A 115,343-nucleotide genomic window follows, 5' to 3' on the forward strand; every position below is an offset into this window, starting at 1 on the left:
GCCCTCTGCATTAAGTACAATGGATGCGCTATCAGTACAATCCCCTAAATCCACTTCAACAGAATAGGTACCGGATTCGTTGGTTTCATACATCTGTCCTGTAGCGCCGGATATCTCCTCACCATCCTTAAACCATTTATAGCTTTCACCGTTAATGGCACTTAAGGTGGTCGGACCATTGGCAGAACAATACGGATTGCCCAAACTGGAAGCGATCTCAGATGTAGAACCCGAACCGGATTCACTCACTGTAACCCTGTTGGAATAGGAATTGGACGTACAGGAGCCATAATTGGTCTCCACATAATACGTCCCGGGTTGGGATACAAGCAGTGTCTCACCACTGGACACGAATTCGAATGTCGTGGCCCCTGTTTCCTTATACCAATTGAATGTAAGGGATGGATATTGAAGGGGTGAATTGTTCATTGGACCACCCGGATTATCTATGGTCAACAGGTAACTCCCTCCAGGACAATAGGCCCCGGTGGCCACCAAATTATTAATCGTAAAGGGTTCATCCTGCGCTTTGAAGTAGGCGGGGAAAGTATCGGATGGTGTACTTGTCGCTGCCGGTGCGGTGCTTTTGATTCGCAACCTGTACCCTTCTCCGGACACCGTGGTTGGGAACGAAAAGTTTAAGGTTGCCGGAGTGGTGGTAACACTCCCTGCGGCCGAAGTAAAAATGACCTCTGCACTCGTAAAGTCGCCCGTTTCATCCGAGAGTTCAATGATAAATTGATTACTGGAGGTGATATCGCCTTCGGGAGAAAATGTAAACGTCACATTGTAGGAATTAAAGGTGTCACTGGCACAGGCCTGACTGAAACCTAAATTTGGCTTACTAATGACAATTTGAGCGTTGAGATCTGTTCTGATCCCTAAAGCAATAAGAGCAATTATGATAATGATGTTATAATGTCTCATTTGTCATTATTTTATAAATGGGGTCGTGCAAACCATTCCTATGCAAAATCATTTGAATACGAATTATCGAAAGACCGGCAAGTATGGGTGAAATGTCATAAAGCGTGTAGGTTACAATTTTGAAAATACATCGATTTAGTCATCGATAAGATCCGGGTCGTTATTCGTGGCTATAATTTTATTGATTTTTAGTCTGAAATCCGGACGTCTCGGATTGTCGACATCAATGAAGGTTTCGGCATTTTGACTCTTCGAGTATACATTGAAAAAAGCACTGTTACCATACCAGTTTTCCAAATCGTCATTATTCGAATTGTTCTCGACAAAAATATTTCCATTACAGTTGTTGAAATACATTTCGGAGAACTTTATGTTCTCTAAATTCTCCTGATTGATCAGCACCTTACTATCAAAAATAACAGCAGGATTAAATCCGGAAATAACGGTTTTCTCCATATCCAGGGCCGCAAAATGCCCGACAAATACCCCGGCCTTCACCAGTCCCATGCTGATATCGTTTTTTAAATCTTCACTATCATTAAGAAGCGTTAAATTACTTGCGATCAATGATGTACCTTTTTTTGATAAATCTACCTCTCCGGGCTTCTCATAAGAAATCACCTGAACACATCGCGATCCGTCACTACTTGAAATATAAGGTGAACGTACCGCAAGGGAATTGGTCAGTTCACATTGTGCTCCATAGTTAAATTTAAAATCGTTACCGTTACATTTATAAGAAACGGCTTTATCTATCCCCAAGGCACCGCCTAAAACTTTAAAAGCATCGCCCGCCGCAAAACTGACCATTATATTGCCTAGTTTGGTCTTATTACCGACACCGGCCAGTAACAGCCCGTTAAAATATCCGGCAGCTTTGGTGCGCTTCCCGGCATATTCGATTCTCACATAGCGAAAAACACCGGAATCGCTCTCGACATTATCACCGCCATAGTTTGTATGGCCGTAATTTGCAGGATCAAGTTGTTGATAAAATGCGGCTACAGATCCGTTTCCGAATTTATTGGTAGGTGCATCGCCGAGTATCATAATACCTCCCCAGTCTCCGGCGCGCTTCACGCTTTTACCCGATGTAAAGATGATGGGATCCGTTTCTAAACCATCAGCGATAATTTTTGCTCCCCTGGCAACGGTTAAAGAACCATTTGTCTTCGAGTCACCTATGATCACAGTTCCGGGTTCTATGGTCAGGGTAGCCTCATTGGCTACAAACACATTACCCAGTAACAAATAGGTGTATCTTTTATGAAGTTTCGTATCCTCTGTAATACTTCCAGTCAGTATTTGGGTGGGCTCGCCGTAATATTCCTGATGCGGCTTAAATTGGGTCCAGTTATTCAGCCAGTTGTCTATGCCTACTATGCCTTTTTCCTGTTGACCCAATAACGGACTGGTCATTAAGAACGCTGCAAATATCAACAAGATGATTTTAGTAGATGTTTTCATGGTTCGGGGCTTTATTTAAGATTAATCATTATTTGGAAGTCAAACATATGAAAAATATCCATGTAATGCAATTTTTTACGATTAAATGCATTTTTTTGCTAAATAACATATGTTTTTATCGATGAAATGCAACATATATTCGATTAACCGAATTAGCATAAAATTATCTTAAAATTATGTTAAAATGATGTGATTTACCTATTTTAGTGAAGCCATCCCTATTCCAGGACACAAAAAAAGCCAATGCGAAAACATTAGCTTTAAGATATAGTTACAGTCCTCCTTTAATGAAATTCGGCATACTCATGTAATGATTTTAAGGTCTCTTCATAAAATAGAATGGCAGAGACCAGATCTTCGGTATCGGAATAGGGCAATATACGTTCTTGAAATTCCGCATTTGATTCTAAGAAGTTATCTGTGGCATCAAACTGCCTGTCCAGACTCTTGTAGTTCTCCTTATCGCTGGGAATTCCCAATGTCGACATGGTCACGCCGGGTTTTGTTGCAAAAGCAATATAAGGCAACAGTCTAACGAGACTTTCTATGCGTTCCACATAGAGATCCAGGAGCTGTCCTTTGGCGAGCTCCTCCAATTCCGGTTTATTATGATATTTTTTTATGGCCACACCTTCCTGAATAATACTTTTTTCTCCTTTGTTCTTCTGGGCAAATATGGGGCCTGAAGCCAAGAAAAAACACAATGTAAAGAAAATAAATGTTGTTCGCATATTGTAGATTTTAGTAATACTTTCGAACAAACATAATACATTTTATCGAAATAATATGTATTTAATCTGTTTTTTTATTATTTAAATGTGTTTTTTCCTTCAAAACATGACAAGTCAAAGTCAATCATGATTTGCAGTGATTTGTTCTTATTAGTAGGTCACTTTATTCAGAACTTATCGTGTCCCCGGTCTTATACCTGAATAGGAGTTTGAGATAATACCTTTCCTGTTTTTATGCCCAACAGGCTATGTCACAACCTCATAAGTAGTTTTTGCTATGCTGCCAGGTATGAAATATCTATGGATTCATGAATCAGAAGACATCTTGTAGCCATCATCGTTTAAAACAGTGGAGATGAGTATTCAAAAATCACCTGTCATCCCCTATTCTCATTAGGATGACTAAAATATTGTATTCCTATTGCTGCATGGTTAGTTTCAATTGAAAAAACGAGTAATCTTGAGCTAATGTATACCTTTTGCCCGACCTAAAACATTAAAACGTTGCCAATTGAGGCGTTTTTTTAAAGAATACACTTACAGATATCTGGTCGGCAACCCGGTAAAAACAGGATCTGAACTAAATTTAGTTACATTAGCCGAAACGAAACCCTCAATATCATTCGCCATGTGGTTGCAGTCTCTCACCTCCATCATCATATTTAACAATTTATTGTTAGTTGTTTTTGGTGTTTATATCATTCTGAATAAGAAACTGCACCTTATGGTGGCCAATACGTTCTTAGGGGTTATGCTTATGATAATGGGCCTCTGTTTAGGGCTCTTTGCTATTGGAGAATTACTCAGTGTGCCTTCGATATATTTGTTGGACCACGTGTTAATTTTTGGAGGTGGTCCTGTATTTTACTTTTATGTTCGGACCTATTTAAGGAACCACTACCGATTTAATCCCGTACAACTATTACATTTCATTCCCTTCCTCATTCAAATTGTCTTATGGGTGGTCTGTTATGCCCTGAAATCACAGGAGGCTAAAATAGCCTATATGACCCAGGTACGGTGGCAAAACGATTTTTTCAGCATTCAAAGGGAACTGAGTATCATCGCCTTTACCATTTTTTATTTCATTTTAATACGGAAGGACATTAAATCGTATCATGAACTGGCTAAGGAGGAATACTCCTATGTGAACCAACAGACCTTAACCTGGTTTTATGCCATGATTGGTTTGATTATGTGCACCCCGCCCTTGATAAGTCTCAATGCCTTATTCATGAGTCTCAATGAAGTCATCTATATGGCCGTCATATTGACCGCATTTACATTTAGCATCATGCTCATCATCTTGGCAAGACCTGAAATTTACAAGGGCATTGGTGTTATATCTCCCATTAAGCTATCCCGTCGAAAAGCAAAGAAATCGACGTTATCGGATGAACATAAGGCCCTCCTTTATGAGAGATTACTGGAAAACATGCGTTCCAGAAAACCTTTTTTGGATCCAAAACTTACCTTAAGAGACCTTTCCGATGCCTTAAACTCGAATCCCAATTACGTGTCTCAAACCATTAACAGTATGGCGCAGCAATCCTTTTTTGATTTTATCAATTCCTATCGTATTGAAGAAGCCAGGAAACTCCTGTCCGATGATTCGTATGCACAGTTCACTATTGAGGCGATTTCCAAAGATTCCGGTTTTAATTCCACATCGGCCTTTTACGCTGCCTTTAAGAAGTTCTGTGCCATGCTGCCCTCTGAGTTTATAAACCAGAATAAAAAGAACAGCCATAAAAATTAACTGTAAACCCGCTGTCTTATGGGATGAGTGAAAGATAAACAGGATACATTAGGGCTGATAACTCCTATTTTTAATCCAGCTGAATTTTTACTACATTAGTCTGAATACTTATAAATCCCTTTTTCTGGAAAGAAGGAAGCGATAAAACCTATGGATTAAATTTGATTAACCTTAAAAACGAGAACATGAAAAAAAATAAGCTAGTCACAGTATTTGGAGCAACAGGCGGACAGGGTGGTGGACTCGTCCGGGCGATTCTGTCGGATCAGAATTCAGCATACCAGGTCAGGGCGGTAACACGGAATGCCAGCTCCGATAAGGCCAAAGCACTGGCCCAAAGTGGTGCGGAAGTCGTAGAGGCCGATGTTGAAGACATCGACAGTATGAAAAAAGCCCTTGAAGGGGCCGATGCTGCTTATTTCGTAACCTTCTTCTGGGAGCATTTTTCTGCAGAAAAGGAACAGCAGCATATAAAGAATTTCATTGAGGCCGCTAAGGCTTCCAATCTTGAGCATATCATATGGTCGACTCTTGAGGACATGAGACAATGGGTCCCATTGGATGATGACCGCATGCCGACACTTCAGGAAAAGTATAAGGTGCCTCATTTTGATGGTAAAGGTGAAGCCGACCAGTTTTTTAAAGATGCCGGTTTGCCGGTGACGTTCCTGCGCACCTCATTTTACTGGGATAATTTAATATACTTTGGGATGGGACCACAAAAAGGTGAAGACGGGAACTACTACTTCACCCTACCCATGGATGACAAAAAATTAGCCGCCATAGCCGTGGAGGACATTGGAAAATGTGCTTATGGCATATTGAAAAAAGGCAGCGCCTTTATTGACAAGACCATCGGAATAGCCGGTGAGAAGTTGTCCGGGGATGAAATGGCGGCCAAGCTTTCTCAGGCATTGGGCGTCACGGTTAAATACAATTCTGTAAGTCCGGAAGCTTATAGGAATTTTGGATTTCCCGGAGCGGATGATCTCGGAAACATGTTCCAGGTAAAGCAGGATTTCAATGCTGCCTATAACGCGAATCGCGATGAGGCTTTGGCTCGGGAACTCAATCCGGAACTGCAGGATTTCGATACCTGGCTTTCTAAATATGCTTCGCTTATTCCATTGAATTAAAGGAATACCCGTTATATATTTTGGATTTTTAATTGGGCTATCGATATCTGCCAGAGGAGGGCAGATGACCCTGCTCCAATCCCAGGGATCGGAGTCACTCAAACTGAATACAAAACCTTATTCTATTAAACAAGAACCAGGTTGTCACTTCGAGTGAATTTGGGGAACATAGTGGAACAAATTTTTATCGAGAAGCATATCCAATATTAATGTTCAAAACATGACACATTTAGGCAGTCAATTTCAATCCATTTCGATTTATCGGAACGGACATTTGGAACCTTGTGTGACCCAAAATGAACAATGGATTAACAGATTATTCTTAAATGGCTAACCACCAGACAAACAAATTAAGTACAACAGATCATTTGCATTTTATGTTACACATTCGAGTCATTGGAATTGCGTTACTCCTATGTATCTCGTGTAAACCAAATACAGCGGTTCCTACCTATTTGGCTGACTATAAAAATGAATTTCAGGAGAACCCAAGAACCGCCAATCTCAAGTGGTTCAAGGATGCCAAATACGGCATGTTCATTCATTATGGCCTGTACAGCCTTTTGGAAAAAGGCGAATGGGTACAGTTACGGGATACCATTCCTTTGGACACCTACGCAGCCCTGACCTCCAAATTCACTGCGTCACATTTCAATGCGGAGGCCATTACGGATTTGGCCCTGGATGCAGGGATGAAATACATTACCATAACCTCGAAGCATCATGATGGGTTCTGCCTGTTCAAAACTCAGGCCACTGATTTTAACGTCCTGAATACGCCTGCAAAACGCGATTTAATCGGCGAGTTGTACGCGGCCTGTCAAGAAAAAGGTCTGGGATTGTTCTTATATTACTCCTATGGAGCCGACTGGAAGCATCCCTATTTCTATTCCCGCGATCGCGGGTGGCCCAATGCACGACCCGCATATCCCACTCCTCCGGAGGACTATAAGTTTAAAAAGGATGCCGATTTTAAGATCTACGTCGATTTTGTGCACAGGCAACTTGAAGAGTTACTCACCCAATACCCTAACATAGCAGGCATTTGGTTCGATCCGATCATGGGGTATTACAGCCGACCGGATCTGTTTCCCATCGATTCAACCTATGCCCTGGTGCGACGCCTATCCCCGCATGCGCTCATCTCATTTAAACAGGGTGCCAATGGGGATGAGGATTTTATGGCTCCTGAGCGAGGTGGCAATGCCCGTGTGGGCCAGCAATTCGATGTGGCGCGAATCGCTTATGAAAAGAACAGGGACAAACCCAGGGAGATATGCAATACGCTGCAGCCTCATGCATGGGGGTATCATAAGAAGAATGACGGATTGCATAAAACTGCGGAAGATATCATCGCCTTACTGGAAGATGCCGAAGCAATGCATGCCAATTTACTGCTGAATGTTGGTCCTAAAGGTGATGGTTCCATTCCGGAAGAGGATGTGAAGTCGCTAAAGGAAGCCGGTAAACGTTTAAAGGGGATTTAATAGACAATTTTTTTGCAATCAGTTTTAAATGATAACATCCGTTAACAGCTGGAACTGTATTAAGACGACTTCCTTCTACTTTCGAATGGAGGGTTAGTTTCTGCTATGCTTTTTTTAAAATCTATAAGACGTTTAATCTCTTCTGTATCCCCTTGCCCAGATCTCGAAATTCTTGGTGTGGATTCGGTGATATCGTTGCAACTAAACCGCAGAAGGAGAACGTTGATGACCATCAATATAAAAAGAATAGCAATAACAATCATCCCTCTAACCTATTTGTATTTTCTAAATCTCCTTTGCCTTAAAACAACACTGCCCCTTGCCGAAAACATAGGGGCCGTGCGGTTCATGTCTATTAATCGGTTCTCTATATGTCCTATCTGGAAATCACTAATTTGTTACTGCTCCAGTTATGGTTTATGTCTTCTACCTGAAGGGTGTATAAACCTGCCTTTAACTGGGATACATCCAAACTGTTATTACGTACACTTTGTGAATGAAATACGCGTTTCCCCGTCATATCGTAAATAAATGCATGGGTAATCGTATTCAAACTCTTTATATATACTGTGGTCTTTGCAGGATTAGGGAAGATTTTGAGTGTATTATCCTTGGAAGCTATATTTTCATCGGACAAGGTCCCTCCAAATTCGAAGGCCCCGGCGTCCTGAACACCTTCACGTGTGTAACCGCGTTGGTCTATGGTAGGCATTGTGATGCCTGTTGCAGCGGTGCAATAATCATCGGCAGTACTGCTTTCTGAAATAGGCAGAACCAATGTAGATCCTCCTTCATCGGTCAGAGTACCGGTTAGACCTGCAAATGTGGCTGTCTTCCCTTTTTGGTTATTTTTATTCACATCGTCAACAAGGGCCGGAGCAGCATTAAGACCGCCCAAAATACAGTTGATGACATCAGTTGTATTGGTGTTTGCAAAATTCAATGCCTTTACCGTTACATCATCCCCAGCCACTACAATGGAATTGTAAGCGCTGAAATTGGTTTGTGCAGCAGAGCCGAACTGTAGTCCGGATTTATTAAGGGCCGCATGAGCATTGTTATAAAATGTGGCATGTACCAAACCCAAGGTAATATTACCGACCGCGGTATTCGATGTCCAGGGTCTCGACGCTGACCATATGGCGCCACCACCATTACCTCCTGAAGCGCTTGTGGCAGAGTTATTAGAAACGGTACTGTTTTCAATGTTCACCTCTATTAAATAATCGTTACCAAAATTGGCATTCCCATTGATATATATGGCACCTCCATTTCTTCCTGTATTGCTATCAATTAAGGATTGTTTGATATCAATAACACTATTTATACCGGAAGCATTATTTGGCGCAGCTAAAATGGCACCACCATCCAAATTAGACGTATTGTTTTGTATGGTGCATTCCGAAATCGTCGCAATCGTCCCTGCCAAACCTATAGCACCGCCATTACTGCTTGCATAATTGTTTTCAACGATGAGATTGGATAAACTAACCGAACCCGTTACCTTATCAACAAAAATGCCGCCACCATTACCTGTCACATTTCCATGTCTAATACCAAGGTTTTCAATATTTATTGTAAATGCACCTTCATTTAAGGATAAAACTCGGGTACCACTACCATCAGACCCTGGTGAAGCCGCAGCTTGAATAATATCTGTTGAGGGATCTGTTCCTCTTAAGGTAATACTTTTTTGAATGGTTACAGATTCTGTATGAATCCCGGTAACTAAAATAACATCCGCCGCATTCGTAGAAGCTGCAACGGCATCGTTTATTGAGGCATAGGGATTCCCTCCATAAGGATCGCCCTCAATGTTTACGGTTTGTGCCGAAACTGTTAAAGTTAAAACAGCACATAATAAAAGAGTAATGTTTTGAATCATGATCTTAGAATTTAGTTAGTTAGTTTTTTGATTTATAGGCTTTCCATTGTTGTTGGCGCTCTTTACCAATTACATTTTTAACTTGATTAAACACTTTTTTACCTAAGGCCCTTTGTTTCTCTTTTAAAGTTTCAGGATCATCGGCATATGTTTTTCGCAAGGCCTGAATTTCTGTGAAACGCTCTACCTGTATCTCATATATGGCTTGAGATTCCTTTTTATTCAAGGACAGGACCTCAGTCATTTCATCCGCAAATTTTTTAGCTTTTTTCTCAGGTTTTGGTTGCGCATTCAATCCCAGTGTAATCATCAGGAAAGACATGGTCAGAAGAATTTTTAGTTTTTTCATGTTTTGAAAATTTTAATGTGTTATTCTGAATGCTCTAAACTACATCTATATTAAAGGAATCAGGTTTTTCAACAGTTCATTAAGGTTGAAATGCTATTCAACTGAGATTTATTTATGAGTATATCGTGATACGACCAAAATATGGGACATGTTGGGGATGGTTTATCCGATCATTGCATATCAGACGGAAATATGAATACTAGCTACCCTATTAATTTTCAATAAACGGTCTGTTATTAAACTATTCCAACAGGACTTAAGCAAAAGCTAAAGCTTTATGACATCGGAAACCGGCAAAATGTGGGAATAGCGGTCTACCGCCACCGGTATAGCATCACCATAGAATTTAGAGGTCTTTGAAAGTTTAGGCCTGGCCATAAGCCAATAAGATCCTTTTTTGGAAAGGGGGTAAAAAGTATCCACAATCTCATCTGCAAGTATGGTGGCATCTTTTACCTGGCCTGTTGCCGAATAAAAAACCGCGTAGTCAGCAAAATCAGACGATGTCTCCCAAACCAATGTATTGCGGTCAAGTGAAACCTTCATTGGAGCATATTCCTGAAATCGCCAATCGGCAAGGGTTTGAAACCGCATATGTTGGTATAGATCCTGATGATCCTTACTAAAGATCAGGTTATTCAGTTCATCGGGATCGTCCTTTAAATTATAAAGCTGATCTATAATACCATGGGTATAAATAAATTTGTAATCGCCTTGCCGCATCATTCGTGAAGGCACATTTTTAATCTTGGGCAGAAGCGTATAATCGGCTCCCCTGAATTCGGAGAAGACCGGACGGTCTTTTAATTCGGTTCCGTTTTTCAATGTCCCTACCAATGAAATCCCCTGTGCTGTTTCAGGAGTCTTACCATCAATCAAGTCAGCCAGGGTTGGCATGATATCCACAAAACTGACTATCGAATTATTTACGCTATTTTGTTTGAACAGTTTTGGATAGGATATTATAAAAGGTACATTTACCGCATCCTCATACATATTATGCTTTCCACGTAGCCCATGCTCAAACAGGTGCTCGCCGTGATCGGTGGTGTAGATGATGATCGTATTCTCATAAAGATTACGATCTTTAAGGGTTTTGATCACCCGTCCTACCATATCATCCATTTCGGTGATGCAGGCATGGTACGCCGCCATGACATTTTGTGCTTTATCCAGGTTATTCGGTATACCCGAATGCACCCAGTTCGGTACCCAGGGGTATTTGCCCTTATTGTACCAGTCATCATAGGTCTTTGGCAATTCAAAAGCCTTAGGATTGTACCTATCCAAATAGGTTTGTGTCGTTGTAAACGGAGCATGTGGTTTTTCAAATCCCACATGTAAAAAGAAGGACTTACCGTCCTCAGCTCGTTTGTTAATGAATTCAATCGATTTTCCAGCCACCACCATATCGAAATTGTCCTCCTCGTCCTCTACCAAAGTCGGAACGTATTCCTGATTCAGGTGCATGGCCCCTCCTTTGTACACGGTACTGTATTTTTGAAACTGTCGGTAACGCATATAGGTATCCTTGCCCACTTCATCCTCGTAATGCCCCCTTGGAAAATAGGTGTAATAGCGTACACTTACCTCGTCAAAACCCATGGTGTTCCCTGCCTTATGATCTTCGTCAACATCCCTTTGCAGCTCACCATGCACATGCATCTTACCCGGTGCTCCGGTTATATAACCTTGTTCCTTGAATACTTCTCCCAGGGTAACAATGCCCTCGTGATACCCGGTTTCTCTTAAATAACCGCTACCGATGTTCTTAACCTTGCCATTGGGCATGGTAACCGGTGCCTTGTGATAAATGGCACCATTGGCATAGGGGTACATCCCTGTAATAAGCGCCGCTCTCGCCGGAGCACATACAGGAGCAGGTGTATAACAATTCGTGAATAAAACACCTGATTGAGCCAAGGCATCGATATGAGGCGTGATAGCCAATCGACTGCCGTAAGCACCGGTAGCTTCCAATTTATGCTGATCGGAAATGATGAATACGACATTAGGCCGCGACTTTTCCTGTGCCTGAGTAAAACTACAGATTACAAGGACAATTCCTAATAGACGCTCTATTTTCATAAATATTATTCAATATTTGGATTCGCAGAAGCCTCAATGAGCGGTATGGGCCAGGTATAATCTTCAGATCCTCTGGCTCCTACTGTGTTTCCATAGGTTCTTCTGCAGTAGACATCATACACCCCCATCCTGGTCAAATCAAAAAACCGGTGCCCTTCCATATATAATTCCACACCTCGCTCCCTCAATAATTCTTCTCTAAATTCATCCATGCTTAAATCGGTGTAATCAATATCATCCATGCCTGCCCTGTTTCGTACTGCATTAATATCATCGTTTGCCATAGCAGGAGATTGGTTTAATTCTGCCATCGCTTCAGCTCGAAGCAAATACACATCGGCAAGTCTAATGACATGCCAGTTCTGCTGGCTTGTATACTCGGTTGTCGCATCGGTGTCTATATATTTACCTGTAAACACTCTGAACAAATTGCCCGCTGAAGACCCATTTTCAATTCTCGTTCTAACATAGCCGGTTAGACCGGAACCCAACTGATAAATGAAGGTATCGTCCTGATAATTATGAATTATGGTGTTGAGGTATCTCAGGTCAAATTTATCGATACTGCGGTTTACAAATTGTGGTTGAAGTCGATTGGTTCCCCCAAAACCACCTCCTGCAAGCCCTGAATTCCGGGGAGAGAACAGGTTGGAAACCGCCGTACCCTCACCGGCTATAGAGGCCCCTTGAATATCAAATAGCATTTCAAAATTATTCCCGTTTGTTGCATCAAAGATGGTCTCATATTCCTGCAGGTCTCCAGACAGCCTGTAAAAAGGCTCCTGAAACACGAAATTTGCCTGTTCAATGGCTTTTTGATAATAAAAATCCGAATCGTTGGTAAAACCTAAATATTTGGCATTACCCTCAATACCTGCCTGAGCAGTTCTTATCGATGACGCCAACTGCACATAAACCTTAGCTAAGAGTCCATGAGCCGAAGCCTTGGTTACTCTACCTATGTTGTTATTAACTCCATTTCTGGTTTCATCGTAACCCCAGCAATGCTCCCCGGCAAATAGTAAATCTTCGATGATTACGTCATAAATATCCTGCAATGGCGATAATGGCAGGCCTTCTTCACCAGGGAGGACTGGCGTTGTTCTAAGCGGTACTTCACCGTAACATCTTGCTAAGTTAAAATAATGCAACGCTCTTAAGAATCTGGCCTCACCTTGAATTCTTAACCTCAATTCTTCATCTATTTCCGGCACATCCGGCACCCTTGCAATAACATTATTGGCATCTTTTATAGCGACGTAAATATCTACCCATGATCTTTCTATCAATGGTTCTGCATTAGTTATCGTCCCGAATCTAAAATCACGGTGATTAAAACTACCTTGTCCTTGATCTGAAGCTGCATACAAATTGGATAAAAACTGTTGTCTGTAATAGCCATTGGTACTTTTAAGCTGAGCATAGGCCCCTGTTAACCCTGCCAGTGCATCAGATTCATTTTGATAAAAGGCATTAATATCAACTTGTGTTCTTGGTTCTTCTTCAAGATAGTCTGCACAACTTGTACATACAATTGATAGGGTAAATAGCAGAGCGTTAAAAAGTATAAGGTTTTTAATATATGTCGTTTTCATTTTCACTAGTTTTAATAATTGAAATTTAAGCCCAAAGAGTAGGTTTGAACGCCTGGATAACCTCCAAAATCTACACCCCTGCGCTGAGGGTCTTTATTGAAAGTTGTCACCTCAGGGTCATATCCAGGATAATCTGTAATAGTCACTAAATTTTGTGCAGTGGCATAAACTCTGAGGCTTATTCTATTTTTAAAATTAAAAGTGTACCCCAAATTGACATTTTTTAATCTAATAAAGGAGCCATCAAATACATTTCTATCGGATGAGATAATTCTTGGGCTATTGGCATCAATAATTGGGGCCGGATTTCCGACCCCTGATGTATTGCCAACAGATGGGTCGGAAAAGACATTGCCATTCGCATCGACATTCAGCGGTGCCTGCCAGGAATCCTGAAAAGCAGAAGCTAATCCATTTCTCGAGTTTGAGTTACCTGTTATTGGCCAGGTATCCACCCAAAAAATGTCGCCTCCTTTTTGAGCTGTAATAAGCGCACTTAAATCCCAGTTCTTATATTTGAATTTGTTGTTTATCGCTATATTAAAATCCGGATTCGGGTCACCAATTTGAACGTAATCATCAAAGTTAATCACCTGATTGCCGTTACTGTCAACAGTATTGGTGTCATTATTTACATATCTTCTTTCTCCTGGTGCTGCACCGGCTATTCCACTGGTATTTGCCTCTTCCCAGGATTCGTAAATACCATTGGTTTGGGCGCCCCAGAAAATCCCTAATGGACTACCTACCTGAAACAAAATGGGGTTTTCTTGAGCAAAACCAACATTAGGTCCAAGTTGAAAATCTAAATTGGAATTTAAACTTTTAAGATTATTTCTGTTTAAGGTAAAGTTGGTTCCAAACTCCCATTGAAAGTCATCCTTATTAATAAGCTGGGCATTTAAGGCGATTTCGAGTCCATAATTTTCTACTTCTCCAAAATTATCCAATATCCTTACAAAACCATTCGAAGCTGGTAGAATTACATTTTGTAATAAATCACTGGTGAGTTTATAATAGGTATCTACAGTCACATTTATCTTATCATCTGCTAAGCCTAAATCTACACCAAAGTTGAACTGGTCTGTAAGTTCCCATTTTAAATTTGGGTTGGGCAAGTTGGATTCAATAAAACCTGTAGCTATTTGACCATTAAAATTATACCTTATGGCTTCACCAAGTGATAAGGATTGGAATGGAGGAATGGCATCATTACCGACTCTCCCATAAGATAATCTAAACTTAAGATTGGATATGGTTTCTGATTTTCGTAGAAATTTCTCATCGGATGCCAACCAGGCCAAAGCTACAGATGGAAAGAAATTGGCCTTGTTTCCTTTAGCAAGTTTAGAAGAAGCATCTACTCTGGCGTTAACATCTAGGAAATACCTTCTTTTATAATTGTATCCTACTCTTAAAATACTGGATAGCAACCTGGAATCCAAAAAATTTGATACCGGTGGTAAAATATCTGTAGCTGCACTTAGATCATAATATTCCAACACATCACTCCCAAAACCAAAGGCTCTGTTGAACATGGTTCTTATCCTGACATCTTCAACAGTTCCTATAGCTACTGCATCAATTCTGTGTTTTCCAAAACGATTTCTGTATCTCAAATTAACCTCACCGTACAATTTCCTGTATTGCCTTGAGGCTTGAGATGCTTCTCCGTTATTTCGTCGTCCCCTTGTAGTGTTCGTTGGATAATAAATATCGCGGTTACTTTTTTGAAGATTAAACGCTCCTTTTATAACACCTGTAAGCTTAGGGGTAAGCTTTGCTGTAACAGCAAGATTTTGAATAAGGTTGTAATTTTCTTTAAGATCGGTGACATCTCTTGCCAAAGTATAAGGATTTGAAATTTGATTCCCCTCATTCAGGTCGGCATAAATATCATCATCTTGCCCGGGTTCTAATAGCCCAAAAATGGGTTGAAATTGAAGTGCCTGAGATGTCACACTTCTATTCAGTAATAAGTCTCCATTACCTACCGAGGCCGAATTACCCTTGTTATAAGCAATATTCGTTTTAGAAAAAATATCTATTTTATCATTAAAAGCCTTTCTACGACCATTTACATTTAATGTAATTCTTTTGTTGCCAGTGTTTATAATAACTCCTTCCGTATCAATAAGGCCCAGACTTACAAGGAAATTATTTTTCTTGTTTCCTCCTCTGTAAGACAGATTATAGGCTTGAGAAAAAGCCTCAGTATAAACGACGTCCTGCCAGTCTGTATCAACCCCTGTAGATGTTGGATAAGGAATGCTGAACCCATCTAGCTGAGGATAATTGGCCACCGTTAAATCTTGAGAACCATTAAACGGATCACTGTTATCCTGTGGATTTGTAATATCAATATACAATTGATTAATGGCTCTTCTGTTCATATAATTTTCAAAAGTGGGACCATCCATTACATTAATCTTATTTGTAATGGTCGTTATAAAATTATCCACTGTAATTGAAAGATTATCTGTTCCATCCTGTCGACCTCCCGTTTTAGTCGTAATGAGCACCACACCATTCGCCCCTCTGGCACCATAAACTGCAGTTGCTGCGGCATCCTTTAAGACTTCAATTTTTTCAATGTCATTCGGATTAAGAAAACTTAAAGAGTTTTGAGATGCGCCTGCACCTGTATTTCCCTGTGCATCTTCTACCGGATCTACGGGTAAACCATCAATGATATAAAGCGGTTGAGTCCCTCCAAGGAATGAGTTCGTCCCTCTTATAGAAATAGCGACACCTCCTCCGGGTTCTCCATTTTCTGAGACCACCACACCAGCAACCTGGCCTTGGAGAAGTTGTTCTACAGCTTGCGTTCTTTGCTGCTCTAATGTTTCAGAATTTACTTGGGAAATTGAGCCTGAAAGGTCTCTTTTGTTGATATCAAAATAACCGGTGCTAATCACCACTTCATCCAGTTGGGCGATGTCCGGTTGCAATACGACATTTAAAAGAGCAGCGTTTGCAATTTGTTCCTGAGTTTTCATACCTATATATGAAAACACCAAAATATCGCCATTATTAACTGTCAATTCATATACTCCGTCAAAATTGGTTACTGCGCCTTTCGAAGTCCCTTTTACGAGAACGGAAACTCCCGGCAATGGTTGCTTGAATTCTTCATCTATCACCGTTCCGCTTACGGTTATTTCTTGCCCTAATACTGATAATGGTATTAGTAAAATAATTAAAATTATCCTTTTCATTAGTTTATTTGATTAGTTATCATTTAGTTTTTAAGTAATTTTTTGAATTCTATGGTGTTATCATTACTCTCAATTTTAAGAATGTAAGACCCCTTACTTAAATTGCTGACATCTATTATGCTGTCTTCAGAATAATTGGTCGCCTTAACTTTTCTGCCATTCAAATCAAAAAATGTAATTTTTGAATTGTTTCCTAAACCCTTGAATTGAACCAACCCTATTGACGGATTGGGGTATAGTTTAATAGTGCTTTCCAACATGCCTTTGGATTCTGCTGAAAGACCTTCCGCCCATTGCATCATTAAAAAACTAGCTGCATAGCCCCAACTCCCATCCGGTTCGATCAACCATTTACCATCCATCCACTGATAGAGAAAGCTAGCATCGTATTGGGTGTCTTTTTCCCAGGTAAAACCAGAGGGAGCACCTTGTTGTCCGGAACAATACAGATTCCATAGATAAAAATTTGGTATTCCCAGACCAAGAGCGACACCAATATATCTGCCATACCTGTTAATAATGACGGACTCCGTATTACTGCCATTGTATGGCGGATTTTCATTAATGCCGAACTCTCCAATTTGTACCGGGCAATCAGCTATTAGATCTCCTGTCTGAGTTGTATAATATCGTGCTATTTCGAGTCCTTTCCACAGGGCATGCCCATGGGGATGACTTCCATTTGACCAACGGCCGTCATAGGCCGACCAGGACGATAGATCTATTCTGGTGTGTGGGATAACGTTTTCCAGAACACTTGGTGTATCATTGTCCATCATCGTAATGTAACTACCGCTCTGTTGTGTCCAAAGTTTATTGAATTCGGTAGCATAAAATACTTTTGCATTAGTACCTGCCAATTCATTACGTGCCCTTTCCGTTCCTCTTTGCCTTGCCCTAACTAATCTCGCCATACCTTCAGTCATCCATTCGACATCATCCGGTATGAGTGAGGGATCATTCTCCCAGGCCACACCTTCACCTCTTAACTGCCAATCTCCTTCCCAATTTTGATATACAAAGGTCTTGTCCATGGAACCATAGGTCTCCAAAATATACTTGGTCAAATCATAGAACTGTTGCTCTTCATCTAAATAAGTATCATGGTTAAAATCCGGACCGTTCTTAAAATCGCCTTGCTTTTTGGTGGTCGTCCAAAACGTATGTCTCCTAATGTGGTTTCTCAGAAATAGGGAATCTAAATATTCATGCTGGGCCACGTCTTTGAGATTCTGAAAGTTCGGCCAGGTATGATTAAAATGATAGGCATTAAACATATTACCATTCTTCGCCGTTAAAGTCGTCTTTATTGAGGTGGCACCAAAAGTTTTGTAATAATCCAATCCCTCCAGCAGGTATGGTCTGTCAGTAAAATTATACCAACCTGCAATATGGCTTGATCCAAATATATCTTGAATCTGAGGCACTTCAGCACCATTATTTGGGTCATATTGGTCTATACTGGCAGTAATCTCTGCCTGGGACGGCATGGTTTCAGAATAATGCGCTCTCAACTCGCCATTGTTTACAAATACGAAATTCGGATTTGCATTGTTTAAATTGTCAAAATTAACACCCTGACCCAAACGCAATAAGCCTCCCGGATCGATGGTTAATGTAAATCCGGCGGCCTCCGTTTTCTTATCCAGTATGCCTTTGTTGATCTTTTGTGTATACAAACTACCTTGATCAGCTATGGTAAGCGAGGTAGATTCTCCTATAGTCGTATTTTTGGTAAACAGACTCACATCGTCAGTCACCACGATCCCGTGTATGGTTATATCAGATTTGGCCGTGGGTGAACTGAATTGATAGTCGCTCCCGGTAAGGCCTAAAATACCATATATCCTGATGTAGGCATAATGACTAATGGTAACGTTCACGCGATTATCGGATTTAATGGCAAAATTGTCGTCAGTAGCCATGTTGTACAAATCGATAGTCAGACTTTTATTTTGAAGATTACTGGCAATACTCAGCGATCTCGGATTGAAAAATCCCGAACCAGATATATAGGTCTGATCTTCTGTGAGATTCAGATATATGCGACTGTTGTAGGTAAAAATGGACCCATCGCCCGACCCTCCAGGTTGATTGCGTCCGGAGGAGAAGGTTCCATTGCACAGAATACTGCCGTTAATCCTTAAATCCTTTGCAAAACTCGGCGTGTTATGCCCCATTTGTAAAACCGCGGTTTGCCTGACCAGAAGATGACGACACAGGTCGACTATTTCACCGGAGACACCCCCCTGAACATCTATGTAGACGGTATGACCATCTTCAATAATCACATCGGTTAGACCTGATGGTACCTGTCCGTTACTCCAAATGGCAGGGTTACTCCAATTACCCCCTGAAACCGAACTCACGGCACTCGAAAAATCTATCGCCTGATCACTTACCAAGGCCAACTGCGCGAAGGCATTGCACCAGGCAAATAACAAGAGTGAACAAACAAGATGATGACTTATATTAAGTGTTGTTTTCATTTTTTTAATTTACAGATGGCAATACCTGTGGTTCTATTTCCTGATAGACATTTTCCAGAATGTCCAGCGCCTTTTTCTTAAATTCCTCATGACTTGGATAGACCTCATTTTGGGATTTGAACGTTTTCAGGTAGTCATTAAGACCTTTGTAATACTTCTGATGGAGATAGTACAGCGGCCTTTTTTGTCCTTTTTCATTTATTAAGGACATGTTCTTGGATACCCCTTCAGGAGTGTACTCATTGTTATACATCTGCCAGTATAAGTTAAAAGGTAAATCCTCCTCCAAGGCGATCTGCATGATGTCCTTTGCATTGTTAAATTGCCTGAGATGTGTTGCAGGTTTGTCATCGAAGGCATGACCACCATATTCGCCTATAAAAACCCTTCTTTTAAATGGCAATCCTTCTTTTGGTTTTAATTGGCTTTCTATGTAATTGAAAACTTTGGTTAAAACCGCTTTATTTGTCTGGTAATCTTTTTTCTTGCTCGACTCATAGCTGGAATACGAAACAAGATCGACATCAACCTTTGGTAAGATATCCCTTGTGATACAGGTTTTGCCTTCCATACCTTTCAGTACCAAATTAACCTCTATATAATAGTATACGGAAACATTTTGATGATTAATTGCCTTTTTGGCATCATCAATGGCCCGTTGTCTTATCTGGAACCATTTGGTCATATTATCCACATGCTCCCTGGGTGGCGTCATATGTCGCTTGTAATTGGGATGCAAAAGCCAATCGCCTTCCCAGTTACCTATTAAAAAGGTTTTACCCGAGTTATTGTATTTTTTTAACAGGTAACAAACAAAATCGTACATCTCCTTGTACAATCGTTTCTCCTGATTTTTATTGATGCCCTTTTTCCATTGAATTCCGGTGGAGGTGTGCAACCAGAAGAAATAGTACTTAAAATCCATTTCGAATATTTTATCATAATCAGGTATGAGGCGAATAACATCCATGACATTGTTCACATCGTCCTTTGTATAACCATAATCCTTTAAGTTTCTAAGGGTGATTGAGGTCTTATACATATTAGAGCCCAATGCCCTGGTCTGTTTGGCCTGCTCTATCAATCTGGACTCCTTTGTTAACTGATAGGTATTTGGGAAACTGTTCGTCCCCAAAACAAAGTTGTAATCTTCCAGGGGCATTTGAATCCCATAATCATAGTCCTGAGGGAACATTGCAGCAGTTAAGCACAGTGTAATTATAAATAGTATCTGTCTCATAATTCTATAGTGATGGATTTAAGCTTTTAAAGGTCCGGGCCTTTTCCCTGAAGTCATCAAAACTTGGTAATTCCCCATTGGTAATGAGATAATCCTCCACATATTTTTTAGACTCCTTATAAAAGTTATTGTGCGTATACCATATAGGTTGTTTCTTTCCCTGATCATCAATTAACCAGTAACCAATTTGTTCCCCGGTTTCAGCGTCAATTTCGTTGTTGTATAGTTCCCAGTATAATATATAAGGTGTACCCCATTCCAATGCCGCCTTAATAGTCCAGATAGACCTTAAGTTCTGCATCCTATTGTCGTACTTTACACTTGGATTGCCATATTCGCCAATCCAGACGCGTTTTCCTGATGGTATATCTTTTTTTGGCGATAATTGCGCCTCGAGATAATCCAGGGAGATATGAAGCCCTGTCCTTAGATCGGCTTCAGATTTGTAAGGATTGGTAGCGTCATATGAGGAATAAGACACATAGTCCGGGTTTACGGTTTTAACGACAGTATTCGCCACTACCTTAGCATGGGGCTCTTTTAAGGCCTTGCTCACCAGATTAACCTCTATATAGTAGTAAACCGATACATCATTATAACGATTATCCCTTTTTGCATCCTCAATAGCCTTCTGTCTTATCTTGGCCCATCGGATCATCCCCTCAAGGGTTTTCTCATTTACCGGTTTTGTACGGTCATAATCCGATCTTAAATGCCAATCGCCTTCCCAATTGCCTAAATAAAAGACCTTACCTGAACCGGAATAGGTTTTCAGAAGATAGGTTGTAAATTCGTAAAGCTCTTTATACAAGGCGTCTTCATAATGTTTTGGGTAGCCATCAATAAATTTTATTTGCGCCGTGTCGTCCTTTTCGCCGGGTGGTTCGGGTGTGTATTGAGAAAAACCATAGGTCCAGATATGATAGTATTTAAATTCCATGTCCAATACTTTCTTTACAGAGGGCTCTAAAGTTGCCAATTTGGTAAGGGACGTAATGGCATCATTCTTTGGTAAGCCATAGTTTTCTGTGCAGTATCTCGGGTGCATACTGAATTTCAAGAGATTTGAACCCATTTTTTTGATCTCAACGGCCGTTTCAACCAGCATCGTCTCATCAGTAAATTTGTACTTGGATCCTACTGTTTGAGTTCCAATAGCATAATTGTAGGAGGCGACTTTATCTGAAACGGAACCGGCATCACCGTCAGGGATGACCTCAGTGGCACTAAGGAAAAAATAAATAAGTAATGTGAATAAGCCTAAACCAGTACCTATGGGGAGAATTCTTCTTTTATGCATAATTAACCGTCTTTGATACTGCAATCTCGCTAAAAACCGCTTTAAAAAGGTTTATGAGTAAATCAAGAAGGTTTAAATAATAGTCAAAACTATATTTCCGGGAACTTAAATGGAATTTGAGATATTATTAGGCTCTATGCTGGCAGGTATCGCTATAGGCATCCTGAGCTTTACATCATGTTAATTTGTGATGAATGACCTATAGACTATCAATATATTCTTTGGGTGTTTTTTCGTAGTATTTCTTAAAGAGGGTACTAAAATGTTTAGGATCATGGAATCCGGATTCATAGGCAATATCTGAGATCCGTGAATGCGATTTTTTCTTCATCAATTCCTCCGCATGATTTAATTTTATTTTTAAGATTAAATCTGAAGGGGACATCTGTACCAAACCTTTGAGTTTTCTGAAAAGGTTGGATCGACTCAATCCCATCATTTCGGCAAGTTTATCGATGGAAAAATCCTTTTCAGTAAGATTTTCCCTTATGGTCTCTATGACATCCGACAAAAAACGTTCATCGGGAGTGAGGTGTTTGTCTATTTTCTTATCGTCCAGTAAGCGCGATATATTTTCTCTCGACCTTATAAGATTATTAATGGTGGCGTTTAGTATGGAGACATTGAACGGTTTCTCAACATAGGCATCCGCCCCTGTTTCCAACCCCTTGATCTTATCGTCTATATCGGCAAGGGCAGTTAACATGATAATGGGAATATGACTCGTTTTAAAGTTGGTCTTAAGCAGATGGCATAGTTCCTTACCATCCATCTCCGGCATCATCACATCGGTAATGATTAGATCGGGACTTTTGGAAAGGGCCAACAACAAGCCCTCTTTACCATTAGAAGCCTCAATGATGGCATGCACTTTACCTAATTCATTCTTAATAGCCGATCTTAACTCAATATTATCCTCAACCAATAAAATTAATTTTTCCTTTATAAGAAGTCCTTCGAGTTTATCTTTTTTTTCCGGTTTGTCGTAGTCATGAATCAGGACATCCTCTCCATAATGCTCACTGCCACCGGGTAATAGGATGGTAAATTTTGATCCGATGTTCTCTTTACTCTCCAAAGTTATTTTACCGCCATGCAATTCAATAATTTTCTTTGAAAGCATTAATCCAATACCGGTCCCGGGAATACCCTGATTCGCCACGTTCGTACCCCTGGTAAAGCGATTAAAAATAGCGTTCTGCTGCTTTTCCGGAATGCCTATGCCGTTGTCAATGAAATCAATTCTGAGGGTTTTATCATTCAGGAAAGCACTGATCGTTATTTCACTTCCCTCATTACTGTATTTAATGGCATTGGAAATCAGGTTATAGAAAATTCGGCTCATTTTCGGGACATCGAACCAAACCGGAATATGTTTTACCTTTAAAATAACGTCTATAGATTTTTCCTTAAGAATTGGTGTAAAGTCATCCACTATTTTTGACAAGCACGCTTTAAGGTTTACCTGGCTCACCTGCAGTTTAAGTTGGTTTCTGTCTAATTTTTGGAAATCTAATAACTGAGAGACATATTCATTTAGATTCTGAGTGTTCCTCTGAATGAGTTCCATGGATTTTTCGACCTGCTCCTGATTCGCCAATTGCTTTACCAACAACTGTATCAAGGAAACCGGTGTTCTGATATCATGAGCCACCTCAACAAAGAATTTTATCCTGTCCTCATCGCTGCGCTTCCTAATATTGGCTATGTTAATTCTATACACTAGAAAAATGAAAAAACATAGGATTAGAAAATAGGAAGTAAGAGCGATACCCGATTTCCAAAATGGTTTTTTTATTTTGATGTTCAGAAGATAATCACTTTTCGCCTTTTCTCCGTCTGCGTTGAATCCAGTGGCTATTAGTCTGTAATCCCCGGGGTTCAAATTGGAATAGGTGATCTTTTCATCGCCATAGGCATTTCTCAAACTGTCGTCATAACCTCTGAGTTGCCATTCGAAACGGTTTCTTTTTGACCCATGAAACTTAATGGTCTCAAAGTTAAATGATATGGTATTCTGATCGTAGCCTAAAACGATGTCGCGGGTATAATTGATATTCCTATCCAGGGTTAGACTGTCTGGCTGTTTCCCATTGATTTGAAAATTTCCGAGATAAATTTTTGATATTTCAGGATCTCTTTCCAAATCGATTGGTTGAAATACAACAGCACCCTCAGGGCCACCAAAAGCCAATCGTCCATCCCTGAGTATTGCAGAAGCTCCTGGCCCGAATTCCTGAATATCCAACCCATCCTGATCGGAGTATTTTCTAAACAGCTTAGTCTTGATATCATATCGCCAGAGTCCTGTGGTGGCCGCCAAATAAAGGTTTTGTACATTGTCCTTCTTAATGGAAAAAACCGTCCCTATCTCTTTATTCGTATTGACGCTAATATGATCCAAGACCTCATTGCTCAAATTAAATTTATGCAATCCTTTAGCCGAACCCAGCCATATGGCATTATTCAACTGATCAAAATTTAAATTATGGATTTCATTTAAGTTGTTGAAGGTGTCTTCCCTTATCTTTCGAACACTTTTATTTCGTTTATTGATTTCGAAAAATCCAATATTGGATCCTGCATAAATAATGTCATCATAGCCCTGGACCATCGATCTCACCAGGCCTACATCATAGGTGTGCACCAATTGGTTTTTTGTGAAATGCAATAGCGGGCCATCATTACCCTGGGCTATCCAAATGTCATCATTGAATACAGAGATATTAAAAACCAATTTAAGAGGAACTTCTTTATTAAACGGTGGTTTATCGATTACCCCATTATTCCTGTCGAAGACCAATATACCTTCCCCATAAGTCCCCAGTAGCAGATCACCATTATATGCTGCAATGGACAGCACGGCTGTATTAAAAAGTTTCGGATGACTATTGTAGTTTTGAACCTTTTGGTTTTCATATTTACTGATCCCGCTTTCCGTTCCAAACCATAACGCCCCGTCTGCGGATTCATAAATAGCCCTTATCGTGTTGTTATTGATACTATTGGCATCGTTTTGCACATGGTGTATCTGATTGAAAATATTATCATTATTATAAATTATATTTATGCCCCCTTCACGAAGCCCAAGCCAATAAGCATTCGATTTATCGACATATACCTCATAAATACTATTCTGACCAATGCTATTCGGGTTGTCAATATTATGCCCGAATAGGTTTATGACATTAAGATTCTCGTCGAATACGAAAAGACCCAATCTGTCAATAGCCACAAGGGCATTGTTTTGAGTATCGAATTCAATTTTTCGAATAGCGTAGGTCTTTTTCTGTAATTCCTTAATAAAAACCGATCTGATCTCCTTTTCGTCCCTAATGAAAAGACCCCCTACCTCCGTACCTATCCAAAGTCTTCTCTTAGAATCCATAGCGATACTTATGATATCATTTTTTTCTAAAATGACCTCCCGCAGGGACAAGTTATCCGAGTCCGGTAACACATCAAAAATGTAACACCCTTTTCCCGTGGCCACATACACCACATTATTCGAGACCTGAATTCCCCTATTGATGAAGGTTTCCGGAAACAAAATGTCCGAGGCCTTCTGTGTGGTCAGGTTATAAATAATATACCCGTGATCCAGACCAATTAAAATTCGATCCTCATCCAACTGTGCCATGGACAGAAACCGTTTTTGGTCAATATGTAAAACCTGCTCAAAACGATCGTGTTCATAGTCATAAGTTATAAGGTAGCCATTGGGACTAATCATGTACAAATCCCCATTTAGATTGAGCATATCAATGATTCCCGTACTTTCCACGGATGATAAAGACTTTAGGTCATAATTTTTGAATTCCAAACCGGAATAGCGATTTAGTCCCTTATCCGAGCCTATCCAGAAATAACCCAGACTGTCTTTTTCAAAAACATTAATCGTACCCCGGATCAATCCGGCCCCGGTTTCAATTCGCTTGACATGCTGGGCCAACACAAAACCATTAAACCAGATAAAGGCAAAAAAGAAAATGACACCTATCTTCTGCTTGTGAAACATAAAGACCCCTGTTTATTTAAACTTACTAAAAAAATAAATTCCCATTTCAAATTTAATGGGAATTTAATTAAAACGAGATTAAACTTGAGTTCTTAACCACCAATCTCTGTCGGGATTGTATTTGTACTTAATTTTTAATTCTTCAAGTTCCGCGCGAAGCCCATCTTCAATTTCCTGATATTCAGGATGGTTTATAAGGTTGATCATTTCTCCGGGATCATTTTCGATATCGTAAAGCTCGTCAATATCATCCTCCAGAAAGGCATCAATCAATTTAAATCGTTTTGTCCTTATAGCCAACATATTCGGTCCGGCATAGGGATAGGCATCATCTATATAATATTCGAACATAAAGGATGTTCTCCAGTCTTCATGATTCTGATTGTTATCGAATAATCGGGTCATGGACGCACCCTGCATGTAATCTGGTGTATTCAATCCCGCCAAATCCAGTATAGTAGGAGCCAAATCAATATTCAATGCGATATCATTAATTTTTGTACCGGGTTGAATGGCTTTGGGATATCGTATTAGCATGGGGATTTTCATAGAATTTTCATAGGCAATTCTTTTATCCCAATACCCGTGTTCACCCATAAAATAACCGTTATCACTGCTATAGATGACAACCGTATTATCCAGTTCGCCAATATCTTCAAGGGTTTTAAGGACTTGGCCCAAAGATTCATCAACCGCTACCAGACACTCCAGGAGTTTTTTAAATTTATCGCCTTTTATGGGCCACGGTTTTGGTGCTATGGTATCCGAATGCTCATAGGATTTCCATTTGGAGTCCCAAGCCTTAATGCGTTGCCATTCAGGTTTCCCTTTAAAATTTTCCAGATGCGTGTCATAGGGTGGTGCGGGCAAAGAGTCATTGGCATAGATATCCTCATGTCGGGGTGCGGGGGAATGGTTTTCATGTACGGCTTTATGCCATAAATTGAGACTAAACGGTTTGTTAGGGTCTCTTTTTTCCTTTAACCAAGCAATGGCTTTGTCGGTTAGAATATCTGTCATATATCCTTTTTCCTGATATTCTCTCCCATTATCATTTACCATTGGGTCAAAATATTCGCCCTGTCCCACAAAACTGTACCAATAATCAAATCCGGGTCTGATATGTCTTTCTCCTTCATAATGGGCCATATGAATTTTGCCAATATGTGCCGTTTCATACCCTGCCTTCTGCAGAATCAGACTATAAGGCTTATTGGTCTCCCAATCCGGATCCACATGTCGGTTGTTCTGATTGACACCGTGGATATGAGGATAGGTACCGGTTAAAAAACTGGCCCTGGAAGGCGAACATATGGACTGGGTCACATAATAGTTGTCAAACTTCACACCTTCGTCTTCAAGCCTTTGCATGTTCGGTGTTTTTAAAAAGGGATACCTTCCGCTGGATTCCAAAGCATCAAAGGGTTGGTCATCGACCAAAATAAATAAAAAGTTAGGTTGTTTCTTTTCTGTTTCCGCCTTCTTACAACCACTTACCACGATGATAAAAAACAGGACGGATAACATCGTCTTAAAAGATATTACAGGTTTCATATTCAAATTACCAATACATGATTAAAGTTACTAAACAAAATAGAAGAAGCATATAAGACCAGAACCGATAGCTCTTGTGAAATGGAATCTGCTTTAATCCAAGCGTTTCCTCTTTGTACTCGTCCAATGAGAAGGTCAGTCCTTCAATTTTTTCAAGCGGTGGTTTCCTGGTTAGCAAACTCACCACTACCATGACGATCAGACTCCAGACAAAATAATAGGGAACCGTTAACAGAAAATGTATATCGCCGAATATGGAGTGTCCGACATTTACAGCGTATATTATATTGATCACACCCAGAGTAATCCCGGCCATAAGTCCGACAAAAGCACCAGAGGCATTGGTTCTTTTCCAAAAAATGCCCAACACAAAGGCCGCAACAATTGGTGGTGCCATAATCGATAGCATTTCCTGATAGTACTTTAACAGGGTGCCGAATTGCTTTCCAATTTGAGGTGCCCAAAACACAGCAATTAGCAATACGGTAACTGAGGCCATCTTCCCCACCCTGACCTTTGTCTTCGAGGTACTATTAGGAACGATTTTATCGTAAAAATCCATTGTGAAAAGGGTTGCCACAGAATTGAGTAAACCACTTAAAGATGAGGTTAAGGCCGCAACCATGGCAGCCATCATAAATCCGATAAGGACATTAGGTAACAGGTTCATGATCAGATTGGGATATACCATATCCGGTTTGGGAAGATCCGGGAATAATTTAATGGCCATAATACCAGGGATAATGATAACAAATAAGGTAAGTACTGTTAAAAAGCCAACGAGCAGCACGCCCTTTCGTCCTTCGTCAATGGACTTTGCGGTCAATACCCTTTGTACCAGCTGCTGATTGTTACCCCAGAAGAACAAGCCAAGGATAGGGATCCCTATGATGGCGCCCAGCCATGGCACGGACGAATCGTCCATCGGACGCACCAGTTTCATTAAAACATCGCCTTCTGCCAACAGTTCTTTCACATATTCAGCACCGCCGTTATAGGTCGCATAGAAGGTAAGTACTATGGATCCTACCAATAAAAATATCCCTTGCATTAAATCAACTCGTATCGCTGCTGAAAGTCCTCCGGGTATGGTATAAGCGGCCACTATAATGGCAAAAACAACAGACAGTGACAATATGGAGGCTTCTGGGAATACCAGTTTCATAACCATGGCCGCAGCATACAGCGAACCGGCTGCATCCAGAAAAATATTCACGACTATGGTTATTGCAGAGAAATAATACCTCGAGGCCGCATTAAAGCGTTTTTCCAAAAACTCAGGTATCGTGAATATTTTTGATTTAATGTAAAAAGGTAAAATAAACCATGCAAAAAATACCATCACGACCACCGAGCCTAAATTATAGTTAAATACCGCAATTCCGGTACTGTAGGCATCACCCGCCTGCCCTATGAGGGTCGAACTCGAAATACTGGCCGCAAATAAGGAAAACCCAATAACAGGCCAGGCCATTCCACGACCGGCCAAAAAATAGGATTTCTCATCTTTACTTTTGCTGTATTTTATCCCAAGATAAACCACGAACAAAAAATAAAGGACGATGATCAGGATATCGGCCCATGACAGACCATTTACCCAGTTGGGGCCTTGTGTAATAATATTCGTGCCTTCCATAAGCTATGATTTTGTGTTTTGTTCTTTACTTAAAGTGAATTCGATTAAAGCATTGACATTACAGGTCGCCAAACCTATATATTTATCCGCAGCACCATAGTATACATATAAAGTGTCTTCAATTATCATATTCCCTGTCGGAAACACACAACCGTTGTAGTAGCCTTCTATCTCATAGTCAAATTCGGGTTCCATGATATAATCTTTAGTTCTGCCCAGCACTATTGTAGGATCATCGAGGTCAAGCATAACAGCACCCACGCGATAATAGCCCAGACCACCGTTTTCAACACCATGATACAGAACGAGCCACCCTTTATCTGTTCGCAATGGTGGCGTACTCCCACCGACCTTTTCCTCCCAGCCACCATCAATACCACCAATGATCATGGTACTCGGTTCATTCCACACCAAAAGGTCGTCACTGAATCGTATCCAAACGGCAGGTTTCTTCACGCCATAGCCCCCTCCTATCCATTCCTTAGGTCTGTGAAGCATAGCGTACTTACCATTTATTTTTTCCGGGAAAAGAATGACATCCCTATCATCTAAATTAGATGCCGTAATACGGCCTAGTTTAATCCACTCTTTAAAATCTTTAGTCATAGCTAAAGCAGAGTTCGCCATATTCTTTTTTATGAAATGAGGTGCATGTTCGCCGTGATCTGCGGTCAATACCACATCATGTTCAAACTTCCAGTATTGTCCTGGAGGAAAGGGTCTGAAGGCGTAGGTTACATAGAAATAATCATCCAATTTTATGATGCGTGCATCCTCGATACAGCCCCTATCCGGTCCCTCTGCACTGGGGCCGAGAACGGGTTTGTCCGAAACGCGATTAAACTGATATCCGTCATCACTCACTGCCAGTCCAAATCTAATAATGTGTTCGGCATCATCTCCTGCGGCCCTGTAGAGCATGTAGAATTTTCCATTGTCATAATAAACACCCGGATTGCATACCACAAGGTTTTCCCAATCATTATTTGGTTCAGGAGTTAGAATTGGATTTCCTGCGAATTTTTCTAGTTTCATTGATTGAAAATATTGGTTAGTGTCGTTTTCTTCCACAATATTAATGTGATCGCTATTACAAAAGGTTTTAAAATAGGTCAATATGATAGAAATTATGGTCAAGTCCTGAAATTGGATTAAAAATTCATAATAATCAACACGGTACTTGAAACGATATAAAACCTTGGAAAGCCACAGCACCCTGCCTCCTGAAAAGTTTAAGTGTGGTCAGTTCAGAGAACCATTTGGACGAAAAATAAACTCAAATGGATAATGATAGCATTAACTTTGTGTTTAATGCACAACTTAGAAATAAGCCTTATGAAAATTATTTGTTTTATTATTTGTATTGCCTTTACCGGAGCAGTCCTTCCCCAGGACGTTCATCAGGGCTCGAAGCGACCGAACATTATATTTATTCTTTCTGATGATCATGCGACAAATGCTATTTCAGCATATAGCGGTGATTACAAGGCTATGGCTCCTACACCCAATATCGATCGTCTGGCCGATGAAGGGGCTATTCTTATGAATGCATTTAGTACCAATGCCATATGCGGACCCAGCAGAGCTTCCATAATAACCGGGAAGTACAGTCATATGAACGGCTATTATAAAAACTACAAAGGGGGTTATTTTGATCCTGAACAATGGACCTACCCGAAGGCTCTTCAAAACTCAGGTTACCAAACAGCTATGGTGGGTAAATGGCATCTGGCTTCTGAACCTCAAGGCTTCGATTATTACAAATACCATACAGATCACGGCGAACAAGGTGTGTATTGGAATCCGACCTACAGTGAAAATGGAACACCTGTAAAAGAAGTCGGTTATGCTACCAATTTAACTACCGATTTTGCTATAGAATGGTTGGAAAATAAGGACAGCGAACAGCCTTTTTGTCTATTGCTTCAATATAAAGCACCGCATAGAGAATGGGCTCCGGATAAAAAATATGAGGATTTTTTGGAAAATGAAAACGTACCGCTTCCGGATACCTTTTATGACGATTACAACGGTAGAGAACGAACTGCAGGTGATACCCACATGACCATGGATTTCTTCAATCGCAGGGACATGAAATTAACACCACCGGACGCCTTATCAGGAAAGCAATTGTCGAAGTGGTTCGATTTTGGAAACAACCCCGGTGAAATCGTAAATCCTGGGGATTCTTTAACGGGGAATGCGCTTAGAGAATGGAAATTCCAAACCTACATAAAAGATTATCTGGCAACAGTGAAATCTGTTGATGATAACATAGGTCGGGTACTCAATTATCTAAAGGATAATAATCTTGAAGAGAACACCATTGTCATTTATGCCTCTGATCAGGGATTCTACCTTGGGGAACATGGCTGGTTCGACAAACGATTCATGTATGAAGAATCGTTACGCATGCCTTTTGTAATCCGTTATCCAGAAAAGATTAAACCAAGAACCGTGGTAACCGATGTCATTTCAAATATCGATTTAGCACCGACGGTGTTAGAGATGGTTGGGGTGTCTGTTCCCGAAGATGTGCAAGGCAAAAGCTTTTTCAAACAATTAAAAGGACATACAAATACCGAATGGCGACAATCTATGTATTATCACTATTACGAATACCCATTTTGGCATCATGTGCAACCGCATTACGGTATTAGGACAGATCGATACAAGCTCATTCATTTTTATTATGATATTGATGTGTGGGAATTATATGATCTGAAAGAAGATCCTTCAGAATTAAATAACCTTATTCATTCGGAAGCACATGCTCCTCTTATCACAAAATTAAAAACGGAATTAGCCTATCTAAAACAGCATTATGGCAATAATCTGACCTTGGATGAACTTCGAGCCATATCTGATACTGATTTTGGAGGATTGGAATCCGATACTAAAAAATAGACACCTTTTATTGAAATTAAAAATGATAAGAAACCTTTTCATCATTGGCATCATGACCATTGTTTCTGTCACATTCACTTGTGGACAAAGCAAGGCTCCCAATATCCTATTAATCACTTTAGATGATATGAACTGGGATTCTCCGGGTGTAAATGGCGGTATCATACCTGATTTAACGCCGCACATGGATAAACTGGCAACTGAAGGTGTTTTATTCCAAAAGGCCTATGTTCAGGCTCCAAATTGTTCACCATCCCGTAGTGTCATTCAGACGAGTCTGTATCCTCACCAAAGTGGTATGAGGGGTTTCTTTTATGTTGAACCCGTTGGAAATACACTTCCAGAAATTTTAAAGGAAAATGGATATATAACAGGCGTGATAAATAAATTGGCCGACACCAGTTTAAGTCCGGATTTCGAAAGGTACTGGGATGCAAGCATTGGAATTAATGGGAAAAAGAAACGATCTGCAGAGGCTTACTCAAAAATGCTCAATCGATTTTTGAGTAGTGTCAAACCGTCCGGAAAGCCATTTTACTGCGTTGTTAATATTGCTGACCCCCACAAACCGTTTTTCAATGATCCCGGATCCAAAAAGAGCGGATTTGATGACTTCAAACCTTCAAAATTATACACATTGAAGGACATAGAGACACCGGAATTTCTTCCAAGTCATCTAAAAATAAAACAGGAACTTTTGAACTATTACAACTCTGTAAGAAGAGGAGACGACTGTGTTGGAGCTGTTTTAAACACGATCAACGAGAGTAGGTTTTCAGAGAATACCATTGTAATCCTGCTATCAGATCATGGCATGCCATTCCCCTTTGCAAAATCATCTCTGTATCAAAATGGCATTCGCACACCTCTTATATTCAGCTGGCCGGCCAAAATTTCAAAAGGTCTTGTAAATACAGAACATCTGGTGTCAACAATTGATATTGCACCAACCATTCTGGAACTGACCGGTATTTCGGTACCGAACACGTACTACGGACAATCCTTTCATTCGTTGTTATTTGGTGGTGAAATGGCATCCAAGGCTCATGTTTATGCCCAATTTGATGAAAATGCAGGAGGTATTCCAAGACCATCAAGAACAATCATCGGAACTAGGTATGGTTATATTTTTAACCCATGGGCTACTGGAAAATTTCCTTTTAAATCTGCAGCAGACTACCACGCATCCTATAAGGTCATGACACAACTGGCGGCGCAGGACGCGATGATACATAAAAGATTTGATCATTGGGTCTTTCGCGCCACTGAAGAACTTTACGACTATGACAACGATCCGAATGCCATGAACAACCTGATCGATGATCCAAAGTATCGTGAGGTGCTTGTGGAACTCAGGGAAAAACTCATGGTGCATTTGAGAGAGACCAATGATTATGTCCTTCCTGCATTTGAAAACAGAACAGATGACACTTACCTAAACGATTGGATGGAGAAGCAGATCAGGGAAGCCAGGCAAAGAACAACAACCTTGAAATGGAAACGTTTTAAAAACAGTAGTGGCTCTACAAAGAATAATACAGTACTTTTTAAAATAAAAGATCATTTATACTCAAAGCATTGAAGGGACTTTGGTTGTCTCATCCATAACTACTGTTTTTATTGTACATCTCTTGAGATATTTTTATCCAGGCGCTTCATCTTTATGAGCTATTTATCGAAGTCCTTACTTTAAAATAACTCATACAACCCAAATCATTTTAGTACAATTAAAAATCTCCCTGACTTGTCATTTATTTGATTAATTTTAATGAGCTCCATTTCATAACCCTTTTTAATATGTTTAATCCTGTTGGTTATACAAAATCATTTTGGCAAAGCGTCACATAGCAAGACATTTATATGAAATCAGTACAGCATTTAATGGTGTTATTCTTACTGGCCTTAATGGTTACGCTGTTCAGCGCCTGTAAAAGTGACCAAACGCAGTACGCTGCCGATGTGGTGGTCTACGGGGGTACTTCTGCCGGGATAGCCGCGGCCATTCAAACGGCACGACTTGGCAAGACGGTCCTGTTAATTGAACCGACAAACCGGCTGGGAGGACTCACCACCGGCGGCCTTGGACAGACCGATATTGGCAACAAGCAGGTCATCGGAGGCATAGCAAGGGAGTTTTACAGACAGATCAAGGCCTACTACGACGATCCTGTCCATTGGGTCTGGCAGAGCAAATCGGACTATAAGGATGGTGGACAAACACGCTCTGCATCGAACGAAGACGCCATGTGGACCTTCGAACCCTCGGCTGCTTTAAAGGTGTTTCATCGGATGCTTGAAGATCCCAACATTAGCATTGTCTACAACCAGAGGCTTAACAGAACAACAGGAGTCGGGAAAGAGGGTAAGGCCATAAGCGCCATAACCATGGAAACCGGAGAAATTTACCGGGGAAAGATGTATATTGATGCCAGCTATGAAGGGGACCTCATGGCAGCTGCAGGGGTATCCTACACGGTTGGCCGCGAATCGAATGCGGTCTATGGTGAAACCTTAAACGGGGTTCAGGCGGAACCTTATGGTAAGACACTCAAGGGGACCCTATCCCACAACAGCGTGCATCATAATTTCATCGATGGCGTCGATCCCTATATCGTAAAAGGAGACTCCACAAGTGGGTTGCTACCCTTTATTTCGGAAGGTGGCCCGGGTATTGAAGGCTCCGGTGACAAAGGTATTCAGGCCTACTGCTTCAGGATGACCCTGACCGATCATCCCGAAAATCGCATCCCTTTCCAGAAACCGGAAGATTACAATGCATTGGACTATGAGCTGCTGTTCCGCAATTATGAGGCGGCGACGGGACCCATAGAAGCCATGTATAGCTATGGCGATCGGCTGGTCCCCTGGATCAACTCCGCGATGCCCAACCGAAAGACAGACACCAACAACCAAAAAGGATTTTCGACCGACTTTATAGGTCAGAACTGGGACTATCCTGAGGCTTCCTATGCGGAACGGGAACGTATTGCAGCACGCCATCGCAGCTATCAGCAGGGCTTGATGTGGACCCTGGCCTACCACCCCCGAATTCCGAAAAAAGTTAGGGACAAGGTGTCACAATGGGGCACCTGTAAAGACGAATATGAACGTGCTGACGGATGGCAACAGCAACTGTACATAAGAGAAGCGCGACGTATGCTGAGTACCCACGTGATGACTCAGAAGAACTGTGAAGGTATTGAAACGGTGAATGATCCCATTGGTATGGCGGCCTATGGTATGGATTCCCATCATATCAAGCGTTATGTCAACTCCAGAGGTTTTGTGGCTAATGAAGGGAATGTCGAAGCGTCGGTAAGGTCACCGTTCCCCATAAGCTACCGGTCCATTGTACCCAAAAAAGAGGAATGTTCCAATCTGGTGGTCCCGGTGTGCCTGAGCGCATCGCATATCGCTTTCGGATCCATCCGAATGGAACCCGTTTTCATGATCCTGGGCCAAAGTTCGGCTATCATTGCATGTATGGGGCTCGATGACGCCCGGGCTGTTCAGGATTTGGACTATACCAGGTTAAGGAACGTATTGGTCGATAACCACCAAATATTAGAATAAGCATTACCTGCCATAATGCCTGTCGAAAGGGCAAAAGATCAATTGAGTAAATTCAAAAAAACGCTCGCAGCACCAGTGTTTACAGGGGCTGAAAAACATGCGCAGGAAATCCTGAAAACATAAGCATGAATTCGAAAAAACATGACTATGGAATTTACATTTCCTGCGCATGAAATTCCGAACCCTCAGGCAGAGGGATTAAGCGACTTATTCAACAGTTCCTTCACCTCGAGATCATCGACCTGTTCAAAATCTGCATAAAACTGACCTACCGCCCTAAAATAGTCTGGCACCAAGGGACAGATCACCTCATCCACATAGGGTGATGCCTTTAATTTTTTAATGGAATCAAAAGGCGCCACGGGTATGGCCACTATAATGCTATCCGGTTTTTCATCATGAAGCATATTAATAATAGACAGCATGGTACTACCCGTGGCGATACCATCATCCACTACGATTAAAATCTTTCCTTTTAATTGGAGTGGCTTCCGATGGTTATAATAATCCTCATAGCGCCTGTTTAACAGGGCTCTGATGTGTTTTATTTCCTCTTCGATGTACAATGGCGATATATCTGAGGCGGCATCACTTAAAATACTGCTTTTTAGAGTGACTGCTCCAATGGCATATTCCTTATGCAATGGATGCCCAATCTTTTTAGAAAGGACGATTTCCAGTGGCAGCTGTAATAGTTGACTGATCTCGTACCCTAAGGGTACACCTCCTCTGGGAATGGCCACTATGACCGCATCCGTGTTGCTGTAACTTTCTAACTTTTTGGCCAGTAAACGACCGGCCTCTATTCTATCCTTATACATGGTTCTTATTTTAAATAGTCATTAAACCAAAGGGTTGCGAGTTCAGCGACCTTTTCCAGTTTTCCCGGTTCACCGAACAAATGTGTCGCCCCTTCTATAATCTCGAGTTTTTTAATGCCAGCGAGTTCCTCAAAGGCCTGATGATTTAAGGTGATCACCGGGTGATCATCCCCACCGACAATTAGAAGTGTGGGCACCTCTATGCTATCCAAAACGGACATGGCCAGATCAGGTCGACCTCCCCTGGACACAAGGGCACTTATACGGTCCTTAAGCCGACTGGCCGCAAACAAGGCTGAAGCCGCACCGGTGCTGGCACCAAAATAGCCAATGGGCAGATCGGCCAATGGTTTATGTTTAAACACCCACTGGGTTGTTTTTACCAGGCGATGTGACAGCAGCGGTATATCAAATCGGTTTTCATAATGACGATCCTCGTTTTCGGTCAACAGATCGAAAAGCAAGGAAGCGAATCCGTTCATTTGGAGGTACTCGGCCACATAATTGTTTCTGCTGCTCAATCGGCCACTGCCACTTCCATGAGAGAAGATCACCACTCCTTTTGGGTTTTCAGCCACTCTTAAACGCCCTCTCAAAAGCACATCATCTACAGGGATACCAATACGCTCATAGGTGCTTAGTGTTTTCATTTTATTATGCTTTACGGTTTAAAAAAGGCGCTCGGGATATTCACAATCACCGAGGCACTATCTCGTCTTTCACCCATCACTACTTTGGGTTTCTCATCAGTTCCTAAGATACTCCAACGCATCGGGACCTGAAATGATATTGGTCAATCCCCCGAAAAAAGTCAGGCCTGTGAAATGTCAGGGCCTTACCCAAATGTTCATACATTATTCAAATCGTTCATCGCCTGACGGGAACCCTTAAAAATCCAAACGCCCCGAATGTGTCCAAAAGAATGGCTTTGAAAAGCGCACCCACACATGACATATATCATTTCATTTTTTAAGTCAACTTCTTATTTTGTATGTCCAATTTTAAATAGACAGCAATGTTAGGTGAGTTAACAGCAAACCAGATAGAACAGTTACTTTATGCGCAGCTAATCGGGCGACTCGGTTGCCATGCAGACGGCATTACCTATGTGGTACCCATAACCTATGCCTATGACGGCACGTATATCTATGGACATACCAGGGAGGGTATGAAAATTGATATGATGCGAAAAAATCCCAAGGTCTGTTTTCAGCTGGACGTCATGGAAAACATGAGCAACTGGAGAAGCGTCATTTCCTGGGGGACATTTGAAGAATTACAGGATCCTGAAGATCGTATCATGGGCATGAAAAAGCTATGGGATCGTATCATGCCGTATACCACGGGAGAAACAACGGTACAACATGCCATTACCGACTCCCATGCCAAAAGTATAGAAGCCATGCAGGGCGTGGTCTACAGGGTAAAACTCTCTGAAAAGACCGGACGCTATGAAAAAAAATGATGGGCACTTCTGCCGGTAAACAGGTGTCATCTCGGGTTGGTAATCATCCCGGTTATTTCCGTATGCATTCCATTGAAGCGCTCCTTTATGCTATTATGTTCCCGTGAAGATGACTGGAGACGATAGCCTTCCAATTATAATATGGTCAATATATCCTGATGCGATCTCATATAATTCAGGGCATACCTGAGTTCGCCTTCCGCTTCAGCATAGATGGTATACAAAAGTTGTCCTTTGCTTATGGTATTTCCCAAATGCACATGGAGCAGTATACCGGATGCCTTGAGCTCGGGGGCACCGGATAACTTGGCCAGTCTCGCCATTTTTCTGTTGTCAATCCGTATTAAGGTACCGTCTTTCTCTGCATGTACCTTATGAAAATGACTGTTAATAACAGGTTCCGTAAACCGTCCCTGTGCTTTACAAATGGCCATGAACTTGTTCAGCGCTTTTCCGGAGTCCAGAATGTCGGTAGCCGTTTGTATGCCATGTCCCCTGGCCACCTTTCCTGATAATTCCAAAAGTGCTCCGGCAAGTAGGAGTGCACGTTCTCTGAGATCGACCGCTGCATCGGCATCACTCCTTAAAATGCGCAATATATCCATGGCCTCCAATACCGGACCAATGCCATTGCCAACCGGCTGGGAACCATCCGTAAGGATCACCCTTGTGTTGAGTCCGATGGCCTTGCTCACCACTTCAATGTGCGATTTAAGGAGTTCAGCTGTTTTACTGCTTCTTACCTTAGCCGTTTCGCCCACAGGCATGTCAATAATGACATGGGTTGCACCGGCTGCAGCCTTCTTTGAAAGCACCGATGCAATAAGCTGCCCCTCGGAATCAATGTCCAGGGCTTTCTCCACCTTGATTAGAATAGCATCCGCCGGACTTAAACGGGCTGCATCCCCCCAGACAAAGCAGCCTCCCTCCTTCTCGACCACCTTCTGCAGTTGTTCCGGTGAGAGGGAAACATTGGTCAGTACTTCCATGGTATCGGCTGTCCCCGCCGAGGATGTTATGGCTCTCGAAGAGGTCTTCGGCATGGTCAGCCCGAAGGCCGTTATAATGGCAACCACGATCGGGGTGGTCCTGTTTCCCGGTAAGCCACCGATGGAATGCTTGTCCATGACCATAGGCTTATGCCAGTTCAGCCTGATCCCGGAGGCTACCATAGCCTTTGTTAAACTTGAAATTTCATCGACATCCATGCGTTCCCCGGCGCAAGCCGTAATAAATGCAGACAGGTGAATATTGGAATAATCACCGCGTACAATATCGTTTATAATGTGCTGATAAGCATGATAGTCCAAGGTCTTGTTGTAGATCTTTGCCCTTAAATGGTTCAGGGAGTTGATGGGTTCCAAATGTGAAACGGTTAACATATCACCATCGCTCACATTGAGCATCTCTGCCGCGGTATTGGACAGGCCTATTTCATTGGGGAGCAACATATCCGAGGTTACCACATTCAGACTGGCAACAATGGAGCGTGTTGGTGTGGATACCCTGACACGTGTCAGTGCTTCGAATCCCTCCGAAATACACACCTCACTGTCCTTCTTCAGGAACACCACATTGTCATTTTGGGTGAAAATGCCCAAATGCTTGTATTTCAACAAATCCGGAAGTTTTGTCATGGTACCCGTATTCAGTCTGTTTTCTTTTATGACGACCATTGTAGGCCTATACAATGGTAGGCTATCCATTCAAATTATGGAATGATATATATCATTTTGCCTGTATCCGAAATTCAATACATTTATTTATACTCGAGATGATCCACGGGGGACACCTCACAGTAGAGATCTTGATTTTATTGTAATCATGGCTTTAGTTAAAATTTCATACGAGAAGAAGATTGTACTTGGGTATATTATCAACCTCATGGTTGTGTTCGCATTGGGACTCATTTACTGGAAGCAGATGCCCCAATCCGGTGATGCCGTACTCTGGGACTGGATCCTTTTGGCACTCATTGTATTGTCCTTAGGCATGCTGACGGTCGTTTATGTTATCCTAAAGGCCCAGCAGAAGGCCAATACGACCTATGCACAGGAATTACTGCAGAGTCAGACCCTGTTGCAATCCATCATCGATAACACCCCCAACCCCATTTCCGTAAAGAAATTGAATGGCGAATACCTTTTGGTCAATACACAATACCAAATGTTGTTCCGGGAGAAGACGGAGGATCTGATCGGGAAGACCAATCATGATGTGCTGGATAAGGAGACGGCCGACAGGTATCGAAGTACAGACCTGGATGCCTTAAAGACCGGCAGGGAGATTCAGGTAGAGGAAACCTTCGAACAGGCTGATGGTACACACATCTACCTGTCCGTTAAGTTTCCCTTGTTTGACAATTCCGGCAGGGCTTATGCCATTGGAAATATCTCTACCGACATCACCGAAAGAAAAAAGATCGAACAGTCCCTTAAGGCGGCCGATACCTTCTTTAATCTTTCCGTAGACAGCCTGGTGATCGCCTCGAAAGAAAAGTTCATAAAAGTAAATCCCTCATTAAGCAAACTTCTGGGTTACAGTGATGCCGAACTACTGGCGAAACCATTTACCGATTTCATTCATGCCGATGATACCGCGGCCACCAAAAAGGAAATCGAAAAGCTTGAAAAAGGCACTGACCTGATCAATTTTATAAATCGATGGGTCTGTAAGGACGGTTCCATAAAATGGCTCTCCTGGAATGCTACGGCCGATGTCTGTACCGGAACCCTTTACGCCATTGTCAGGGATGTTACGGCACAGCTCATGCTAAAGGAAAAAGAAGAGAAGGAAAGGAACATGCTCTTTGAGAGCCGGCAAAAATTAAATATGATTCTTGAAAACATCAGTGATGGTGTTATTGTAGCTAACGCAGAAAAACAGGTGGTATTGGCCAATCACAATGCCAACCTGTTTTTTGGAATTCAAGAGGACACCGAAATATCCATGAATTTCTCAGACCATTTCGAGGTGCTTTATCCCGATGGCGAAACCCCTTTCCCGGCTCAAAATCTTCCCGCAGAACGGGCCTTGCTGGGTGAAGTCACCGATGATGTCGATGTACTGCTCAGAGATTATGAGACCAATAAAAAGCGCCGGGTACTCCTGAGCGGCCGACCCATTTGGAATCATGAGAATGCCATAGTTGCTGTTGTGGTAACCATGAAAGACATCAGCAGGTATAAAAAACTGGAGGCCGAATTGAAAAAAAAGGATATGGCCTCCCGCACCATCATCGGTTTTAAGAAATCAAAACAGCAAAGTGAAAAATCTTAAAGCATTCGAATTCATAGCTTAGCTTTCCCTTGTTTTGAATGCTCCGACAACCTTGGGCTACAATATGGTATTTAATTGTGTAAGGTTTTTTGTATTTTGATAAGATGAGCCATTGATCAGAACTGAAACTATAAACGTTCGGCGTACAACAAGGCATATCAGCCATAGCGAATTGGAAGTAAATTTAAGCTGTTGGAAACTTTGTGTAGAAAAAACAAAAAATGAATAGATTAAAATCAATAATAGCCCTATCCCTAATTGTATTCATTCCCTTTGGACTAATGATTTGGTTCAGGAATCATCAATCCACAGGATTTGCAGGTACTGAACTCATACTGTATCCTTTATTATTTGGCGGACTGAGTATCGTTATTCTATCAGTACTCAAAACGTTTTTTCTCAAAGAAAGGCTCGTTGATTTTAACTCAGGTGAAGGAAAGTGGTTTTCGGATATTGCTTGGGGACTGCTTCTAACTTTGGTGTATTTCATGGTCTTCTTTTTGGCAAGATTGACTTTATCGCATATACTCCATTTCAGTCCAAACATGGAATTATTGGGATTAATGCTGGATTTGAGAGAAAACCCTATACTGTTGATTGTTTGGTTTGGTCCGGTATTATGGATAGGAATTGGGCTTTATGAAGAATTAATTAGGGTTTTTATCTTAACAAGTTTATGGAAATGGTCTGAAAAATTGTACTGGTCAATTTTGGTTATTTTCATTTCTGCGCTCATTATTGGTTTAGCGCATTGGAATCAAGGGTCCTACGGAATTGTTTCCGTTGGAATTAAAGGTTTAGTTAGCGGTTATTTCTTTTTGAAAAAGAAACGATTAATGCCTCTTGTATATGCTCATGTGCTTTATGACGGTATTCAAGTTGCAATTTTACTTTTTACATATCCTGAGCAATAAAAACTCATATCACAGCTTTGGTTGCTGTTGATTTCAGTTTCTAGGCTTTTATATTCATTTTTACACTACTTTTTGCGAAGCACTGGAACGTCTCATCCGGGAAAATAAAGGCAGGTTCTATTGGCGGAAATTGCCATTCTTAATTTTTAATTATCCATTGTTTAAAGATCAAATGCAGCTTCGAAACCTTTTTTCATTAAAACAAGGAAAACTGATGCGTATCATTATTTATGGGATTTATAATTCTTAATTTCACATCTGTTTTAACTATTTAATTATCAAATAACTATACTTATTTTTTATCATGAAATACAATACGATCATTATAGGAGGCGGACTGGCAGGACTGACTGCAGGAGCAACACTCGCAAAATTTGGCAAGAAAGTTCTTTTATTGGAGCAGCACCACAAGCCGGGCGGTTGTGCAACGACATTTAAGCGTGGCGATTTCATTGTAGAAGTTGGTTTGCATGAAATGAGTGGACTAACCGAAAATGGATCAATTACGAAAATCTTTAAAATGCTGGATGTGGATAAACAGGTTCAATTTAAAAAGGTCCCTGAATTTTACGGCGTGGTTTCTGATAAATCAGATTTTGTAATGCCACATGGATTCAAAGCTGCGACTAAAGCACTGATAGACAAATATCCTGAAGATGAAAAAGGTATCAAACGTTTTATGAAGTTGATTGCAGGAACGCGAAAGGAAGCCATCAGCCTACCCCGCTCACCTTTAAAACAAAAATTGATTTATCCATTGATGCCCTTGCTTTATCCCAATCTCGTCGAGGCAACTAAACATACCGTTGGATCCTGGTTAGATAAGTACATCACCAATGAAAATGCAAAATTAGATCTCGTAGCACATATTGTGTATTGGGGTGATGATCCCTATACACTATCCATGTTTTACTTTGCTCTACCATTTTCAGGGTTTATTGAGAATGGTGGACACTTTATAAAAGGCGGATCACAACAGCTTTCCAATTATCTTGCGTCTTACATCGAAAAGAATGGTGGTAGTGTTATATTAGGTAAAAGAGTAGAGAAAATCATTACGCATAATGGCAAAGCAACTGGAGTTACATTCCGCGATAGTTTTAATGGAAATTCAGGATCCAGGACTATTTTATGTGATAATGTTATAGCCAATTGTGCCATTCCATTGGTGCCGTCGATGTTGGATGCCCCTTATTCGACTCAACTTCAACAAAAAATCAGTTTAAAAACCAATTCCTGTTCACTCTTGTGTATGTATCTTGGTTTCAATACGGATGTAGAAAAGTTTGGTGTTAAATACTATTCAAATGTTTTTCGAGGCGATGGTGTAACGACTATAAAAGATATTAAAAATAACCACCATGGTGATTGGTCCAAACGCAGATTTATTTTTGTAGACTATAATAAGGTGGATGCCGGATTGGCACCTCCTCATAAATCTGAAGGTGTAATTTGTGCTATTGATTATATTGAAGATTGGGAAAATTTAAATAATGAAGACTACAAGGCGAAAAAAGAAGAAATAGCGCAAGTTTTAATAGACCGATTAGAGAAGCAATATCCGGGAATTCGAAATAGCATCGAATACTATGAAGTGGCTACATCCAAAACCATTAAAGACTTTACATCGAATCCAAGTGGTTCGGTTTATGGTTACGCCCAAACGAAAGACCAAATAGCAGGTAAGCGATTTAGAAACAATTTCTTGATCCCTAACCTGTACTTTGCATCAGCATGGGCTTTCCCGGGAGGTGGTTTTGAAGGTTCAATTCAAGGCGGATTTTTGGCTGCATTGCAAATGAATCAAGATAAAATCTGGTCAGAATGTGATGATAAGAAATACCTTGATGACAGAGTTGTACAGCTCATAGACAGTAAATCAATAGATGATAACATTCTCGAATTATCATTTAGCAAACCATCTGGTTTTGAAAATCGAAACGGTGATTATGCTATTCTCGAAATCATAAACCCGAAAGCAACTGAACTGGACCTCCCTTATCGTTGGCTTCCGATAGATTCTAATGGTAAGGAAAAGAACTTAAAATTTCAAATTAAAACGGATGGGAGCAGCTTCTCTAAAAGTTGTGAACTTATAGATACTGGTGATGCCGCTATTGTATATGGCCCTATGGGGTAGTATAAAGAAAGACAAAAACCTACTATAAGTTGGATTATCCGTTGTTTTTAAGATGGATTATGGAATGAAACTGTTCAGCTTTCAGTCCAACAAAATTCATACAATGGGATCTACCATCCCGCTTTGAAATGGCCTCCCCGCACCAGCATCGGTTTTAAGAAATCGAAACCAAAATCAATCATATTGCGCTTGTTTAGGTATGTACGGTTTTTTTGTATTTTGGTAATATGAGAATACCCATAGGCATTATCTCTTGTATTGTTGTTAGTTTCTGCGGAATGACGTCTTGCTCTCAAAGGGAGTCCCCCGAAGCTCGTCCAAATATCATTTTCATTATGGCAGACGATTTGGGTTATGGAGACTTAAGCAGTTATGGACGAACCGAATATACCACACCCCATATTGATGGGCTTATCAAAGGCGGCATCAAATTTAACCAGGCCTATGCTGCTGCCCCGGTTTGTACGCCTACCCGGGTTGCTTTAATGACTGGCAAATACCCTGCAAGGAACGAAATAGGGCTGAAAGAGCCTTTAGATGAGTTCGAAGACAAACATCTCGGGTTGTCATCACACATACCTACCCTGAGCTCTATGATGAAAGCGGCCGGATATCGTACTGCTCTTTTCGGCAAATGGGATTTGGGATCCATACCCGAGGCATTACCCAATGCCCATGGTTTTGACTATTTTTATGGTATTACGGGGGGTGCTGCAGACTATATTGACCATCAGAGTATCAATGGCCTTCACCAGCTGTATGAAAATAACAGGCCAATTGAAGACGATGGTTATCTCACCGATCGTATTGCAGATCATACCATTGCATACATTGAAAAGAACCTTGATAAACCCTTTTTTATAAGTCTTCAATTCAACGCGCCCCATTGGCCCTGGCAGCAACCCGGAGATGGACCGCACCCTTTCGACAGCACGTGGCAAGGGTTTCAGGAAGGTGGCAGTCCTGATATCTTTGCCAATATGATGAGAAACCTGGATTGGAATGTGGGTAGAATACTAAAGACCTTAGATACCCACGGATTGTCGCATAATACGATTGTGATTTTCACGAGTGACAATGGCGGGGAGACCTATTCAGATATGGGAACTTTACGAGGTCAAAAATTAAGTCTTTATGAAGGGGGGATCAAAATTCCGGCCGGCCTGCGTTGGCCAGGCGTTGTGGATGAAGGACGTGTTAGTGAGCAACCCATTATAACAATGGACTGGACGGCAACAATTCTAAGAATAGGACAGGCCAATATACCGAAAGGTCTTAGATTAGATGGAATGGATTTAACAGATCATTTAAAGGGAAACAAGGAAATTAAGCCCCGTGAGTTCTACTGGAGATACGGATTACTGAATACCGAAGGCGAAGAAAATGCCTATCGCAAAGGGGACTGGAAATACCTTTCAAATTCAGAAGGTAAGTTTCTATTCAACCTTAAAGAGGATCCTTCTGAAAAGCAGGACCTAAAGCATTTGAAAAAAAATAAGTTCGATCAATTGAAAACCGCCTTTCAAGCACTTGACAAAAAGATGTTAGGCAGGGTGACAGTAAATGAAAAGACAACGACCAGAAATTAAATTGACGATATCCCAAGCAGTTTCAGTTTCAAGACAACTCAAGGAGGATTCTAATGCAAAAAGTAGCCTTCATATATTTTAAAGCAGTACCCTATGAAAAAAAGACATCTTAAGGCGCAGTGCGTTTTAGCAGCTTTACTGCTCATCTTTTGTTTTAACGGATGCCACTCCGGCAGGACGCAAAAACAGGGGCCTTTTATCAAAGGGGTCTATGGTAATCCCGGCAGCTTATTGAAGGCCGGCTATAACTTTGAGGCCCTGGGCGTCAATGCCCTGTTTGTGAGAAGTCATTCCCTGAATGATGCCCTGTACCGCACAGCACGCGAACAGGGCTGCCAGGTTTTCGTGGAGTTTCCGGTGCTTAATGGGCGTCAATTCCTGGAAAACCACAAGCAATGCCAGCCCATAGATGCTGAAGGGGAAGCCTCGGGTCCTGCCGACTGGTTTATGGGCATTTGCCCAACCTGTCCAGATTTCAAAGCCGATAGACAGCAGCATCTGAAAGACCTGCTCACCCGGTTCAAAGTCAATGGGGTTTTTTTAGACTATCTCCACTGGCACGCCCAATTCGAAACCCCTGACCCCATTCTACCGGAAACCTGTTTCTGTGCCCGCTGTACAGATATATTCTCAAAAACCTACCGTATTGAACTTCAAGGTGAAACGACTGCCGATGTTTCCAATTATATCTTGTCCTTTCACGACAGGGAATGGCGCGCGTGGCGCAGCAGCATTCTAACGGAATGGATAAGGGATCTGAAACACATTGTAAAGAGCAAACAGCCGGAATCTAAATTAGGACTGTTTTATTGCGCCTGGTATCCTGAGGAATATGATGCGGCCCTCCATCGCATTTTGGGTATCGCTATAGACGATTTCATCAACGTGGCAGATGTGCTGTCGCCCATGTTATTTCATCATATGACGGATCGACCTGTCCATTGGGTCAGTGACTATACGACCTGGCTGGATTCGGTATGCAATTTCACGCGACCTCATAACAAACCTGATATCTGGCCCATCGTTCAGGCCCATAACAGTCCCGGAACAGTCAGTCCGGAGGAATTTCGGGAAGTGATGCAGCAAGGCATGTCGCCGCCCTCCGGCGGGATTATGATGTTTTCGGACGTCTCCCTGCTGCAGGATCCGCGGAAAATAGAGGTTATGAAAGCATTATATAAAGTGGAGCCTAAATAATTCATTCAATTCAGTTAATAGAGTAACGTGTAGAAATCCATTGTACTTGCCATCGTAAACCCCCTTTTGCTCGACAAACCATTACACCTTTTTAAGGAAGATAAGGTTTGGCGATAGTCGGCTTTTTCATATATTGTTCATCCAATTCCTTTCAAATGATGCAATACTTTCGGTTAACCCGTGCCCGCAACCTGTTCTTATTACTTGCAGTAGTATCCATAGCCTGCAACAAGGCAAAACATGAGCATCATGAGGTGGAGAAAGCACAAGGGTTTAAATCCATATTCGACGGGAAGACATTGAATGGCTGGGAAGGGGATCCTGCTTTTTGGCGTGTCGAGAATGGCATCCTGATCGGTGAAATTGTACCGGAACGGATACCTCAGCATAATTCCTTCATTATTTGGCAAGGTGGCAGGCCCGGAGATTTTGAATTGCAGTTTGAATACCGCATCAACCCTGAGGGAAATAGCGGTATAAACTACCGCAGTGTCCGTATCGATACCCTGCCCTATGCCTTATCCGGCTACCAGTTTGATATCGATGGACAAAACCATTATACCGGTCAGAATTATGAGGAGAAGAAGCGAACGACACTGGCCTATCATGGACAGAAAGTCCTTGTACATTCAGCACCGGATTCCCTCAGGTCAGAACCCTTACATGCGAATATCAAGGGAAATGCCTGGCAGAGTATTGAGCTAACAGGCTTATTAGGAGATCCGGATTATCTTAATACCTTTATTAAACACAAGGATTGGAACACGGGCCATTTGATTGTAATGGGCCATCGGATGCAACACTATGTCAATGGTGTTTTAATGTCTGAGGTTACGGACAATGATGTCATTAACCGGACTCTTGACGGCTGGATCGGTGTTCAGGTTCATACCGGTCGGCCTATGAAGATTGAGCTTAGAAACATACGATTGAAGGAAACAGCAATGGACTGATGTCGCCGTGCCCTTCGCGTAGACTAAACATAAACGATAGGTCCAAATGTGCCATGAAGGCAGAAGGACACATTGATCAACTTAAATATTGAAACAGATATGAAACGCAAACTGCTCTTATTCTTATTGCTATTCCAGTGCGCATTCGCCTTCGCCGCCCGGTTGGATACCCTTACCGTGCAGAGCGCAGCCATGAACAAGTCGATTCCGAACCTGGTGATACTTCCGGAAAATTATGGCGCTCAGGACCAAAGTTTTTCCGTATTGTATTTGCTGCATGGCGCCACGGGGAATTACGGTTCATGGCTTAATGACTGCCCAAACTTAGTGGATTTTGCCGATAGCTATAACTTGATTATCGTATGCCCGGATGGGGGGTATACGAGTTGGTATTTCGATAGCCCTGTAGACCCAACCTATCGATACGAAACCTATGTTTCTAAAGAACTGGTGACGGCTGTGGATGCTGCTTATAATACCATACCAAACAAATCCCGTCGTGCCATTGCCGGCCTCAGTATGGGGGGACATGGTGCATTGTATCTTGCATTTAAACACCAGGATACCTGGGGGGCAGCGGGAAGTATGTGCGGTGGGGTCGATTTTCGTCCATTCCCTAATAACTGGGATCTGGACAAACGATTGGGTGCCTATTCCGAATACCCCGAAAACTGGGAGAAACACACGGTGATCAATATGGTGCATTTGCTGAATGGGAAGGACTTGAAGCTGATAATTGATTGTGGTACGGAAGATTTCTTTTACGATGGGAACAGACGATTGCATGAGATCCTCTTAGAAAGGCGGATCCCGCATGATTATATTGAACGTCCCGGACGGCATAATTCGGATTACTGGTGCAATGCCCTAACCTATCAGCTCCTGTTTTTCAATACCTTTTTTGAGTCGAAATAAGTTCAATGAAGGGCCTGCTTTTTTAAGTCAGCCACAGATATTATAATCAGGTGAATGACAATGAATAAGGGTAATCGCTTAATTTAATCCAATCCTTGAAAACATAACCCGGCGTTTGGATAAAAAGACAATAACCAAAAATTAACATAAGATGTTCAAGTGTTTACATAATAGTCCAGCTCCCAGGAAATGGATGGCGCGTTGCGCCTACCCGAGGTATACGGGTTCCTTTGCCATCCGCTTTATCCTCCTATTTACCCTAATAACAGGATGCAGGTCCCCGCATTCGGAATACGACAAAATGGTTGAATTCGGGCAGCAGTATACGGAGGCCTGGAATAGCAAACAACCGGAAAAGATGGCCTCATTCTATGCTGAGGACGGCATGCTTACCGTAAATAACGGAAGCCCGGCAGTGGGAAGACAAGAGCTGGCAGAAACGGCCCGATCCTATATGGAGGCCTTTCCGGACATGGCATTGACCATGGACAGTTTAACTGTATATAAGGACTCCTACAGATATTACTGGACCTTTAAAGGGACCAACACCGGTCCCGGTGGTACTGGAAATTCAGTTGATTTCAGCGGGTTCGAAGAATGGACGATGAACGATGAAGGGCTTGTCCAAAAGTCAATTGGCACCTATGATGCGGAGGACTACAAAAGGCAGCTGGAAGGCTTGTAATAAATACACTTCGTAGTTATGGGACTGCATATGATCCCTAATCCCCTTCAACAATTTCTGTTCACTGCACTACAGTTCCGTTAGTCGTTTACCAAAGGCGGTCACCCGGTCCCAGTTGGTATATTCTATTTGAACACTGGGGTCTGTCGGTCCCTTGGTCATCCACATAATGAACCGGATCATGGTTCTATCGAAAAAGCCGTATTTCTTATAGTCCAGTTTCCCGGCGAATACCTCTACCACGGTCGGTTTCCAATCTATGGTCTTGAAAAATTTGATGACATAGGGGTTGGTGTCCGGTGCATTCTTCTCCGGTTTGCGCGCCACGAGGTTGACGGAAAAGAAAGCCGTTTTCATGGCATCCAGCTGTGTCTTATGATGGTTAATGAAATCGATGACGCTCTTATTATGCACGCCATACCGGATGCTGGCGCCAATAACCAGTTTGTCATATTTGGTGATATCTTTATCAAAATCGTCTATAGCCTGCAGATCAAGGTCCTGATCGTGCTGCTTGAATACCTCTTTGAGCTGATTACAAATTTTAAGCGTTTGTCCATCTACCGATGAATATAACATTAGGGTTTTTTGTTTCATTTGGTTATGCGCATTTAAGGGTTTTTGCCTTAAGGCCTGCAATCTGAATTCAAAATTACAATTTGGATTGTTTTAAAAACAGAACATTTGTTCTGTTTTTTTAAAATATTAAACGGTAACCTATAGGAAATAACATGACATATGTCATAAAAAATTAGGATTAAAGATTCTAATTTAGTTCGAATTAATATCACAACACTATGAAAAATAGATTTTTTATTATCGCATTACTACTCATAGGCAGCTATGTCATGCTTTCAATGACCCTTAAAATATCGAATGATCAGGATCCATGGGAGGTTCCTGCTAAATTTGAAAAGATGGAAAATCCCTATGCTTCCGACGCGGATGCGGATAAAATTGGCCGTACCTTATATTCCAAGCACTGTAAATCATGTCATGGATCCAAAGGACTCGGCGACGGTCCCAAAGCTGACGGTTTAGATACCTCCTGCGGGGATTTTACCAGCGATGCTTTCAAAGCGCAATCTGATGGCTCTCTTTACTACAAAATGATTATTGGAAGGGATGACATGCCAGGTTTTGAGAAAAAAATTCCGGATGAACAGGATCGTTGGCTCATCGTTAACTATTTAAGAAGTCTTTAGTTTATCCTCTATTTGAAGTTATCTTTAAATACCTATGAACGAAGCAAATCAGATCTGTAACTATTAATTAGAATTACTATTTATGGATAAAATCTTACGCTATATAAGTATCTCACATATAACAGCCAGCGTTACCCAAAGATCCCATTATCAATTCTCAAACGAACAAAAAATTGGATTATTAAATATCATAAGAAAAGAATTTACTGATATCTCAGGATTGATGCTGCTGGCCACCTGCAACAGGACGGAGCTCTATTTTGAATCCCTTACGACCTCTGCATCCGTAATGCGGAACTTCTTATTATCCTTCAGAGGCCACCAGAGTTCAGGGATAGACGACCAGCTATTTTGTTTAAGTGATGACACGCAAAGCACTGTCAATCACCTGTTACAAGTGGCATCAGGTCTGGAATCGTCCGTGTTAGGCGATGCCGAGATCATTCATCAGATTAAAAAGGCCCATCAGTTTACCATAGCCCATCGTTTACAGGGTTCCTTGCTGGAGCGGGCATTACAGTCGACCTTCAGGTGTCATAAACGCATCAGTAACGAAACCCACTTCAGAGATGGGACGACCTCTTTGGCCTACAAATCGTTAAAACTGATCAAAGAGTCCTTCGACCGGGACCAACTTGAGCATGTTAAAATCCTTTTTGTGGGTGCCGGCGATATTGTGAAACAATTGTTCAAGTACAATTCGAAGTTCAACTTCAAAAACATTTATGTTACGAATCGCACGGAACAACGAGCTAAGGACCTGGCCGAGGTCTACCATGCCGGGGTATTTGGCTGGAACCGGCTTCAGGACAATGCCCTGGAGGATTTTGATGTCATAATCGGGGCCGTAAGCCATTCTGAGAATCTTATCAGAAGGATACCCCAGGGCAGACAAAAGGTGATGCTTATCGATTTATCCGTACAGGGTTGTATTGACAGGGTTTTGGCTAATCAAGATCACATCCGATATTATGATCTGGATGCCATATCCGAAGATCTGAATGAGGCAAAGGAACAGCGTATTTCCGCCATAGAAGAGGTGAATCGAATTATTGCCCACGAACTATCCGAGTACTGTGATTGGCTGCATGAAGCGCCGCTGAGGAAATTACTGGCGGAATATAAAATAAAGGTAGCTAAAAAGGTAAACACCTATTTCGCAGATATAGACGAAAAGGAAAAAATAACAGCCGTCACCAACGAGGTGATGCGCAAACTCATGAGCAAACCAAAGGCGTTCCTATCGCCATCAAAAATGGACATGGTAATTTCCGAACAGGTTGCTAAATATATGGATTGAAAGTGTAATTTGATCTTTTGACTAACTCGACAAAGGCGATCCCGATTATAGGGTCGCCTTTTTTATGGTCGATAAACATCTTTTTATATTTAAAAGGCAACCGTTGCCCAGGTTGACGGATCTGCAATCGAAGCATTCTCAGGCCAGTAGGCCTGTTCTTCCAAAGGATTACTAATCTTGAAGGCCATTCTTATTTGTAGGCCTTTTGCAGGATTTATGTTCAGTTTAGAGAAGCTGATCCTGAATTCCATATTGTTGTTCCCGTTGCTAAAGGGGAAGGTATTGGCGGCCCAACCTACAGGTTCTGATGTACAATCCTCCCAGAAATAATAGAGCCCCACTGCAGAACAGTTGCTGTACGAGGAATGAAACCAATAGCAATTCGCATTCCAACTGGTGTCCTTAATTTTGGTGCCGATAAGGACCTCCGCATTATGGTTAATCCCGTCGGAGTTGGTCAGATTGGTAAAGGCCACACAGAGGTGCTCCCTGTTGTATTTGATCAGGACGCGTACTTCATGGTCTCCATCTTTTTTTAACGTGAGTTCCCGGGCATCCGACCATTCGTTCTTATCCAATGCGCCATTGATCATCATCTTAACCACAGGGCTTTCCAAAAGTTTCAGGGCATCCTCCTGTGCATGGGTCTGAACACAGAACCCCGATAGAATGAACCACACGAATAAAGCCCTCATAAAAATAAATTCGGGACACTGCCCTTTTTTTATATTATTAAAAACAACTCCTCTTTATGGCTGCAATTTATAATAATTCCACAAGCTGTAATATGACAATTATCACCATTTTACTAAGCACAATAGCTTAAATTTGTTGAGATGCCACCCTTACATCCTGCCGTGATGCAGGTTTAGGGTTTGACTTAAACTGTGATGACATTCATTACCAGAAATAGGCGTATTCTAATGATGGGGTTGATGCTGTTTTGTGTGAACAGTGTTCCATCCCAGGACACGACCTATGTCGATGTACTGGATTTAATAGAATCTAAAGGGGTCCAATGGGTCAATCAGATTCCACCGCTGAAAGAAGATACCAAAGCCACAAGAAAAGGCTGGTTTAAACGTTTGCTCCTTGGAAAAAGTGATGTCATGACACTGCAAAAACCTGTCCAGGTGATTGGTTTTGACGATGCGGAATGCGTCGTCTTCGATCAGGGTAATGGTACCCTCTTTATTGCTAAAGAGAACCAAATTGAAGTCCCAAAATTTCTGCGAAAGGCGAACAGCTATTATCCCTCACTGGTCGGTGCCTGTCGGTTACCGGACCAACGGATCTTGTTCACCGATTCCAAACTCAATAAAATCTTTGTCCTTTCAGCAGACCGGAGGCAGGTTTCAGAACTTAATGTTGAGCTGGAGCTAACTCAGCCTACGGGTATTGCCTTTAACGAAATCAACAGTCAGATTTGGGTCGTGGAAACGGGAAACCACCAGATAAAAATTTTTGATCAAAATGGTTTAGCAGTAAAAACCATTGGTGATCGGGGTACCGGCAAGGGCCAATTTAATTATCCAACCTCCTTGTGGATCGATAACAATGGCCATGCCTATGTGGTGGATGCGCTTAATTACCGCATTCAAATTTTTGATGCCGAGGGTCAATTTATCTCCATGTTTGGTGAAAATGGGAATGGTACCGGGTATTTTGCGAGTCTAAAAGGCATCGCTACGGATAGTTACGGACACATCTATGTGGTGGATGCCCTGTTTCATACGGTGCAGATTTTTGATATCAACGGTAATTATTTATACCAGTTTGGTACACAGGGTAGCCGTACTGAAGAATTTTGGATGCCATCCGGCATTTTTATTGATGACCGGGACTTTATTTATATAGCCGACAGTTATAACTCACGGATACAAGTATTTGAATTGAATTATTCACAATGAAGCAGCTGGTAATATTCATATTAATTTTTATGCTAATCCCTGTTAACAAGGTTGTGGGGCAGGGTATTTCTCAATCCAGGCACAATCTATCCGCTTCAGGCAAAGGAGTGGTAAAAACCATGGACGATTCAAGAGTTTGTATCTTCTGCCATACAAGCCATAGCAGTAACCCTAAAGCACCGTTGTGGAATCGTGGACGGTCTGGAGCAATCTACACCTTATACAATAGCTCTACTTTAGATGCAAAACCGGGTCAGCCAGACGGAACATCCATCTTATGCCTGTCCTGTCATGACGGTACCGTGGCCCTGGGCAACACCTATAAAAACCCTAATAGCATGTCCTTTGCCCATAGCATGACACAACGGGGAAACCTGGGTACCGATCTGTCTGACGACCATCCCATATCATTTATCTATGATGCTGCTTTAGCGACAACCGATGGTGAACTTAAAGACCCCTTTACTCTTGAGACTCATGTATTAGACTATAATGGAAAATTGCAGTGTACGTCCTGCCATGATTCCCATAAAGATCTGGAAGGGAATTTTTTAAAGCGCAGCAACGAGTTTTCCGAATTGTGCTTTACTTGTCATGATGTCAATTATTGGGACAATAGCAGTCATAATACAGCATTAAATACATGGAATGGAACTGCACCCAACCCATGGTCTCATTTGGACTCCCCTTTCAACACGGTGTCACAAAATAGCTGTTCCAACTGTCATGATACCCATAATGCAGCCGGAAAAGAGCGTTTATTAAAGCGGGTAGCCGAAGAAGATAACTGCCTGGATTGCCATAACGGAAATACATCAGATAAAGATATACAAGCCGAATTTCTGAAACCTTTCAGACATGATGTCTATGCCTACACGGGCATTCACGACCCTATGGAATCTAATTTTTATAAGACGAAACACATAGAGTGTGCAGATTGTCACAATGCACATGCCACAAACTCGAACGAGTCAGAGGCGCCTTTGGTAAAAGGAGCTAATCTCGGTGTCAAAGGGATAAGCAGGTCCGGTATGGAGGTAAATCCTGCCCTGAACGAATATGAAATCTGTTTTAAATGTCATAGCGATAATCCAGTTACAACTGAATATACCACACGATATCTAGGGACTTCTAATACAAGAATCGATTTTAACCCCAACAACATCTCAATGCACCCTGTTATTGAGAAAGGTAAAAACCTTAACCCAAGAGGATTGATCCTTCCTTATAATGCAATCAGTCAAATTTACTGTTCCTCTTGCCATGCCAGTAATGGTGAAAATGCTAGCAAAGGACCCCATGGTTCTATTTATCCCAGAATTTTAAAAGCCAATTATAATTTAGATAAAACACCATCACTTGGAAAAGCATGGCCAGCATTATTAGAAAGTAATTTCACACTTTGTTTTGAATGTCATAATATTAATATCGTAACAGATATTCATGCTCAAATAAGTGAAGGGCATTTTATGGAGATCATTGGTTGCAATACCTGCCATGACCCTCACGGTTATGAAGGCGGTACATTATCTGAAAATGGCTATGGCATCAATTTCGACCGTAGCGTCATCCAGCCCAACCCCATCAATGGCCGTATGATCGATCTCGATCAGAAAAAATGTTTTATGACCTGTCATGATCCCCGCGGAGTGATCAATTATACCCATAGCGCCGAGGGTTCTGATTATTAGAGGATTCGACTCAGAAATGGCACCGTAACCCCTTGAGAAGGATCAGCACACGAGAGCGTCAAAAATGGTCTTATATCGCGTTAGACCCACCTTTGAGACAAGTAGCAAAATAGACGCAATACAAGCGTATGCCTAAAGATACTATATTGTATCATATTCCAATGTCTAAAAGTTTGTATATAAACCGTTTAAGCATTGAGGTATGGTATTCAAATTTTCGCAGAATTCAGTGGTTGTCTAGAAGAATTGGTGGTTTTTTATGCTTATTTAAATATATTCTAAATAATGTAATCTAATGATAATCAATATATTACACTATTATTAAAAATAGTGATTTTTTGACTAAAAAAATATGTCGCTCGAAGGTTTTGATTATTGTCTGTAAGTTCTTCATTTTCTATGCTTTACAAGGCTTATTATAAAAATAATATTAAAAGTGTCGAAGGCGGTAAAACATGACTTTTGTCATGATTTTTTGTTGGTATCCTAGTTATATTAATTAGAATTAATTAACAATCTTTTAATACATAAATGTATATATACAAAACTTAAATTTAAGTACTATGAGAACAACAAAATCTTTATTATTAACTCTGGCACTTGCATTGTTCGCGACAGTCGCATTTGCTCAAATTACAGGAACATTGCATGACTTTAGTGGAGCTGCATGGAATGATGCTTCTAGTGGTGAGATTTGTAATGCCTGCCACTCACCTCACCAGGGCGATGTAACTGCTGTTGTACCATTATGGAGCAGAGCTACTACAGCTGGTGCATTTGCTGCGTACACATCACCTACTTTTAATGCGGATGATACAGGTACAGATACTGATGGTACAGGAGCTGCTTATACAGCAACACCTTCTGGAGTATCTTTATTGTGTTTAACCTGCCATGATGGCGTATCAAAATTGGATTACACTGGTGTAGCTACAACTACAATGACTGATATAGCAGCCTGGGCAGTTAGAAATGGTGGAGCTGATGAGCATCCAATTTCTATTGACTATAATGCTAACTTAATATCAGCTGATGGTGGACTTCATACCGTCGCTACAGCCAGTGAGAGATTAAGCGCACAAGGTACCGTAGAATGTTCTTCGTGCCACGATGTACATAATTCAGCTAACATTGATGGTGGTTCTAAATTATTGGCAGCCAGTAACGCAGGTAGTGATATGTGCTTAACTTGTCATATCAAATAATAAAAATTTTTTATACTGAAAAAGGGCGATATTAAATCGCCCTTTTTTTATGAATAAATCGACGCATAATCATGATGTTTGTCATAGTTTAAGCTATACAGGAATTGTAATTTTATCTGTATTCAAAGCATATATAATACATCAAATTAAAAAGATATGAAATCTTTTTTTACATCATTGGGGTTAGTCATAATTACTATTCTTGCGTTAAATTCCTGCTCTCCTAAAATTGCAGCCAACATAAAACCAAAAGTATATTATCCTGAAATAGCAGATTCTGCCAAAGTACAATTTTTAACCTATTTCAGTAATTCGTTAAGCATAGAAAACAAACAATCAAAATTCAGTAAGGCCATTATTGGTGATGCATTACCACTTAGCATAAAAAAAGCATATGGTGTGGAATTTTTCGACAATAAAATTTATGTTAGCGATATTGGTATAAAAGGGATGGACATCATTGATCTTGAAAGCAGCAGGTTCAAATATTTTGTACCCCAGGGGCTTGGTAAATTAAAAACTCCGGTAAACGCTTGTTTGGATGAAAATGGTACTCTCTACGTGGTTGATATCAGTGAGAAAAAAATAATGCTCTATGATAATAACTCCAATTATTTAGGGCAGTTTGGCAAAAAAGAGAACATCGCTCCTTCAGATATAGCAGTGAATGGTGACAAACTATGGGTTTGCGATTCAAAGAACAACCGTATTAATGTGTATAATCGTAACACTCAAAAGTTCTTATATTATTTACCTAAAGCCGAAGAGGGAGATGATCATTGGCTTTATATGCCAACTAACATTCATGTCTCAGAAGACAAGATATATGTGAGCGATATGGGATCGGGGAATGTAAAAATATTTTCTCATAAAGGGGAATACATTCAGAGTATCGGGTCTTTTGGTACGAATATGGGCCAATTTATACGCCCCAAAGGTGTTGCTGTTGATAACGAGGGCAATATATATGTCGTTGATGCCAGTTTTCACAATGTTCAAATATTCAACGAAGAGGGAGAATTACTATTATTTTTTGGAGGTCCAACAGGAGATTTAGGAGGTATGTATTTACCAACAAGTATCGCTATAGATTATAATGTGAGCAAGTTTATTCAATATGTTGATCCCAATTACGATTTAAAATATTTAATTTTTGTAATCAACCAATTTGGCCCTCATAAATTAAATGTTTACGGTCGTGTAGAATTAAAAAAGGAGATTTAAATTCTACTAAAATTTGCATTTAAAAATTACATGTGTTTAAAAGGGCATTTAAATATTACCAATCTTTTTTTCTTTTAATGTTAATTGTATATGCCTGTTCTCCAACTTCGGCATATAGAATAAGATCTTTTTTGTTTGATGGAGTACCAGATCCCAATGAGGTTATTGTAGTTAATATTGATAGTACAAATAATTCCATTGATAGTACTGAAAATAATATTAGATTAACAAAACCTGATTTTTATAAACATCCACCTTATGCAAAAAAGGAGTGCAGTAGCTGTCATGATAGAGGTGCAATGGGGAAACCAAAATTAGACCTTCCAGAACTTTGTTACCAATGTCATGAACCTATAGAAAGACAATATCCGGCATTGCATGGCCCAGTGTCTTCGGGCCAATGCACCATGTGCCATAGTCCACATCAATCAAAATTTGAAAACCTATTGGTTATTGAAGGACGGAATTTGTGTTTAAATTGTCATGAAGAAGAATCCATCACAGGTAAGGGCATACATTTAAATATTACCGAAGAAAGTTGTACCAAATGCCATAACCCGCATGGGGGACATGATAAATTTATATTGCAAAAAGAAACATGTTTTAATTGTCATGAGAATAAAAAACCTGTTAATGAGTATCAGTTTGTTCATGGCCCAGTTGCTGCTGGAGAGTGCAATCTCTGTCATTCAAATCATGATTCGTCATCGGAGAATTTACTCATTATACAAGGAAATAATCTATGCTTAAATTGCCATAAGACCTCTGATATTATTAAATCAGAACCCCACCTAGCTAACAAAAAGCAGATGTGTACACGTTGCCATGACCCTCATTTAAGCAATAATCAATACTTAACTCTTAACTTAAAAAAAGACTCATGAAAAAGTTAAGGATTGTAACTTGTTTTATATTGTTTTGTTGTGCTATGGTTTATTCTCAATATTATAAATTTGAGCCCTCCATATGGAAAATAACAGCTCTTTCGGGGGAAGTCAGGCTTTCAGGCAACTACAACTATGGAGATAACATCCTTAGTGGCGAAAATAACGAAGTGCAAAATTCAATGGTTTCTGGGGGGCTGTCATTATTTACTAGATCCTATATGTACCACCCCAATTTGCTAAGTCTTGACGTTTCAGGTGGCTATGAACCGCAAGTGGGTAAATTTCAGGAATTAGTAAGGCCTGATTATTCCATCAATAATAGCTCAAAATTTATAAGAGCTAATGCGCTCTTTTTTAAACGCTTAAACTATAATTTTAATGCCTTTTATAATAATTATGAAAACTATTCTAATAGAGAAAATTATATAAGTATAAAATCCGTAAGCGAAAACTATGGTGGTATTTTAAGTTTAAACAATAAGGTTGCCCCAGCATCGGTACGATATTCCAACACCAAACAGGACCAACTCGAATTACAATCCAAGAGAAATATTATAAGAGAAGAAGAAACTATTGAAGGTCGGGTGTCACGAAAATATGGTAAAAGGAGCGAAACAATCTTAAACTTGGAAAAAACTCTTTTCAAGAATAGTATATTGGATAGCACATTTCAATCTATCATAAAGAGCAATATCGATAACTATACTTTAGAAAACATCGTGCAGCTAACCAATAGAAGAGATGGAAATATGAGAACAAGAGTAAATTATTACGATTTTGAGACCCAAAACAGTAGTAGGAATTTATTTTCATTAAATAACAATCTTTTTTTGGAATTGCCTCATCAGTTGGACTTTAGATCAAATTTCATTTATACACAGCTAAATACAAATAATATAACGGAAAATAACCATCAAGTTAATGGTTCAATAAATCATAAATTATACGAAAGCCTAAATACAAACATAAATATTGATTTCAGAAATCAAAATCACTCATTTTTTAACCAGACCAATTGGAATTTTGGGTTTAATATCAACTACAACAAAAATATCCCTCTTAATAGTAAATTAAGGATAAATTATCAATACCGGAATTCTATTATTAATAGAAACGGAGAGATCTCGACTTTAAATGTGTTTGATGAATCTTATTACATTTCAGATGAACAGGTCAGTATTATTGAAAATTCAAATGTCAATATAGAAAGTATTGTCGTGAAGGATACGCAGGGAACAATAATCTATCAGGAAAACCTAGATTATATTCTAATTACTTTAGGTGATTTTATTGAGATAAAAAGAGTTCCAGGAGGATTGATACCGAATAACACTAGTGTTTTAATAGATTATACATTTATACAACCTGAAAATTTTGAACTCGTTAACAATTCCATGAATTTTAAAATAGCTCTTGAAATGTTAACTAATACTTTCCAATTATACTATAACTTTTCAAATAGAAAATACAAAGACCCAAAGGTTTTACAATATTTTAAGTTAGACTTTTTCAATCGACACGTTTATGGTGGTAAATTAGACTTTGGTTTTATTACCGGCGGCATCGAATATGATGATTTTGACAGTAATATTGTACCATTTAAATTATTGAATTATTATGCAAATTTAAATGGCAGATTTAAAAAAAGAACAAGATTTGACATGAGTTATCAAAGGTCTAATTATTTGATGATTGTTGAAGAAGGACGAACACAATTTTTTGATTTTTTATCTGGAAACATATCTTATTTCTTTAATAACAGTGCAAATTTAAACTTAAATATCACCTACAGAAGCCAGCAAGTCGATGACCTCGATTTAGGTTGGTTAACAGGAAGATTGGAGTATATAACCCGAATTAACAAATTAATACTAAAGACTAATCTTAATTATTTCAAAAGATCTTATAACAATTTAGACTCCAATTTTTTTGGAGGCAGCATTCAATTGTCGAGAAAATTTTAAAGCATAATAAAAATAAAAACAATCATCATGAAACCCTTGAACAACAAACCAAAACAGCACCACAATGAACTCCTATCGGCCTCAAAACTCATTTTGGCTGGTCTTTTATTGCTACTGGGTCTGTCTTTGCCGGCACAACATGTTACATCTAATAGTTGCACCGAGAACTGTCATAAGCGCACGGTCAAAAAGGACATTCTGCATGGCCCCACGGCCACGGACTGTACCATTTGTCATGAGCCCAATGGTAAGGCGCACCCTGTAGAAGATGTATCGGCCTTTACCTTTTTTGCCGAAGGGGCCGAACTCTGCTATTCCTGCCATACCGAGATCGCGGAGCAATTCAGCCTGAAATACGTTCATAAACCTGCCAAGAACGGGGAATGTTCTGAATGCCATGAAGTACATAGTTCCAACGATCCAAAACTGGTATTTACCCAGGCCCCGGATCTCTGCTTCTTCTGCCACAGCGATTTTGATGATAACAGGGCCACTGCAACATCAGTCCATACCGCCTCCTATACCGGTGAAGCCTGTCTGCAGTGCCATAGCCCTCATGCCTCCACCCAAAGACGGCTCCTGGTGGGTAATAACAGGGAACTGTGCCTGAGCTGTCATAACAAGATCATTAAGAAGGAGGATGGTGCCCTTCTTGCCAACATCGAAAAGCACCTGAGCGAAAGCACCCATGAGCACCGGGCACTGGGCAAGACCTGTACCGGCTGTCACAGCCCCCATATATCAGAACTGGAACTCTTATTAAAAGAGGCCTTTACCCTGGGTAATTATGTGGAAGGCATAGAGGATAATTTTGCCCTCTGTTTTCAATGCCATGATACCGACCTCTTGAACGTGGAGACCACCACCATAGGGACGGAGTTCCGACAGGGGGATCGCAATCTGCATTATGTGCATGTCAACAAGGTCAAAGGGCGCAATTGTACAAACTGTCATGATGTACACGCTGCCAATAACAGCAAACTGATAGCCGAAACGGTTAAATTCGGCCGCTGGGATATGCCACTAAATTATATTGAAAACGACAACGGGGGGACCTGTGCCACGGGCTGCCATAAAGAGCAGCACTATGCCAGGGAGTAAGACTGGGGAAATTAAACCTGTTTCATGCTATTGTGTTTGTAAAAAAGATCGGCTTTGAGCCGATTTTTTTTACAACCCATTTATAGTTAAAAGTTCGATGAAATGCATGTTTATTCAGATTAAATGCAAATTTATTTTTTTTTATTAGTTTTTTTTACCTATGTTTAACCTATTAATAACCCAACTGATATAGAACATTTTGAAATTCTATAAGGTTTTAAAACAAAAATTTAAGATGTAACAATAATATATAAAATGCCCCCTGTCTTATATATTAGCTAACCAAATGTTTCATGAAAAACCTACTTCTAATATGTGCTATTGCATATACAACCAATTCATTTTCCCAAAAATCAAATGACAGTAAATTATTAACAAAGCAAGGCCAACAAGAATTTTACTCCTTTAAGCCTTCAAAAAAGCTCTTGAATGAGGAGATATGGACCAGAGTTTCCAACACGCGATTTGAATGTAACTTTTTAAGATTGGCCGTAGAATATCAGGATTATGAGTACGTATTGTATGAAATGGATGAACCAAAAAGAGAGTTGAGCAGAGCTCCGGACTATAAAACAATTGGTGAAGAAATAGCAATGAACACCTTTAGAGTTACACCTTATTTAGGTTCAAACGCAACTGCATCCGTTAATGATTAAAAGAAGTACTGGAGTTATTACTTTAATACAGGTTTTTTACATAACCGTTTAAAGCAAAAAAGCACTGTTGTCTGGCAACAGTGCTTTTCAATTTGCTATTAATCCTGTCTTGGTTTTACTCCACGGGAACCACGTCTTCCATAATGACCTTATAGACGTAACCCGCACCAAAATTCTTGTCTACGGCAACAACCCCTTCAAACACCAGCACATCGCCTACCGACACTTTCTCCTGGCTGGTGACCATTAGATCGTAGTTACCGTCATAGGCCGTCCCATCCTGAAAATGGATCCAGTTCCTGCCCATGATATTACTCGTGAACTTGGTAACTTCGCCGACCACCTTGACGTGTTTACCGGCATATTGTGCAGCCTTTTCAAAGAGGCTGGCAATACGAATACCCCCTTCAACAGGCGCTATGTTCAGTTCCAATCTGTTTAAGGTAGCTTGCTTCTCAGGTGCCAGATCTTCCTTTGCCACATCGGGATCGACCATACCCTTATCCAAATCAATCGCATCGGCACTGGTGATGGACCCTAAAAAAAGCACCGAATCAAAGGTTCTCTTCAGTTCATTACTATGAAAATTGGGCATGGCCATACCGCCCTTATAATAATAGACCTCTCCTACACTCGCCTCCACCGTGGGGACCGCAATCCATCTCTTTTCACTCCCTTCCAAGACATGCAGGTAGGTATAGGAAGACACCTGGATGACCTCCTGAACGATGACCTTCTTTAATCCGCTTTCCGCGTGTGGGTCCTGTGCCAGGACATTTAAGCCCATTAGAAATACGATTAAAGTGTATACGGTTCTTACTATTTTCATCGTGTTGGAGTTACAGTTTATTTTGAGATACTGGCATTTTCGATAATGACGTCATAAGTGTAGCCGGCTCCAAAATCCTTGTTCAAAGATACTGTGCCCTCCACGGTAACCACATCGCCAACCTTTGCCGTTGAGCTAGAGGTCACCGTGAGATCAAATTCACCATTGTGATCTGTACCGTCCTGAATATGCAGCCAGTTGACATTCATAATGGCCGGGTTGTATTTGGTAACCTGTCCCCTTAGCCTGACCACCTTATTATTATAGGTATCCCTGTTTTTAAATAATTCGGAAATCCTGATGGTATTCTCTGTAACCGGTACATTGACCTCTTTTTTATCAATAACCGGCTTGGTTGCCTGGCCGGCTGTAGATTGCTGATCGCCCCGCATAGTTGCCGAATGCGGATTTGTTCTTATAGGGGAGGTCACCCCCTCCTCGGTAGTACTTATCCTTTCAATGAAATAAATGGTCTCAAAGGATCGGTTCAACTCTTTACTCTCAAAATTCTTCATCTCCATGGATGTGCTGTAAAAATAAGTACCGCCCTTCTCAACATTGGTAAGGGGAACCGCCAACCACAGGTCCTGATCATTTTCCAACATGCGGACATAGGTATAGTCCTTAACGTGAAGCACCTCCTGAACCACACCTTTATGGATTTCAGGCTTTGTCGACACTTTTGTAGTTTCTTTTCCCTCTTTACACGAGAATAAAAGTACGAGTACGATTATTGAATTTAAAGCTATTTTCATTCTGTTTTCTTATTTAAATTGACTTTAAAGATAAAACAAAAATAGCCATAATATAGCTTAGAATAGCTGACAAATGTCATCTACAGTTATGGTGTATTGTAGTAATTTTGATACTGAATCAATACAAATGCATAAGACTCATCATGAAAAAATTATTAAAAATCATATACTCTCCCAGAACCACTTTAGGGCTTTTGGTCATTTTTGCACTGGCATTGGCCGTTGCCACTTTTATAGAAAACTCCTATGATACTGCAACCGCCAAATTGTTGATCTATAATGCCAAATGGTTTGAAGTACTGATGCTTTTAATGATCTTTAATTTTATTGGCAGTGTACAGCGCTACCAGCTGCTTACGTGGAAACGATTTTCCGGGTTTCTGTTCCATACGGCCTTTATCATTATCATCATTGGTGCAGGCGTAACCCGATACATCGGTTTTGAAGGCATGATGCATATTCGTGAAGGGGCCTCCTCCAATTTCATTTACAGCAACCTGAACTACTTAAATGTCAGGGCATCGGATGGTTCTAAGAACTACTACTTTGATAAGGAAATGAACCTGAGTATGATCGGCGACAACACCTTTCAAATTAAGGTGGAAACCGAAGAAAAAGGCACTGTTTCGATTCGTTACAAAGACCTGATCAGAAACGCGAAGGAATCTTATGTTGAATCGGAAAAAGGTTTTGCAATGCTTGAACTTACATTACGTGTCGATGGGCATCAGGACGACATTACCTTAAAACACGGAGCTGTGGAGTTTGTTCACAATTTTCCGGTCTCCTTTAACAATGCCTCAAGACCAGATGGTTTGATGATCACTGGGACGCCCGATGAATTACGTGTAAGTTTTGCCGGCGATATCAAAACATCGCGCATGCCCGATATGGAGGCAGGGCTGATCCCAAAAGACAGCCTGGGCGAATTTACTAAAATGACCTTATACGAGCCATTAGGTACCGGAATGGCGGTTGTGCTGAACAAGGTATTCCGGAATACGGCTATAGCCTATGTGGAAGCCGACGATGATGAAAGACGACCCAGCGCCTTGATCTTAGATGTTAGCCTTAATGGAAAAACACAGGAGGTGACCGTACTCGGTGGTTCCGGCTATATGGAAAATTATGTGGAGGTGCCTTTGGACGACCTGAGCCTGAAACTGGCTTATGGTGCGAAAAAAATCACCTTACCATTTGCATTGCAACTCAGGAAATTTGAATTGGAACGCTATGCCGGCTCGATGAGTCCGTCCTCCTATGCGAGTGAAGTAACCCTCATCGACCAAAATAAAGGCATTACCAGGGACCATCGCATTTTCATGAACAATGTTCTGGACTATGAGGGCTATCGTTTTTTCCAGTCCTCCTACGATCAGGATGAAAAAGGAACAGTACTTTCCGTGAACCATGATTACTGGGGCACCATGATCACCTATTTAGGCTATGCCTTAATGATCATTGGTTTTATATGGACCCTGTTTAACAGGAATTCAAGATACTGGAGTTTGATGGGCATGATAAGGCAAGCCCGGGCGCGCAGAAAAGCACTGCTCATTAATGGACTGTTTTTAGTGTTCTCCGGGGCATTATTTTCACAACAGGCACACCAGGATCATCAACATGATGCCAGCCCCTATTCAGTAACCGAGGCCCATGCCGATCAATTCGGGGAACTTGTGGTCCAGAATTTTGAAGGTCGATTCGAACCTGTGCACACACTGGCTATTGATGTCATGCACAAGATCTCAAGAAAGGATGTATTCGATATCCCGGAGCGGGGTAAACTGAGTTTAATACAGGTCTTTCTGGACATGCCACTCAACCCGGAATTCTGGAAGACACAGGACATTATTTACGTCAGGGAACAAGCCGTTTCCGATATTATTGGTATTAAAGGCAAACATGCTTCGTTTAATGATTTTTTTAATGACAATGGCGCCTATAAGCTGGCCGATTTTGCCGAAACCGCTTTCAGAAAGGCCGATGCCGAACGCAATAAATTTGATAAGGAACTGATTAAACTGAATGAACGGCTGGAGGTCTTTATGATGACCACCCAGGGTAATATGCTGGATATTTTTCCGGTACAAAATTCAAAGAACAACAAATGGGTCAGCTGGGAAGACCCCTCAGCACAAAGACCACTAACAGGATCAATTCGCATCATTAATGATGATCTGCAACTACCGCAATTCAATTATGCCGGTATCATGAGGACCTATTTCCTGGAACTCATTGAGGCCACTAAAACTGCCGATTATACGCGCGCCGATAAAATTCTTGGCTATATCAAAAGCATCCAGAGGCAGAATTCCACCGCCAATGTGATTCCGTCCGAAGCTAAAATAAAGAAGGAAATCAGCTATAATAAATCCAACATCTTTAAAAATCTAAAGAATGTCTATGGTTTATTGAGTGTCGTTTTGCTCCTGCTCACCTTTATCGATAACCTTAGGACAAAAAGCAACAAGGTTCTGAGCACTGTGCTTTACATTGCGATAGGAATACTTGCGCTTGCATTCTTATATCATACTTACGGCATGGGGATGCGCTGGTATCTCTCCGGTCACGCCCCCTGGAGCAATGGGTATGAAGCCCTGATCCTGGTGTCCTGGTCCAGTTTGCTTGCAGGCTTCTGTTTCATGCGGTATTCAAAAATCACTTTGGCGGCAACCGCTCTTCTTGCCTTCTTTACCTTGATGACGGCAGGACACAGCAATTACGACCCACAACTCACCAATTTACAACCAGTACTCAAATCCTACTGGCTCATCATTCATGTGGCCACCTTAACCATAAGTTATGGCTTTTTGGGCCTTGGCTTTATACTCGGGCTTTTTAACATGGGGCTTTATCTCACTAAAACCACCAAAAATTGGAATCGGGTGTCACTGATGATAAAGGAATTGACCTATATCAATGAAATGAACTTGACCATTGGCCTGTTACTGGCCACCGTGGGCACCTTCCTTGGAGGGGTTTGGGCCAATGAATCCTGGGGTCGCTATTGGGGATGGGATGCCAAGGAAACCTGGGCACTGGTCATTACCATTGTGTATACCATCATCCTTCATATGCGACTGGCCCCTAAAATAAAAGGCGAGTACATTTTTAATGTTGCGGCTGTATTTGGTTTTGGCTCTGTATTGATGACCTTTTTTGGGGTGAACTACTATTTTACCAAAGGCATGCACTCCTATGCCAGCGGCGAAACACCTGTATTTCCCATCTGGGCATGGATTACCATTTTAACCATCATTGTTTTTATTACCGCAGCAGGACTAAAAGAATGGTATTACAGAAAACAGTATCCGGAATAATTTTTAAGTTTTATATATATATGGTGTTGAACCTTGCTCAGAATGGGCAAGGTTTTTCATTTTGTATTCAGGTCCAAGCATCTTATTTCTGATTCTATATATCCATTTAAATTGAATGCACATGAATTCCAAATTAAAGCTTGTTTAATTATTCGCAGGGTCACCGAAGTATTTATGCATTGTGATGATACAGAATTATGGTAAATAAAAAGCCCGCTTTTGCAGGATCTTTAAATTTTAGTGTACAGGATGAATTTAGATCAATGCCATTATCCTTTTTACCAACAGGTCTTACCATTACCACAATGACCGGCAGAACCTTCAGAAGAATAGGTGATCTCATTTACCATAGTTCCACCATTGCTATACCAGGTCGGCCTGAAGTAAGTGGCCCCATCGACATGCAAATCACTGCCATAGGTGCCCTGTAACTTATCTGTTTTAGGAGGTGTTGCCCCGGCATCATTATTATGGCACCAGAAGCATTGCACCTGGGTCCATTCTGTAGTGGGCGATTGAAAATTCTGACTGTTCGAATAATGAGCTCCGCGATTTGGCGCATGCGAGCCCGTATCGGGAAATTCGGCATTGCTTGTAATCAGGTTGTTATGATCGGTATCGTTCATAATGTATGGACTGAGGACAACAGATTCCATTTCTGAAGGCCCCTCATGACACCAGATACCGGTACCATCATTGGGTCCGACCCCACAGGAAACATCCGTACCACTGTTCCAGGCCGGAATCGTGGCATAGGTTGGGGTTTGGGAGCCAGTGGTTCCACTCCAGGTGTAAGTGCCATCAGTTCCACGATAAGCTGAACGGCCATTACTGTGACAATATACAGTGCTGCAGGTTTTTGTAGCCGTGCCGCTCCAGGTCGGGGTATTGGCATCCTGACCACTACGTGTGGCCAAACCATTAGGATCAAAGACAATATTTATGGTTCCATTTGGATGGGTTCCCCCTTCGTTGGCTCCTCCACTGCCATGCCCGAAATGACAGGTAGCACAGGCGAATCCATAGTCATCTTTATGTCTTACATGAACAGCCGAGGTAAATGTGGGTGCATTGGTTTCATGACATGAGGTACAGCCTCCGCCCGATGGCGAGAAGTTGGAGCTGTGCGGATGACAAGTGGTACAGTTTTGACCGGGTATCCCCGCACCCTGGCTGGTATGATTCTGATCGCTGGCTGTTCCGGTGTTATTGAAATGCGTGGTCGTGGTATGACATACCTCGCAAACACCGTCAAAGGTGCCATCGCCGTCAGCAAATGAATTGGTACTTGTTTCTGCCGTAAAAATGACCGCCTTATCCCCACTATTTGGCGTTGTTATGGTATTACGCACCATGTAAATATTGCCTTTGTTGGTGTTATGCGGTTGATGACAATCCAGGCAATCCATACTGTTATGGGTACCATAATTATGACAGTCAGTACATAAAGAAGCATCGTTGGTGGCCCGTAACAGGTTACCATTGGCCGCCAATCCCAAAGCCCCTGAGACATCGTGTACCCCATGACAGCTGGAGCACTCCACATTACCACTTACTAATTGTGTGTTGGTTGGTGCCGCATTGAATCGTGAGTCCGCTCCATCGTAGGTGACGCCCACGGGATGAGACCCTTTATTGGTAGAGGGGGAATCATTGTATATCCCGACATTTCTCGCAGAGTGGCAGTCCTTACACATGGCATCGCCCACATTACTGGTTCTCAAATGCGGTGAGGCTGCTGAAGTATTGTGTTGGTCATGACAGGTCGAACAAATAATCTGACCTGAAATAACCCTCAGGGCCATTTGCGAATTACTTGGCACATTGGTTTCCTTTGAGGCATTGACCGCATCGACATTCCATGCATGGGAATCGCCGGTAGCAGGAAAGGTATTGATATTGTCCGCCGCTGTAAATGGTTTGGCACTGGCCGCACCGGTCGAGGTATGACAGCTTTGACATAAATTATCATTTCCTGCAATACTGGTCAAATTCATGCCTGGAGCACTATGGGTAATATGGCATGAGTTACAGTTATAATAGGTATGATTTGTTGCAATAGAGATAACCACTGTCTTTGAACCTGCTGCACTGGTACCACAAGTGTTTGTAGCTGTAACCGTGATATCGGCACCTGCCTGTGCAGGCCCCGTATCCACAGTGATCTGGCTTGTTCCCTGTCCGGCCGTAATCGTAAACCCGGAAGGCACCACCCATGAGAATGATGTGGCTCCACTGGAAGAGGCCGTATACTTAAAACCGGTGCTGTTCTGAGGGACCGTGGCGTTACCAGAAATACTCGGTGTCGGCGGAATATCATTAACATCAATGACTATCGAATACCCGATACTGGAGTAGCCGGTAGTTGAATTCTTTACCTTCAAGGTCCCATAATATTTGGCTTTCGGCGCTGTTGCCGGAACAGTAATAGGTATTGGACTTGCCGGTAAAGTGGCATCAACTACATTTGTAAAACCTGCGGCCAATGCCGAACTGGTAAAGGTAATACTATACAGATCAGGTTCATCGGTCGTCGCCGTATAAGGTAAATTGGCCGTTGTCGTTCCTTTACATATTTGTGGAATGGGCTCAAGCGTAATCGTTGGCGGACTTGCAGCTGTTGTAGACGTGACGGCAAGTGTCGAAGCTGCACTGGTACCACAAACATTAGAGGCTGTGACCGTGATATTCCCATTTTCCCCATCGGCTCCTGAAGTGACTGAAATGGATGTCGACCCTTGTCCTGAGTTGATCGTCCATCCCGTTGGTACTGTCCAGGTATAGCTGGTTGCATAGGTAACAGCCGTAATACTATACGTATAACCTGATGTATTGGGCGTCGTATCCGGCTGCCCTGAGATTGCTCCAGGTGTATCTGGTACTGGTGTCACCAATACTCTTACCGTGTTTGAAGCTTGATCCTGTGTGGCGTTGGTCTGCCCACAGCCATTATCTGAAGCATACCCCACACAGAAATAATAACGATTACCAGCTGCAGCACTTGAATTATCGGGCGTATAGGTGTCGGAAGTGGCACCGGACAATAGGGTTGCAGAACCGATGTTATTCGTGTTGCTGGTATTATAATACCACTGGTATTGAATGGTGGGTGTACCCGACCCTCCCGAAGTACTTACGGTGGCTGTTAATGTAGTAGCTGGGTCGTCTACACACAGATCCTGAAAAGCGGTAGGAGCAACAGCTGTTGATATTGGACAATCAATAGCTTCGGAAGTTACGGCCAACGTTGTGGTCGGGCTATTGCCACAACTATTTCCCGCATAAACCGTGATATCACCATTTTGACCCGCAGTTCCGGAAGTCACCGATATCGAGTTGGTATTCTGCCCTGAATTAATGGTCCATCCCGCAGGGACATTCCAGGTATAAAAAGTTGCATTGGGTACTTCGGTAACACTGTAAACCAATCCGCTTGTATTTTCCGGTACAGCTGTTGCACCAGTTATAGCCCCGGGCTGTGAAGGTGCAGGAGGATTCACAGTGATCTGAACGGCATTGGAAGCCAGGGTTTGGTCGGCATTGGTTTGTCCGCAACCATTGTCTGTGGCATAACCCACACAAAAATACCAGCGATCACCGAGGGTTGAAGCATCGGTTGGCGACGTGTACGTAGACGCAGTTGCCCCGGATATTAGCGTTGCCGTTCCTACAGTATTGCTGTTACTAGTATTGTAGTACCATTGGTATAAAAGCGTTGGTGAACCTGAACCACCCGAAGTCGTTACGTTGGCTGTTAATTGACTTGCGGCATCATCCTGACATAGGGTCTGGGCCCCAGATGGACTTACCGAGGTGGATTGGGGACAATTCGATGCCACCGTAATACTCACCGTCAGTGAAGATGCAGGGCTCGTCCCGCAGCTGTTTTCGGCCGTGACTGTGATGTCACCATCCTGACCTTCCGTTCCGGAAGTAACCGATATTGAAGTGGTCCCCTGTCCGGAATCTATGGTCCATCCTGTTGGTACTGTCCAGTTATAGGTGGTCGCATCAGGGACTGTAGAAATGCTGTAATTTAAACCCGATGTGGAAGGATCAACTGTTGATGGCCCGGAAATGGCACCGGGTTGGGATGGTGCAGGAGGATTTACCGTAATCTGCACTGCATTGGATGCCAAAGATTGGTCTGCATTGGTTTGCGAACAATTGTTATCCGTAGCGTAACCCACACAGAAATACCAGCGGTCACCAATTTCTGCAGCGGTCGTCAAGGGTGAATATGTCGCACTGATTGCACCGGCTATATCGGTCGCTCCCGAAACCGTATTGCTGTTCGTTATATTGTAATACCATTGGTACTGAATAGTCGGCGTTCCGGAACCTCCCGAAGTGGTTACATTTGCTGTAAGTGATCCTGAAGCATCCCCCTGGCAAAGGGTTTGTGTTGACGTAGGAGTGACATTGGTAGATGTTGGGCAATTATCGTTGGAAACCGTGTAAGTGAGCCTGACCTGACCGTCAGCTCCTGCGCCACCATTATTTCTTCCTCCTTCTCCACCTCCGGCTCCCCCAGGTGCTGTCCCTTGAGACCCATTAGCATTAGTCCCGCCATTACCTCCATCACCACCATCTGTTGGGGCACTGCCACCGGCTGGTGTCGCTCCATTAGTTCCATCGCTGGCAGTTCCTGCAGACGAACCGCCACCACCACCTGTACTAGCACTATTACCGGAACCTCCTGTACCTCCGGAAAACCTTGTGGCTCCGAAGCCTTGAGATGCCAATCCACCAGTACCTCCAGCGCCGGGACTGTTTCCTGAGGCTGCAATACCTCCGGCCCCGCCTTTTGCCAAAACCGTTGTGGTACTTAAAAACCAGGAATCTCCTCCGGGATTACCATCATTGTTAATCGCTCCACCTAAACCCACAGTAACTGTGTATTGATTTCCAGGAACGACGACTATGACATCCGAACTATAGGCACCACCACCTCCTCCACCTGATCCTAAACTACTTCTATTGCCAGTACCACCAGCACCCCCGGCACCCCAGCATTCCGCAGTCACCGAAGTGACTCCGGCCGGAGCAGTCCAGGTGGTCGAAGCCGTAAAGGTTTCTGTGGTCTGAGCTTTTACAGTTTGAAATGATCCAAATAAAAACAGGAATATTAGAGTGTTAAATAGCAATAGTACGATATGTCGTTTTTTAGTGTTCATGTGTTCAATCTTTTAAGACCAGCTTTTCCTGTTCTGCAAAATTGTCGGCATTGATATATACGATGTAGATACCCTTGTCAAAACTATCGATGTTTACCGGGATATACATGCTACCATCGTATTGGGTGATATTATAAGGGTCAAAGCCCTCTGCATAAATGGTCTGTCCTGACGTGCTGCTAATACGTATATTAATGTTGGACGTAATGGGTGTCAACGGGGTAATTTTAATGGTAAATGCCCCATAGGAGGGGTTGGGATAAATCATGACGACATCGGTCTCGATGTTGCTGCCTACACTTACTACTTTACTCACCTGGAGCGTACCACAATTATCATTTATGGCCGTATAGGTGACCGTATAATTCCCTTTCTTACTATAGGTATGGATGGGGTTCTCCTCGGTTGAAGTGGTTTTATCTCCAAATTCCCAATAATGCGCATCGGCTTCAGTGGCGTTGCTGACAAACTGCACTTCAAACCGATTGACATCATAGTAAAAGTCAGAATTTACAAATGAATGTAAGGTTACATTAACATAATCGGTAGCTGTACAGCCCTCAGCATTACTCACCTTAACGCTATAAGTTCCTTCGGAGGTAACTTCAAGTGTTCTGCCGGTGCTTCCATCGTTCCACAGGTAACTATCGAATAGTCCGGCATCCAGGGTATAGGTCGAGCCTCCTTCACAAATAGCAATATCAGGCCCTAAATCAAGTGCAGGCTCCGGTGCTTCCAATACCTCAACTGAACCTGAAAATGTCCCCGGATTATTTAAACCATCGGTCAGCGCACTCAACTCATAGGTCCCGGGATCTGATGCTATGAGCGAATAAGGACTTTCATCGGTTAAGATCTCACCGGCCGGAGCACCGTCGATAGTATATGTGAAGGTCCAGGGTGCCGTACCGGTGAAGGAAATCGGAATTATTGCCGTATCCCCAGCGCAGATGGTTACGGCGCTTATATCAATTGATGCCGAAGCAGACTCTGTTGTATTGTCAAACACTATGTCGGGAAATCCTGTACTCATATGACTCGAACAATAGCTATCACTTATCGCTACGACCTCATAGGTGCCTTCCATTGATGCCGACAAAAGATAGGGATTCTGGTCGGTTGTGATGGAGACCGGGTTTTTGTCATCAATTTCATAGGTAAAGGTCCAGGGTCCTGTCCCGGTAAAGGCGATGGTCAACTCGGTCGACTCCCCTTCACGAATAAGGATCCTGTCATTGCCATTGGTGATTTCTGCAGTAGGCAATGGATTTACAACGACCTCTACAAGGCCATTTAGTACCGAACCACTGCAACCATCATCATTGACGGCGATTATTTCATATAATCCGGACATTTCGGGAATAAGGGAATAGGTATATTCTGTAGTAACTACCTCAATTGGAGCTTGGTTGTCAATAGTATACGTAAATTTAAACGGAGGGGTTCCGGTTAATGTAATAGCAATACCCGAACCATCATTAACGCACGCATCAAAGTTGGAATTACTTGCTGTAACTGTGGGCGCATTTGCCTGGGTTACCATAGCTCCTCCGGTAAAGCAATCGGCAGAGGCTGCGCTGCCATCGGTTAAGGCAGTAATTTCATACCAGCCAGGTACAGCTGTCAGCATATACGGATTTTCACTCGTCGTGATCTGAGAGGGGTTGTCTCCATCTATGGTATACGTAAAAGTCCATGGCGCCGTACCTGTAAAGTGAACTTCCAATTCAGCTGAACCCGAACAGGTGGTGATATCGGCTGATGTAATTTGTGCAGATGGTGTAGGTACGGTAATTTCGAATACATCAAGACTGGCCTTATCCATGGATGACACGATTAATTTATGGTCCGAAGTAAACAGAATATCTATCGGCAGATCAAACTCCCCGGAACCGTATCCCCATTGGCCGATATTTGTTAAAAAATTTCCATTAGCATCATACACACTGATACGTGCCAGATAAGGATCTACAGCGTAAATGTTTCCACATGGCCCCACAGTAATGCCTTGAATTCTGTGATTCTGCCCCTCTAATCGACCAAAGCAGCCAAACCTATTGATAAGGGTTCCTGTTAAATCAAATGCATAAATTGAGGTATTAGGACCATAGTTTCGTACCGCCCATCCTCCATTTTGATTACAATACGTATCTGTTTCGGGCCCTATACCGCCATGTTCTGAAACGACTAACTGATTATTTTTCGCGTCGAAGGCAATACCTGTGGGAAAGGTAAAATTTGGATCGGAATATTGGAGTACCATGTTCCCGTTTACATCCAATCCCAATACTTCTTTAGCTTCACTGTCTGTTACATACAGTATATTTTTAAATCCAAAGGTCAAGGCATTAGGTAATAAGGTTCCACTATAGAACAGCGATTTACTGCCATCATCATTCATGCTGTATATATTGCCCGAGCCTTTATCACCAACATAAATCTGTCCTCTTTTATTTACGGCAATAGAAACCGGAGTAATATCGGTGGTAATTTTTTTCTTATAAACACCCTGGCCATCATATACCACAATGCTTTTATTATCGACATCGATAACATATATATGATCATTAGAATCGATAGCCATTCTACCGGGAGCATCGAATCCGTAACTAATCAATTGTGAAGGGGTGTAATCACTTTCACTATTCTGAGCGTACAAAGAGAACACACAGATCATTAAAAGATTACAAAAAATAATATGTTTTAGAGAAGAAGGCATTTATCAAACTTGCAACCCTAAATTTAAACTTTGTTTCCTCTAAATAATATGACAAAAGTCAGCAAATCCAGTACTGTTGCATGTTTATAACCGGAATAAATAAGCTTATGACGAATTTCGAGGTAAATCCCATACTGAACCCATCAAATAGCATCATTAATGGTAATAGAAGTGTGCACATGGTCCAGAAGTTTTATCACTAAATTACTTAAACTGCATGGAAAACTCAGATGTGTAAATTCGCCTTAATTTCGTGAGGTGGGTATTGGCAGGAATAAGAGCTATTATAATGGAAAAACAAGGACATCATATTAAAATACAATGCCCTTGTCATCCAATGGTATCAGAAAACGAATTAAACCATTTTCATGAAAATTTACTGCTGTCCGGTGTAATAGTCGAGCAGCTTTAATCGTAACAGATATTCGTACTTCACATTGTTCAAACTCACTTTCGCATCTTCTAGGTTATTTTTACTAATAATGTAGCTCACACTGTTATCAACACCATTGTTAAACCGCACTTCATTAATACGCATCGACCGCTGGTAGGCTTCATTCTGCGATTGAAGGGCCTGATACCTTTCGTATGCCGCGGTCATATCCTTATAGGTCTGCTCAATGGCAGAGCGCAACTGCAACTTAGTCCGATTTAAGTTAACGTCGGCCTCTTCTCGTTTTATCTTTTCCAAGGCTACTCTGTTCCTCGACTCGAATCGATTGAAGATGGGTATATTCACCTGTATGCCCACCGCACTATAGAGGTTGTTCTCGAACTGGTCATTATACGAGATGTCTTCGCCTGCAAAATTCGGTTCTTCCCTCAACACGGGGTAGTCAACACCGCTAAAATTAACATAATCGCCTGTCTCAATGACGCTGGAACCGGTTTCATTAAAGATTTGCGCCAAACTTGAATAATTGGTATTTAAGTTCGCAAAGAATGAGACTTCAGGTACAAAACCGGCACGGGCAACGGCAACACTTTTTTTAGAGGCCTGTAACCTGAGTTCACCGGCCTTTACAATGGCCATGTTTTCAAGGGCACGGGTATACACATGTTCAAGAGAAGCCTCATAATCATCAAATTGATCGGGTATATCTATAGCCACAACCTCCAGTTCGGTCTGAATGTTCAACAGCGTTTTCAATTCGGTTAGCGCATCCTCATAATTGTTCTTGGCAGTGATCAGATTGGCTTCATCCGCTGCTCTTAAGCCCTGAAAATCCCGATATTCCGCCGGGTTAGCCATTTCTTCTTCAAACATGGCATCGAGGCGACGCAACTGATCCTCCGTAGACTGCATTCTATTTTTGGCCATGCGATACAAATCCTGTGTGTTCACCACCTGCAAATAGGCCAGAGTAACATTGAGGATCACATTCAGACGCTGGTCTTCCCGCTCCAGTTCTGCAGCCTTCCAATTGAGTTTCTCCATTTTCCATTGATTCAACAATCTGAACCCATTGAATACAGTGGCATTTAAACTCAGACCTGCATTGGAAAAGGTTAACTTCTCGTCGATATAGCTATTTGTAAACGGATCGATACTACGTCCTGAAGCCTTACCGATATTATAATTACCGTTAATACTGGGCAATAAGGCATTTTTACTTCTATTAAAGCTCACCTTCGCTATTCGGGAATTCAAATCGGCTGACTTTAAATCCAAATTCTGCTTCAGTGCCAGATCGATACATTCCTCCAGATTATAGGTAGGGGTCGACTGTTGTCCGTACGTTTTCGCTGTAAAGAGTACAAATAAAATGATTACTATGTGTCGCATGTCTTTTGTTTTAGTGCTTCAATGGTATCAGTGCATTGGTATTTTGCAAAAATGATTACCTATTCCATCCTTAAGCTGTTTACCGGATTAGACAGTGCAGCTCTTATGGCTTGAAAGCTTAGGGTAAAAAGCGCTACTAACAAGGCCAATAGTCCGACGACGGCAAAGATCCACCAATCCAAGTTTATACGATATGCAAAATCCTGCAGCCATTTGTTCATAAACCACCAGGCTATTGGGGAGGCAATCAAGAAAGCGATGAGCACGAGTTTTACAAAGTCCTTGGAAAGCATTTTCACGATGTTGGTCACCGATGCACCCAGTACTTTACGTACCCCAATCTCTTTTGTTCGCTGCTCGGCTATATATGTCGCCAGACCTAACAAACCGAGACAGGCAATAATGATGGCGAGAATGGCGAATGTCACTGCCACACTCCCTACGCGTTGTTCCTGACGATACATATTATCGAAGGATTCGTCCATAAAAGAATAGTTGAAGGGCATTCCAGGGGCAACTTCCTTATATTTGGCTTCTATGGTATCCACAAGACCCGCCACGTCCGCCGTTTTGAATCTATAGGCTGACACCCAGCTATTATCGGCCAATCGGAAACTCAAGGCGCCCACATTTTCCCTGAGCGACTCGTAATTGAAGTTCTTAACAACGCCGATAATTTTAACGGTATATACATCTCCTCTTGCGTTCGTTTGGTACAGGTTTTTACCTACCGGATCTTTAAGACCTGATAATTGCACAGCCGTTTCATTGAGCACTACAGACATGGAATCCGATCCAAACTCTCTTGAGAAAAAGCGGCCCTCCAGCATCTCCATTTCCATATTGTCGAGATAGTCATAGTCAACCGGCCAGAATTGCATGTTAAAGCCATTCGACTCGGTCATGACAGCTTCGGTTGAAAAGGTTGTATCACTTCTTGAAGAATCTGAAACGGGCAAAAAGCCGGCAAAAGAAGCAGAAACCACATCAGTTAACTGCTCAATCTCATCTCTTAAGGATTTTCGGGTCTCCTGTGGTACTCCCGAGTTATTCACCAACAGCATCTGTTCTTTATTGAATCCTACTTTCGAATTTTGAATATAGTTCAATTGTTTATAGATGACTACCGTGCCAACGATAAGTATGATAGAGGTTGTAAACTGGAATATGACCAGGAAATTTCTAAGGGTATTTTTTTTGTGTCCGGTTCCAAGCTTCCCCTTTAATACGGTTACCGGTTGGAATCTCGACATAAAGAATGCCGGATAGATCCCTGCAAAAGTACCCACCATAAAAGGGAATAGGATTAGGAAAATGATGAATTCTGGTGTTAACAGATTGGACATTTCCATTTCTTTGCCTGACATCCCATTGAACCAGCCCAGGGATAATTTCACAAACAATAAACCTATAATTAAGGCCAGAATGGAAATGAGAATGGATTCGGTTAAGAATTGACCAATTAATGCTTTCTTTCCGGTTCCCAATACTTTTCGAATACCTACCTCTTTGGCGCGACCTGAGGAACGCGCAGTGGTCAGATTCATGAAATTGATGCATGCCAGAATTAATATGAACAGGGCCACAGCAGAGAAAATATACACATATTGTATATTGCTGTTAGCACTTAACTCAGCATACCTTGAAGATTTCAAATGAATATCCTTAACCGGAAACAAGGCATAGGATAAATAATTACCTCCCTTTTCGAAGTCGTCCATACTTTCTATCTGCATGTATTGCTGCGCCTGGGGAACGATATATTTATCGATGACTTCCGGAAAATTGGCATTAAATGCTTTGTAATCTGCGCCGTCTCTCAACCGAACATAGGTGTAAAAGTTATGACTTAGATAGTTTCCATAACCATATTCCACATTGTCCATGGAAAAGAAAAAATCACGTCTGAAGTGCGCATTCTTTGGCATGTCCTCAATAACAGCCGTCACTTCATACAGGGTCCGCGTATTGTCATTGGTTTCCAAGAACTCACCAACAGCCTCCTGTGCACTGCCAAAATAACGGATAGCTGTCGATTCCGTAATGACCACCGTATTCGGTTCATTCAAGGCTGTTTTGGTGTTTCCAGCTATAGCAGGTAAGGTAAATACATCGAATAAGGTAGAATCGGCATGAACAACACTGTTCTCCTCGATATATTCATTTTTGTTCTTAATTAACTTCGATCCGCTTGCTGCGAATACCCTGGCATATTGCTCAACATCAGGATAGTCCCGCTTCAGGGTTTCGCCCATGGGATCGGAACTCAATGCCATTATCAATTCTGTCCCCCCGAAGACAATATCGGAGTGGACTCTGTACAGATTATCAATATGCGCGTTATGCTTGTCATAGCTCAGCTCGTCGGATACAAACATGGCGATTACAATGAAGCAACCGATTCCCAGAGAAAGACCTATAATATTGATTGCGGTAAACCCTTTGTTTTTCAAAAGATTTCTCCATGCTATGCGTATAAAATTTTTGATCATAATTGTTGTTTTTTGATTGCTATTGCTATTTTACACCAGCACATTTTCAGTAACTTTCTGCCCGTCTAGCATGCGTATAATGCGATGACTGTATTTGGCATCGTGCTCACTGTGCGTTACCATGACAATGGTCGTACCGGCATCGTTCAGTTCTGTCAACAGATCCATCACTTCATTGCCATTGCTACTATCGAGATTTCCTGTTGGCTCGTCGGCAAGGATTAACCTGGGGTTATTTACTACGGCTCTTGCCACAGCCACCCGCTGTTGTTGTCCACCTGAGAGTTGTTGTGGGAAGTGCTTTCTTCTGTGCATGATCTGCATTTTTTCTAAAACCTCCTCTACCCTTTTCCTGCGTTCTTCCGGTTTAACCCCTGTATAAATGAGAGGTAACTCAACATTTTCATATACAGTCAGTTCATCGATAAGGTTAAAACTTTGGAATACAAACCCGATATTATGCTTTCTTAAATTGGCGCGTTTGCGTTCATTAAAGTCCGTGACTTCAATTCCGTTAAATTCAAAGCTTCCTCCATCCGGATCATCAAGGAGTCCGAGAATATTGAGCAAGGTTGACTTCCCGCAGCCTGAAGGTCCCATAATGGCTACAAATTCACCTTCATTAACCGAGAATGACAGTTTGTTTAAGGCTATAGTTCGAACTTCATCTGTACTATAAAATTTTTCTAAGTTGTTAATTGTTATCATTTGATTCAGTGTTTATTACGTATTTAAATGTTATTATTCGTTTATCACAAGTTCTTCAATATCCTCATAGTTACTGTAGCTGGAGGTTACGACCCTATCGCCTGGTTGCAGTCCTCCTGTGATCTCATAGAAGTCCGTGTTCTGACTCCCCAGGCTGATATCTACTCTGTAGGCATGCGAACCGTCCTCACTGAGTTTAAACATCCAATTTCCCCCTGTGGTCTGGTAGAAGCCTCCCTTAGGCACTAATAAGGCCTCCTTCTCCTGACTCAAGGCCACTTGTATCTGTAGGGTTTGTCCACGTCGTATACCGTCCGGCACGTCTCCTTCGAACTCCATATCCACCTGAAAACGTCCATTGGTCACCTGCGTATATACCTTTTTAATGACCAGCGTATATTGGTTGTTGTTAAACGTGAAGGTTCCACGCTGTCCGGGATAGATGCGCGCGATGTAATGCTCGTCGATATCAACGCGAACTTTAAATCCGTTGAGCACATCAATTTGCCCCAGGCGCTCTCCCTTGATTTTGGATTGTCCGATTTCGGCATCTAGCGAGGTCAACTGACCATCAACAGGCGCCTTTACAATAAGATCGGCCACTTTCCTGCGCATCAGTTCAAGTGCATTCTGAGTGCGCTCATAGGAACTGCGTATCTGTTGTTGCTCCTGACGGGTAGCCACGGAATCCTGTTGTAAAATCTGTTTGGCCAACTGCATTCTTTGTTTTTGATAGTTATATTCGTTCTCTGATCTGATGAATTCCTGACGTCCCACAGCATCTTTTTCATAAAGCTTTTTGTTGAGCTCATACAAACGCTCGGCTTCAATTAAACTGTTCTGAACATCAGTGAATTGATTTAACTTATTAATGGTATTCTGTCTTGCGGCATTTTGTGAAATTTGCATCTGGGTCAGCAGGTTATAAACCGAAGTTTCCTGATTGACCAGGCTAAGTTCCAGATCGGTATTGGTCAATCTGAGAATGGGTTCGCCTTGCTTCATAACCGCTCCGTCTTCAACGTACTTCTCTTCAACGCGTCCACCTTCCAATGCATCCAGATAAATTGTTGTAATGGGTAAAACAACGCCATTCACAGGGATATTCTCCTGGAATACGCCACGTTTAATCGTACTGATGCTCAGTCTTTCCTTTTTTACATTGAGCTTGGAATTGCCCGTGGATGAGAGTACGGCATAAAGGATGAAAAGTACACCTACTGCTACGGCTCCCCATGTTAACAGTTTTGATTTTGAAAACTTCTTTTTTTCTATTGGTACGTCCATGAAATACAAATTTTACTTCCTAGTATAGGAATACTGTGCCAAAGATTTAAATAGCTGAATATCAATATGTTTTAAAATACACATCACTTCAAAGTGTTCGGTTATGATACACCTTATGTACGAAACCGATACATTTTTATGACCTTAGAAAATAGTCGGTTATAATTATTAGAAAGGCTATTGAATTTCTTAAATTTGACTGATGCTTCTTAAAAATGCTAAAATATTGATCATTGATGACGATGAAGATGTGCTTATAGCGCTGCGTCTGTTGTTAAAATCAATGGTTCATACGGTAACTGTAACCACGAATCCGAATACCATTAACGACCATATCCGTAAGGTGGACTACGATGTGGTGATTCTCGATATGAACTTTAATGGATTGGTGAATACTGGAAACGAGGGTCTTTACTGGCTTAAAAGGATAAAAGAATTGGATTCCAGTATCGCTGTTATATTAATTACAGCTTATGGTGATATCGATCTGGCGATTAGCTCCTTAAAGGAAGGGGCCTCTGACTTTCTGGTAAAACCCTGGAAAAATGACAAGCTTATAGAAGCTATAAATACTCTAATTCGCAAAAAGAAAGGTGCTTTGAGCAAGCCAAATCTCAAGTTCAAAAAAGAAACGCGAATCGTTGGAGAAAGTGAAGTGATGCAGGATGTCTTTACCAAGATATCCAAAGTTGCTCCTACGGATGCCAACATTCTAATTTTAGGAGAGAACGGTACAGGGAAGGACCTGATTGCACAGGCCATTCATGCGAATTCCTTAAGGAAGGACAAACCCTTTATTAAGGTCGATGTGGGTGCACTAACCTCCACATTATTTGAAAGTGAACTCTTTGGGTACAAAAAAGGGGCCTTTACAGGTGCTAACGAAGATCGCATGGGGCGTTTCGAAGCGGCCAATGGAGGCACCCTGTTTTTAGATGAAATAGGAAATATTACTCTGGGACAGCAGGTGCGACTGCTTAGCGTTCTACAAAACCGTCAGGTCACTCCCCTAGGCTCCAATGAGGCCATTGATCTGGATATCAGACTTATTTGCGCAACGAATTTGGGTCTCAGTGATCTGGCCGATGAACATAAGTTCAGGAAGGATCTTATTTATCGCATCAACACCGTTGATATTATTGTACCGCCTCTCAGGGAGCGCGGCACAGATATCACCCTTATCAGTCACCATTTCATAGATCTTTATGCTGAAAAGTATTTCAAAGATCCGTTCAAAATGAGTCCTGAATTCATTAAAAAATTAAAGGCACATGCCTTCCCCGGCAATGTAAGAGAATTGCAGTATGTATTAGAGCGGTCTGTAATTATGGCAGAAGGAAATGTGCTTCAGGCAGACGATCTGGTATTTTCCGCCATTGAACGCGGTGCACCAGCGACGGCCAATAAAACTGTAAACCTGGAAACCTTAGAGAAAAATACGATTTTAAAGGTTATAGAAGACAATAACGGTAATATTTCAAAATCTGCCAAAGCATTGGGTATTACACGTACCGCATTATATCGTAGACTCCACAAATATGATCTATAAGTCCTTCTTTTTCTTTCTTCTTTTGAGGGTTATTTTACTATTACTTGCGGTAACGGTGATCGCCTATGGGATTACTGATAAACAAAATTTTCTCATTATTGGTGGTCTTATAATCACATTAGTGCTCTGTTACGATCTGTATCGATTTGTATCGAAACGCTTTGTTGAGATAGATGATTTCTTTGAGGCCGTGAAATACAGAGATTTTTCGCGCTGGTTTAGTGAGGAAAAGGGCTCTCAGGATATTCGAAAACTACATCGCGGATTCAATATCGTGAACAAAACCTTCAAAGACATTAATAATGAACGACAGGCACAGTTTCTTTATTTGCAGAAGATTCTGGAAATGGTAGATGTGGGTATTATTGCCTATAACCTTGAAAACGGGGAGGTCTTATGGGTTAACGATTCCATTTTGAACACCTTTAACCTTCCTTCATTTAAAAATATCCGCTTTGTTGAAAAGCGTCGCCCCCAATTATACGATGCCCTTTTCGAGACTTACCATACCAAGGATCATTCCATGACTCTGGAAATGAAGGATGAAAAATTAAAAGTATTGGTCTCCAATACTATTTTTCAGATGGATGACATGGCCTATAAGCTCATTGTGCTTCAAAATATTGAAACCACGCTCAATAAAAATGAATCTGAAGCCTGGAAAAAATTGTTAAGCGTGATGACCCACGAAATTATGAACAGCATAGCCCCTATCTCCTCCTTATCTGAAACTTTGCATTCAGAGGTTGAATCGAAACGTAAGCATCCCGATAGTTTCGATTTGAATTTAGAGGATCTCGATGCCGGCATTTTAAGTATTAAAAAGCGCAGTGAGGGCTTAATGAAGTTTGCAAAGACCTATCGCACACTAAATAAGGTAAGTCAGGTATCAAGATCCAGAATTTTGGTAAATGACCTGTTTAAGAACATTGAGAATTTGTTGATCCCTTCATTGAATCAGAAAGAGATCACTTTAGAATTTAAAAATTCAAATCCAAAATTAGAAGTTCATATCGACGTGCATTTAATCGAACAGGTTCTTATTAATCTGATCCTCAATGCCAGAGATGCCTGTGAAGGGATGGCGGATGGAAAAATTAGTGTTTCGGCTGAGAAATTCAGGGATGGTGTACAGATCAAGGTGGCTGATAACGGCGTAGGCATCCCCCCGGAAATTCTAGAGACCATTTTTGTGCCGTTTTACAGCACCAAAAAAACGGGCAGCGGTATCGGTCTCAGTCTTTCCAAGCAAATAATGATGCTGCATAATGGGCGCATTCAGGTACAGAGCATTGAAGGCCAGGGCACGGTAATGAGTTTGCTTTTTTAATGCTGCTTTGATTACTTTTCATGTGTGGTCCAAACTCTATGAGCGTTCTGTGTTCAGAGCAGCTATGGGATGGTTCACTACGGAAATAAAGGAAACCAGAAGACCCGATTAATCTGTAGAATAAAGGTTATAGGGCATCCTAATGCCAAGGCTATTTCTATTATCACCTCTCGTGAATTATTTTTTTAGAAGCGGATAAACGGCCTTGAATACATCCTCCTCAACCTGATAAAAGGTCGTCTCCTTGCCATATTTAAAGGCTAATTTGCTCCCGTTCGTAATAAAGACAATGCCAGTTTGCGTTGGGATGTTGAAGTACATATCACTCAGAAGGCCATAGGCAATTCCCGGGTGACCGGCCATGGTTCGGTCTTCAAAAATGATATCGGATTTAGGCGTATTGGTAATGCGGTGAATTCCCAAACCATAGGATAAATAGAAGTTATTCCACGTGTTGCCATTATCACCGTCGTAATCCCAATGACTCTTGAGCATCATGTCTGCAGAGGCTTTCGTTATGATCTGATGGCCATTTATGCTACCCCCGTTTAAAAACAGCTTTATGATTTGAGCCAAATCCTCGGCCGAGGCCCTCAGGTTTCCCTGTGGACCGAACAGCAAGCCATTCTGACCAGGTTGGTAGCCCTCGTACATGCGCGTGGGTGGTTTTTGACCTTGGTAATCGTCTGTCTGAGGCGTCCATTGACCCTCCTTAAAACGATAAAGAACTGCCAGATCATCAATGTTATCCACATTTGCCGGATCAAAATCGGCATGCATTCCCATAGGATTAAAAATATGCGTTCGGCAGTAGGAATCGAAGCTCATCTGACTTGCGATCTCTATAACCGATGCGATGATACCCCAAGTTGAATTCGTATAATTAAAAAATGTCCCTGCTGCATGCTTTGAATACATATCTTCTGTGAAATAAGCCCCATCAGGGTCAAATAAGGCTTTGATAGGCAGTTGCCCTTCGATCATTTCCTTTGAAAAACGACCATAGCCTTCACCATCCGATATACCGCTGGTATGGGTGAGTAAATGATACAATGTAATTGGTATATCGGGGAAATTCGGGTTGCGCAATTCCCAACCCAAATAATCACTGACATCGGTATGCAAATCCACCTTCCCTTTTTCCATCAATTGCATCAACGCCAGGGTCGTAACGGTTTTAGAAATTGAGGCCACCCTGTATTTGGTATTCGAAGTGACCTTGCTTCCATTGGCCACATTTGATAGTCCAAAACTTTTATGCCACTGTACTTTGCCCTCATCAATGAGAAGCACGGACATACCCATTAATTCATTTTTCCTGAATATCCCTTCGAGGATGGTATCCATAGCCTGCTCATTATTATCAACGCGCTCTGCAGTCGACGCATCTCTTTCCTTACATGATACTGTAAGGAGCACAGTACTTAAAATAAATAGTAAAGCAGTTTTCAATCTGTGTCCCTCTTAAAATTAGTATTCCATAAAATTACGAATAGTCTCATGAATAATGCGTTTATTCCTTAACCGGAAGCAAAAACTTTAACTTTTGAGGGAGTATTTGGATACGCACCGGTGTATGACCAATAAATTCACCATCAATTTCAACCGGACAGGGCCTATTCTCGTGATACACAGCTATGCTTCTAACGGTATCATAATGTACTTGAGGATGCCTGATCGTTTCACCTCTTTTTATGCTTCCCAAATGTTTAAAATAATCCAGTAATGAGACATTACCTATGTTGGTCATGTTTAATACATTACTGTGGATATTGGCTTTTGGAGCAATGCAAAGACCATATCCGAAATAGGGGCCATTACATATGGCAAGCGTCAGTATTTTGCCTGCAAAAATATAATCCCCTTCAACCTTTAGTTCCTGCTTTGTGTATTGCACCATACCTCGCAGTATCGCTAAGGCATACTTTATTTTACCCGGAAGAAACCTTGTATTCTGTTTTAAAATGGCCTGGGTTACAAATCCCCCGAGTCCGATATCGGCTACATTTATAAATCGCTTTGCTAATGCTGTTTCCTGATCCAAACCGGTAACAAGTCCAAGATCAATGTCTTTATAGCTATCATTACGAATCAGATCAAAAAGAAAATGCGCATCACATTGGAGTTGCTGTCCTCTCGAAAAATCATTACCGGTTCCATAGGGCAATAGCCCTATAACGACCTTTGAGGACAGGTCTATCCCATTTATCACCTCATTCAAGGTGCCATCACCACCAATAGCGATAATATAGTCGCATGTCGCGCTCTTCTCATTTGCTATAATCGTGGCATGTCCGGAATAGCGTGTCGTTACCACCTCAACTTTTGAAAAGAAAGCCTGATTTGAAAAGAACGTTAAAATGCGCTGCAGTTTTTTACTTTGCCTTTTCGCTCCATTTACGATAAAGAGGATACGTTTCAAATGCTATTATTAAATGAGATCAACAAGCACAAATTTATACTTTTCTTAATTGATCTCGTATTTACTTTCCGATGCAATATGTAACTTTATTTTATAAGGGTTTAGTAGTATAAGGTGTAAATATGACACAAAAAAATAGCTTCTGTTTTTTTTAGTTTGGTTATATTTTCTTCATTTTCATTGTTAATAAACAAAATAGCATTTCCTAACAATGAGCATATCCCTTCTTAAAGTTTAAATTGATATTTAGTCAACCTTTTATCTCCGGTTTTAGATAACACTTGTTGTTCTACAGCCCATTTTAAATCCCTACTTGCTGTGGCTTGGCTTATATCTTTAAAGTTTTGTAAATAGTCCTTACGGCTAAATTGGTTTTCTTTTATGATATCTTTGTAGAGTTCAATCCTATCTTGCGTTGTAAGTGTTCTGTTTTGCGTTTTTAATAGGTTTCCCAAGGCTTGAAGTATAATGCCTAGCATAAACTCAATAAATGGTGTAGAATGCCCCGATTTATCAGATATGCTTAATACCTTATAATATGCCTCCTGATTTTCTTTAATGAGACTTTCAACTGGTAGAAACTCAAATACCGGGTATTGTTGCATTAAAATTAAAGTTTGCCACAGTCTCCCCATACGCCCATTACCATCTATAAACGGATGTATAAATTCAAATTCATAATGAAAGACACAGCTTTTAATAAGTAAAATATCCTTATCCGTTTTAAGATAGTTAAATAAATCATTAATGAGTCCTCTTACCATATCACCGCCTGGTGCAAGATGCTCTACTTTTGAATCTTTAACAATACCAACATTTTTAGTTCTTAGCTTTCCTGCGTCTTCAATTAAGCCATGCATTAAAATGGCATGAGTCTTTTCTAAGTCTGTTAATTTATTTGGATTAAACGTTCGTAATTGCTCATACACTTCTATAGCGTTTTGAACCTCCAAAATATCCTTTCGTGGAGCCATTACTCTTTTATCATCTAAAAGTGCCGTAATCTGCTCTTCTGTCAGCGTATTACCCTCAATCTCTAAGGAGGATTGTATAGTTTTAATACGGTTCTTTTTTCGTAACTCAGTTGGTGGTTTGTATAAATGTGTTGCATTTATTTCCCCTAGTCGCTCAGAAATAGCTACAACTAATTTTAAAATGTTATCGGTAATCTGATATGGTGGTCGCATTTCGTGATAGTATCATTTGATAGTATCACAAAGATATAGAATCTTACTAGTGTTTTCCTAAAATTGGAAATAGTTTTATTGTATAAAGTTTTTCAACTTTCATCTATTACAGGTTTTTGAAGCCTTTATAATATTCAATGTAAAGACTTTGCTTTTCCGACCTTAATTTCTTCTTTCTTAGAGGAGCTTTTATCATTGCGACACAAAAAAGTAGTAAAAATAGGTTGTAAAAAGAAAAAATAAATTAAGAATTTATTAACAACAATTTGATTTACAATCAATTAAAATCAAATGACATCAAAAAAATTACTGTCTATTTGCCGATGCAAAAGTTAGCGAAGATGTTTCCTAAAAGCTCATCATTAGTGACTTGCCCCGTGATTTCACCAAAATGATACAAGGCTTGTCGGATATCTATGGCCAAGAGATCGCCGGACAAACCGGACTCCAGCCCATGTTTTACCTTGTTGACTTCTTCAAAAGCCTTTAAAAGTGCATCATAATGACGGGTATTGGTGACGATGGTATCATTATTCTTTAAGGCTCCCGTGTTCACAAAACTTAACAAAATCTCTTTTAGTTCCTCAAGCCCTACACCACGCTTTGCAGAAATAAGGAGATTGTGAGACCCTTCAATTGCTCTCAGGGTGCTTTTTAAACGATTCAATTCAGCTTCAGAGAGTTTATCGATCTTATTCGCCACCACCAATAATGGCTTTTGGGGGTATTTGTTCTTTATCTTCTCTATTTCCAAACTCAGTCTTTGGGTGGCAACCCCGTCCTTCGACATGACATCTGCCTCAAACAGATAGATGACTACCTGGGACTTTTCTATTTTTTCAAAAGTCTTTTTTATCCCCAGGCCTTCAACCACGTCCTTTGTGTCCCGAATGCCCGCCGTATCAATAAATCGGAATCCAATACCGCCAATCGTTATTTCATCTTCAATGGTATCTCTGGTGGTCCCTGCAATGTCGGAAACAATGGCCCGGTCCTCATTGAGCAGGGCATTTAGCAAGGTCGATTTGCCTACATTGGGTTCCCCGACAATGGCTACGGGGATCCCCTGCTTAATAACATTTCCAACAGCAAATGAATCGATCAGGCGTTTCAAAACAAAACTGATGCGATCCAACAAGTCCTTAAACTGACTGCGATCGGCAAATTCGACATCCTCCTCGGCAAAATCCAGTTCCAATTCAATGAGGGACGCAAAATTCAACAATTCCTCACGCAGCTTTTCAATTTCTGATGAAAAACCACCACGCATCTGCTGCATCGCAATTTGATGTGATGCCGCATTGTCACTGGAAATCAAATCGGCCACCGCTTCCGCCTGACTCAAGTCCATTTTCCCGTTCAAAAAAGCGCGAAGGGTAAACTCTCCGGGAGTGGCCATACGGCATCCTTTGCGCAGGAACAATTGTATGATTTCCTGTTGTATGTAATGGGAACCGTGACAGGAAATTTCAACGACATCTTCTCCCGTATAGGAATTGGGATTCTTGAACACCGATACCAGCACTTCGTCAATCGTTTTAGTCCCATCCATTATATGTCCAAGATGAATGGTATGTGTCTTTTGGTTTACAAGTTGTTTCCCTGAAACCGATTTGAAACTGGCATCTGCAATGGAAATGGCCGCACGACCCGATAAACGTATAACCGCTATGGCACCAACTCCCGAAGGCGTGGCTAAAGCGACTATGGTATCCTCATGCATCATAGGTGAATTTGCTGGTGATAAATTATCTTGTTCCGGCTTGATTATAATAGATAGATTCCTTCCGGTTTGATGTCTATTATACGTTGTTTATATAGTGTTCCAATGGCTTTTTTGAAGCTCTTTTTACTCATTTGCAACCGTTCCTTAATGACTTCAGGGTCCGTTCTATCATTTAGCTTTAAATAGCCGCTATTATCCTTGAGCTCCTGCATGATCCGATCGGCATTAGGCTCGATACTTCTGTAACCGACCTGACCCAAAGCAATATCCAGTTTGTTACCCGACCTCACTTTTTTCACAATGCCCTTGAGTTTATCGCCCACATTGATATCCTCAAATAGTTGATCCTTATAAATCAAACCGTGATGTTTTTTATTCACAATAACATTCCACCCAATATCAGATGGATGGGATGCGATGAGATCTACCTCATCAAACTGCTTCACCGAAAGGTGTTTATTGTCTAAAAATCGATTGGTTTTACTCGAGGCCACCAGCCTGTTGGTTTTCTCATCCAGATAACAATGTACCAGATACCAACCCCCAGGTTTCATTTTAAAGACTTGTTCCTTGAACGGACAAAACAATTCCTTAACCAGTCCCCAGTCTAAGAACGCACCATAAGACGTGACCTCATTGCATCTCAACAGTGCAAAATCACCTCGGGTCACATAGGGCTTTTCGGTTGTTGCCACCGGACGTTCCTCATTATCCAGATACACAAAAACATCAATTTTATCCCAAATCATGAAGGCCTCCGGAACATAGCGATTGGGTAAGAGCACCTCATTACCTTCATCGTCCGCGAGGTACACCCCTTGTTCGGCTTCTCTGAATATGTCCAATGTATTGTACTGACCCAAATGTATCATGCGGCAAAGGTAATGTATTTAAGCAGAGATTGTGAAATAAAAGATGGAAGTAAGTATGGTATCGAATAGAAAAATGCCTGAATCTCTTAACTACAACTAATACACGGAGGCTTTACCAAAATGTGTGGTTAACAGATAGTAAACCACTACCCTGTATTTGGTTCTGTTGGTTTTACCGTATTGATCCATGACCATGGCAATGCTTTCATCCAGCTCCGGACCGTCATTCAGGCCCAGCTTCCTGATCAGAAACTTTTGTTTTACTGTTTCCAATTCAGAGGGATCTGAACTGGATACCGTTGAAGAGTCCGGATTATAAATGGATGGCCCACAACCAATAGCAATCTTCGTAAGTAATTCCATATCGGCATCGATATTAAATTTATCCTTTAAGTCGGCAGCATATTTGAGTATGAGTTCCTCTCTTTTATTCATTTTTAAACAGTTTCAGTGTTAAACGGATATAAATGTAACCAATAATACACGTAAAGGCATGGTTTCATCAAAATATATTCGCTTCAACTTCATCCCGACCTTTGATGCATTCACATCTGCAAAACGATTAACTAAAATTTACAACGCGATTATTTTATGAAATCAAAATAGTTTAATAAAATACTATCATTCTCCAGTCGAGGGGTAAATATTTCCAGTAGTTTCGGGGATTTACTTTTTGAATAAAAGCGCAGCAATGACTGCTTTAAGTCTGTTTCGTTCGATACGCCCTGGTAGGTGAAATTGTACATCTGACAGAGTTCGCGGGCATTCAACGGGTGTGTGGTCTCAAAGTAGGTATCGAACTCCTGCGTATTCTTGTGACCAGGTAAAATTCGGAAAATACCCCCACCCTGGTTATTGATCAAAATGATTCTAAAATTGTTTGGAATGTAATTGTTCCATAGGGCATTACTGTCATAGAAGAAGCTCAAATCGCCTGTGATAAAAGTGGTTTGCTTTTCAGAGACAGCGGCACAGCCTATAGCCGTTGATGTACTTCCGTCGATCCCACTTGTTCCCCTGTTGCAATACACCGCAATGGACTTTTTAATATTGAATAATTGCAAATAGCGAATCGTTGAACTGTTACTTGACTGTAAAATGGTTTTATGAGGCAAGGACTTGACCAAAAGGTCAAAAATTTTGAGATCCGTAAACGGTATTTCCTGTATATACTCCTTTTGCCTGGCATTACGTCTGTTTTTGACGATCGTCCAATCCTCCCTGTAGGTACTCTTCACGTAGTGTGTTATCTCCGGCAAGAATTGCCCGAAAAAAGCATCAGGTGTTGCTTCGATATGCCTGGTTAAGCAAAAGAAGGTATCATAGGCCCTTTCCGGGTCGATGTGCCAATGCTGCTTTGGTTGATACCGCCTTAACAAGGCCTTAATTTTTTTTGACACGATCATTCCTCCAAAAGTGAGCAAAATATCAGGTTGTAGCTCGGCTTTTTCAGCCTCGTCAAGTGGGGCAATAATCTGGTCTATATTTGGAAAAAAACCAGGATGGTGGAGATTGGATGTGGTTTCGGTCATTACCATCACGCTGTCATCTTCATACAGCTCATCCAACCATTCCTGCGCTATGGTTTCAGGTGCATTGCATCCCACTAAAATTAACTTTCGTTTGGCAGCATTCCAATCCTCCAAACATTCCCGTATAATATAATCATCTATAGGTTTCGATCTGTAGCTGACCTTTATCTCTTCGGGAGACACCAAAAGAGTATCAACCGTCTCATATAATGGCTCATCAAAAGGCACGTTAATATGCACCGGTCCTTTTTTGTGTATGGCCATATTGATAGCGGTATTCAGGGACTCTTCATTAAAGGTCTGAATGTCCTTTTGCAGACCGAGGAAGCGCTCAAATTTATCTTCGATAGTCTTGATCATTGGTAAGTCCTCACTCGCCGGAATATTTTTCTCATCCTTGAGGTCAAGTTTTAAATTAGCCGAATACAGGATGTGATTTTCAAATACATTTTTCTGATTGATGGTCTGTCCGTCGCCAATTCCAATCAGGTGCTTTGGTCTATCGGCTGAGACAACGACCAGAGGCAAGCGACTGTAAAAGGCCTCAGAAACAGCCGGATAATAATTCAACAGAGCACTACCCGAGGTACATACTACGGCTACAGGTTCCGAAAGTTGTTGGGCGATTCCAAGTGCAAAAAAAGCGGCACAGCGTTCATCGACAATACTATAGCATTTAAAATAAGGGTCGCTTGTGAAACCAATGATAAGTGGTGCATTTCTGCTCCCTGGTGATATGATGATGTGTTTAACCTGTTTTGCTTTACAAAGATGAACCACTGTCTGCGCAAGTGGTATGTTTGAGTACGTCATTCACTATTAAAATATGTTCAAAAATAAGAAATAGGTATAATATACCCGACTACAAAACGCTTTTAATTACATTAGACTTTGAGACTGTCTCATCCCATTCACTCGCGGGGTCTGATAGGCTGGTAATTCCACCACCAACATAGAGTATGGCCTGATTTTCCTTTAGTTGCATGCACCGTAAATTGACATAAAGTTGGGTGTAGTGGGTTTGTGTTTTGTAGGCCCTATGCTCAATGTTTCTAACACTTGACCTGGGATGTCGTTTTTTTTCAAAATTCAATTCTCCAAGAAAACCGGTATAAAACTCCCGATCGTAATCCTCATTGGCCTTGATAAATGCCATCGCTTCATTTTTAGGTACGCCACAGACTGCTGGTGTAGGATGTAATGTCCTGAGCAATTGCCTCATATCCCTAGCTGTCGATTTCAAGGTGCCCGATATGGTTGATTTTAGATGTAATAAATTCCCGGATCGGGTCGTCTCTACTTCTGAAACACGGATATTCTCAGCTGAGGTCTTTAAGTTGGAGACAATAAAATCGGTAACATACTGCTGCTCCTGACGTTCCTTTGTTTTCCATTCGACATCAACTGTCCCCTGATATACCTGTGTTCCCGCCAGAGCCATTACCGAAAGTCTTTTGTTTTCAACACGGATAAGCGTTTCCGGTGTTGCTCCAAGCCATAGGCCTATTTTGGGATGATACCACAAATACACGAAAGCCCTGGAATAGCGATGCAGTAATTTTTTAAAAATTCTTAAAGGATCAGGATCCGTCAGTTCAATAGCTTCACTTCTGGACAGCACGACCTTCTGGAGATTCGATTGTTCTATTTCATTGACACCCTTGGCAACCAAATCCATATGACGCTCTTTTGAGGCCGGGTTCTGGTTATTATCCAATCCATTGATATAAAAGTCTGATTCAGTAACCTCAGGTTCTGACATACTGCATCTGTCGGAACCCTCTAGTGGTATTAAAATGGTTTCTTCTTCTTGATTGTAAGGTGAAAATACAAAACCGCTTTCAGTGAAATCCTGAGTGTAAATTAGGGTGTCCGATTTTTGAAACAAGGCATTTACCTGCGTTTCATTGGGCTTTCTATAGGCTACAAAAGGCAGTCCGGACTCCCATTGTGTTCTTAGGCTTTCGAAAAAAAGAGCAGATGTCATTCGGCAGTTCTGGGGAGGGATATGGTGGTTAATTTACATAGGGAAATAAGGTTATTCTGTTCGTCAGTCACTCTGATTTCCAACAACTGGGTACTTCTTCCCTTGTGCACAAATGATGCCCTGGCATAAACATAGCCTTCCCTGACACTTTTTAAATGGTTCGCAGACAACTCTATACCACGAACAAAATACCTTTCAATATCCGTAAAAAAATGGGTAGCAAAACTGCCCATGCTTTCCGCAAGCGCGAGGGTTGCTCCACCATGCAACACCCCATCGGGTTGGTGCACTTTCGGTGTTACGGGCATTCGTCCTATGATAAAGTCCTCTCCATAGTCAATAACCTCAATATTCAGGGTCTCCATCAGTGTATTTTTACATATCCTGTTGGCTTCAAGGATTACCGCTTCCTTCGATAATGGCATAGATAACTCAGTTTTGTATGCCGCAAAAATACAAAATAGGGACGACTAGGTTAGAATAAGTTAAACTAAATTATATTTGCGCTATAGATGTAATTTCACCGACATGCTGGCTCCAACTTTAGAAAACCATCGCGTAAGGCTCTCCCCTTTGGGAATGGGCAACTACCATCGTTTATTGAACATTGCTCAAGAAGAAAACCTCATTCAGTACTCACCCAGTGCTATCTCCACTCCGGAAGCCTTGAAGGACTATGTACAGCATGCTGTTGACGGACTTTACCATAAAACAATTATTCCATTTATGGTATACGACAAGGAAAAAGCAGCCTATGCGGGAAGTACCCGTTTTGGTTTGATCAATTGGCACAATAAAGTACTGCATATTGGATGGACCTGGATTGGAAAAGAATTTCAGGGTAGCGGTCTGAACAAACACATGAAGTTTTTAATGTTAGAATATGCGTTTGAATCCTTGCGATTTGAAAAGGTGGAATTCCGCATTGATGAGCGTAACCTGAGGTCCCGAAGGGCTGTAGAAAAAATAGGGGCTACCCTGGAAGGCATTTTAAGAAAGGACACCGTGATGTTAGACGGTTTTAGAAGAAGCACCTGCTGCTATGGGATTTTAAAAGAGGAATGGTACCCAATAAAAACTTCCGTCTTCGACGATTTTTAACATGTCCGTTTTGTTCACTGTTTTAAAAAATCTCCTGAGGCGATGCGTTTCAGATCTGTGATGGGAAGATTATACAGATACACCCAGGACTTGTAAATCGGGTGATCCTGCACATAAACATCAATGATTTCTCTGGAATATAACCCATCTTCAACACCTTCATAGGCGTCTAAAACTTTAAAGACCCTTTCTTCATCTTTAAGTTTATAAATTCGTCCGAATACTTTATCTCCTTTATCTTCACTTAGAATTGCTCCCGGATACCAACTTGCCAGATACAATTTCCCCTTAAAATGACCTTTTCCGATAAGCTCCGAGTGTTCCGATAAAAACCGGGACATATCCGTATCAACCCGGTCCAATAAGGTGCCGTAAACAAACAGATATTTTGATCTGGCCATGAAATACCCTATCTATTTGCCGCAATCCAGCGATCAATCTTATCCTCCAGCAATTGTAAAGGAATACAACCTGTTTCTAAAATCTGATCATGGAATTCCTTTATGTCAAAGGCATCTCCCAGTAGTGTTTCTGCTCTGTTTCTCAGTTCAATTATTTTTAATTGTCCGATTTTATAAGACAGTGCCTGTCCCGGATTGGCCATGTAACGCTCAATTTCACTAATAATATCACTTTCCGATTCGGCTTCATTGGCTAAGGAATACGCAATGGCCTGCTCTCGGGTCCACTCTTTAGCATGGATTCCGGTATCCACAACCAAACGAATGGCACGATGAATTTCTGAGCTCAGCATCCCAAAATATTGATAGGGATCTTTATACAGTCCCAATTCCTCACCCATAGATTCCGTATACAGGGCCCAACCTTCTCCGTACGCACTGTACCACAGTGTTTTCCTGAACAGTGGTAAGTCCTCATTTTCCTGCGCCAGCGAGACTTGAAAATGATGCCCTGGAATGGCTTCGTGTAAGAACAGCACCTCTTTGTCAAAAATATTGTATTTGGTGACCTCCGGAATCGGCGTGTAAAAAATACCCGGTTTTGAACCATCCAATGCCCCACGGGTATAGTTGGCCGCCGCTGATTTTTCCCTAAAGGGTTCCGTACGTCGGACCTCAAAAGGGATTTTTGGTTGTTTTTTGAACAACTTATTAATCTGAGGTTGCATTACCTTATGAATACTGTCATAAAAGGCTATAACCTGGGAACGTTCCGTAAAAGGCATCAAATCTGTATTGGTCCTGACATAATCAAAAAAAGCCTTCAAATCGCCCATAAAGCCCACTTTCTCTTTAACGGCCTCCATTTCCCTGTGAATGCGAGCAACCTCGCTCAAACCCAATTGATGAATGGCATCGGCGGTCATCGTAGTGGTTGTATAATTTTTTATTTGATGTTCGTAATACGGCATACCAAGAGGCGTATCGGCAATCCCACTGGATGATCTTCCGGCTTCTAAGTAGTCATTTTTTAAGAAATCGGCCATGGCCTCATGTGCCGGCATGACCTTATTGGATACCATTGTTGCGAAAGCCTGAGCGAGTTTGGCACGTTCCAGATCTGTAAAACTATCGGGCATTAATTTTATGGGACCATAGTACAAGTTATCCTCAATAGGGCCCTCCGACAACGCTTCGAATTGAGGTATGACCTTTACTATTAAGGATTTCGGTAAGACATAACCGGTCGCAATACCCTTTCTCATCTGTTCCATTGCCGATGTCATCCATATGAGGTAGTCATCAACACGCGTCAACCAATTTTCGTAGTCCTCTACAGTATTGAATGGTTGTGCATTGGTACCACTTGCGAACTGATTAAATTTCAGGTTTATTGACCACATCTGATCAATTGGCATCAAATCCTTTTGAAAGGACAGTGCTTCTAGATTAATTGAACAATCCCATTCCAAAACGGCTTTGGTCATGCGCTCCGTCTCCGTTAACAAGGTATCAGGAAACTTATGTATTGCCTGAAGATACTTTTCATGATAGGCCTTCTTTTTTGCTTTGAATTCAGCAGACAAGAGATTTGGGAACTGATCATTATAGCCTGAAATACCTGCCTGGGTCGCTTTAACCGGGTCAAAATAATAGCCTTCCTCACTGTAGTGCTCGACCATTTCGGCAAAGGCAGCATGTATGGGATTTGATTCTGCTTTTTCTTCTTTTTTACATGACAAAAGACAGAGAAACACGAGGCCAAATACGATTGTTTTTTTCATAGTACGCGTAGTTTTGATAAATATAGGTATTTCCTTGAATTGGTCATATTAAAATCTCAATTCCATATGCTGTTCATAATATGGCATTCTAAATGATCTCAAATACCAACATTATTACCTCTAATTCCGGCATGTGGCTCGTTATTGTATGCAGCCTTTACTTTTACACAAACAAACCCTGGTGATGTTAAGCAGATCGATCCTCAAACTGACCAAACGTCAGTTATAATCTCAGTTTACCAGACATTTTGTCTGTAATATTATGGGTGTTTCGGACTGGTAAGGTTATTGAAATATCGAGTTACAAGAAACAAAAATTGACATTATGAACTTAAATAATTTCACTATAAAATCTCAAGAAGCCATTCAACAAGGGCAACAGATTGCTCAGGGCCTCGGACATCAGCAAATTGAAAACGAACACCTGTTTAAAGGTATTCTGGAAGTTGATGAAAACGTCTTACCCTTCCTCTTAAAAAAATTAAATGTCAACTTGCTCATGCTTCAAAAGGCATTGGATAAACAGTTGGAAAGTTTTTCAAAGGTTACGGGTGGCGAATTAATGCTCTCCCGAGAGGCCGGTAAAACCTTGAATGAGGCGAGCATATTGGCTAAAAAAATGAAAGATGACTATGTATCTATCGAACATCTTGTTTTGGCCATTTTTAAATCGAACAGTAAAATAGCCCAGATGTTAAAAGATCAAGGGGTTAGCGAAAAAGGGCTTCAGGCGAGTATTGAGGAACTGCGGCAAGGAGATCGCGTGACTTCTCAAAGTCAGGAAGACACCTACAACTCCTTAAACAAATATGCGAAAAACCTCAACCAGTTGGCCAAAGACGGCAAATTAGACCCCGTAATCGGTCGTGATGAGGAGATTAGAAGAATCCTTCAAATATTATCCCGACGCACGAAAAACAATCCTATATTAGTAGGTGAGCCCGGCACAGGTAAAACCGCCATTGCCGAAGGTTTAGCCCACAGGATAGTGGATGGTGATGTGCCTGAAAATCTTAAAGAGAAACAGATCTTTGCTCTGGACATGGGCGCCCTGATTGCCGGGGCAAAATATAAGGGGGAGTTTGAGGAACGCTTAAAAGCCGTAATTAAGGAAGTTACGACCAGTGAAGGCGATATTGTCCTGTTCATTGACGAGATTCATACACTAGTAGGTGCGGGTGGCGGACAAGGTGCTATGGATGCCGCCAACATTTTAAAACCCGCATTGGCGAGAGGTGAATTAAGGGCTATAGGGGCGACGACCTTGGATGAATATCAGAAGTATTTTGAGAAAGACAAAGCCTTGGAACGTCGTTTTCAAAAGGTTATGGTCGATGAACCGGATACAGAAAGTGCTATTTCCATATTAAGGGGTATTAAGGAAAAATATGAGACTCACCATAAAGTACGTATTAAAGATGAAGCCATTATTGGTGCGGTGGAATTATCACAGCGTTATATTACCAACCGCTTTCTACCGGATAAGGCCATTGACCTCATGGATGAAGCGGCTTCCAAACTGCGAATGGAAATCAATTCCAAACCGGAAGAATTGGATGTATTGGATAGAAAAATCATGCAGTTGGAAATTGAAATTGAGGCCATTAAACGCGAAAAAGATGAAGTCAAATTAAAATCTTTACGATCAGATTTAGCCAATTTCAAAGAACAACGCAATGAGATCAATGCGAAATGGAAAAGTGAAAAAGAAGTTGTCGACAATATTCAGAACACCAAGCAGGATATAGAGAATTTTAAATTGGAGGCCGAACGGGCGGAGCGCGAAGGCGATTATGGTCGCGTAGCCGAACTGCGATATGGTAAGATAAAAGAGGCCCAGGAGCAACTTGAGACCTTTCAAAAGCAACTAGCTGAACACGCGGACAACTCTTTAATCAAAGAAGAGGTCACCTATGACGATATTGCCGAAGTCGTGGCCAAATGGACAGGTATACCGGTAACCAAAATGTTGCAGAGTGAAAGAGAAAAACTGTTAAGGCTGGAAGATGAATTACACAGACGTGTCGTTGGTCAAGATGAAGCCATTGAAGCCGTGAGTGATGCGGTACGCAGAAGTCGTGCGGGATTACAGAACCCGAAAAAACCAATTGGGACCTTCCTGTTTCTTGGGACCACAGGGGTCGGTAAAACCGAATTGGCCAAAGCTTTGGCGGAATACCTGTTTGACGATGAGAATGCAATGACCCGTATTGATATGAGTGAGTATCAGGAACGCCATGCAGTGAGCAGACTGGTTGGTGCACCTCCGGGCTATGTAGGGTATGATGAAGGGGGACAGTTAACAGAAGCAGTAAGACGTAAGCCCTATTCAGTCGTTCTATTGGATGAAATAGAAAAGGCACACCCCGATACATTTAACATCCTTTTGCAGGTTTTGGATGAAGGACGACTAACGGATAACAAAGGACGCGTGGCGGATTTTAAGAATACCATAATTATCATGACCTCGAATATGGGGAGCCATTTGATTCATGAGCGCTTTGAGGCCACAAAGGATCTGGATTCTGCCATAGAATCGGCAAAAGTAGATGTACTTGGCCTATTGAAACAGAGCGTAAGACCGGAATTCTTAAACCGTATTGACGATATCGTAATGTTTACGCCGTTAACACGAGCTGATATTCATGCCATTGTAGGCTTACAGTTAAAACAAATTACCCGGATGATCGGTCAGCAGGGTATCACTTTTGATGCCACGAATGAGGCCGTAGCCTATCTGGCAGAAAAAGGATACAACCCAGAATATGGGGCCAGACCTGTGAAACGCGTTATTCAAAAAGAGGTGCTCAATGCTTTGAGCAAGGAAATATTAGCCGGTAAAATAAGCACGGACAGCATCATTTTACTGGATGCCTTTGATGATAAACTCGTTTTTAGAAATCAGGGTGATCTGGTAAAAGAAGAACTATAAAATATAAGGTTTACCAGTGTAACAATACGAATTTAATTCAGTCTATTAGTTAATTGGTTGGTTAGTTTGAAAAGCAACGTGAATCTCTTTAAAGAGGAGCGTTGCTTTTTATTTTATCGACAAACAATTTAATATTTTCGATGAAATGCAATTTAGTCAGATAATCTGCAATAATTTGAAAACAAACGAGTTATGTCTTATTATAAAAAAAATGCGCATGTCGTTTATCGAATTGTATTGGTCACGGAAACTAATTTTTTATAATTTAGAATTTTGAGTAAGACCCCCAACGCTACTCCATTCCCTTAAATGTTAAACCGTTTACTTATAATCTTTGCATTGTAAGTAAATAAAAAAACCTACTTAATAGCAATGAATATATTGAAACACATTGATTATTCCCTTTTAAAATCCACCACAACAGAACGAGAAATTATTGATTTTTGCCATGATGCCAAAGACAAAGGACTCAACGGTATCTGTATGAACAGTTCATATGTTGCCCTAGCCAAACAACTGTTAAAATACACCGATGTTAAAATTGGCACTGTAGTGGGTTTCCCGTTAGGGGCCATGGCCACGGAAGCAAAGGTCTATGAGGCTAAAAAAGCCGTTGCCGATGGTGCTGATGAGATTGACATGGTCATGAATTTAGGATTTTTGAAAAGTAAAAATTACGTATCTGTATTGAAAGATATCACCGATGTGAAATTGGCCATTGGCAAAGTCCCTTTGAAAGTTGTTCTGGAAATATCTGAAATCAATAAAAATGAAATCATTAAGGCCTGTGAAATCTGCCTTGATGCTAAAGTTGATTACATAAAAACCTCGAGCGGTTTTACAAAGAGTGGTGCGACGCTAACCTGCATTAAAATGATCAAAAAGACCATCAAGAATAGAATTAAAATTATAGCCTCTGGTGGCATTCATGATCTGGAAACTGCAAAAAAATATTTAGAAACCGGGGCACACAGAGTAGATGTTTCAAACCTGATTAAAGTAGATGATCAATCACATGCGTTTTATTAGAATGCTGTAGTAGGCATCGAACAAGGTAAAAAAGGCCGGTTTATTTCATGATATACCGGCTTTTTTTATTGCTTATATGCATTATAAATTGAAGAATAGTTAATACCTTTGATATACAACTACGCAATTACTACTCATTTGACAGCATTACATTCTTATATCGACCATACCCTTTTAAAAGCGACGGCTACAAAAGAGGATATTATTTCACTATGCGAGGAGGCAAAACGGTTTAAATTTCATACCGTTTGTGTGAACAGTGGTTACGTAAGTCTGGCTTATAAACAGCTCCAGAATAGTCCTGTAAAAGTTTGCAGTGTTGTGGGTTTCCCTCTGGGAGCGATGTCTACCGCTTCGAAGGTGACTGAGGCTAAGGATGCTTTAAGCAATGGAGCCGATGAAATAGATATGGTAATACAGGTCGGATTGTTGAAAAGTAAGGATTTTGACGGTGTTTGGAAAGATATAGAGGCCGTAAAACAGGTGATGCCAAATAAGGTGTTAAAAGTGATTTTAGAGACCTGCTATCTGGAGGAATTGGAAATTATCAAAGCCTGTGAACTCGCCGTACAATGTGGTGCCGATTTTGTTAAGACCTCTACAGGCTTCGGCCCGGGTGGTGCCAGAATTGAAGATGTCAACGTTATGAAGCGGGTTGTGGCTTCGAGTGGTACAAAAATAAAAGCATCTGGAGGAATACGAGATGCAAAAACCGCTCTGAAGTTTATTAATCTGGGTGTTGAACGCATAGGAACATCATCCGGTATTGAAATCGTTACGGGGACACGAAGTACATCAGACTATTAATTTATTAAAGCACAGTAGCCATTAAATATAAAATTTCAGCTTAACCTACCGGATCCACAAAACCTTGATAAACTACAAATAACAATGAGTGTACATATTGAAGCTAAAACGGGAGAGATTGCCGAAACCATTTTACTGCCGGGAGACCCTCTTCGTGCAAAATGGATTGCAGAAACCTTTTTTAAAAATCCGGTTTGCTTCAATAAAGTGCGGGGTATGCTCGGTTTTACCGGTGAGCATAATGGCAAAAGGGTCTCTGCAATGGGTACCGGTATGGGGGTTCCTTCCATTTCAATCTATGCACACGAACTAATTAGTGAATACGGAGTGAAAAATCTGATTCGTGTTGGCAGTGCAGGCTCATACCAGGAGCATGTAAAAATAAGAGATATTGTGTTGGCTATGGCAGCCTCTTCGAATTCCGGGGTGAATGAATTGCGATTTGGAGGAGCGGATTATGCCCCTACCGCTAACTTTGAACTCTTTCAAAAAGCTGTGACGGCTGCAAAAATGATGAATATTCCTTTAAAAGCAGGGAATGTCTTCACGTCTGATGAGTTTTATGCCGATGATTTTGAGTCCTATAAAAAGTGGTCTAAATTCGGAGTGCTTTGCGTGGAAATGGAAACGGCCGGACTGTATACTATTGCAGCCAAGCATAACGTCAATGCACTGTCTATATTAACCATATCAGATTCTTTGGTTACAGGTGAACGTACCACACGAAAAGAACGCGAAACAACCTTTAAAGATATGGTAGAAATAGCCCTTGAAATAGCTTAATTTACAACGACTTAACATTAATATTTTTTAATTCTATCTTTGAGAGCAGCGCTAATTCATTCTGCGCAAACAATTGCCCCAGGGATTCCAAATTAACATCCTTTGTCTGAGGTTTGTAATTGTTATAATCTACAAATCGAATACCATCAATATAACGTTCATTAAAAGCCTCTCGAAATCTGTACCCTGTGCCATCAGGCTCGGTATAGGAATAGGCGATGTAATCGGCCTTAAAGCTATCTGTATTGATCCAGTAAATAAACACGTCTTCATGATCTTCACCACCTCCGTCCGCATTAAAAGTGACCCTAATTTTATGATATTCGGCATCCTTTATTTTTGATTTCCCCATGTATGCTTTATTCACCGCCGGATCATTCAAACGATAAGGCAGTACGGAGAAATAATGAACAGCATTAACAGAGGCCTTGTATTTTACGGCCATGGTGTCAGGCAATTCAACTTTGATATTATTGATGTTCCTTGAAAACGTATCATGACTGTCTAAAGCGTCAACTATGGTATCAGAATCCACAATGGTTGTTCTGGTTAATAAAAAATAACCTTGATCTCGACGTGCACTGTAATGTCTGTCTCTGAAATCGAAATCAATCACAGAATGCTTAAACTTCTCGCCTCCGGAGAATTCAATGGAGGTATTAATGATAACATCCGGGTCCGGTGATTTAGCATCAGCACAAGCAACAATCAATGCAACAGAGCACAGCGTGTATTTGATTATTTTCATAAGCTTTTAATTCAAAACCCTTAAACTACAATTTCTCCACCAGGTAGGCTCTTAAACTTTTCTTAAATAGTTATAAGGTTAAATTTAATTTGTTCACCAGTAAACTTTTGACTTAAAATATCATCAGAAGCAGCTTTAAGTTGCAATACCCTTGGATAGCCTCCCGTAGTCTGACAATCCCTCATAAGAATAATTAATTGTCCCGATGGTGTTAACTGAACTGTTCCCGGAAGGACCGGAGAGGTGATAATGGGGTTTAATTCGTTTTTGATAGGTTCCTCCAACTGATATGCCATCCTGCTGTTGTTTTTAGAAATCGTATAACTTCTGGAAAACAACCTCTTTTGCTGAGCCAGAGATAGGTTGTCGAATTCCGGACCTTTATAAACCTCGATAACAGAGGTGTTTAAATAACTGGTATTAACACGTAATTTCGAATGTCCCTCCATGTCAATATCTTGTTTCTGAGCACTGTGCAATGTATCTCCCTTTGCCAATGACGCTTGTTCGGTAATTGCTTTATACATACTATAGCTACCGAGGATGAATTCGGTTTGAAAACCACCCAAAACACCCAGATAGGACCTAAAGCCTTTTTTTAATTTACCAAAACTCAGAATATCCCCTTCACCAACAGCAATAACACTATTGTTATCTATTGGATCCCCGTTTAAAGCAGGCTGCATGAGGGCGCCAGATATACAAATTAAAGTTGGGGTGATGAACTCCAATACCGGTCCAACCATAGTGATCTCCAATACCGGTGCTCCCTTTGGATTTCCCAATAATGCGTTGACCAAACCCGAGGCATAACGATCCATAACACCGGAACGTGGAATACCAAAACCCTGAACCCCATAGCGACCCATATCCTGGATGGTACTAAAAAAACCTGGATCTATTACCTTAATCATGTATCACCTCGCTTTCTAACTGATAGACCTTAGCATCAGCTAAAATCTTGGTATCCCGATATTGTTTGGCAGATATTCGAACAAACTCGATTTCATCTCCCGCCTTTGCAAAACAAGGCTGCTTTTTAGTGGCGTCAAAAAAATGAATCGGAGAATTCCCAATCACATGCCATCCCCCCGGGCTATTAAACGGGTAAATTCCGGTTTGAATTCCACCAATGGCCACAGCACCTTTTTCTATTTCCAATCTGGGCGTTGCCCTGCGTGGCGTATGAAGTAGCGGATCCAATCCACCTAAGTATAAAAACCCGGGCAGAAATCCTATAAAATATACCGTGTATTTTCCCTGAATATGTCGATCGATAATATCTTCTTTTGAAAGTCCTTTTGACTTTGAAAGTGATTCCAAATCCATAGCAAAAGGCGCCTCATAACACACTGGAATCTTCCAACGATTAAATGTATTTACCGTATTTTCAGGCTTGGATCCATACAGCTGTTGCAGCATCTCCAGCTCTCTATTGTAATTAAAATTATTAATTTTGTAATCAATTAATATAGAGCAATATGCATGGATTATTTGAACATTTAAATTAATATATTGTTCATCGATTTTGCGCTTAAAACCAAGGACATCATGTAATATTTCGACATTAATTTTTGCCGGCCATTCGATAAGAATGGCTTGAGCACCATAACGCTTATAGGATAATTGAAACTGCATTATAAAATTTGAACCTTTTTTTCCATTAATCTGTCTCTCAATCCTTCCAGTAAACGAAGGGCTTTTGGATTATCACCATGAACACAAAAGGTATGTGCTTCAATGCTTACTTCTTTTCCACTAACGGTCCTCACCTTTTTTTCCTTGATCATTCTTAGGAGATGATCGTACATGACTCCAGGGTCCTCGATTAAAGCATTCGGTTCATTCCTGGAAACCAAGCTTAAATCGTCGTTATAATTTCGATCTGCAAAGGCCTCATATGTAATAGGTATATGATGCTTCACAGCCATATCGGCTATAACTGATTTAAAGGGTACATACAGGTATACCGGAAATGCAAAGCGCTTTAAAAGTTCAACGATCACCATGGCTATATTTTTATCTTTGGCTGCCAGATTATAAAGTGCACCATGAGGTTTAACATGGTGGAGGCTAACATTGGCATTATCCAAATGATGAATCAGACGACATACCTGTTCTTCAAGAGTTTCATATAAAGCCACATCGGACATATCCATAACGCTTCTACCAAAATTTATTTTATCCGGAAAAGAGGGATGTGCCCCTATCTTAACCCCATGTGATTTTGCCAGACCAATAACAGTTTCCATCGTGCTATCATCACCGGCATGACCGCCACATGCTATATTACAGGACGATATAAGCGGCATTAAAGAAGCCTCGTTGCCAATACCTTCTCCAACATCCGCATTAATATCTATAATAAAAGAATTCAAGGCGAAGCATTTTTAATATGAACTACTAAGTTAATAAGTTATTGGAAAATCTGATTACCATTTGAGCCAAAGGTTGCAAATTCTTTAGTTTCCGGATTAAATCCGTAATCATAAGACTCTAACTCCCTTCATTTCATTAAACATTAGAACATTTCAAACCCAAACACCTTACTCAGAACACTTGTAGATAACAAAACACTTAAAATTAGAATAATGATCCCTATCGCATTCTGCAGGAAACTGTTTTTATATGCACCTAAAATAGTTTGCTTATTCATAATCCATAACAGGATACCTACTATTAAAGGTAATAGCAGGCCATTTGCCACCTGGGCAAATTTTATAATGGATACAGGTTTGATATTTAATGAAGAAAACACTATACCTAAAAACAATATCACCATCCATACTGACCTAAATTTTTTCTTCTTCATGTTAGAGTCCCACCCCAGACAACCGCAGGTTACATAAGCTGCGGCCAAAGGCGCAGTAATGGCACTGGTAATACCTGCAGCAAATAGGCCTATGGCCATTACATACTTCGCAAATTTTCCGAATAAGGGTTCTAATCCTCGAGCTAAATCGACTGCATTCTGTACGGAACCGGAGTCAACGGATGCTGCCGAAATGATAACGCACATAGATACTAAGCCTCCCAAAGCTACAGCAATGATGGTATCTTTTCTTGCATATTTCAAATCTTCCTTTTTTTGCCATTTTTCCTTCACCAGAGAAGCATGTAAAAACAGATTATAGGGGACCACTGTAGTTCCTATTAAAGAAATGACCGTCAGTAAACTATCTTTTGGTAAGATTGGCACAAAAGCGCCTTTAATAATTTGAGACAAGTTGGGCCTGGTCATACCAGCAGAAATTAGAAATGCCACACTCATTAAAACGACTAGTGAAAGAAGTGCCCTTTCCAATATCTTATAATTTCCAACATATAACAGTAAAAATGCCAAGCCACCAATAACGAGACTATATACATTTATATTAAATACACCAAAAGGCATGCTGTAATTGCCAAAAAGTGTCTCCAAACCCAACACACCGCCAGTAATATTTCCGGCTTCATAGGCGGCATTACCTACCCCGATAGCCGAAATGGTAATTAACATAACCAGTCCTTTAAGCCAAGGGTTCTTTAATTCCATCCTCAAGGTTTCAGAAAGGCCATTACGCGACACAATCCCCAGTCTTGAGGCCATTTCTTGTAAGATTATGGTACTTAAAGTAGACACTGTCATGGCCCATAGTAAGGCGTATCCAAAGCCAACACCTGCAAGCGTACAAACCGTAACCGTACCCGGGCCGATGAAAGCAGCAGCAATAAGAGGTCCCGGGCCAATATTTTTAAAGTAATTCCTCAAAAAACCATTATTGTTTATTCTAATTGGTTAAGCGACTGCCCTATTTATCCACTAAATTTAAAGCATAAATAGCAAAGCTTCCCAACCAATGTCCACCTTCATAACTATCCCCAAAAATACTCGGAAGTGAATAATTAATATGATGATTTGCTATATTTTTTAGATGTTCGTACTCCGGCAGACCTTCAGCAATTTTATACAAACACCAGGCACGCGAGAAGTTAACACCATCTAAATGCACCAAATGACCATCCAATCGGTCGGATACTACACCTACTTCCAAATTATAGGATTTATCTTTAAGCGCAGGTAAAAAGGCTTCAAACCAAATTTTAAATTCTTCATTTGGTAGTAAACGCTTCATTAATGCCGCTTCCTCTAAACAGGGTGATAAGAAATCTGTGCCGCTCGGCTCCCATGACATGGGACAATTCGAATCCTCTGAAAAGAAAAATTGAGCTCGTTTTATAATGGCTTGCTTAAGCCCATCATGATTCATTTTCTCTGCGTAATCGTAAGCAAATGACAGTCCAAAAGCGGTATTTGTATGCGTACCGACACGTAAGGGATAATTTAATTTAGGAAGAAACGCTATGTATTTCTCAACGATTAAATCGGTTAAGGGTTGCAGATTCTTCTCCAATATCCTTGCCGTATCATCTTCCCACATATGCAATTCTTCAGCCAATTTTAGCAACCATGCCCACCCATAGGTCCGTTCGTAGGACGTATTCAGTTTCCCCTTAAAATACGCCACTTCGACTTCAATGTTTTCCCTTGATATGTTTTGAAGCAATCTTTCTTTAATACTTTGTGCTCCTTCTAAATTTGGGAACTGTCGTAAAAGGCTAACCAAACTCCAATGACCATGGACGGCAGAATGCCAATCGAAACAACCATAAAATGCCGGGTGTAATATACGCGGTGGATGCAAATCGGAATCAGCTCCTATGGTTTGAGATAATTTGTTAGGGTATTCGGTGTTGATACAATCTAATGGTAAGGCCGCCAGTTTATTGGCTTGCTCTAGGTTAAGAATGGGTTTCTCGGCAATCTCAATTGGAGTAATTTCTTTCACTTCTTGTTCTTCTTTTGAGGATGAGTTGCAACTCCAGATCAGAATCACAGTTAATATGATATATTTTTTCATGGGTAAGATAATTTATCTATATGACAATTTTTAAATGATAAACCCATATTGTATTTCAAGTTTTTTTACCCTAACCATCCTTCTCTATCCAAACTTCTGTATTGAATGGCTTCACTAATATGGGAACCATTCACCTGCTGCACGCCCTCGAGGTCGGCGATGGTCCGGGCAACCTTCAAAATACGATCATAGGCTCGAGCCGACAAATTTAATCGTTCCATAGCCGTTTTAAGCAACTGCTTGGAGTTAGCGTCTAAAATACAATATTTACGAATTTGTTTGGTATTCATTTGGGCATTATAATGAACAGATTCAGATGCCTTGAATCGAAGCGCTTGTATTTCCCGCGCAGCAGTCACACGTTTTCTGATATGGATTGAGAGTTCTCCTTTTCGATCGTCAGACAATTTCTCAAAAGGTACCGGTGTCACCTCAATATGAATATCAATCCTGTCCAGTAAAGGGCCGGATATTTTGCTTAAATAGCGCTGCATTTCCGCCGGACTGGAAGTGACGGGTGCATTGGGATCGTTAAAATAACCCCCGGGACTCGGGTTCATACTGGCAACCAACATAAATGAAGATGGATAGGTTACGGTAAATTTAGCCCTGGAAATGGTCACTTCACGATCTTCCAAGGGTTGACGTAAAACCTCAAGAACAGATCGCTTAAATTCAGGTAGCTCATCTAAGAATAATACACCATTGTGTGACAGAGAAATTTCCCCGGGTTGTGGAAAGGCCCCACCGCCAACCAATGCGACATCTGATATGGTATGATGGGGGCTTCTAAACGGACGTTCGGTCATTAATCCGGTGTGGGCCTTGATACGCCCTACAACGGAATGTATTTTAGTTGTTTCCAAAGCTTCGTGCAAGGTCATGGGTGGTAAGATACTTGGTAGTCGTTTAGCCAACATGGTTTTACCCGCTCCAGGTGGGCCTATTAGAATGATATTATGACCCCCGGCAGCCGCGATTTCCATACAGCGTTTTATACCCTCCTGACCTTTGACATCTGCAAAATCAAATTCCGGGAATTCAAGATTTTTGTAGAATTCATCCCGTGTGTTGATTATTGTTTGTTCGAGTGGATTTCCCTTATCGAAATATTGAATAACCTGATCAATATTGTCAACACCATAGACTACCAGATCATTTACTATTGCCGCTTCTTTAGCATTTTGGCGAGGCAATATAAAATGTTTAAACCCCTCCTCTCTAGCCTTGATTGCGATCGGTAAGGCCCCTTTAATCGGTTGCAAACTGCCATCGAGGGATAATTCACCCATAATCAAATAGTCCTCAATTCCATTCACCTTGATTTGATTGGAAGCAGCCAATATGCCTACAGCTAGAGTCAGGTCATAGGCACTGCCCTCTTTCCTTAAATCTGCCGGAGACATGTTTATTATGATTTTTTTACCAGGAATTTTATAGCCATTATTCTGCAAGGCGGCAGCTATCCGGAAATTACTTTCTTTTACTGCGTTATCGGGTAAACCAACCAAATGATAACCGATACCCTTATCTACATTCACCTCAACTGCTATGGTTGTTGCCTCTACGCCTAATACAGCGCTTCCATATACCTTTTTTAGCATTTCAATAATTTTGAGCTAAATGTAAGAAAAGTATCTTGCCTTTGTAGTACTGATTAGACGAATGGAAATTATTAAGGTTTTGGTGACCATATGGGGTAATTGAGGTTAATTTAGCATAGATATACATCAAATTCGTTTTGTTTTGGGTTAAAATATTATACTACATTTGACTTGCTATTAATTAGTTCCTAAGAAGGGAATGAAATTCCTTAACCCTGTATAATTATATTATGCAGGGTTATTTTTTAGTAAAACGACTTTACCATTTCTAATAGAAATGCCTTTTCCTTTGAGTTGATACCACAATTTATGAGGGCTAACGGTTCCATATGCCGTTTTAAAGTATCTTATTGAGATCTCCTCTTATTTTTCCAGGGAGACGTTGCGCATTAACACATATCATTTCGTTATATTTGCTTGTATATAACGATCTCTATATGATATCCATTGATCATGCTATACGGACCATTAAAAAGCACACTCATGTTCTAGCTCAAGAAACTATTAAACCGATTGAAAAAGCGAATGGCTACATTTTAAGTCAGACGATTTATGCTCCAATCGACATGCCTCCATTCCGACAGTCGGCTATGGATGGTTATGCGCTTCATCTGCATGATGCCTTATCCTATACCTTGATCGGAGAAGTTCAGGCCGGAGATCCTAAAGCCTTTAGTTTAAAAAAAGGAGAAGCAGTTAGAATTTTCACAGGCGCACCTGTTCCGGATAGCGCTAATGCGGTGATCATGCAAGAAAGGGTAAAAGTCACTCGCTTAAAAATAGAAATTGAAGGTGATGTGAATGAAGGTGATAATGTGCGCCCTCTGGGAGAACAAATAAAAGCAGGTGAAATAGCCTTACAAAAGGGTGCGCAATTGAATCCTGCAGGTATTGGCTATTTATTATCCTTGGGAATCGGTCATGTCAGTGTCTATAAAAAACCGAGTATCGCTATTGTTTCTACGGGTAATGAGCTTGTTGAACCCGGTACAGAACTGGTGCATGGTAAAATATATGAGAGTAATTCTAAAATGCTTTTAAGCGCCCTCTACAGTCTGAAGTTTTATGATGTTACTATTCATAGAATAAAAGATGATTTTGCGGAGACTCGCAAATCACTTAAACAACTTATTTCCAACAACGACATGGTGATAATAACCGGTGGTATTTCAGTCGGGGATTACGATTTTGTCGGCAGAGCATTGAACGAACTTCAGGTTGAAACATTATTTTACAAAGTGAATCAAAAACCTGGGAAGCCATTGTTTTATGGGAAAAAGGAGCATACTTCCATATTTGCCTTACCGGGAAATCCAGCTGCAGCACTAACCTGCTTCTACCTGTATGTTTATATTGCCTTAAGTGGCATGATGAATTTTACCAGTAATGAATTACCTCGAATAACAAGTAAATCACTTACGGAATTTGAAAAAAAGGCTGATCGTCCGCAATTCTTAAAAGCGCGATATTATAATGGTGAAGTGGAAATTTTAGATGGACAAAATTCTTCGATGCTGCAAAGTTTTGCCCTGGCCAATGCATTGGTATTTATGCCTGAGGATCTCAAAATAATTAAAGTTGGTGATAGTGTGGAAACTATTGTCTTACCCGTTTAACGATGACTTATAAAATTAAAAGTAGGATATGGATAGAATCTGATGGTCATGTGCTTTTAGGTGAAGGTCGTGTTCGGTTGTTAAAAGCCATTGATGAAACGGGATCGTTGTCCAAAGCAGCAAAGTTGCTCCAGCTATCGTACAAAAAGGCTTGGCATCTCTTAGATTCAATGAACAGATCAGCCAGGGAACCAGTAACAATTAATAGTACCGGAGGAAAAGATGGCGGCGGTACACTATTGACAAACTATGGCAAACGCCTGATCACTATATTTGATGATATTAATAAGAATTGCTGGGCATTTTTAGACGACCAGATTGAAAAAATGGAAACTCTGGACAACTCTGAATAACTGAATCACTAACCGTGGATATACCATCTAAGAATTTAAAAATGCAACAACACGAGAACCTATTTTTATTCCTTGCACTATTACCTTTTGTATCTTTTCTCTATTCGAGCGTGGGTCATGGCGGTGCAAGTGGTTATTTAGCCTTGATGTCCTTATTTTCGTTCGCTCCAGAAACTATGAAACCAACCGCCTTGTTGCTTAATCTCTTTGTAGCTGGAATTTCATTTTATTACTATTATAAGGGCGGCTTTTTTAACCTAAGACTTTTTCTGCCTTTCGCTGTTACATCGGTTCCATTGGCCTTTATTGGTGGTTCCATTGAGTTGGAAGCTTCCGTTTACAAAAAAATATTAGCCTTACTTTTAGTGTTTGCCATCTTAAAAATGTTACACGTATTTGGTAAGGAAAGTGATGTTATAAAACGCTTAAAGCTCTGGCAAGGATTTATTATTGGCGGTATTATCGGATTATTATCTGGGCTCATAGGTATAGGTGGAGGCATCATACTGACTCCTATAATCCTTTTATTGCATTGGGGCAAGATGAAAGAGGCGGCAGCGGTTTCTGCATTGTTCATTTGGGTTAATTCCGCCTCCGGATTAGTTGGACAGTTAAACAGTGGTATCATATTGGAAAAAGGGGTGTTTGTAATGGTTGGAGTTGCTTTATTTGGCGGCATTATAGGTGGGTACCTGGGCAGTAAAAAGTTCAACAATAAAAAGTTGAGATACCTTTTAGCTTGTGTTCTCATAATTGCATGCTTTAAATTAATATTTACCTAATTGATAGTAACAAAGGAAATATCAGGGATTGTACTGGCTGGCGGTAAAAGTTCCAGAATGGGAACAGATAAAGGGTTATTGGAACTCAATCATAAACCTTTCATATCTTATATTGTGGAAGCGATGATTCCACTGGTTTCTGAAATCTTGATCGTATCAAATCAATCCGAGTATGATGCTTTCGGCTATGATCGGGTTCCGGATATTATAGCGGACTCAGGACCTTTGGCAGGGATCTATTCGGGTTTAATGAATTCAAAAACCGAGTATAATCTCATTTTAAGTTGTGATATTCCACTTATTAGAACTGAAGTTTTACAACAACTATTGCATCATATAGATGAAGATCATGATATTATTCAGATTGAAAGTCGGGGTAAAACCATGCCCCTCATTGCCTTATATAAAAGCAGTTGTATTCAAACCTTTAGAGATCTCTTGGATAGAAACGAATACAGGCTCCGGTATGCCCTAGAACAATGCAAGGTAAAAAACGTGAAAATCAAAGGGAAAGATGATTTAACTACAACGAATATAAATACAGATCAAGAATTTAAAAAACTAATGCATGACTATAAAGGTTAAATATTTCGGACAAATTGCAGAAGTGACTGGAATACAAGAGGAGTTTGTAAAGTTCAGTGGTGTTACTTTAATGGAACTTGTTGGAAAATTATCTCAGAAGTATCCCGATTTGGAGAAAAAATCCTTCCAGATGGCCCAAAACAAAGAATTGGTTTCATTGGATTCGAAATTAACGGGTGATGAGATTGCATTTCTACCTCCTTTTGCAGGGGGCTGATCAGGAATAATGATCTCATCATACTCGAAAACGCTTAACAGCGTGTTAAAAAAATAAGATTGGGAAATCACTATAAATAATACGTATTAAATAAATGAAACATAAAAATGTATTTAAATCAGGAGCCATTGCTTCGGAGTTCATTGGAGAATCTATTGCCAAACATCAAAGCAAAACCAACATTGGTGCTCATAATATATTTCTTGGTCAGGTCAGGGCAGACGTCATTAACGGTAGAACGATTGCGGCTATTGAATATACGGCCTACGAAGACATGGCCAACGCTAAGTTTCACGAAATTCGCGAAGCTGCATTTAATAAATTTGATCTTACCTGTATGCATATTTATCATAGCTTAGGTAAGGTTAAAGCAGGAGAAATTTGTCTGTTCGTGTTTGTTTCATCTCCTCATAGAAAGGTTGTTTTTGAGGCACTGGAATTTCTTGTGGAGCGCATAAAATCAGATGTTCCTGTATTTGGAAAAGAGTACTTCGAAGATAAAACACATCAATGGAAGGTGAATAAATAGTTGAATTAGCTTTACCTTTTGGGTAACATTGGTTTTTAACAGAATCGTCAATGATCAATAAGTAATATTAAATAATATGGTCGACATCACAAATAAAAGTACGACACTGAGAATGGCAACAGCTCAGGCCATTGTTAAAGTAAGTAAATCCGATACCATTACCGCCATACAGGAGGACAGGGTCCCTAAGGGAAATGTATTTGCCATGAGCAAAGCCGCTGGACTATTGGGTGTAAAACGAACACCTGATTTATTACCCGACTGTCACCCATTACCTATTGAATTTACCGGAGTGGAATATGAGGTTGAAGGATTAGAAATTAAAATATTGTTCACCGTTAAAACCATATATAAAACAGGAGTCGAGGTCGAAGCCATGCATGGTGCCAGTATTGTAGCATTGAATATGTATGATATGCTGAAACCTATTGATAAGGGTATAGAAATACACCACATTAAATTACTGAACAAAAAAGGTGGTAAATCTGATTTTGTCGATACGTATAGAAAGGATCTAACAGCTAGTGTGGTTGTTTGCAGTGATACTATTGCAGCAGGTCATAAAATGGACAAGGCGGGTAAAATAATCATACAGAAATTGGAAAATTATGATATCGGTATATCAGAATATGTGATCATTCCCGATGAAAAAGAAATCATAGCGGAAAAGGTAAGATCATATCAAGAACAAGGTATTGATATGGTTATTTTTACGGGTGGAACAGGTCTTTCGGAAAGGGATGTGACACCTGAAGCCCTTATTCCATTGTTGGACAGGCGAATTCCGGGTATCGAAGAAACCATTCGCAATTATGGTCAGCAACGCATGCCTTTTGCCATGTTATCACGAAGTATTGCAGGCACAGTAGATAACACCCTTATCTTGGCTTTACCCGGATCGACCAATGGTGCAAGAGAATCTATGGATGCCTTATTCCCTGCAATTCTGCACAGTTTTCGCGTGTTAAAGGGGGTCAGGCATGATTAGAGGATATTATAATAATGAAGCAACTTAGATTGTATTCTTTTG

General features: G+C 41.1%; 87 protein-coding genes (2 of these 87 running past the window's edge). 41 read left to right on the top strand and 46 right to left on the bottom strand.

Features of this window, described 5'->3' with window-relative positions:
* The 3 genes from MR041_RS10925 to MR041_RS10935 all read right to left on the bottom strand — a co-directional run.
* Window positions 1-927: the 5' portion of a T9SS type B sorting domain-containing protein gene (locus MR041_RS10925; RefSeq protein WP_242093833.1), read on the bottom strand. 513 nt of this gene lie to the left of the window's left edge; only the first 927 of its 1,440 coding nucleotides appear in the window; its start codon is at window positions 925-927; the stop codon falls past the left edge of the window.
* Between the two features lie 135 nt (window positions 928-1,062).
* The gene (locus MR041_RS10930; protein ID WP_242093835.1) at window positions 1,063-2,394 is read right to left on the bottom strand and encodes a hypothetical protein; all 1,332 of its coding nucleotides are present in this window, start codon (window positions 2,392-2,394) and stop codon (window positions 1,063-1,065) included.
* 284 nt (window positions 2,395-2,678) lie between these two features.
* Window positions 2,679-3,125 carry a hypothetical protein gene (locus MR041_RS10935; RefSeq protein ID WP_242093837.1) on the bottom strand — a complete coding sequence of 149 codons (447 nt, stop codon included), beginning with the start codon at window positions 3,123-3,125 and terminating at the stop codon, window positions 2,679-2,681.
* Between the two features lie 511 nt (window positions 3,126-3,636).
* Here MR041_RS10935 and MR041_RS10940 point away from each other — a divergent pair.
* The 3 genes from MR041_RS10940 (at window position 3,637) to MR041_RS10950 (ending at window position 7,507) form a co-directional block, all read left to right on the top strand.
* Entirely contained in the window at window positions 3,637-4,884 is a 1,248-nt protein-coding gene (locus MR041_RS10940) for a helix-turn-helix domain-containing protein (protein ID WP_242093839.1), read from the top strand.
* A gap of 185 nt (window positions 4,885-5,069) precedes the next feature.
* Entirely contained in the window at window positions 5,070-6,020 is a 951-nt protein-coding gene (locus MR041_RS10945; protein WP_242093840.1) for an NmrA/HSCARG family protein, read from the top strand.
* Window positions 6,021-6,346: 326 nt separating this feature from the next.
* Entirely contained in the window at window positions 6,347-7,507 is a 1,161-nt protein-coding gene (locus MR041_RS10950) for an alpha-L-fucosidase (RefSeq protein ID WP_242093842.1), read from the top strand.
* A 376-nt stretch (window positions 7,508-7,883) separates the two neighbouring features.
* Here MR041_RS10950 and MR041_RS10955 read toward each other — a convergent pair whose 3' ends face one another.
* From MR041_RS10955 to MR041_RS11010, 12 genes are all read right to left on the bottom strand, one after another.
* Window positions 7,884-9,392: a T9SS type A sorting domain-containing protein gene (locus MR041_RS10955; RefSeq protein ID WP_242093844.1), complete on the bottom strand. Its 1,509-nt coding sequence runs from the start codon at window positions 9,390-9,392 to the stop codon at window positions 7,884-7,886.
* Between the two features lie 19 nt (window positions 9,393-9,411).
* The gene (locus MR041_RS10960) at window positions 9,412-9,741 is read right to left on the bottom strand and encodes a hypothetical protein (RefSeq protein WP_242093846.1); all 330 of its coding nucleotides are present in this window, start codon (window positions 9,739-9,741) and stop codon (window positions 9,412-9,414) included.
* A 267-nt stretch (window positions 9,742-10,008) separates the two neighbouring features.
* Entirely contained in the window at window positions 10,009-11,829 is a 1,821-nt protein-coding gene (locus tag MR041_RS10965) for a sulfatase family protein (RefSeq protein ID WP_242093849.1), read from the bottom strand.
* Window positions 11,830-11,834: 5 nt separating this feature from the next.
* Window positions 11,835-13,424: a RagB/SusD family nutrient uptake outer membrane protein gene (locus tag MR041_RS10970; RefSeq protein WP_242093851.1), complete on the bottom strand. Its 1,590-nt coding sequence runs from the start codon at window positions 13,422-13,424 to the stop codon at window positions 11,835-11,837.
* Between the two features lie 11 nt (window positions 13,425-13,435).
* Window positions 13,436-16,642, bottom strand: a complete 3,207-nt coding sequence (locus MR041_RS10975) for a SusC/RagA family TonB-linked outer membrane protein (protein WP_242093853.1) — start codon at window positions 16,640-16,642, stop codon at window positions 13,436-13,438.
* 23 nt (window positions 16,643-16,665) lie between these two features.
* On the bottom strand, window positions 16,666-19,131 hold the full coding sequence (locus MR041_RS10980; RefSeq protein WP_242093854.1) for a T9SS type A sorting domain-containing protein: 2,466 nt from the start codon (window positions 19,129-19,131) through the stop codon (window positions 16,666-16,668).
* A 4-nt stretch (window positions 19,132-19,135) separates the two neighbouring features.
* On the bottom strand, window positions 19,136-20,371 hold the full coding sequence (locus MR041_RS10985; protein ID WP_242093856.1) for a hypothetical protein: 1,236 nt from the start codon (window positions 20,369-20,371) through the stop codon (window positions 19,136-19,138).
* A gap of 4 nt (window positions 20,372-20,375) precedes the next feature.
* Entirely contained in the window at window positions 20,376-21,671 is a 1,296-nt protein-coding gene (locus MR041_RS10990; RefSeq protein ID WP_242093857.1) for a hypothetical protein, read from the bottom strand.
* 199 nt (window positions 21,672-21,870) lie between these two features.
* The gene (locus MR041_RS10995; RefSeq protein ID WP_242093859.1) at window positions 21,871-25,689 is read right to left on the bottom strand and encodes an ATP-binding protein; all 3,819 of its coding nucleotides are present in this window, start codon (window positions 25,687-25,689) and stop codon (window positions 21,871-21,873) included.
* 78 nt (window positions 25,690-25,767) lie between these two features.
* On the bottom strand, window positions 25,768-27,243 hold the full coding sequence (locus MR041_RS11000; protein WP_242093861.1) for a sulfatase family protein: 1,476 nt from the start codon (window positions 27,241-27,243) through the stop codon (window positions 25,768-25,770).
* A 7-nt stretch (window positions 27,244-27,250) separates the two neighbouring features.
* On the bottom strand, window positions 27,251-28,879 hold the full coding sequence (locus MR041_RS11005; protein WP_242093863.1) for a sodium:solute symporter: 1,629 nt from the start codon (window positions 28,877-28,879) through the stop codon (window positions 27,251-27,253).
* Window positions 28,880-28,882: 3 nt separating this feature from the next.
* Window positions 28,883-29,914, bottom strand: coding sequence for a glycoside hydrolase family 130 protein (locus MR041_RS11010; protein ID WP_242093864.1), 1,032 nt, complete (start codon window positions 29,912-29,914; stop codon window positions 28,883-28,885).
* A 300-nt stretch (window positions 29,915-30,214) separates the two neighbouring features.
* On the opposite strand from MR041_RS11010, the gene MR041_RS11015 reads away from it, so the two are divergent.
* The 3 genes from MR041_RS11015 (at window position 30,215) to MR041_RS11025 (ending at window position 35,359) form a co-directional block, all read left to right on the top strand.
* Window positions 30,215-31,786, top strand: coding sequence for a sulfatase family protein (locus MR041_RS11015; RefSeq protein ID WP_242093866.1), 1,572 nt, complete (start codon window positions 30,215-30,217; stop codon window positions 31,784-31,786).
* 22 nt (window positions 31,787-31,808) lie between these two features.
* Entirely contained in the window at window positions 31,809-33,368 is a 1,560-nt protein-coding gene (locus MR041_RS11020; RefSeq protein WP_242093868.1) for a sulfatase family protein, read from the top strand.
* Window positions 33,369-33,646: 278 nt separating this feature from the next.
* The gene (locus MR041_RS11025; protein ID WP_242093870.1) at window positions 33,647-35,359 is read left to right on the top strand and encodes an FAD-dependent oxidoreductase; all 1,713 of its coding nucleotides are present in this window, start codon (window positions 33,647-33,649) and stop codon (window positions 35,357-35,359) included.
* Between the two features lie 185 nt (window positions 35,360-35,544).
* On the opposite strand, the gene MR041_RS11030 is transcribed toward MR041_RS11025, so the two are convergent.
* Together MR041_RS11030 and MR041_RS11035 are read right to left on the bottom strand one after the other, a co-directional pair.
* Window positions 35,545-36,180 carry a phosphoribosyltransferase gene (locus MR041_RS11030; RefSeq protein WP_242093872.1) on the bottom strand — a complete coding sequence of 212 codons (636 nt, stop codon included), beginning with the start codon at window positions 36,178-36,180 and terminating at the stop codon, window positions 35,545-35,547.
* A 5-nt stretch (window positions 36,181-36,185) separates the two neighbouring features.
* Entirely contained in the window at window positions 36,186-36,830 is a 645-nt protein-coding gene (locus tag MR041_RS11035) for a dienelactone hydrolase family protein (protein WP_242093874.1), read from the bottom strand.
* A 365-nt stretch (window positions 36,831-37,195) separates the two neighbouring features.
* On the opposite strand from MR041_RS11035, the gene MR041_RS11040 reads away from it, so the two are divergent.
* A complete protein-coding gene (locus tag MR041_RS11040) occupies window positions 37,196-37,645 on the top strand; it encodes a pyridoxamine 5'-phosphate oxidase family protein (protein ID WP_242093876.1) in 450 nt (149 codons plus the stop codon).
* A gap of 134 nt (window positions 37,646-37,779) precedes the next feature.
* Here MR041_RS11040 and MR041_RS11045 read toward each other — a convergent pair whose 3' ends face one another.
* A complete protein-coding gene (locus MR041_RS11045) occupies window positions 37,780-39,321 on the bottom strand; it encodes a thymidine phosphorylase family protein (RefSeq protein WP_242093878.1) in 1,542 nt (513 codons plus the stop codon).
* A gap of 148 nt (window positions 39,322-39,469) precedes the next feature.
* On the opposite strand from MR041_RS11045, the gene MR041_RS11050 reads away from it, so the two are divergent.
* The 8 genes from MR041_RS11050 (at window position 39,470) to MR041_RS11085 (ending at window position 49,317) form a co-directional block, all read left to right on the top strand.
* The gene (locus MR041_RS11050) at window positions 39,470-40,924 is read left to right on the top strand and encodes a PAS domain-containing protein (RefSeq protein ID WP_242093880.1); all 1,455 of its coding nucleotides are present in this window, start codon (window positions 39,470-39,472) and stop codon (window positions 40,922-40,924) included.
* A gap of 221 nt (window positions 40,925-41,145) precedes the next feature.
* The gene (locus MR041_RS11055) at window positions 41,146-41,838 is read left to right on the top strand and encodes a CPBP family intramembrane glutamic endopeptidase (protein ID WP_242093882.1); all 693 of its coding nucleotides are present in this window, start codon (window positions 41,146-41,148) and stop codon (window positions 41,836-41,838) included.
* A 304-nt stretch (window positions 41,839-42,142) separates the two neighbouring features.
* Window positions 42,143-43,978: a phytoene desaturase family protein gene (locus MR041_RS11060; protein ID WP_242093884.1), complete on the top strand. Its 1,836-nt coding sequence runs from the start codon at window positions 42,143-42,145 to the stop codon at window positions 43,976-43,978.
* A 278-nt stretch (window positions 43,979-44,256) separates the two neighbouring features.
* The gene (locus MR041_RS11065) at window positions 44,257-45,567 is read left to right on the top strand and encodes a sulfatase-like hydrolase/transferase (protein ID WP_277926359.1); all 1,311 of its coding nucleotides are present in this window, start codon (window positions 44,257-44,259) and stop codon (window positions 45,565-45,567) included.
* A 93-nt stretch (window positions 45,568-45,660) separates the two neighbouring features.
* Window positions 45,661-46,764: a hypothetical protein gene (locus MR041_RS11070; protein WP_242093888.1), complete on the top strand. Its 1,104-nt coding sequence runs from the start codon at window positions 45,661-45,663 to the stop codon at window positions 46,762-46,764.
* 155 nt (window positions 46,765-46,919) lie between these two features.
* Window positions 46,920-47,717, top strand: a complete 798-nt coding sequence (locus tag MR041_RS11075; protein WP_242093890.1) for a 3-keto-disaccharide hydrolase — start codon at window positions 46,920-46,922, stop codon at window positions 47,715-47,717.
* A 99-nt stretch (window positions 47,718-47,816) separates the two neighbouring features.
* Window positions 47,817-48,632, top strand: a complete 816-nt coding sequence (locus MR041_RS11080) for an alpha/beta hydrolase (protein ID WP_242093892.1) — start codon at window positions 47,817-47,819, stop codon at window positions 48,630-48,632.
* A gap of 151 nt (window positions 48,633-48,783) precedes the next feature.
* Window positions 48,784-49,317, top strand: a complete 534-nt coding sequence (locus tag MR041_RS11085; RefSeq protein ID WP_242093894.1) for a YybH family protein — start codon at window positions 48,784-48,786, stop codon at window positions 49,315-49,317.
* Window positions 49,318-49,386: 69 nt separating this feature from the next.
* Here MR041_RS11085 and hemG read toward each other — a convergent pair whose 3' ends face one another.
* The gene (gene hemG, locus MR041_RS11090; protein ID WP_242093896.1) at window positions 49,387-49,914 is read right to left on the bottom strand and encodes a menaquinone-dependent protoporphyrinogen IX dehydrogenase; all 528 of its coding nucleotides are present in this window, start codon (window positions 49,912-49,914) and stop codon (window positions 49,387-49,389) included.
* A 200-nt stretch (window positions 49,915-50,114) separates the two neighbouring features.
* On the opposite strand from hemG, the gene MR041_RS11095 reads away from it, so the two are divergent.
* Entirely contained in the window at window positions 50,115-50,522 is a 408-nt protein-coding gene (locus MR041_RS11095) for a c-type cytochrome (RefSeq protein ID WP_242093898.1), read from the top strand.
* 82 nt (window positions 50,523-50,604) lie between these two features.
* Window positions 50,605-51,822: a glutamyl-tRNA reductase gene (locus tag MR041_RS11100; RefSeq protein ID WP_242093899.1), complete on the top strand. Its 1,218-nt coding sequence runs from the start codon at window positions 50,605-50,607 to the stop codon at window positions 51,820-51,822.
* An 89-nt stretch (window positions 51,823-51,911) separates the two neighbouring features.
* Here the strand turns inward: MR041_RS11100 and MR041_RS11105 are convergent, their stop codons facing one another.
* The gene (locus MR041_RS11105) at window positions 51,912-52,517 is read right to left on the bottom strand and encodes a hypothetical protein (protein ID WP_242093901.1); all 606 of its coding nucleotides are present in this window, start codon (window positions 52,515-52,517) and stop codon (window positions 51,912-51,914) included.
* Window positions 52,518-52,712: 195 nt separating this feature from the next.
* Between MR041_RS11105 and MR041_RS11110 the strand changes: the two genes are divergently transcribed.
* From MR041_RS11110 to MR041_RS11145, 8 genes are all read left to right on the top strand, one after another.
* Window positions 52,713-53,732, top strand: coding sequence for a 6-bladed beta-propeller (locus tag MR041_RS11110; protein ID WP_242094080.1), 1,020 nt, complete (start codon window positions 52,713-52,715; stop codon window positions 53,730-53,732).
* Window positions 53,729-55,423, top strand: coding sequence for a cytochrome c3 family protein (locus MR041_RS11115; RefSeq protein WP_242093903.1), 1,695 nt, complete (start codon window positions 53,729-53,731; stop codon window positions 55,421-55,423). Before MR041_RS11110 ends, MR041_RS11115 begins: the two co-directional genes overlap by 4 nt.
* Before the next feature lie 563 nt (window positions 55,424-55,986).
* The gene (locus MR041_RS11120) at window positions 55,987-56,628 is read left to right on the top strand and encodes a cytochrome c3 family protein (protein ID WP_242093905.1); all 642 of its coding nucleotides are present in this window, start codon (window positions 55,987-55,989) and stop codon (window positions 56,626-56,628) included.
* Window positions 56,629-56,784: 156 nt separating this feature from the next.
* The gene (locus MR041_RS11125) at window positions 56,785-57,852 is read left to right on the top strand and encodes a 6-bladed beta-propeller (RefSeq protein WP_242093907.1); all 1,068 of its coding nucleotides are present in this window, start codon (window positions 56,785-56,787) and stop codon (window positions 57,850-57,852) included.
* A 32-nt stretch (window positions 57,853-57,884) separates the two neighbouring features.
* Window positions 57,885-58,736, top strand: coding sequence for a cytochrome c3 family protein (locus tag MR041_RS11130; protein ID WP_242093909.1), 852 nt, complete (start codon window positions 57,885-57,887; stop codon window positions 58,734-58,736).
* Window positions 58,733-60,703: a hypothetical protein gene (locus tag MR041_RS11135; RefSeq protein WP_242093911.1), complete on the top strand. Its 1,971-nt coding sequence runs from the start codon at window positions 58,733-58,735 to the stop codon at window positions 60,701-60,703. Before MR041_RS11130 ends, MR041_RS11135 begins: the two co-directional genes overlap by 4 nt.
* A 27-nt stretch (window positions 60,704-60,730) precedes the next feature.
* Complete coding sequence (locus MR041_RS11140; protein ID WP_242093913.1) at window positions 60,731-61,804, top strand: cytochrome c3 family protein; 1,074 nt, start codon at window positions 60,731-60,733, stop codon at window positions 61,802-61,804.
* Between the two features lie 293 nt (window positions 61,805-62,097).
* A complete protein-coding gene (locus MR041_RS11145; RefSeq protein WP_242093915.1) occupies window positions 62,098-62,460 on the top strand; it encodes a hypothetical protein in 363 nt (120 codons plus the stop codon).
* 115 nt (window positions 62,461-62,575) lie between these two features.
* On the opposite strand, the gene MR041_RS11150 is transcribed toward MR041_RS11145, so the two are convergent.
* Both MR041_RS11150 and MR041_RS11155 read right to left on the bottom strand, forming a co-directional pair.
* Window positions 62,576-63,289 (bottom strand): hypothetical protein, encoded by a 714-nt coding sequence (locus tag MR041_RS11150; RefSeq protein WP_242093917.1) that lies wholly within the window; start codon window positions 63,287-63,289, stop codon window positions 62,576-62,578.
* Window positions 63,290-63,306: 17 nt separating this feature from the next.
* Window positions 63,307-64,044, bottom strand: coding sequence for a hypothetical protein (locus MR041_RS11155; RefSeq protein WP_242093919.1), 738 nt, complete (start codon window positions 64,042-64,044; stop codon window positions 63,307-63,309).
* Between the two features lie 143 nt (window positions 64,045-64,187).
* Here MR041_RS11155 and MR041_RS11160 point away from each other — a divergent pair, with 143 nt between their 5' ends.
* On the top strand, window positions 64,188-67,367 hold the full coding sequence (locus MR041_RS11160) for a cytochrome c biogenesis protein (protein WP_242093921.1): 3,180 nt from the start codon (window positions 64,188-64,190) through the stop codon (window positions 67,365-67,367).
* 278 nt (window positions 67,368-67,645) lie between these two features.
* Here MR041_RS11160 and MR041_RS11165 read toward each other — a convergent pair whose 3' ends face one another.
* From MR041_RS11165 to MR041_RS11190, 6 genes are all read right to left on the bottom strand, one after another.
* A complete protein-coding gene (locus MR041_RS11165) occupies window positions 67,646-72,544 on the bottom strand; it encodes a glycine-rich domain-containing protein (protein ID WP_242093923.1) in 4,899 nt (1,632 codons plus the stop codon).
* Between the two features lie 4 nt (window positions 72,545-72,548).
* Window positions 72,549-75,212 carry a PKD domain-containing protein gene (locus MR041_RS11170; protein ID WP_242093925.1) on the bottom strand — a complete coding sequence of 888 codons (2,664 nt, stop codon included), beginning with the start codon at window positions 75,210-75,212 and terminating at the stop codon, window positions 72,549-72,551.
* A gap of 427 nt (window positions 75,213-75,639) precedes the next feature.
* Entirely contained in the window at window positions 75,640-77,049 is a 1,410-nt protein-coding gene (locus tag MR041_RS11175) for a TolC family protein (RefSeq protein ID WP_242093927.1), read from the bottom strand.
* Between the two features lie 59 nt (window positions 77,050-77,108).
* Window positions 77,109-79,541 carry an ABC transporter permease gene (locus MR041_RS11180; protein ID WP_242093929.1) on the bottom strand — a complete coding sequence of 811 codons (2,433 nt, stop codon included), beginning with the start codon at window positions 79,539-79,541 and terminating at the stop codon, window positions 77,109-77,111.
* 30 nt (window positions 79,542-79,571) lie between these two features.
* Window positions 79,572-80,249 carry an ABC transporter ATP-binding protein gene (locus MR041_RS11185; RefSeq protein ID WP_242093931.1) on the bottom strand — a complete coding sequence of 226 codons (678 nt, stop codon included), beginning with the start codon at window positions 80,247-80,249 and terminating at the stop codon, window positions 79,572-79,574.
* A 33-nt stretch (window positions 80,250-80,282) separates the two neighbouring features.
* Complete coding sequence (locus MR041_RS11190) at window positions 80,283-81,536, bottom strand: efflux RND transporter periplasmic adaptor subunit (RefSeq protein WP_242093932.1); 1,254 nt, start codon at window positions 81,534-81,536, stop codon at window positions 80,283-80,285.
* 202 nt (window positions 81,537-81,738) lie between these two features.
* Between MR041_RS11190 and MR041_RS11195 the strand changes: the two genes are divergently transcribed.
* Both MR041_RS11195 and MR041_RS11200 read left to right on the top strand, forming a co-directional pair.
* On the top strand, window positions 81,739-83,085 hold the full coding sequence (locus MR041_RS11195; RefSeq protein WP_242093934.1) for a sigma-54-dependent transcriptional regulator: 1,347 nt from the start codon (window positions 81,739-81,741) through the stop codon (window positions 83,083-83,085).
* On the top strand, window positions 83,075-84,415 hold the full coding sequence (locus MR041_RS11200) for a sensor histidine kinase (protein ID WP_242093936.1): 1,341 nt from the start codon (window positions 83,075-83,077) through the stop codon (window positions 84,413-84,415). The genes MR041_RS11195 and MR041_RS11200 overlap by 11 nt, the downstream gene beginning before the upstream one ends.
* A gap of 177 nt (window positions 84,416-84,592) precedes the next feature.
* Here MR041_RS11200 and MR041_RS11205 read toward each other — a convergent pair whose 3' ends face one another.
* From MR041_RS11205 to MR041_RS11245, 9 genes are all read right to left on the bottom strand, one after another.
* Window positions 84,593-85,867 (bottom strand): serine hydrolase domain-containing protein, encoded by a 1,275-nt coding sequence (locus tag MR041_RS11205; RefSeq protein WP_242093938.1) that lies wholly within the window; start codon window positions 85,865-85,867, stop codon window positions 84,593-84,595.
* Between the two features lie 61 nt (window positions 85,868-85,928).
* On the bottom strand, window positions 85,929-86,837 hold the full coding sequence (locus MR041_RS11210; protein ID WP_242093939.1) for a diacylglycerol/lipid kinase family protein: 909 nt from the start codon (window positions 86,835-86,837) through the stop codon (window positions 85,929-85,931).
* 227 nt (window positions 86,838-87,064) lie between these two features.
* The gene (locus MR041_RS11215) at window positions 87,065-88,024 is read right to left on the bottom strand and encodes a Fic family protein (RefSeq protein WP_242093941.1); all 960 of its coding nucleotides are present in this window, start codon (window positions 88,022-88,024) and stop codon (window positions 87,065-87,067) included.
* A 313-nt stretch (window positions 88,025-88,337) separates the two neighbouring features.
* A complete protein-coding gene (gene mnmE / locus MR041_RS11220) occupies window positions 88,338-89,750 on the bottom strand; it encodes a tRNA uridine-5-carboxymethylaminomethyl(34) synthesis GTPase MnmE (protein ID WP_242093943.1) in 1,413 nt (470 codons plus the stop codon).
* A gap of 41 nt (window positions 89,751-89,791) precedes the next feature.
* Window positions 89,792-90,622 (bottom strand): CvfB family protein, encoded by an 831-nt coding sequence (locus MR041_RS11225; RefSeq protein WP_242093945.1) that lies wholly within the window; start codon window positions 90,620-90,622, stop codon window positions 89,792-89,794.
* A 96-nt stretch (window positions 90,623-90,718) separates the two neighbouring features.
* Window positions 90,719-91,057 (bottom strand): DUF2853 family protein, encoded by a 339-nt coding sequence (locus MR041_RS11230; RefSeq protein WP_242093947.1) that lies wholly within the window; start codon window positions 91,055-91,057, stop codon window positions 90,719-90,721.
* Window positions 91,058-91,206: 149 nt separating this feature from the next.
* Window positions 91,207-92,967, bottom strand: coding sequence for a 2-succinyl-5-enolpyruvyl-6-hydroxy-3-cyclohexene-1-carboxylate synthase (gene menD, locus MR041_RS11235; protein WP_242093949.1), 1,761 nt, complete (start codon window positions 92,965-92,967; stop codon window positions 91,207-91,209).
* A 49-nt stretch (window positions 92,968-93,016) separates the two neighbouring features.
* The gene (locus MR041_RS11240) at window positions 93,017-94,141 is read right to left on the bottom strand and encodes a chorismate-binding protein (RefSeq protein WP_242093951.1); all 1,125 of its coding nucleotides are present in this window, start codon (window positions 94,139-94,141) and stop codon (window positions 93,017-93,019) included.
* Window positions 94,138-94,566 carry a PaaI family thioesterase gene (locus MR041_RS11245; protein ID WP_242093953.1) on the bottom strand — a complete coding sequence of 143 codons (429 nt, stop codon included), beginning with the start codon at window positions 94,564-94,566 and terminating at the stop codon, window positions 94,138-94,140. Before MR041_RS11245 ends, MR041_RS11240 begins: the two co-directional genes overlap by 4 nt.
* A 103-nt stretch (window positions 94,567-94,669) precedes the next feature.
* Here MR041_RS11245 and MR041_RS11250 point away from each other — a divergent pair, with 103 nt between their 5' ends.
* The gene (locus MR041_RS11250; protein ID WP_242094082.1) at window positions 94,670-95,242 is read left to right on the top strand and encodes a GNAT family N-acetyltransferase; all 573 of its coding nucleotides are present in this window, start codon (window positions 94,670-94,672) and stop codon (window positions 95,240-95,242) included.
* A gap of 14 nt (window positions 95,243-95,256) precedes the next feature.
* On the opposite strand, the gene MR041_RS11255 is transcribed toward MR041_RS11250, so the two are convergent.
* Both MR041_RS11255 and MR041_RS11260 read right to left on the bottom strand, forming a co-directional pair.
* Window positions 95,257-95,643: a gamma-glutamylcyclotransferase family protein gene (locus MR041_RS11255; RefSeq protein WP_242093955.1), complete on the bottom strand. Its 387-nt coding sequence runs from the start codon at window positions 95,641-95,643 to the stop codon at window positions 95,257-95,259.
* Window positions 95,644-95,651: 8 nt separating this feature from the next.
* Complete coding sequence (locus MR041_RS11260) at window positions 95,652-97,427, bottom strand: DUF885 domain-containing protein (RefSeq protein WP_242093957.1); 1,776 nt, start codon at window positions 97,425-97,427, stop codon at window positions 95,652-95,654.
* Between the two features lie 325 nt (window positions 97,428-97,752).
* Here MR041_RS11260 and clpB point away from each other — a divergent pair, with 325 nt between their 5' ends.
* The 4 genes from clpB (at window position 97,753) to deoD (ending at window position 102,978) form a co-directional block, all read left to right on the top strand.
* A complete protein-coding gene (clpB, locus tag MR041_RS11265; RefSeq protein ID WP_242093959.1) occupies window positions 97,753-100,359 on the top strand; it encodes an ATP-dependent chaperone ClpB in 2,607 nt (868 codons plus the stop codon).
* 372 nt (window positions 100,360-100,731) lie between these two features.
* Window positions 100,732-101,388, top strand: a complete 657-nt coding sequence (gene deoC, locus MR041_RS11270; protein WP_242093961.1) for a deoxyribose-phosphate aldolase — start codon at window positions 100,732-100,734, stop codon at window positions 101,386-101,388.
* 138 nt (window positions 101,389-101,526) lie between these two features.
* Window positions 101,527-102,195: a deoxyribose-phosphate aldolase gene (deoC, locus tag MR041_RS11275; protein ID WP_242093962.1), complete on the top strand. Its 669-nt coding sequence runs from the start codon at window positions 101,527-101,529 to the stop codon at window positions 102,193-102,195.
* Window positions 102,196-102,279: 84 nt separating this feature from the next.
* The gene (deoD, locus tag MR041_RS11280) at window positions 102,280-102,978 is read left to right on the top strand and encodes a purine-nucleoside phosphorylase (protein ID WP_242093964.1); all 699 of its coding nucleotides are present in this window, start codon (window positions 102,280-102,282) and stop codon (window positions 102,976-102,978) included.
* A 1-nt stretch (window position 102,979) separates the two neighbouring features.
* Here deoD and MR041_RS11285 read toward each other — a convergent pair whose 3' ends face one another.
* The 7 genes from MR041_RS11285 to MR041_RS11315 all read right to left on the bottom strand — a co-directional run bounded on the left by MR041_RS11285 (window position 102,980) and on the right by MR041_RS11315 (window position 110,231).
* Complete coding sequence (locus tag MR041_RS11285) at window positions 102,980-103,726, bottom strand: DUF6503 family protein (RefSeq protein ID WP_242093966.1); 747 nt, start codon at window positions 103,724-103,726, stop codon at window positions 102,980-102,982.
* 62 nt (window positions 103,727-103,788) lie between these two features.
* Window positions 103,789-104,640 carry a 5-oxoprolinase subunit C family protein gene (locus MR041_RS11290; RefSeq protein WP_242093968.1) on the bottom strand — a complete coding sequence of 284 codons (852 nt, stop codon included), beginning with the start codon at window positions 104,638-104,640 and terminating at the stop codon, window positions 103,789-103,791.
* Window positions 104,633-105,364: a 5-oxoprolinase subunit PxpB gene (gene pxpB, locus MR041_RS11295; RefSeq protein WP_242093969.1), complete on the bottom strand. Its 732-nt coding sequence runs from the start codon at window positions 105,362-105,364 to the stop codon at window positions 104,633-104,635. Before pxpB ends, MR041_RS11290 begins: the two co-directional genes overlap by 8 nt.
* Entirely contained in the window at window positions 105,364-106,104 is a 741-nt protein-coding gene (pxpA, locus tag MR041_RS11300) for a 5-oxoprolinase subunit PxpA (RefSeq protein WP_242093971.1), read from the bottom strand. The genes pxpB and pxpA overlap by 1 nt, the downstream gene beginning before the upstream one ends.
* 143 nt (window positions 106,105-106,247) lie before the next feature.
* Window positions 106,248-107,477, bottom strand: a complete 1,230-nt coding sequence (locus MR041_RS11305) for an Nramp family divalent metal transporter (RefSeq protein WP_242093973.1) — start codon at window positions 107,475-107,477, stop codon at window positions 106,248-106,250.
* A gap of 40 nt (window positions 107,478-107,517) precedes the next feature.
* Complete coding sequence (locus MR041_RS11310) at window positions 107,518-108,627, bottom strand: DUF2891 domain-containing protein (protein WP_242093975.1); 1,110 nt, start codon at window positions 108,625-108,627, stop codon at window positions 107,518-107,520.
* A 65-nt stretch (window positions 108,628-108,692) separates the two neighbouring features.
* A complete protein-coding gene (locus MR041_RS11315) occupies window positions 108,693-110,231 on the bottom strand; it encodes a YifB family Mg chelatase-like AAA ATPase (protein ID WP_242093977.1) in 1,539 nt (512 codons plus the stop codon).
* 437 nt (window positions 110,232-110,668) lie between these two features.
* On the opposite strand from MR041_RS11315, the gene MR041_RS11320 reads away from it, so the two are divergent.
* The 8 genes from MR041_RS11320 to moaA form a co-directional block, all read left to right on the top strand.
* A complete protein-coding gene (locus MR041_RS11320) occupies window positions 110,669-111,847 on the top strand; it encodes a molybdopterin molybdotransferase MoeA (RefSeq protein ID WP_242093978.1) in 1,179 nt (392 codons plus the stop codon).
* 2 nt (window positions 111,848-111,849) lie between these two features.
* Window positions 111,850-112,200: a winged helix-turn-helix domain-containing protein gene (locus MR041_RS11325; protein WP_242093981.1), complete on the top strand. Its 351-nt coding sequence runs from the start codon at window positions 111,850-111,852 to the stop codon at window positions 112,198-112,200.
* 41 nt (window positions 112,201-112,241) lie between these two features.
* Window positions 112,242-112,982: a sulfite exporter TauE/SafE family protein gene (locus tag MR041_RS11330; protein ID WP_242093982.1), complete on the top strand. Its 741-nt coding sequence runs from the start codon at window positions 112,242-112,244 to the stop codon at window positions 112,980-112,982.
* Window positions 112,983-113,567, top strand: a complete 585-nt coding sequence (gene mobA / locus MR041_RS11335; protein ID WP_242093984.1) for a molybdenum cofactor guanylyltransferase — start codon at window positions 112,983-112,985, stop codon at window positions 113,565-113,567.
* Window positions 113,551-113,784, top strand: a complete 234-nt coding sequence (locus MR041_RS11340) for a MoaD/ThiS family protein (RefSeq protein ID WP_242093986.1) — start codon at window positions 113,551-113,553, stop codon at window positions 113,782-113,784. The genes mobA and MR041_RS11340 overlap by 17 nt, the downstream gene beginning before the upstream one ends.
* A 94-nt stretch (window positions 113,785-113,878) precedes the next feature.
* Window positions 113,879-114,313 (top strand): molybdenum cofactor biosynthesis protein MoaE, encoded by a 435-nt coding sequence (locus MR041_RS11345; protein ID WP_242093987.1) that lies wholly within the window; start codon window positions 113,879-113,881, stop codon window positions 114,311-114,313.
* Window positions 114,314-114,389: 76 nt separating this feature from the next.
* Window positions 114,390-115,301 carry a bifunctional molybdenum cofactor biosynthesis protein MoaC/MoaB gene (gene moaCB, locus MR041_RS11350; RefSeq protein ID WP_242093990.1) on the top strand — a complete coding sequence of 304 codons (912 nt, stop codon included), beginning with the start codon at window positions 114,390-114,392 and terminating at the stop codon, window positions 115,299-115,301.
* Between the two features lie 39 nt (window positions 115,302-115,340).
* Window positions 115,341-115,343: the 5' portion of a GTP 3',8-cyclase MoaA gene (gene moaA, locus MR041_RS11355; RefSeq protein ID WP_242093991.1), read on the top strand. Its footprint extends 1,005 nt past the window's final position; the window shows 3 of its 1,008 coding nt (coding positions 1-3); it begins with the start codon at window positions 115,341-115,343; its stop codon lies beyond the right edge, outside the window.

The sequence above is a fragment of the Aestuariivivens sediminicola genome (assembly GCF_022662015.1).
Classification (GTDB): domain Bacteria; phylum Bacteroidota; class Bacteroidia; order Flavobacteriales; family Flavobacteriaceae; genus Aestuariivivens; species Aestuariivivens sediminicola.

What these genes read in the sequence shown, in the direction of transcription:
- MR041_RS10930 (WP_242093835.1), bottom strand. Translation starts at nt 2,394, where the DNA reads ATGAAAACATCTACTAAAATCATCTTGTTGATATTTGCAGCGTTCTTA.
- MR041_RS10935 (WP_242093837.1), bottom strand. Translation starts at nt 3,125, where the DNA reads ATGCGAACAACATTTATTTTCTTTACATTGTGTTTTTTCTTGGCTTCA.
- MR041_RS10945 (WP_242093840.1), top strand. Translation starts at nt 5,070, where the DNA reads ATGAAAAAAAATAAGCTAGTCACAGTATTTGGAGCAACAGGCGGACAG.
- MR041_RS10950 (WP_242093842.1), top strand. Translation starts at nt 6,347, where the DNA reads ATGGCTAACCACCAGACAAACAAATTAAGTACAACAGATCATTTGCAT.
- MR041_RS10955 (WP_242093844.1), bottom strand. Translation starts at nt 9,392, where the DNA reads ATGATTCAAAACATTACTCTTTTATTATGTGCTGTTTTAACTTTAACA.
- MR041_RS10960 (WP_242093846.1), bottom strand. Translation starts at nt 9,741, where the DNA reads ATGAAAAAACTAAAAATTCTTCTGACCATGTCTTTCCTGATGATTACA.
- MR041_RS10965 (WP_242093849.1), bottom strand. Translation starts at nt 11,829, where the DNA reads ATGAAAATAGAGCGTCTATTAGGAATTGTCCTTGTAATCTGTAGTTTT.
- MR041_RS10970 (WP_242093851.1), bottom strand. Translation starts at nt 13,424, where the DNA reads ATGAAAACGACATATATTAAAAACCTTATACTTTTTAACGCTCTGCTA.
- MR041_RS10975 (WP_242093853.1), bottom strand. Translation starts at nt 16,642, where the DNA reads ATGAAAAGGATAATTTTAATTATTTTACTAATACCATTATCAGTATTA.
- MR041_RS10980 (WP_242093854.1), bottom strand. Translation starts at nt 19,131, where the DNA reads ATGAAAACAACACTTAATATAAGTCATCATCTTGTTTGTTCACTCTTG.
- MR041_RS10985 (WP_242093856.1), bottom strand. Translation starts at nt 20,371, where the DNA reads ATGAGACAGATACTATTTATAATTACACTGTGCTTAACTGCTGCAATG.
- MR041_RS10990 (WP_242093857.1), bottom strand. Translation starts at nt 21,671, where the DNA reads ATGCATAAAAGAAGAATTCTCCCCATAGGTACTGGTTTAGGCTTATTC.
- MR041_RS10995 (WP_242093859.1), bottom strand. Translation starts at nt 25,689, where the DNA reads ATGTTTCACAAGCAGAAGATAGGTGTCATTTTCTTTTTTGCCTTTATC.
- MR041_RS11000 (WP_242093861.1), bottom strand. Translation starts at nt 27,243, where the DNA reads ATGAAACCTGTAATATCTTTTAAGACGATGTTATCCGTCCTGTTTTTT.
- MR041_RS11005 (WP_242093863.1), bottom strand. Translation starts at nt 28,879, where the DNA reads ATGGAAGGCACGAATATTATTACACAAGGCCCCAACTGGGTAAATGGT.
- MR041_RS11010 (WP_242093864.1), bottom strand. Translation starts at nt 29,914, where the DNA reads ATGAAACTAGAAAAATTCGCAGGAAATCCAATTCTAACTCCTGAACCA.
- MR041_RS11015 (WP_242093866.1), top strand. Translation starts at nt 30,215, where the DNA reads ATGAAAATTATTTGTTTTATTATTTGTATTGCCTTTACCGGAGCAGTC.
- MR041_RS11020 (WP_242093868.1), top strand. Translation starts at nt 31,809, where the DNA reads ATGATAAGAAACCTTTTCATCATTGGCATCATGACCATTGTTTCTGTC.
- MR041_RS11025 (WP_242093870.1), top strand. Translation starts at nt 33,647, where the DNA reads ATGAAATCAGTACAGCATTTAATGGTGTTATTCTTACTGGCCTTAATG.
- MR041_RS11030 (WP_242093872.1), bottom strand. Translation starts at nt 36,180, where the DNA reads ATGTATAAGGATAGAATAGAGGCCGGTCGTTTACTGGCCAAAAAGTTA.
- MR041_RS11035 (WP_242093874.1), bottom strand. Translation starts at nt 36,830, where the DNA reads ATGAAAACACTAAGCACCTATGAGCGTATTGGTATCCCTGTAGATGAT.
- MR041_RS11040 (WP_242093876.1), top strand. Translation starts at nt 37,196, where the DNA reads ATGTTAGGTGAGTTAACAGCAAACCAGATAGAACAGTTACTTTATGCG.
- MR041_RS11045 (WP_242093878.1), bottom strand. Translation starts at nt 39,321, where the DNA reads ATGGTCGTCATAAAAGAAAACAGACTGAATACGGGTACCATGACAAAA.
- MR041_RS11050 (WP_242093880.1), top strand. Translation starts at nt 39,470, where the DNA reads ATGGCTTTAGTTAAAATTTCATACGAGAAGAAGATTGTACTTGGGTAT.
- MR041_RS11055 (WP_242093882.1), top strand. Translation starts at nt 41,146, where the DNA reads ATGAATAGATTAAAATCAATAATAGCCCTATCCCTAATTGTATTCATT.
- MR041_RS11060 (WP_242093884.1), top strand. Translation starts at nt 42,143, where the DNA reads ATGAAATACAATACGATCATTATAGGAGGCGGACTGGCAGGACTGACT.
- MR041_RS11065 (WP_277926359.1), top strand. Translation starts at nt 44,257, where the DNA reads ATGACGTCTTGCTCTCAAAGGGAGTCCCCCGAAGCTCGTCCAAATATC.
- MR041_RS11070 (WP_242093888.1), top strand. Translation starts at nt 45,661, where the DNA reads ATGAAAAAAAGACATCTTAAGGCGCAGTGCGTTTTAGCAGCTTTACTG.
- MR041_RS11075 (WP_242093890.1), top strand. Translation starts at nt 46,920, where the DNA reads ATGATGCAATACTTTCGGTTAACCCGTGCCCGCAACCTGTTCTTATTA.
- MR041_RS11080 (WP_242093892.1), top strand. Translation starts at nt 47,817, where the DNA reads ATGAAACGCAAACTGCTCTTATTCTTATTGCTATTCCAGTGCGCATTC.
- MR041_RS11085 (WP_242093894.1), top strand. Translation starts at nt 48,784, where the DNA reads ATGTTCAAGTGTTTACATAATAGTCCAGCTCCCAGGAAATGGATGGCG.
- hemG (WP_242093896.1), bottom strand. Translation starts at nt 49,914, where the DNA reads ATGAAACAAAAAACCCTAATGTTATATTCATCGGTAGATGGACAAACG.
- MR041_RS11095 (WP_242093898.1), top strand. Translation starts at nt 50,115, where the DNA reads ATGAAAAATAGATTTTTTATTATCGCATTACTACTCATAGGCAGCTAT.
- MR041_RS11100 (WP_242093899.1), top strand. Translation starts at nt 50,605, where the DNA reads ATGGATAAAATCTTACGCTATATAAGTATCTCACATATAACAGCCAGC.
- MR041_RS11105 (WP_242093901.1), bottom strand. Translation starts at nt 52,517, where the DNA reads ATGAGGGCTTTATTCGTGTGGTTCATTCTATCGGGGTTCTGTGTTCAG.
- MR041_RS11110 (WP_242094080.1), top strand. Translation starts at nt 52,713, where the DNA reads ATGACATTCATTACCAGAAATAGGCGTATTCTAATGATGGGGTTGATG.
- MR041_RS11115 (WP_242093903.1), top strand. Translation starts at nt 53,729, where the DNA reads ATGAAGCAGCTGGTAATATTCATATTAATTTTTATGCTAATCCCTGTT.
- MR041_RS11120 (WP_242093905.1), top strand. Translation starts at nt 55,987, where the DNA reads ATGAGAACAACAAAATCTTTATTATTAACTCTGGCACTTGCATTGTTC.
- MR041_RS11125 (WP_242093907.1), top strand. Translation starts at nt 56,785, where the DNA reads ATGAAATCTTTTTTTACATCATTGGGGTTAGTCATAATTACTATTCTT.
- MR041_RS11135 (WP_242093911.1), top strand. Translation starts at nt 58,733, where the DNA reads ATGAAAAAGTTAAGGATTGTAACTTGTTTTATATTGTTTTGTTGTGCT.
- MR041_RS11140 (WP_242093913.1), top strand. Translation starts at nt 60,731, where the DNA reads ATGAAACCCTTGAACAACAAACCAAAACAGCACCACAATGAACTCCTA.
- MR041_RS11145 (WP_242093915.1), top strand. Translation starts at nt 62,098, where the DNA reads ATGAAAAACCTACTTCTAATATGTGCTATTGCATATACAACCAATTCA.
- MR041_RS11150 (WP_242093917.1), bottom strand. Translation starts at nt 63,289, where the DNA reads ATGAAAATAGTAAGAACCGTATACACTTTAATCGTATTTCTAATGGGC.
- MR041_RS11155 (WP_242093919.1), bottom strand. Translation starts at nt 64,044, where the DNA reads ATGAAAATAGCTTTAAATTCAATAATCGTACTCGTACTTTTATTCTCG.
- MR041_RS11160 (WP_242093921.1), top strand. Translation starts at nt 64,188, where the DNA reads ATGAAAAAATTATTAAAAATCATATACTCTCCCAGAACCACTTTAGGG.
- MR041_RS11165 (WP_242093923.1), bottom strand. Translation starts at nt 72,544, where the DNA reads ATGAACACTAAAAAACGACATATCGTACTATTGCTATTTAACACTCTA.
- MR041_RS11175 (WP_242093927.1), bottom strand. Translation starts at nt 77,049, where the DNA reads ATGCGACACATAGTAATCATTTTATTTGTACTCTTTACAGCGAAAACG.
- MR041_RS11180 (WP_242093929.1), bottom strand. Translation starts at nt 79,541, where the DNA reads ATGATCAAAAATTTTATACGCATAGCATGGAGAAATCTTTTGAAAAAC.
- MR041_RS11185 (WP_242093931.1), bottom strand. Translation starts at nt 80,249, where the DNA reads ATGATAACAATTAACAACTTAGAAAAATTTTATAGTACAGATGAAGTT.
- MR041_RS11190 (WP_242093932.1), bottom strand. Translation starts at nt 81,536, where the DNA reads ATGGACGTACCAATAGAAAAAAAGAAGTTTTCAAAATCAAAACTGTTA.
- MR041_RS11195 (WP_242093934.1), top strand. Translation starts at nt 81,739, where the DNA reads ATGCTTCTTAAAAATGCTAAAATATTGATCATTGATGACGATGAAGAT.
- MR041_RS11200 (WP_242093936.1), top strand. Translation starts at nt 83,075, where the DNA reads ATGATCTATAAGTCCTTCTTTTTCTTTCTTCTTTTGAGGGTTATTTTA.
- MR041_RS11215 (WP_242093941.1), bottom strand. Translation starts at nt 88,024, where the DNA reads ATGCGACCACCATATCAGATTACCGATAACATTTTAAAATTAGTTGTA.
- mnmE (WP_242093943.1), bottom strand. Translation starts at nt 89,750, where the DNA reads ATGATGCATGAGGATACCATAGTCGCTTTAGCCACGCCTTCGGGAGTT.
- MR041_RS11225 (WP_242093945.1), bottom strand. Translation starts at nt 90,622, where the DNA reads ATGATACATTTGGGTCAGTACAATACATTGGACATATTCAGAGAAGCC.
- MR041_RS11230 (WP_242093947.1), bottom strand. Translation starts at nt 91,057, where the DNA reads ATGAATAAAAGAGAGGAACTCATACTCAAATATGCTGCCGACTTAAAG.
- menD (WP_242093949.1), bottom strand. Translation starts at nt 92,967, where the DNA reads ATGACGTACTCAAACATACCACTTGCGCAGACAGTGGTTCATCTTTGT.
- MR041_RS11240 (WP_242093951.1), bottom strand. Translation starts at nt 94,141, where the DNA reads ATGACATCTGCTCTTTTTTTCGAAAGCCTAAGAACACAATGGGAGTCC.
- MR041_RS11245 (WP_242093953.1), bottom strand. Translation starts at nt 94,566, where the DNA reads ATGCCATTATCGAAGGAAGCGGTAATCCTTGAAGCCAACAGGATATGT.
- MR041_RS11250 (WP_242094082.1), top strand. Translation starts at nt 94,670, where the DNA reads ATGCTGGCTCCAACTTTAGAAAACCATCGCGTAAGGCTCTCCCCTTTG.
- MR041_RS11255 (WP_242093955.1), bottom strand. Translation starts at nt 95,643, where the DNA reads ATGGCCAGATCAAAATATCTGTTTGTTTACGGCACCTTATTGGACCGG.
- MR041_RS11260 (WP_242093957.1), bottom strand. Translation starts at nt 97,427, where the DNA reads ATGAAAAAAACAATCGTATTTGGCCTCGTGTTTCTCTGTCTTTTGTCA.
- clpB (WP_242093959.1), top strand. Translation starts at nt 97,753, where the DNA reads ATGAACTTAAATAATTTCACTATAAAATCTCAAGAAGCCATTCAACAA.
- deoC (WP_242093961.1), top strand. Translation starts at nt 100,732, where the DNA reads ATGAATATATTGAAACACATTGATTATTCCCTTTTAAAATCCACCACA.
- deoD (WP_242093964.1), top strand. Translation starts at nt 102,280, where the DNA reads ATGAGTGTACATATTGAAGCTAAAACGGGAGAGATTGCCGAAACCATT.
- MR041_RS11285 (WP_242093966.1), bottom strand. Translation starts at nt 103,726, where the DNA reads ATGAAAATAATCAAATACACGCTGTGCTCTGTTGCATTGATTGTTGCT.
- MR041_RS11290 (WP_242093968.1), bottom strand. Translation starts at nt 104,640, where the DNA reads ATGATTAAGGTAATAGATCCAGGTTTTTTTAGTACCATCCAGGATATG.
- pxpB (WP_242093969.1), bottom strand. Translation starts at nt 105,364, where the DNA reads ATGCAGTTTCAATTATCCTATAAGCGTTATGGTGCTCAAGCCATTCTT.
- MR041_RS11310 (WP_242093975.1), bottom strand. Translation starts at nt 108,627, where the DNA reads ATGAAAAAATATATCATATTAACTGTGATTCTGATCTGGAGTTGCAAC.
- MR041_RS11315 (WP_242093977.1), bottom strand. Translation starts at nt 110,231, where the DNA reads ATGCTAAAAAAGGTATATGGAAGCGCTGTATTAGGCGTAGAGGCAACA.
- MR041_RS11320 (WP_242093978.1), top strand. Translation starts at nt 110,669, where the DNA reads ATGATATCCATTGATCATGCTATACGGACCATTAAAAAGCACACTCAT.
- MR041_RS11325 (WP_242093981.1), top strand. Translation starts at nt 111,850, where the DNA reads ATGACTTATAAAATTAAAAGTAGGATATGGATAGAATCTGATGGTCAT.
- MR041_RS11330 (WP_242093982.1), top strand. Translation starts at nt 112,242, where the DNA reads ATGCAACAACACGAGAACCTATTTTTATTCCTTGCACTATTACCTTTT.
- MR041_RS11340 (WP_242093986.1), top strand. Translation starts at nt 113,551, where the DNA reads ATGACTATAAAGGTTAAATATTTCGGACAAATTGCAGAAGTGACTGGA.
- MR041_RS11345 (WP_242093987.1), top strand. Translation starts at nt 113,879, where the DNA reads ATGAAACATAAAAATGTATTTAAATCAGGAGCCATTGCTTCGGAGTTC.
- moaCB (WP_242093990.1), top strand. Translation starts at nt 114,390, where the DNA reads ATGGTCGACATCACAAATAAAAGTACGACACTGAGAATGGCAACAGCT.